Genomic DNA, 111,535 nt, shown 5'->3' with positions numbered 1-111,535 from the left:
CCGCGCACAGCGCGTTCTATCAAGCGAAGCTCGGTGCCGACCTGGCGAAGATCCAGACCGTGGAAGATCTCGCCGGGCTGCCGTTCACCGAGAAGCAGGAACTGCGCGACAGCCTCTCTGCCGCCCCGCCGCTGGGCACGCACGTCGCCGCGGAGATGTCCGAGGTCGTGCAGATCCAGGCGTCGTCCGGTACCACGGGCAGCCCGTCCTACGTCGGCCTGACGTCCGGCGACATCGCCACCTGGTGTGAACTCGGCGCGCGAGCGTTGTATGCCAACGGTTTCCGCCCGGGTGACCGGCTGCTGCACGCCTTCGGCATGAGCAAGGGGTTCGTCGGCGGGCTTCCGATCGTGCAGATCCTCCAGTACATGGGGATCGTCGACATCCCGGTCGGGGCGGAGGCCGGCGCGGAACGGCTCCTGCGAGTCCAAGCCGATCAGCGCCCCAACGCACTGATCGGTACCCCGTACTTTCTTTCCCATCTCGCCGAGCAGGCACCGAAGATCGTCGACCGTCCGGCGCGGGATCTCGGTGTCCGCGCGATCAGTGTCGGCGGTGAACCCGGCGGCGGTCTTCCCGCGGTCCGCGAGAAGCTCGAATCGCTGTGGGGCGCGACGTCGCGGGAGATGCTGGGCGGTACGGACATCGCCTGCACGTACTGGGGTGAATGCGAAGCCGCCGACGGTATGCACTTCCTCTCCCCCGACCTGATGATCGCCGAACTCGTCGACCCCGACACCGGTGAACAGATCGCCCCGGTCGAAGGCGCGCAAGGCGAACTCGTCTACACCGCGTTGCGGCGCCAGGCGTCCCCGTTGCTGCGGTTCCGCACCCGCGATCACGTCGTCGTCACCGGAACCGGTTGTTCCTGCGGCCGCACCGGCTACAAGGTCCGGTGCATCGGCCGCACCGACGACATGCTGATCGTTCGCGGTATCAACGTCTTCCCTTCGGCGATCAAACAACTCGTCGCCGAACTGACCACTGGCGAGATGCGGATCCGCGCCGACTTCGAGGGACATTCGACACAACGCCCCCTCCCGGTCATCGTGGAGGACACCGGTCTGACTCCGGAACAACAGGCAGGACTCCGCGCGACCATCGAACAACGGATCCGTTCCGCCCTCAACGTCAAAACCGTTGTCGGCTTCGTCCCCCAGGGTTCGTTGAAGCGTCCAGACCATGTGAAGGTCAACCTCGTCGAGCGGGTGCCCTCATGACGGACTTCTGCCGCCTGGACGAGGCGATCGCGCGGCACGTCCGCGCCGGTGACGCCGTGCACGTGATGATGGGCCACAGCCGCTGGAGCGCGCTGGTCCGGGAACTGGCCCGGCAGCACTGGGGGAAGCCGTCGAAGTTCACGCTGATCATGGCGAGCCTCTCCTCGCTCGGCGCCGTGCTGTTCCGCTCCGGCTGCGTCGAGAAGGTCGTCACCGTCTACTCCGGTGACTCGTTCCCGGTGTTCACGCCGAACCCGGTGTTCCAGAAGGCCTACGCCGACGGTTCGGTCGAGGTCGAGAACTGGTCGTTCCTGAGCTACATCCAGCGTTTGCGGGCCGCGGCCACCGGTGTGCCCGCCGTCGTCACCGGGTCCGTGCGGGACTCCTCGATGGTCGGGAACGAGGGCTACGAGGAGGTCGACACCCGGTTCGGCCGGGTGAGCCTGGTCTCGCCACTGGTGGCGGACGTCGCGCTGGTGCACGCCGCGGTCGCCGATCGGCAGGGCAATCTCGCGATCGCTCCCCCGATGTTCGAGGGTTCGATCGGTGCGTTCGCCGCCCGTCGCGGCGTCCTCGCCACGGTGGAGAAGGTCGTCGACGATCTCCGTCCCTGGTCGTCGCTGGTCCGCGTCCCGGCACACCGAGTGCTCGCCGTCGTGGAGGCACCGTTCGGAGCGCATCCCGGCGGGGTCTTCGCCGGTCCGGAAGGCACACGGCTGCCGGTGGAGGGGTACGCCGAAGACGTCGCGTTCTGGATCTCCGCACGGGAAGCGAGCCGATCGCCGGAGTTCGGCGACTGGATCCGTGAGTGGATCCTCGAGCCCGCCGACCATGACGCGTATCTCGCGAAGCTCGGCAAGGCACGGCTCGACGCGCTCGTCCGCTCCAGCGGTGAGCCGACGCCGCCCACCGGCCGGGGCGAGCACAGTGGGCCCGCGACTCCGGCCGAACGCGCGGCCACCTGGATGGCCGGTCTCGTCCGGGCACGGATCGCGGAGACCGCCGCCGACGCTGTCCTCGCCGGTGCGGGTCTGGCGAATCTCGCGGCCTGGGTGGGTGTCGAGACGGCGAAAGCGGAGGGTCACCGTGTCGCGCTCGCCGCCGAACTGGGGCTCTGGGACTACACACCGACACCAGGCGATCCGTTCATTTTCAGCTTCGCGAACTTCCCGACCTCGTCGATGCTGCTCGACACCGAACAGGTGCTCGGCACGGTGGTCAACGGGCCCTTCACGCGGTCGATCGCCTGCGTCGGCGCGGCCGAGATCGACCGGCTGGGCAACATCAACACGACCCGGATCACCGGTGGCCCTCACCTCGTCGGATCAGGCGGCGCGAACGACGTGGTCACCAACGCCGACGAGACGCTGGTCGTCGGGACGATGAGCCCGCGCCGGTTCGTCGAGCGCTGCGACTACGTCACGAGCCCCGGCGCGCGCGTACATGCCGTGGTGACCGACGTTGGGATCCTGTTCCAGCGCGACGGCGAACTCATCCTCACCCATGTCGCACCCGGCCCCGAACCGCTCGCCGATCGCGTCGAATACGCCCGTTCGCGCTGTGGCTGGGAGCTCGCGGTGGCGGACGATCTGAAGGAACTGCCCGACGTGAGCGCCGACGACCTGGTCCGGCTCCGCAAGTACGACCGCGAAGGCCTGTTCCTCGGTCAGAGCAAGAAGGGAAGCGCATGAGCCGCTACGCACGTTTCGAGAACCTCCGGGTGGACGGCCCGGACGACGCGGGCGTCGTCGAACTCGTCCTTGACGCGCCGAACCTCAACGCGGTCAGCGAGGCCGCGCATGCCGATCTGGCCGACATCTGGCGGGAGTTCGACCGGGATCCGGAAGTGAACGCCGTCCTCCTGCGCGGTGAGGGCAAGGGATTCTCCGCCGGTGGCTCGTTCGACCTGGTCGAGAAGCTGTCGAACGACTACGAGACGCGCACCCGCACGATGCGGGAGGCGCGAGACCTGGTCTACAACGTCATCGACTGCTCGAAGCCCATCGTGTCGGCAATCCATGGCCCCGCGGTCGGTGCCGGCCTCGTCGCCGGTGTGCTGGCCGACGTCTCGGTGGTCACGAAGACCGCCAAGATCATCGATGGGCACACGCGCCTCGGCGTCGCGGCCGGAGACCACGCCGCCGTGTGCTGGCCACTGCTGTGCGGCATGGCGAAGGCGAAGTACTACCTGATGACCTGCCGACCGCTGACCGGCGAGGAAGCCGAGCGGATCGGCCTGGTCTCCCTCTGCGTCGACGAGGACTCCGACCTGCTGCCGACCGCGCGAGAAGTCGCGCGCGAGTTGGCGTTCGGCGCCCCGAATGCCATCCGCTGGACCAAGCAGAGCCTGAACGCGTGGTACCGGCAGGTCGCGGGCGCGATCTTCGATTCCTCGCTGGCGCTGGAGTTCTACGGCTTCGGCGGGCCGGAAGTCCGCGAAGGTCTCGCCTCCCACCGCGAACGCCGCAAGCCCGACTTCACCCGGCGGGAGGACGACGATGCCTGACCCGAACCCAGCGCTGCTCACGGGTTTGCGGGTGGTCGAGATCTCGAGCTACGTCGCAACCCCGTTGTGCGGCCTCACCTTGGCTCAGCTCGGCGCCGACGTCGTCCGGGTCGAACCGCTCGGCGGCGCGGCCGACCGGACCCGGTGGCCGCTGGCCGACTCCGGCACCAGTCTCTACTGGTCGGGGCTGAACAAGGGAAAGCGCGCCGTCGCCGTCGACCTGGAGTCCGAAGTGGACCGGAAACGGGTCGTGGACCTGATCGTCCACGGTGGACCGTGCGTCGTGGTCAGCAACACCGACCGGCATCCGGATCTCGGCTACGCGGAGCTGTCCGCTCGTCGTCCCGACGTGATCCACGTGCTCCTCGAAGGACGCCCCGGCGGAGGCGCCGCAGTGGACTACACGGTCCAGGCGGGGGCCGGCTTCCCGCTGATCACCGGCTCCGCCGAGGCTCCAGCACCGGTCAATCACGTGCTGCCCGCCTGGGACATCGCCGCCGGTCTCTACCTCGCGATCGGATTGCTCGCGGCGGAGCGTCATCGTCAGGAGACCGGACTGGGCCGCGCGATCCGCGTCGCCCTCGAAGACGTCGCCCTGGCCACCGCGGGCAATCTCGGCTACCTGGCGGAAGCACAGGTCACCGACCACGACCGCACCAAATCCGGCAACGACGTCTACGGCACCTACGGCCGCGACTTCCTCACCGCCGACGGAGTTCGCGTCATGCTAGTGGTGCTGACCGAGCGCCACTGGACGAAGCTGCTGACAGCCACCGGCCTCACCGCCGCGTTCGCCGCGCTGAGCGAGTCTTTGGGCATCGACTTCTCGCGGGAATCCGCCCGCTTCGAACACCGTGACGTGATCTCGACGCTGCTGGCCCGCTGGTTCCGGAGCACGACGTTCGACGAGGCCGCCGCCGCGCTGGATCGCCAGCGCATCCTGTGGCAGTGCTACCGGACCTTCGAGGAACTCGGCCGCGGCGCCCTGCGCGACCTCGACCTGTTCGGCGAAATCGACCAGCCCGGCGTCGGCCCCCACCTGGCCCCGAAGTCGCCGATCCTCGTCGACGGCAGCCGCCTCGCTCCCCTCGTGGCGCCGTCGGTCGGCCAGCACAACGCAGAACTGCTGTAGCTCGGGCTTCAGTGATCCGCCGCTGAGCGGTCTTCGCTCGCCGCCCATGATGACAGGAACCTGAGGCCGTCGTGGGCGGCGCTGCCAGGCTCGGCGGTCCAGACGATGAGCTGCTGCTCGGGATCACTCGTACAGGTGAGCGCGTCCCAGTCGAGCGTCAGCTCGCCCGCGACGGGGTGGCGGAGCGTCTTGCTGCCCCGCTCGCGAGCGGTGACGCGGTGATCGCCCCACCAGGCGCGGAAGTCGTCGTCCTTCATCGACAGTTCGCCGACCAAGGCGGCCATCCGCTGGTCGTGCGGGTTGCGGCCGGCTTCCATCCGGAGCATCGACACGGCGGTGCGCGCCATGGCTTCCCACTCGACGTGTAAATTCCGGAACGCAGGGTCGGAGAACATCAGCCACACGTAATTCCGCTTCTTTTCCGGGATCCCCGAGAAATCGACCAGCAGCGCGGAAGCCATCCGGTTCCAGCCGAGAATGTCCATTCGCTTACCGAGCACGAGTGCGGGGCTCGTGGTCAGTTCATCCAGCACCCGCAGCAACTGCGGTGACACCTTCTGCGCGGATTGACGGCGTGGCCGTTCGGCGTCCTTTCCGGCGAGTTCGAACAGGTATTCGCGTTCGTCGTCGTCCAGATGCAACACTCGCGCCAGGATGTCGAGCACGGGCGCGGACGCCTGCCTGCGGCCCTGTTCGATGCGGGTGTAGTAGTCGGGGCTGATCGAGGCCAGGAGGGCGACCTCCTCGCGGCGCAGTCCCTTGACCCGCCGTTTGGCGCCGGTATCGGGCAGCCCGACCGTCCGAGGGCTCACCTCCGACCTGCGGGCCTTGAGGAACTCCCCCAGTTCGTTGGCGTGGTCGTCGCTGCTCATGACCCCATTGTCGCAACAGGTGCAACTCGGGAGCCTGGGCCAATTGTGTCCCTGGACAGTGGTGTGCGGGGCTGGAACCGTCCCATTGTAGGAGCACGTGAGGCGTGTGAGTCTCGAATACGAGGCCGAACGGAATGCCCGGCCGAAATCAAAGTCGAAAGAAAGATCCCACGATGAAGACGAACGTCACCTTCCCGAGCGCCGGGCTCGCGCTGGCCGGTCTCCTGTACACCCCGGACGACCACACCGGCGCCCCGCTGCCCGCCGTCGTCGTGTCCCACCCCGGCGGTGGCGTGAAGGAGCAGACCGCGTCGATCTACGCCGAGCGCCTGGCCCGCGAGGGTTACGCCACCCTGGTGTTCGACGCCGCCTACCAAGGTGAAAGCGAGGGCCTGCCCCGCGGCCTGGAGAACCCCTTCCAACGTGCCGAGGACGTCCGGGCCGCGGTCACCTACCTGACTACCCGCGACGACATCGACCCGGCCAGGATCGGCGCGCTGGGCATCTGCGCGTCCGGCGGCTACGTCCCGTTCGCCGCGCAGACGGACCACCGGATCAAGGCCGTCGCCACGGTCAGCGCCGTGGACATCCGCAGCCTGCTGGTCGAGGGTCTTGGCCGCACCCAGGGTCCGGAGGTCCTGCAGGCCATGCTGGACCAGGCGGGCGCGCTGCGCACCGCCGAGGCGCGGGGCGAGGCGCCGGCCGTGCAGAACTGGGCGCCGGAAAGCCCTGAAGGGCTGGAGGAAGCTCCGACGCTGTACCGCGAGGCCCAGGACTACTACCGCACCCCGCGAGGCGGGCACACCAACTCCACCAACGAGTGGCCGCTGCGCAGCATCGACCAGATCGCGCAGTACGACTCCTACGCGATGATCAAGCTGATCGCGCCCCGGCCGCTGCTGATGATCATCGGCTCCGACGCCGACACCGGTTACTTCAGCCGTGAGGCCATCGAGAAGGCCGACGGGCCCAAAGAACTGTTCGTCATCGACGGCGCCACCCACGTCGCGCTCTACGACCAGGACGAGTACGTCACCCCCGCGGTCACCAAGCTCACCGGCTTCTTCGGCGAGCACCTGACCGCCTGAGCGAGAGGAGAACCCCCATGGAATCCGTGACCTTCAAGAACCGCACGTGGGACGTCGCCGCGGACGTCCGCTTCCCGGAGGGCTTCGACCCGGCCAAGAAGTACCCGGCGATCATCTGCGCCCACCCGATCAGCAGCTGCAAGGAGCAGACGTCCGGCAGCATCTACGCCGAGCGGCTGACCGAGCTCGGCTACGTGACCCTGGCGTTCGACGCGTCGCACCAGGGCGCGAGCGGTGGCGAGCCGCGCTACCTCGAAGACCCCGCCACCCGCGTCGAGGACTTCCGCTGCGCGATCGACTATCTGGTGACGCAGGACTACGTCGACGAGGACCGCATCGGCGTGGTCGGGATCTGCGGTGGCGGTGGTTACGCCGCGAACGCCACGATGACCGACCACCGGATCAAGGCGCTGGGCACCGTGGTCGCCGCGAACTACGGGCGAGTCATGCGCGAAGGCGATCTGAGCGCCAACGCCGCTGTCGCGATGCTCGAGGCGATCGGCAAGCAGCGCACGGCCGAGGCCCGTGGTGCGGAGCCGCACATCACTACCTACATCCCCAACTCGGTCGAGGAACGGGAGAAGGCCGGAATCACCGACATCGACATCGTCAACGCCGTCGAGTACTACACCACCCCGAGGGGGCAGAGCGCCGGCTCCCCCAACAAGCTGCGCTTCTCCGGCCTGGAAGCGGCGGTCGGCTTCGACGCCTTCCATCTGGCCGAGGTGTTGCTGACGCAGCCGTTGCAGGTCATCGTCGGTGACGTCCCGGCCGGATTCGGGTCCTACCGGGACGGATTCGAACTGTTCGACCGGGCCCGCTCGGAGAAGAAGGACATCTTCGTCGTGCAAGGCGCGAGTCACTACGACCTATACGACCAGCCGAAGTACGTCGACCAGGCTTTGGCGAAGCTGGGAAGCTTCTTCGAAGAAAACCTCTGATCAGACAGTGAAGGAGGGGCGACTGCCGAAGCGGTCGCCCCTCCTTCGTCCTAACCTCGGACATCGCGCAGAAGAGGACCGGGCGGCCTCAGTCCTCAAAGAGCCTGACAATGGTGCGTGACGCCGACTCGGCGAAGTCGTCCACTCCGAGCCGGTCCGCCGGGTCGAACCATTCGCCGATGAGGGCGAGCCCTCCCAGCGCCAGGTTCAGGGTCCGGTGCCCTTCGTCCGCCTCGAGTTCCATTCGGCAGGCCCTCGGCGTGAACGACTAGAACGTCCATCTGCGGTTGTCACATCACATCCGCGCATCGTCGTCTCGAGGCCGTAGTCTCGATCACCTGGCCGAAGTCGCCACGAATATGGCAGACCAGTAACAGTCGGTGACAATATCCCGACCTTATTGAGGAGTAAGGCAAATATGGCGTATGGGTCCGGTAACGGCCGGGCCGTGAAGGACTCCTTGAGGGACCCAGAGTCCCTCAAGGAGGCCTTCACAGACTTGGAAATACGGGCAAATGCTACTCAAACGGACAATTTACCACGGTAAGCGTCCTTTATGGACGATCAGGGAAACCTCAGGCACCGTCGCTTAACTTCCTGGCATTGCGGCTGGGCCGAGGGAAGGGGGCCTTCACGCGCTCCCCAAGTACATGAAGGACCCCGTCCTGTACCTAGGTGCAAGGAAGGGGGCCATCATGTATTTCGCCGCGAGCCGGGCCCGCAGGTCACGAGTAGGTACCAAAGAGAGGGTTCGCTCTAGCCCGCATCGCCACTCGCAACCACATTCGACACGCCACGTTTGCCTTACCCCTCAATAACTGCATGCCACCGCGACCACGATTCATGCACATGGTCGGCGCTTCTCGCGATGAAGCGCAGCTTGCCGTGCGCTTGTACAACGACTCGTCGGAGGTTCGTTCCTTCGAGGGCTTCGTCGTCCACATGCACCTTGCCTGGCTTTACCTCCTGCACGCCGAACTCACTCGGGACAGCATCGACTTCCGGTGCTGGCGCACTAGTTTGCGATCACGATTCAGTCGCGGCCTGGTACAAGTCGAAACGCTCCCAGATGCAGAGCACGACTGGTAGGCCAAGCGCCGCTCACGACCGCGACGCGAGTCGAGTCGAACGACAGGGGGCCAGTGACCATGGTCGAATCATCGGATACCGAGAAGCTGACGGCGGAGGGAGATCCGCCGCGGTCTGCTCGGCGGAGTGAGCGGAAAGTCCGCAAGCGCCGCTCGAAGTATCCATGGAGCGAGGCGGTGACTGAAGTCTTTCCGGTACACGCCGACCTGGTCGATCGAGCGGTGGCACGCGAAGGACGACGGTATCGCCGGTACGGCACCTGGCATATGAACTGGTTTCGCCTAACCGGGTTCATCGAGATCGTCTTGAGTTTGACCTTTCCTTTTATGGTCACTTTTCTTCCCACCATCACCGTGGAGTCGAGCTCCCAGAACTTGATATTGACCGGCATCAGCGTCGGCATCGCCTTGGTGGGTTCGGTTCGAGCTTTCTACTCATGGAACGAGAACTGGCGATTGTATCGGACTCAACGGCTCGCCGTGGAGATCATTGTCCGACGCTGGGAGTTGGCTTTACTGAGGCTGACGTTCGCGACCGAGCCGGATCAAGTACGTGCCCACGAAGAGACGAAGCAGGCCATCGACAACCTCAACCAGGTGTTGGAACACGAACAAGACACGGTCACCGGTTCGGTTCGCCTGCCTGAAGAAATCTTGAAGCAGCACCGTTCGGCTGCAGCGTCAGCTACACAAGGACCAGGCGGCACGACATGAGTCGGACGCGCAGCAAACAGAACGTTCAACTTGACGCTTCTCGAAGGCATTCATCAGACCCCTCAATACCGAGTGGTGTCGATGAAGACAGGTGTCGCCGAGATGCCGATCCGAAGATTTCCGTCGTGGAGCCGCACGGCGACACTGGTCCCGAGGGCGTCCACCGCGTGCGCGTCGGGATAGGGCCATTCCCGGGTGAGTTCGATCGGCGGGAGGTCTTCGCGGTGGGCGGTGCCGGGTCGCTGCCAGGCGATCAGCAGTGGCGCGCGGTTGGTTCGCCGAGCCTGGAACAGGTAGAGGTCCGGGTGGCCGGGCACCGAGATCCGGTCGACTTGTTCGGCCCCGCCGAGGTGCCGTGCCATCAGCTCGAACGTGTCGGCGGCCGGGTATCGGTGGCTGACGGTGCCGTCGTCGCCGTAGTCCATGAGTTTGAGCTTGTCGAACATCAGGATCGGGGTGATGCGGAGGTGACGGTCCAGTTTCCACTCCGGCCCGAACGCGTAGTACAGGTTGCGCCGTACGCCCGCCGACAACGCGAGAACGGTCCGCACGACCAGGTCCCGGCAGGCGATCCGATGGCGTTCGTCATCGAGTTCGGCCGGACTTCCGGCCATGAACATCCGCAGGGTGGGCGGCAACTCGTCCATGCGCTCGTAGAGGGCGATCACCGCGGGATCCTCGCCGCCCAGCAGATCCTCGATCGTGTCCGGCATGGGTACTTCGCCGAGGAATTGTCGCTGATGCGCGGCGAGCACTTCGGCCAGATACGGGAGATTCCCGGGGAAGTCCGTCGGCAGGGGGCCGCTGTGTTCGCTGGCGACCACGGGTTGACGGCAGCCATGCGCGGCCAGCTGCTGGTGGCATGCCTGTACCAGCGCCGGAACCAGGTAGGCATCACCGTAGGGGTGGATGTCGAAGACGTCGAAGTACTCAGATCCGTCACGCAGCACCTGACCGAAGAAGCTCGCCCACGTGCTCGCCCCCGCCTGGCCGTCGCCGAGCATCGCCCCGGGTACCGCCCCTCCGAGCACCACCAGCGCGGCCGGGTCGGCGGCCTTGGCCGCGGCGTGGAACACGCGCAGTTGGGCCAGGTACTCCTCGGCCGTGCCCGCCCAGAACAGCGGCAGGCACGGTTCGATCTCGCTCTGCCAGAACCGGATCGCTCCCGGCCGGCGGCCCACCAACTCGGTGACGAACCGGCGGTACCGGTCGATGTCGAGCGCCGGTGATGCCGGCAGCCATCGAGTCTCGTGCCGCGTCGCCCACGGCGAGCTGGCACAGACCGTCACCCAGGCCTCGTCACCGTCGTCGAGCTGATCGAGCAGTGCGTCCACGGTGTCCCACACGAATCGGCCGGGCTCGGGCTCGACCTGCGACCAGTAGAGGTTCACCCGCACAATGCTCGCCCCCAAGGCGCGAGCCTCCGGGACGAACCCGTCCGGCGGGCCGAACATCCCGTAGGTCGTGGCCCGCACCACGCCGACCCGGATGCCGGGCAGCATGTCCGTCATCGCACTCTCCTCTGCCACTCATCTATAGGGGACTTTGCGTCCCCTATACTCATCGAGACCGTAGCAGCGATCGAATCAATAGGGTACCGAGAGTCCCCTAAATACGTTGGGAGTGAGCGTGGCGACGACGTCGGACCACACCGTCGATCCCCGAAAAGGGCCACGGCGGCGCGGGAAAGTGCTGGAACAGGCGATCCTGCAAGCCACGCTGGAGGAACTGGCCGAGACCGGCTACAGCGGCCTGACCGTCGATCGGGTCGCCGCCCGTGCCCACACCAACAAGACCGTGATCTACCGTCGCTGGCCGAGCCGCGCCGCACTGGCTGTCGCCGCGCACCTGCATGTCACAACGGCCGAGGAGGTGCCGGACACCGGCGACCTCCGCGCCGACGTCCTCGGGCTGCTGCGCGGCGCGGCTCAGCGGCTCAGTTCCCCGCAAGGGGAGATCCTCCACATCCTCGCCGCCGAGATGGGCAACGAACCCGACCTGGTCCGCGCGATCCGTGATCAGATGGTCGAGACCGGTCTCACGCGATGGCTGACCGTGCTCGGCCGCGCGGTCGCCCGCGGGCAGGCCCGCCCCGAAGCGCTTTCGCCCCGTATCGCCACGGTGGCGGTCGACCTGCTACGTCACGAGTACCTGGTCCGCGGCGTCACCGCCATCACCGACAGAACCATCACCGAAATCGCCGACACGGTCTACCTTCCTCTCGTGCGAGTCTGAGGAGATGTCCCAGAACTCGGCGTAGCGGCCGCCATGCCGCAACAGTTCGTCGTGGCTGCCGTCCTCCGCGATCCGGCCCCCGTCCAGGAACACGACCCGGTCGGCGCGTCGGACGGTCCGCAACCGGTGCGCGACCATCACCACGGTCCGGCCCGCCATCAGGCGTTCGATTCCTTCGTGGACGGCTGCCTCGTTGATCGGGTCCAAGGCGGAGGTCACCTCGTCGAGCAGCACGATGGGCTCGCCGCCGCCCGCACCTCGGCTTCGTCGGCGTCGGGACGGCCGAGGCGCACGTTCTCCTCGATGGTGCCGTCGAACCCCGCGCCCGGTCCCGGGAGGTCAGGCACGAGTTGATGGTAGTGCTCGTGGCACCGGTCCGGCCGACGTCAGGTAGGTCGTGGGGCGGTCGTCGAACTGGGCGGCGTCGCGGTGGTTGCGTCGTGCCAGTGCGCGTGCGTCTGCGCGCACTTGGCTTGACTCAACGATCCTGCCGGCCCCGGCATCCCCCGAACGGCATCGCGCACACCCGGGACGAAGTACACGAACGGGTTGCCGTACGGGTCGCTTAGAGACGATCAAGACGGGGTATCCACCGCGCACCACCCCTCTCGGCAAGGAGAATCATGCCCCCGAAACGTCAGCGCGAGCAGCCGGCACCGGCCGAAGGCGAATCGAACGCGAGGACCGGCCGGTCGGGCGAGGGACAGCGCGGGAACTACCTGACGACAGCTCAGGGGGTCCGCCTTTCGGACACCGACCACTCGCTGAAGGCGGGCCCGCGGGGGCCGTCGCTCATGGAGGACTTCCATCTTCGCGAGAAGATCACCCACTTCGATCACGAACGTATCCCGGAGCGAGTGGTCCACGCCCGCGGTGCGGCGGCACACGGCACTTTTCGCGCCTATGGCAACGCGGCGTCGGTGACCAAGGCCGGTTTTCTGGAGAAGGGCCGGGAGACCCCGGTCTTCGTGCGGTTCTCGACGGTGCTGGGCTCGCGGGGATCGGCGGACACCGTCCGGGACGTCCGCGGCTTCGCGGTGAAGTTCTACACGGCGGAGGGCAACTTCGATCTGGTCGGCAACAACATGCCGGTCTTCTTCATCCAGGACGGCATCAAGTTCCCCGACGTCATCCACGCGGGCAAACCTCACCCGGACCGGGAGATCCCGCAGGCACAGACCGCCCACGACACCTTCTGGGACTTCGTTTCCCTCCACACCGAGGCGACGCATCACGTCATGTGGGCCATGTCCGACCGCGGAATCCCCCGGTCCTACCGGACCATGGAAGGCTTCGGAGTGCACACCTTCCGGCTGGTCAACGCCGAAGGCGCGACCAGCCTGGTGAAGTTCCACTGGAAACCGGTGGCCGGTGTGCACTCACTGGTGTGGGAAGAGGCTCAGATCGCCGCCGGCGCCGATCCCGACTTCCACCGCCGGGACATGGCAGACGGCATCGATGCCGGGGCACCCCTGGAGTACGAGCTCGGCCTCCAGGTCATGCCGGATTCCGACGACGAGATGTTCGAGGGGATCGACCTGCTCGACCCGACCAAGATCGTCCCGGAAGAGCTCGCCGAGGTCCAGCTGGTCGGCAAGCTCACGCTGGACCGGAACCCGACCAACTACTTCGCCGAGACCGAACAGGTCGCCTTCCACACCGGCAACCTGGTGCCCGGCATCGAGGTGACCGACGACCCGCTGATGCAGGCGCGGCTGTTTTCCTATCTGGACACTCAGCTCACCCGGCTCGGCGGCCCCAACTTCACGCAACTCCCCATCAACTGCCCGCACGTGGCCGTCAACGACAACCTGCGCGACGGGATGCATCAGACCCTCATCCACCACGGACAGGCCCCGTATCTGCCCAACAGCGTCGACGACGCGCTGCCGACCACGACCACGGAGGCCGAAGGCGCCTACGTCCACCGGCCCATCGAGGTCGGCGGCCCCAAGGTCAGGGCCAACCCGGTGTCGTTCGACGATCACTTCTCGCAGGCCACGCTCTTCTGGAAGAGCATGTCCCGGATCGAGAAGATCCACTTGATCGAAGCGTTCACGTTCGAGCTGGGAAAGTGCTTCGCCCAGTCGATCCAGGAACGTGTCCTCGAATCGCTCGCCCAGGTCGATGCCGAACTGTGCACGGCGGTCGCTGAAGGACTCGGGCTTCCCGCTCCGCTGGGCACCCCGGCCGAAGACGTCACTCCTTCCGCCGCGCTGTCGCAGATCCCGGCGGGGCCCGGCCCTATCGCGGGCCGCATCATCGGAGTGGTGGCGACGTCCGGCGCCGATCTCGGCGGGATCGGCAAACTGCGCCGGACCGTCGAGGCCCAGGGCGCGATTCTGCGGGTCCTCGCGCCGGTCGGCGGAACGTTGAAGCGGGGACGCGGGCAACAGCCGGTGGCGAGGACGTTCCTCACCGCCCGATCCATCGAGTTCGACGCGGTGGTGGTCGCGGGCGGTACGGCCGGGCTGCACGACATCAAGCTGACCATTCTGCTGGAGGAGATGTTCCGTCACTGCAAGGTCATCGGTGCCTGGGGTGACGGGCGCCAAGTGCTGGCCGACGCCGGGATCGACGTCGACGCACCGGGAATCGTGCTCGCCGACGAGGTCGCCAAACCGTTCTCCGCCGAGCTGGTGAAGTCCGTGGGTCTGCACCGCGTCTGGGAGCGGGCCGAACGTGTGATGAACGACTGAGGAATCGGACCTTGATGAAGACCCTGCTCGAACCCGCCGCACCGGAACCTTTGCCGGAGCCGAGAACCGTCGAGACCATCACCGCCATGGTGCGGTTGCTGATCCAGAACGGGGTCCTCGACCTGCCGCTCCCGGGTGGGGGCGACACGTGGGGCCGCTGGACGACACTCGCCGGACTGGGGCGTCGCGACCTGGTGCTCGGCCGGCTCGCGGAGGGCCATACCGATGCCCTCGCGATTCTGGCCGAAGCCGGCCGGGAGCCCGTGCCGGACGCACTGTACGGCGTCTGGGCCGCCCGTTCGGGCGGTACCGGTGCGGCCGTCGTGGGCGGCGCGCTCACCGGTACCGTCCGGTTCTGCTCCGGCGCTCAGGTCCTTGACCGTGCCCTGGTGGTGGCGGATTACGAGGACGGGCCACCGATCCTGCTGGAAGTCGGCCTGGACGAGCCAGGCGTCCACGCCCTGCCGGAAACGTGGCAGGCGATCGGGATGGACGCCTCCGACAGCGGCGATGTCCGGTTCGACGGGGTCCCGGTGACCTCGGCCCATATCGTCGCCGAGCCGGGCTGGTACGTGTCCCGGCCGGGGTTCAGCCTTGGCGGCGCGGGCGTCGCGGCGGTGTGGCTCGGCGGCTGCGCGGCCGTCGTGGACTCGGTGACGGCGTACCTGCGCGCCCGCGGCGCGGCGGACGACCACCAGTACGCCCACCTCGGCGCGCTGCACACCGCGCTCCACCAGGCCGACGCGCTACTCGTGCGGACGGCGGAAGTCGTCGACACCGAACAGGACGAGGACCTGCCCCTGCTGACCGGCTTCTGCCGGGCCGCCGTCGAGCACGCGGCCCGGCAGGTCCTGGACATCGCACCGGAGATCACCGGGCCGACGGCACTCTGCCGCGATCGACGGCTGCCCCGGCAGCTGGCCGATCTGATGGTCTACGTCCGGCAGCATCACGGCGCCCGGGACCTCGCGGCCTTGGCCGTCGAACTCCTGAAAGACGGGCGACGGTGACCACGGGCCCCTTCCACGCCGAAACCGACTGGCGTGGGCTGGAGCCGCTCCCGCTGTTCCCCGTCGAGGACGTGCGCCGCGTCTGCGTCGTCGCCGCGCACCCGGACGACGAGACGCTGGGCGTTTCCGGGCTCATTCAGCGGCTGCACAGCCGCGGAGCCGAGATCCGGCTGGTCGTCGCGACCGACGGGGAAGCCGCGTTCCCCCACTCCTCGGCCGCCGACCGCCGGTCCCTCGGCGCACGGCGTCGCCTGGAGCTGCTGGAAGCGTTGCGGTGTCAAGGAATGGAGGACGTGGAACCGGTATGGGCAGGGCTTCCCGACTCCGCGCTGATCGACCACGAGTCCGCACTGACCGACGTCATCCGTGAAGTGGCCGCGGGCAGCGAACTCTGCCTGGCTCCTTGGCCGGACGACCCTCATCCGGACCACCAGGTGGCAGGCCGAGCCGCGTTCCGCGCCGCACCGCTGGGCGCGCACCGATGGTCCTACCCGATATGGCTGTGGCATATGGTCGCCCCGCACGACCGGGCCATCCCCTGGGCGCGGGCCGCGGAAATCCGGCTCGACGACGCGAGCGCGGCGATCAAAACGAAAGCCGTGCAAGCTTTCCAGTCGCAGTTGGAGCCGGGCCCGGCCGGGGAAGATCCGATCCTGACACCGGAGATCCTGGAGCACTTCGCGCGCGACAGGGAGATCGTGTTCCACGAGCCGAGGACGTCATCGACGCCGGTGAGCAGATTCGAGACGCTCTACCGCGAACCCGATCCGTGGGCGATGGACAGCTGGTACGAACGTCGTAAAAGGACGGTCGCCCTGGCCGCTCTGCCCCGCGAGAGGTACGACCTCGCGGTGGAACCCGCGTGCGGCACCGGAGCCCTGACCTTGGACCTGGCCGACCGCTGCGACCAGGTCTACGCCTTCGATCCGGTGCCTGCCGCACTCTCGATCGCCCGGGAGCGCACGGCACATCTGTCCACAGTGGAGATCGCCGCGGGCGCGCTGCCCGACGACCTGCGAGGTCCGGCGGACCTGGTGGTACTGAGCGAAATTCTCTACTACCTGAGCGAGGCGGACCTGATGGCGACGCTGGACCGCACGGTGGCCTCACTGCGCCCGGGTGGGCAAGTGCTTGCCGTGCACTGGCGCCCGCAAGCTCCGGACGCGCCCCACCACGGCTCCCAAGTCCACGAGCGGCTGCGAACGCATCCAGGTTTGCGGAGTCTGGTAATGCACAGTGAAGCCGAGTTCCTGGTCGATGTTCTGGCACGCCGTTGATCACGTCCGTGGGCGTGCTGATCCCGGCGCGCGACGAAGAGACCGACCTCCCGGCCTGTCTGCGCGCGCTGGCTGTCGCTCTGCGCGAACTGCCTCCGGAACTGGAACGACGTGTCTGTGTGGTGGCCGACCGCTGCTGTGACGACACCGCCGAGCTGGCCAGGGGCGCGGGAGCGGAGGTCCTCGTCAACGCTCGCGACCTGCCGATCGGCGCGGTCCGGGCGCTGGGCGCACGGCACCTGGTTCGCGGGCTGGATCACCACGCATCGGCCCGTACCGTGCTGTTGAGCACGGACGCGGACACCGTAGTCGACCGGGACTGGGCGGTCCGCCATGTCCGCCGGGCGGAGGCGGGCTGGGACGCCGTCGCCGGCACAGCGAAGCTCAAAACCGCGTTGGCGGCCAACGCACAGCCACGCTACGAGGCACTGCTCGCGAACACGCGGATTCCCGAGGGCCACGGCAACGTCTACGGAGCCAACCTGTCGATCAGGGCGAGCGCCTACCACGCGGTCGGCGGTTTCCTCCCCATCCGGACCGCCGAAGACCACGACCTGTGGCGTCGTCTCGCCCACGCCGGATTCCGGCTGACCTATGCCGAGGAAGCGAAAGTGGTGACGAGCGTCCGGCTGACCGGCCGAGCGCCGGACGGCCTCTCGACACTGCTGCGTGCCCTTACCCGAGCCTCATGAACCTTTGCGACCGCGCTGTCGCCGCGGCGACAGCGCGGTCGTACGAGCACACGCACGGTCGGCGGGTGAACGCTGAGGGCCGCGGTGTTCCAGCTCTCCCGGTAACTCCTGTCATCTCCACCGAGCGGGGTGCGACGGGAGCCTCCCACCCCGCGCGGCGACCAGCAGCGTCAAGAAGAGGTCGTGGCTTGCGGATCGTCGATCACGCCGACCTGCTCGGGGTTTTCCGGGGCCGCCATGTGGCGGATGCTTTCACCGCCCTTGTGGTCGTGGGCGCGGGAGTACAGGGAATCCAGCACACTCTTGATCTTGTGCGCCGCGCCGGCGTACGCGTCGTCCACCGTCGTCGCATGATGCGTCACCGCCACGGGCTGTTTGCTCCCGGGACGTGCTTCGATCACGCACTTCTTGTCTTCCGGCTTGGTGCCCCCGTTGTCGCTGAGGTGCACCTCCACCCGGGTCAGCCAACCGCCGAATCTGGCCAGACTGCTCTCCAAGTCCGTTTTCACATAGGTGGCCAGTCGCTCGCCGCCATGGACGTTGTGGTCGGTGTTGACTTCGATCTGCACGAGCACCCTCCGCAGAGAACAGTAGAGGTGTCCTCAGTACCACGGATATCGCTGACTCAAACTCACGAACCCGAGCGCACCTCGGAACCCCACCCCTCCATCATCGTCGCCTCTCCCCCGCCCCGCGACGCAAGCGAGTCCCCATCCAGAATCGCAAGAACGCGACTCAGAGGCAAAAGCCGCACAGGGTGCTTGTGGCCAGCCGGGTAACCGTTCATCGTTGAGAGACCAGGTGCGACCGCTCTGTCGAATAGCCGCCGAAAGAGGAGATCCTTGACCAAGAGCCATCACTACGTCGCCACGGTGCGCTGGACCGGCAACACCGGAACGGGCACCACCGGCTACCGCGACTTCAGCCGGGATCACGAGATCAGCGCGGGCTCCAAGCCGACGATCCCCGGCACCGCCGATCCGGCTTTCCGCGGCCTGCCGGAGCGGTGGAACCCCGAAGAACTCCTGATCGTCACACTGTCCCAATGCCATATGCTCTGGTATCTCGTACTCTGCGCACGCGAGGGCATCGTGGTCACCGAGTACTCCGACAGCCCATCCGGCATCATGGTCGAGAACGCCTCCGGCGGGGGCCGGTTCGAAGAAGCAGTACTCCGTCCGCTGGTGAAGCTGGCGTCACCAGCCGACCGCGAACGTGCCCTCGCGGTGCACGAAGAAGCCCACAAACTGTGCTTCATCGCCAACTCCGTCAACTTCGAGGTCCGAACCGAGCCGGCCTTCGCCGACGATTGACGCCTGAAGAACGACCCGGGTCACAGGGATTCGGTGACCGGCCGACGATCATGCCCTACCCGCCGAACACGCCTGCCGCCACAGATCTGATGCAGGAAACCGCGAACAAGGCGGCGATCGTCAAGGCGATGAACGGCTTCGCCGCTCTCTGGGAAGGGAATCCGTACCAGTGAATCGAAGCATGGCGAATATGTCTTCGCGCCTTGGCGGCACCTCGGATGGCGTGCCTCGCGAACCATGCTGTCCGGTCGCGGAGTCGAGGATTCGGCACCGATGTGTCATCGCGGAACTCGAGAAGAACCCGTTCCCTTCTCCGGTTATTGCTTGCGTTGACCGTTCTGGTAGCTGAGTACGTAGCGGACGGCGTCGGCGCGTGAGTGGAACCCGGCTTTGGCGAACAGGTTGTTGATGTGCGTTTTCACGGTGGCTTCACTGATGACCAGTTTGGCCGCGATTTCCGGATTGCGCAGGCCGTCGCCGATGAGGCCGAGGATTTCCCGTTCGCGCGCGGTCAGCGCGAGATCCGGCTCGGCGGGCGGCGCCGGTTTGGCGGCGAGCGCGAGCAGCCGCCGCTGCACCTCGGGCGAGAGCACGGTCTGGCCTTGCGCCGCGGTGCGCACGGCGTGCAGGATGGTGGTGCGATCGGCCTCTTTGGTCAGGTAGCCACTCGCGCCCGCTTGCAACGCGGCGAGGATCGATTCGTCGTCGTCGAACGTGGTGAGCACGAGAACCGTGGTGTCCGGCTGGGTTTCCCGGATGCGCACGGTCGCGCCGGCCCCGTCCAGCACCGGCATGTTGAGGTCCATGAGCACCACGTCCGGACGGTGCTGCTGCGCGGCCTCGACTGCTTCGGCGCCGTTGGTCGCGGTCGCCACGACGTCGACGTCCTCGGCGAGGTCGAGCATGACCGCGAGCGCTTCGCGGACAGTCGCCTGGTCGTCGGCGACAACGAGGGTGATCGGGCGGTCCGTCATCGAGGCAGCTCCAGTTCCACGGTCCAGTCGCCGTCGGCCGGTCCTGCTCGCAGGGTGCCGCCGAGCAGGGCGGCCCGTTCGCGCATGCCGACGAGCCCGACGCCGGAACCGCCGGCCAGCTCGGCGCGGCGAGGCTCGGTCGCGGGCCCGTTGTGCACGGTCAGCCTGACCTGATCGGCGGTGAAGGCCAGCCGGAGGTCGCACGTCGCGCCCGGCGCGTACTTGGTCGCATTGGTCATCGCCTCCTGCGCAGCTCTGACCATGGTGTGCGTGGTCTCCGGGCCGACCGCTCCGGCCTCGCCTTCGAGCACGAAGCCAGCGGACGCGTGCTCGGCGAGCTGGCGCACCGTCTCGGGCAACGGCAGGGTGTCCTCGCGCAGCGCGTGCACCGCACGCCGAGTCTCGCTGATCGAGTCGACCGCGATGGCGCGCGCCTTGCGGATGGCGGCGGCTGCCTCGTCGTCGCGACCGCTGTCGCGCAATGCGTCGGCCATGTCCAATTGCAGCGCGATCCCCGACAGCGAATGACCGAGCACGTCGTGAATCTCGCGCGCGATCCGGCCCCGCTCCATGAGCGCTGCCTCGCGGGCCTCGGACTCGCGGGCGCGTTGGGCCGATTCGGCGGCGAGGTGCGCGTTGCGGACGGCGTCGAGGCGGTCGCGGTGCGAGATGCCGAACGCGACCGGCAGGGCCACCGTCAGCGTCACCCACACCTGCCACTCCAGGAAGTGCGGCGCCAACTGCCCGACCACCCAGGTCGCGCCGGCCGAGACGACTGCTCCGGAGACCGCGATCGTCACCGCGGCCCGGCGGGACGCCAGCTTGATCCCCGAGGCGGACGCGGCGACGAACGGGAACATCGCGGCGAACGTTCCGTGCGCCAGCGGCATGAGCAGCGCGCTGAACAGCATGTACGCGCTCATCGCGGCGATCTGCAGGTTCCCGGCCAGCCGGGACCAGGGCAGCAGGGAGGCGAGCGCGGCGATCGAGGTGAGCACGAACAGCGGTAAGGCCAATGGCCGGTACGCGATCTGCGCGTCCGGCCACTGAACAGCGGTGCAGGCGATGGAGGTGAGGACGAGGGCGGGCTGGATCAGCTCGCCCCGGTACTGCCCGAGACGGGCCAGCGTCCACTGGTCCGGTGTGCTCATGGGACCAGGTTCCTCCTCGCCGGGCGGCTGTCACGATCGAACTGCGTGTTCCACTCCGCCGGGCGGCCGCCGAGGTTGCGCTGGATGTTGTCCAGCAGCGGCGAGGTCTGGCCGGGTTCGCCGTCGCTGCCCTGGGTCCACATCACCTGGTGTCCGGCGCGCAGCGCGCGGTAGAGCACGACCAGCCCTTCGGCGAGGATACCGACGCCGAGGGTGAGCAGCAGGCTGTTGGCCACACCGCCGGAGTCCTTCGGGTCGAAGGCGTCGAGCGCGACGTTCACCCCGATCTTGACCACGATGTTCGCCACCCACAGCCCGACGGTGACCGCGGTGTAGCGGACGAAGGTGTTGCCGTCGCGCCGGGAGATCCGCACGCTCGCCCCGCGGAGGATGCCGAGGACGACGCTGATCGCCGCGGTCCCGACGAGGAAGGCCATCGAAGCCGGGGTCTTCACCTCGCCGGACAGCGTGGTGAGGCCGACGACCGACAGCACCGTGGGCAGGATGAGCATCTGCTTGGCCTGCGCGGGTTCGCCGATCATCCGCCGCACCATCAGGTAGGCGACCGCCGCCACGATCAGGACGATTTCCACGGGTCCGCTCATGGCTTTCCTGCCTTTCGACTTCGTTCCGATGCCGAGAAAACTACGGCGGAACGGCCCCGGAGTCGTGCGGTGCGCGGGGTATCCGCTGGTGGAGAAATCCCTCCACCCGGAGCCTGGATTTCTCCACCCGGGATACCGCCGGAGAGGCAAGACGGCGCGCGGCGGCGGCCGTAGCGTTTCCCGCGAATCGCAGCAGCCAAGCCAAAATCGGGGAGTACGGCATGACAATGTCCGCTCGCAAGATGATCTTCACGATGTTCCTGGACGTCGGCCTGCCCGTCGTCGCCTACTACGCGGCCAACCTGCTCGGCGCGAGCGCCTACGTATCGCTGCTGGCCGGCACGGTCGTCGCGGGACTACGGACCGTCTGGGTCGTGGTGGCGCAACGCCGGGTCGACCTGTTTTCGGCGTTCCTCGTGCTGCTCTTCGGCCTGGGCCTCGGGTTGAGCTTCCTCACCGGAGACCCGCGTCTGTTGCTGGCGAAGGAATCGGTGACCACCTTCTGTGCAGGCGTGGCCCTAGTCGGCAGCTGCGCCCTGCGCCGTCCTCTCGTGTACTACGCGGCACGACGCTTCGCGCAGTCGGCCGGCGGCGATCATCAGCGCGAATTCGAGGCCACGGCGCACAATGCGCCCCGGCGCCGCCGCTGGTATCAGATCACGCTGGTGTGGGGCGTCGGGCTGATCGCCGACTCTGTGCTCCGCATCGCGGGCGTGTACACCCTGCCGTTCGACACGGCGGCTTCCTGGTCTCAGGTGCTGATGATCGTCGCCTTCGCCGGGCTCATCGGGTGGACCTTGCTGACGAAGCGGCGGGCCGAGCGCGCCTGTGGTTGTCGACTCCACACGGCCAAGGTCTAAACGTCCTGTTCGATGCGTTCGAAGATGTCCATGTCGGTGGCCTTCTGCCACTCGGGCAGATCGTCCCAGTCCGCGACGTAAGTAGACAGTGGTGACGGTCCGCAATGGACGGCCGACGGCGTTGGGTGGCCGGGCACTTCTCATGCCACCTTGATGACAACCTTGCCCGAGGTGTGACCGTTCTCGACGGTGGCGAGGGCGGCCGGGGCGTCGGAGAGTGGGTGGACCGCGGTGATCACGGGTGCGAGGACTCCGTCGAGGGCCAGCCGGGCTGCCTGTTCCAGGTTCTCTCGGTCGAGGCGACGCTCGACGAAACGCCCACCGAGCTCCGGCACCGACATATCACCTACGGCGATGACGTTGCGGGGATCCCGGGCCAGCGGAGCGACCGTCCGCAGCGAGGTGCCTCCGGCCAGGTCGACGATCCCGTCGAAGCCGTCTGGGGCCAGCTCGCGCGCCGCGGCGGCGACATCCTCGACGGTGTAGTCGATGAACCGCACCCCGATGGCTTCGGAGTGCTCGCGCTTGGCGGTGCTACCGGTGCCGATCACCCGCAGCTCGCGCCTGACGGCCAGCCGGGCGACGGCCAGGCCGACACCGCCTCCGACCCCGTTGACCAGGATCGTGGCGCCGGCCGGGAGGCCGAGCTGGTCGAGCACGTCCACCGCGGTCGTCCCGGCCACTGGCAGCGTTGCCGCCACGGTCGCGGACAGGCCCGTCGGGATGCGGGCGGTGTTCGGTGCGGACAGCACTGTCGTCTCGGCGTACGTACCGCCACCGGTGAGGGCGAAGCCGAAAACCGCGTCACCCACCTCGAACCCGTCGACGTCTTCGCCCAACGCGAGAACGGTTCCGGCTGCCTCCATGCCCAGCACACGAGGGAACGGACGTCCGCCGTCGAGCCCGGGGACCAGACCCGAGCGCACCGCGTGGTCGAGGGGGTTCACGCCGGCGACGTCGACCCGGATCAGCACCTCACCGCGACCGGGGGCGGGATCGGGACGATCGAAGAACTCCTGCACCTCGGGCCCGCCATACCTGCCGAAACCCCACGCCTGCCCCATCTTCTGCCGCCTCCTGGATGACCGACCCCGGTGGTTCCGGGCTCTGCAGCCATCCTCACCGCTGACATCGATGTAAGGGGCAACCGGCTGAGGTGCAGGTCACAGCATCAGGCCGACCGTGTCACCGGTACCGGGGCCGTAGACAGCTCCGCCCGGTGCCTGCTGTTGGCCCTGATCAGCACGTCGAGTGCGTCCCGGGTCTCGATCAGGTGCGCGACCTCGGCGTCGATCCGGTCGCGCTCGCGCATCATCGCCGTGAACGTCTCCTCGGCGACAACCAGGTCACCTGGGAGGTCCACACACGGCAGCACGGTCGCGATCACCCGGCTGGACATACCCGCGTCGAACAGTTGTCGGATGAGCGACACGCGCTGGACCGCGGCGTCGGAATAGTGACGCTGCCCCGCCTCGGAGCGTGAGCTGGTCAGCAGACCTTGTTCTTCGTAGTACCGCAGGGAGCGCGGACTCACGCCCGTGCGCTTGGACAGCTCACCGATCCGCATCCCTGAGAGCCTACGCCCGCGGAGGACAGGGAAAAACCAACGAGATCGATAAGCGATAAGGCGCATCGATCACTGAATTCTGGGCACTCTGCAGGCAGGTTGCCGGTCTGCCGCGGCAGATCGACAGCTCAGGCCCCGTCGGTTGACTTACCCAGCCGACGGGGCCGGATTCCTTCCCATCAGGAACCGTCCCCCTCGCCATGGCCAGCCGACGTGAATTCCCGTCCGGAGCGCCGGGTCGCGTTCGCACCGCTGTACTTGTTGTTCGCGATGAAGCCCTCGACACTGTGCTACCGGCCCTTTGCCACCGAGTCGCCGGTGTCGCGGCCGCGTCCCAGCGTGTGCGGTGAATTTCCGCGCAGGCAGTGGTCTTGGCAGGATAGGCCGGTGACCGACACCGCCGCCTCCAACAGAAGCGCTCCGCATTCCGCGCTGAACCGGATCATCGCCGGGCATCCGCACGCCATCGGCAGTTTCCGGTTCCGCTTCGCCGACCAGTCCTGGGAATGGTCCGACGACGTCGCCCGGCTTCACGGCTACGCGCCGGGAGCCGTCCAGCCCACGACCGAGCTACTGCTGTCGCACAAACATCCCGAGGACCGCGACACGGTCGCCGGAACGCTCGCCGCGGCGGTTCACGACGGCACCGCGTTCTGCAGCCGCCATCGCATCATCGACACCTCCGGTATCGAACACCACGTGCTGGTCGTCGGCGACCGGCTTTACGACGACACCGGTGCCACCGTCGGCACCACCGGCTACTACATCGACCTCGACATCATCAGCGACGGCCATCGCCAGCAGATCCTGGACGAAGCACTTCCCGACCTCCTCAACGCCCGTGCCTGCATCGAACAGGCCAAGGGCGCGCTCATGGTCGTCTACGGCATCAACGCCGAGCAAGCCTTCCGCATCCTGCAATGGAGATCCCAGGAAACCAACACCAAGCTGCGGGCGCTCGCCGAGAAACTCACCGCGGCCCTCAGCACCCTCGGCGGCAGCCCCAAGGAACAACGCACCCAGTTCGACCACATCCTCCTCACCATCCATGACCAGCCCGACCCGACGGCTACTGCCTAGTTCCCGCGTTGTCATGATCGCCATGGACCTTGGATCCGCCGTCTATGCTTCATGTTCGCTTAGTCGGTTCTCGACCGATTATCCTCTGCTTCATGATCGACAAGCAGCTGCCACCGTCCGAGGCTTTCGACCTGTTGCTGGCCGGAAACCGGCGGTTCGTCGCCGGAACACCCGAGCACCCGAACCAGGACGCCACCCGACGCGCCGAAACCGCACCCGGACAACGCCCCTTCGCCACCCTCTTCGGTTGCTCGGACTCACGGCTGGCCGCCGAGATCATCTTCGACCGCGGCTTGGGAGATCTCTTCGTCGTCCGCACCGCCGGCCACGTCGCCGGGGCGGAAGTGCTTGGCAGCATCGAGTATGCCGTCAGCGTGCTGGACTGCCCGCTGATCGTGGTCCTCGGCCACGACTCCTGCGGGGCGGTCGCCGCCACCCGCGCCGCCCTCGCCGACGGTCTCGGCACCAACGGTTTCGTGCGCGACGTCATCGAACGCGTCACCCCGAGCGTGCTCGCCGCCCGCGCCGCCGGACTCACCGAAGACGACGACATCATCGCCGAACACATCCGCCAGACCGTCGATCTCCTCACCGACCGCTCCCGGCTCCTCGCCGACAAGATCGAATCCGGCCAGACCGCCATCGCCGGTCTGTCCTACCGGCTCGCTGACGGCAGCGCCCGCGTGATCACCACCCGCGGGATACACACACAAGCGACCAACGGCTGAGGTTCTTCCGCGGCGATCCGGGTCATGCCGATGGCCCTTTGCGGGGTAATTGATCCTGAGCTCGCTGGTCATCCGATCCTTGCCGGACACCTCGGCGAGCGGAGGTCGCACGCTAGAGGGCGCGGGCGCCCGTCTTGGCGGAGAAGCGAAACTCGACGGTCACCGGCAGTGTGTCGAGGTCGAGGGCCTGCCGCAGTCGCGGGAGGCCGTCGGTGTCGATCCGGCGGCGGATTTCGGTGACGTCACCGTCCTGTTCGGCACTGATCACCAACGCGACGGCCGGTGCGTGACGGGTGCCCGCGAGCGTCGCGTGCGCGGCGTGGACGCCGGGATAGTCCGAGACCTCGGCGGCGAAGGGCTCGATCGCGGCGCCCGCGGCCAGCTCGGTGCGGCCGGCAGCGGGGTCGGTTTCGAAGCGCCAGGTGTGGGTCTTGGGCTTCCGGGTCAGCTGCGCGATGAGCCACCGCAGCACGAGCAGGCCCAGCACGACCGCGACCGCGGCGGTGACGTAAAGCGCCCAGGTCGGTGGCTGTCCCGTCCCCGCCACCACCGCGGATTCCGGTCGCAAGACGGTGAGCCTGCCGAAATGGGTCAGCAGGACGAAGGCACCGGCCGCGATCAGGACGAGACCGAAGAAGGCGAGCAACGTGCGATTGAGCCGGGCGGGCCGGTTGAGGCTGGTCATGACCTGCTCCTGACACTGCGGACCTTGACCTTGACGGCCGGGCGGAGGGCGGGGTCGATCTGGCCGAGCCGGTGCGAGATCGCCCCGCGAACGGCTTCGGCGAGACCATCGGTGGTCGCCCGCCCGGTGCTCACTTTCGCGGAAACCTTGCGAGACTTGAGTTTCACCGTCGCGCTGGACACACCGTCCACTGTGGCGGCCGCGGCGCGAAGGGTGGAGCGGTAGCTTCGACGCGAGGCCCCGGAGTCCAGTTCGCCTTGCAGCGGCAGGACGGTGAGCCTGCCCGGCAGCACCGCCGCCAAGAACAGGATCACCCCCAGGAGCACCGCGACGCCGCCTATGACGGCCGTCGTGAGGTCGCTCCAGCGCAGCTCGTGCAGGGTGCCGGCGACGGTGTCGTAGCGAATCCAAGGAGGCTCACCGAGAAGCGTCTGGATCGCGACGACCGCCACGAGCGCGCAAGCGGCGAGCAGGACGATCGCGGTGAGAGTCGCGGGGATGCTGCGGCGTGGGCGGCGTTTCACTGGACCCTCCTGGTTTCGGCGGTGGCGGTGTGCAGCGCGGTGACGGTGATGTCCACTCGCGACACCGTGAGACCGGTGAACTCTTCGACGCGGCGCATCAGATGGCGGCGGGCGTTCTCCGTGGTGCGAGAGACCGACATCGGGTAGCTGATGGAGATCCTGACATCGAGGCTGGCGGTACCACCGGTGACTTTCGCGGTGACCTTGGCGCTGTTGTCGATGTCTTCGCCACCGACAGCGACACCGAGCACGCGGCTCGCGGCACCGCCGACACCGTCGACCTCGGTCACCGCGTGCGCCGCGATCCGTTGCACCGTGCTGTCGGAAATGGTGAGGACGCCCCGGTCTCCGGCGTCGGCGGGAGCCGTTCCGGGGATCGCGCTCGACAGGGTGGCGGTCATGGGGTCAGCCCCTGTCGCGGCCGGTGAGTTGCGAAAGGTCGAGTTTGCCGTCGAGGACACGGCCCGCCAGCAAGCCGAGGGCACCGAGGACCAGGACGACGATGAAGGCGCTGAATCCGCCGAAGGCGGCCGCGAGGCCGAGGGCGAGGCCGGTGAGCAGGCCGAGATGCGTGGAATTCATGGTTTCTCCTTGGCTGGTGCGGAGGCGATGTCGCCGATCCGCACATGTACCGGGAGGCCGATCGGCCCCACCGCCGCGCGGACGTCGTCACTGATCTCGACGGCTGTCGCCGGGTAGCGGCCGGTGACACCGATGGTGATCTCGTCGTCGCGGATGCGGATTCCCGCGATCCGGCGCCCGCGCAGGAGGGTGGCGATCTCGCCGAACCGGCCGCTGTGCAGACCCGCGACATGGGGCTGGGCCTGCACAGCGGCGGCGATGCGGTCGGCGTCGATCTCGACGCCGGGGGTCACTGGACGCGGCCGGTGTCGCTCTTGGCGTCCTCGTCCTCGTCGTCACCGGGGATGTGCACGTCGGAGACGTTGATGTTGACCTCGACGACCTCGAGGCCGGTGATCTGCTCGACCGCGCCGATGACGTTCCTGCGCACCGCGCGGGACAGGTCGGCGATGGACACGCCGTATTCGACGAGGATCTGCAGGTCGACCGCGGCCTGCTTCTCGCCGACCTCGACCGACACACCCTGGCTCGCCGAGGCCGTGGCGCCGGGGATGCGCTCACGGATCGCGCTGAACGCCCGGGCCGCCCCGCCGCCCAGGTCGTAGACGCCGGAGATCTCCCGAGTGGCCAGTCCGGCGACCTTCGCCACGACGGTGTCGGCGATGGTGGTGGCACCCTTGCTCGACTCCAACGCGCCCGTGCCGGTCTTCTCGACCTGGGACGACTGGCTGGGGGCCTTGGTGGCGGTCGAATTCGTCATGACTTCTCCTCGGGTGGATTCTTGCGGTCTCGATGGAAGTTCACGCTCGTTCCATCCTTACTTCCACACCACTGAGACCCCGTCCCGAGAAGATCGTCACGACCCCATCGTGTGACACCCACCCCTCCCGCCCGAGTCGATATCAGGTATCGCGATCGCGTCCCGGGCAGTCGACGGCAGGGGCTCCAGTCGATCACCCCTACCCTTTCGAGTGATGACGCCGTCGCTCACCCCGCGCTGACCTGCGAATCTTCCGCGTCGACGGTTCTCATGCGCGAAGACGAGAGAAAATCTATGGTCGTGAGGGTAGACATTCGGCTGTGGGTGCGGGTAGTGTTCTTTTCGTACCGAGAGAGACAACGTCAAGCAGGCGCGGGAGATGACGGAACTACCCGCGAGGTGAGACAAGACGGTCAGGCAGGACGAAGCTGATCAGTGGACAGGTTTCGACTGGTGACCGGTGAAGTACCGGGATCGTGAAGTGAAGACGTGAGCAGTAAGGCCGATCCCGGCGAAGCAGTGCAGTAAGCAGTAAACGAAGTACGCAGTTGTAAAAACAGTAAAGCAGTTGCATGTCAGCAAGTAGTTGAAAGTAAGTAGTTGATGCAGGACCGGTCAGGTGGCCGGAGCCGATCTTGGACAGGGCTCTGGGCAGTGACCAGCGACATGACGCGTGCTGGGACCGATCAGGTGAAAGGGTTCCAGCCGGTGATGTCCGAGGAAATCGCAGTACAGGCAGTACCAGTAAGAGAAACACCGGAAAGAAGGGAACGGGAGCATCATTGGATCGCCCGCCGCGGCTGGGCAGTAGTGCCGCGCGGGTACCGCAGGCCCATCGGATTGGAAGGTGGTTCTCGGTTACGACTAAGCGATCTCCGCATCGTCCGCCTCTCGGACGGACACCGCGGATGCAGGACACCGGCCTCACGGCCGGTTGACAATGGTGAAACCCGACCCCTGGGACCCCGGGCGCCACGAGTGGCGTCCGGGGTCCCTTGTGCTGTGGAGGTGGAATGATTCCTGACCAACGCGGTATCCCCCGGCCCGGTTCGGGCGGGGCCGGCAAGCTCGACGACGACCACTACCCCGCCTACACCATGGGCCGCGCCGCGGACATGCTGGGCGCCACCCAGAACTTCCTGCGCAGTCTCGACGAAGCCGGCCTGATCAGCCCGCAGCGCTCCGCTGGCGGGCACCGTCGCTACTCCCGGCACCAACTGCGCATTGCCGCACGCGTGCGGGAATTGGTCGACCAGGGCACGGCCGTCGACGCCGCCTGCCGCATCGTCTCGCTCGAAGATCAACTCCACGAGTCCCAGCGTCAGAACAATGAACTCCGCGCCACCGAATAAACCGTCAAGTCACTGTCTCAGGGGCTCCGACTCGTGATCAGTCCAGCCGGAGGCGGCTGGTGAGGGCGTCGCGGGCCAGGTCGGTCAGGGAGCGGTCGTGGCGGAAGGCGTGTGCGCGTAGCCGCGCGAGTGCCTGATCGGGCGGGATGGCGAGGGCGGCGGCCAGGAAACTGGCGGCTTGCTGGACTTCTGCCCGGTAACGGCGGAGGCCGTCGCCGCCTCCGGAGTCGCTGGTGGCCAGAATCGGCGAGCTCTGCAGCAGCAAGGGCAGCAGCCCGTCCCGGACGCGATGGAAATCGCGAGCCTGCGATGCGGTCATGGCGCCGGGCGTGGCCCGGTAACCGGTGAGGGCTCCGAAAGTCCCGTCGTGGACTTGCAGCGGGGCGGCGATGACGGCTCGGGCCGGTGACTGCATCGCGGCGGGCAGGAACAACGGCCAACGGGCCTGGTCGGTGGCGACAAGATCGGGTTCGGACACCGTGTAACCCTGCTGGACGGCCTCCAGGGTGGGACCGTCACCGAGGGTGTACTGCAGATTGTCCAGGTCGTGGCCTGGCCCGTCCGCGGGGTCGCACCACACCAGTTCCAGCGTCCCCGTGCTGTTGATCAAGTCGATGGTGAGCGCATCGAGGCCGAGCGGCTCGGCGATCCGCAGAGAGGCGACGGCGCCGAGATGGTGCCCATCGGCGGCCGCGCGATGCAGGCGAGCCAGTACGGTCTCGACGTCGTCAGGCGGTGTCATACCGTCACCGCGAGATATGCCGCGTGGGGCGCAGTCTCAATGGCGACGAAGTAGCGTTCAGCGTTGTGCAATCGGAGTCACCTATCGGGTGGTTCCTCAACCGCGGTGCCATGGTTCCCACCGTCGGCGAGCTCAGGAGCAGTTACCCGCAGAGGGGCCCGTCATGCCCGCTGGCAGGTGCTCGGCTCGCCTCATTCTCGGGTGGCCCGCCCGAGGCCACATTCCGACCGGTTCCACACAGTCTGAACGACCTCACGATACGTCACTCATTGTAGCGCTTCCGCCGGACCGGATGAACGCGGCCGGAACATGAGGCTTCCACGCACCCATCGAAGGGCTCCCCACACGGACATCCGGTGCCGCCGGTCGTCGTGCCAGTGGATCGACACTGCGCGAACGGCCGTGGATTTCAAGGCTCAACCCGAGGCGAGATCTCAGCGCCTCCCGAACCCGAACGTATTAACGGCGGCGTGCTCGTGTTCGCGAAGCCGGCGTGAATGTCAGCGTCGGGCGTACGGGGGCCCTGGCAGATATCGAGTACTCACCCCGAAGCCGGCACACGTGAATTCGACGATTTATAACACTTCAACAGTGCTCAACGGTATTACGTAACAAGGTACCCGGCGTGGTCGAGTTCATCAGTGAGGGCACGCGGCTCACTTGCTCGACAACGATCCAGAATTCGAAAGTGAATCCGCTGCTTACCAGGTTCGGTACCCCAGATGCGGCGAGGGTGCGTTCTCCCCCGGGCAACCGAATCGACTCGGCCCGGAATTGCAGAAAGGAACAACGACCCATCATGCCTGGACCAGGCCGGCAATTCGCAATTCCCACACCGAACGATCGCGGTCGTCGGCGAGGAGCGGTCCTCGCTCTGATCGTGGCCCTCGAACTCGGTTCCCCGGCAGCCGCGAACGGCGTGACGGGGACCGCCGGGTTCGACCGGATCACGGTGACGGTGTCCATCGACGGCACCACCGGGATCTGGCCACCCGCGCAAGCCACGATCACCACACCAACGACAACGGGTTCCACGGCCGCATCCCCTGAAACACCCGCGGGTCAGCCGAGCACTCCGGTCGAACCCGAGACGACGCCCGCCACACCTACGCGGTCCGATACCGCGCCCGTCGACGAGCCGCCCAGCCCAAGCGAATCAGCCTCGCCGACCCGGCCCTGACACCTCGGGCCACCTGCACCGACCGGCACACCCTGCCCACCCATTCCGTGGCCGCCGGCCACAATTCCATCCACCAGAAGGAGAATCACCATGCGCATCACCAAGAAAGCCAAGCCCGTCATCGTCCTCGCCATCACCGGCACGCTCCTCGGCCTCAGTGGTTTCGCGATCGCCGCGTTCGTCCAGGAAAGCACCGCGGGCGGAGTGGGCGGCTCGGCCGAGACAATGTCTCCCGCCACCGTGACCGGGGCGCAAACCGGTGTCCTGCTGCCCGGGGAAAAGGGATACGTCACCTTGACGCTGTCCAACCCGAACGCCAACGTGAAGATCAAACTGACCTCGGTCACCGCGGGCCAGGTCGTGATCGACACCGTCGCGAACGAGACCGACAAGCCCTATTGCCAAGGCCAACTCGAACTCTCCACCACAGGCGCGGACCCACTACAGCCGACTTTGGCCGTGAGCGAAGCCAACTTCCCCTACAAGCTCACCGACGCCGTGATACTCAAGCCCGACACCGACATCCGATGCCAGGCCATGACCTATCACACCACATGGATCACCCAGTTCCAGGCCGTCCGCTAGACCCCGACGTGGCCACCACGAGTCCGACGACTCATGGTGGTCACGATGAGCCCGCCCAAGGCGTGTCTACCCGGTAAGGGTGCGGCCTGCCCGTCGCATGGTGAGGGCGGCAGCCCGTTCGAGCCGGGCCGCGCAGTCAATCTCGCCGACGCGGTCCGTGGTACGCGGGCCAGGCGATGATTCATCAGCGTGCTGGGGACCAGGCAGTCCGGATCGTGTTGCTGTCCGGACTGCCTGGTCGAACGCGAGGGTCGGTGGCGGCTGTTCTGGACGTCGGGCTGCATCCGCCATCGCGTTCTGCTGCACGATCACTGTTTTTACGCCGTGGTGAACGATAGGAGGATGGCTAATCGACGGAGCGGAGATCGGCGATGAGGCGGAAGCGTTGCAGAACCGTCAGCGTCGCGTCGTCCACGGTGAACTCGGGGTCTTCCAACGCCGCACGTGTCTCCTCGCTGTGCCAGAACCGCTCGTGGCTCGCCCGCCACTCGGCCACGCTGGCGTCCCCCTCTCCCTCGTCCACGGCGTGAGCGAGATCCACCTGCGCCAGCGGGACGACGCGTACGCCGGTCACCTCGATGACCGCGACTGGACGGTCGTCCGAGTCGATGACCAGCGAACGGCTCCCGACTTCCGGCAGCGGCTCCCCTTCATGCTCGTAGTCGACGAGGAGGCCCGTGGTGGAGGTTTTGGAACCGTTGAGTATTGCCGCGACAAGCTGGTCACGCAGTGGGCCGGGGAAAGCGAACTCGGCCCTGTGCATCGACGCGAGGTCTGCAGGCGGGATGGTGTCATTCGTCATGCGGTCACAGTAATGACCCGTTCCGCGCGAGTAAGTAGTGTGGGACGACTAGCCGAGCGCAAGTACCCCAACGTCGTGAGCTGGACCGAGTTGGACCGCGGCGGCCATTTCGCGACATGGAACAACCGGACCTGCTGATCGATGACATCCGGACGTTCTTTCGCGCCATCCGAGGAGAAAGGGCTTGTCCTGGCCCGCCAAGGTTCGGGGACCACGGTCACCGACGAGAGCGGATGGATGCTCCTCGATCCGATCGTGCTCGCGGCGGTCGTCCGGCACGACACCCGGCTGACACTGCTCGATGAACTGGTGGATGTCCGCGCCCGCCTCGCGTACCACGCGATCGACAACCGCAGTGACGTCCGGTTCGAGACCTGCTGTCCGGCGCGGATTCTTCAGCTCGGCGAGCAGACGCGCGACTGGTCGGCGGGCGGGGCGGTTCCCGCCCTTCCCGGCGTCACTCCTGGCCGGCGGTCGTGTCGTCGCCCAGGGCGTGCGCGTTGTAGGCCAGCAGCTCCCAGGAGTGTCCGTCCGGGTCGTCGACGGCCCGGTTGTACAGCCAGCCCATGTCCTGGGCCGCACGTGGCTCGGTGGCACCCGCGGCGAGCGCCGCCTCGACAAGACGGTCCACTTCTTCGCGCGACCCGGCGGCCAGTGCGTTGATCACCTCGACCGGGCCGTCCGCCGGAGTTCGCTTGGTGAACTTCGCGAAGGTCTCGCGTGTCATCAGCTGCACCAGGATCGCGTCGGCGAACGCCACCTGGACAGAGGTGTCACCGCTGAACTCCGGATTGATCGTTCCCCCCATCGCCACGTAGACCTTCGTGCTCGCTTCCACATCGGCGACCGGCAGATTGACGTAGATTTGCGTGATTGCCATGACATGTCCTCCAGAATGTCGGTGTGCCGGGCGCTCCCGGTGTCACCACGAAATCTAGAGGCGTACCGCGACCCCGGTCTTGTACAGAAGCGACAACATCTCGTCGCCGCCGGTCTGCCTCAGCTGGGATGCCGTGCGTCCGGTGAACCGGGTCAGTGAGCGCGCCAGGTGTGGTTGGTCGTGGTATCCGACCTCCTGCACGACTTCGATCGCGGCCATCCCCTGGCCCAACAACATCACGGCCTGCCTCGCTCGCTCGATCTGCCGGATCGCGCCCTGGGTCAACCCGGTCGCCGCGGCCACCCGCCGTTGCACCGACCGCGGTGTGACCAAAGTGGCCGTGTCCCCGCGGAGCACATCGGCGACCAGCGGATCACGCACCAGCAATCCGGCACGGACCAGGCGGTTCACGAAGACCTCGGCGTTGTCGTAGGTCGGCGTTTCCCATTCCTCGCCCTGCAGAACGAACGAGCGGGCCGTGGTGTGCGGACTCGACACGGCGGTGTCGACCAGCCGGGACACCGGCATCGGCGGCAGGAAGGCGCCGTGCCGGAAGATGATCCCGATCGTCTGCCCCTCACCCAGGCTTGGGTCGAGGTCCAGCACGGTGGGCCCTGTCTCAGGGCCGCGCACTGTCACCTGCGTCTCGCCCCGGTCGCGCCACACCACGAGCTCCCAATTCGAGTTCGCGAGGGACCGCATCCGCGCCGGCACCACCACGCCGCCCTCCCCAGCGCGATAAACCCGCTCCACATACGGAGAATCGGACGGACGCTGCTCGACGCCACCATCGAGATCAAGACTCACGGTCAAGAAGCTAACACCAGCGCCAGAGCACAACCATCGGCCAGGCCGGATCGTCGGCGAACTGCTCTCGAGGGGCCTGCCCCCACGACTTCCGAACAGCGCGACTCACCGCCACCGAACCGGCCGCGAGCAGATGACGGTGACGACGCACGCGAGGAACACAGCCCGCGACGTCGGCGGGCCGAGGGACCGGCCGTGCTTCAGTCCGCCCGGCGGTCGTCGCGCGCCTTCTTGGTGAGCGACCTGCTGACGAAGATCAGCCCGCTGGACAGGACCACGATGTCGTCGAAGTACACCGGGTCGGGCAACAAATCGAACGGGAACACCGTGTAGGCCAGGGAAACCCAATAGGCGACCTTGGTCGGCACCGGCGTGCCCGGCTGATGGACCTCACGGTGCTTGCGCACCAGCTTGACCACAAGGAACAGCGCGACCGCAACGAGGACAGCGACCACCACTACGGCCACGACGCCCAGTGTCGTCCACAGAGATTCCATGTGGTCCTCTCTCATCGCCAACCGCGATACGGATCTTGCTGTGCTGCCGCCTCCAGATTCAGGACATGAACTGAGCAAACCGGGCAGGCGACCTCCACTCCAGCGTGCCACAGGCGACCACACGAGTGGCACACCGAGGCATACTGACCGCCACTGCTCAACTGGTCAGCTGCCTCCAAGCCGACGCCGGTGTCTGACTGTCGCCTTGTGGACCGGTCGCGCGAAGCGCCCAGTGAAGATCACCGGCAGCTGGCGAAAGCACGATTTTCCTTGTCAGGGAATAGATTACTCGGATCCGTAAGGGTTCCGAAAGGTCGGAACCAACGCGTCGAGGGCTCCGTCGGATCGCCGATTCCGATCCGCACGAAAGGTGAATCCGATGACCTATCCAGGCCTGCCCGAGCAGCAGAACACCGGCGCTTCGACCGTCAAACCCGGTGTGGCCATCGGGATCCTGGTCGCGGTGATCGCACTGATCGCCTTCTGCGTCACTGGCTTCGCCGCCCCCGGATTCCTGCTCCGCAAGAGCGCCGGGATCTCGTTGCCCGTCCCCTCCTCCAGCCCCGCGACGACCTCCACTCCGACGACCAGCCCGAGCAGGACCACGGCCAGCCGCACGACCCGCCCGAGGGTCACCGTGACCGTACGCCCGGCTCCGAAGCCACCCGCGGAGGGTGTTCAGGTGGTCATGGACTTCCTCGCGAAGATCGCAGGAAGCGATAGGGCGGGGGCGATCGCGGCAGCCTGCGAAGCGCAGAAGCGGTTCATGGACGACAAGATCGACTCACTTCTCCCGCTGGGCTCCCACGTCGAGATCACCAGGGCGGGCGGAACCGCCAAGTTCGTCTTAGCCGACGTCACCGGAGTCGTCAAAGGACGGTCCGCCAGGGGCACCGTGATCGCTGATCGCACGGCGGACGGCGGATTCTGCATCACGACGTTCAGCATCCGTGAGGCGCGATAGGACTCTCGGTGGACACCGACGTGATCGCGCTCCGGACCTTCGGCGAGGTTCAGGATCCGTCCGGGATCCTGGCGTCCCAGGCCGCGCGGCCAATGTCCCCGCCGCGCGTACAACTCGGATGCTGGTATTTACGATGCCTTCGAGTCGCCCCTTGAACTCTCCCTCGTACCGTCGGGAACCTCATCTGCTCTCCCCCAACGACCTCGTTCGCTGCGGCGACAGGATGCGGTCGACGGGACCACCCGTTCCTGAACCTACGCCGTCACCAAGGATTTTCGGCGTACTCCCGAAGCGCGGCCGAGATCTGCCGCCGGGTGCCGGGGTCCGCGGGTGGCTCGAAGCGGACGACCGGCAAACCGTACTGCCAGGCGGGCGTCATCGTCGCGCCGGGAAGGTCGCGAAGCCTGTCGAAGGGGATCCAGGCCCAGTCGTCCTGCTGGGGGTCCAGGTTTTCGAAGCCGACGTACTCGACGAACGGAAGGTACTGGGTCGGGCCGACCAGGGTCGTGGAGCTGTAGCTGAACGGGAGCGAGGTCTTCGTACTCTCGCCCCGTTGCGCCGCCGCGACGTCCGCTTCGACACCGTCCAGGTGCTCACGGAAATAGTCGATGAAATCGGCATACGCGACGACCCGCTGGATCACCTCGGCTTCGCGCACCGTCGGGTAAGCCGGTGAATCCGCCGGCGGCCGCCACGGGCTGAGTGCGCCGTCGACGATCGCGTAGGGCGCGGGAGACAGCCGCCGGTTTCCCGAATACCGGAAGCGGTCGATCGCGCTGCTCACCATGACCTCGAGATACTCGCCGTCGGCACCGATGATCATGATGTCGTCGTCGCAGGCGGGCAGGACGATGAGTTCACCCGGCACCCGCCGGTTCCACCGAGCAGTCCGGCGGTGGTGGCCCGCGCCCGCTCGATCGCGGTCTCCCGGTCCACACCCAGTTTCTTCAGCAGATCCGGCCGGAACTGCCACGCCGCCGCGGTGTCGCCCCGGAGCACCGCGGTCCTGATGAGGTCACCGTGCGGGTCGAGCGGGCCGGGGTCGCCGCAACTCGCCGGATCAGGGAAGGGCGAGACGAACGATTTCCGGATCACCGAGCCGAGCTATTCCCTCAGGGAACCGGTGATCGGCGTTCGACCCCAGGCGCTCGGGCGACGGTTCCCCTCGGACAATCCCGAAGACCTGCACTTGGACACGGTCGGCGATGGCCGCTGTCCTGCCAGGGTCAGGTCCGCTGAGGCGCGACGGGGCAAACCCCCGCGGCGAGCCACTTTTCCCGGAGGTCGGCGGGGATGGTCAGCGCGGTGGATTGTCCGTCGGTGAGGGTGCGGACGCTGCCGCCGAGCAGGAGATCGCCCGCCTTGTCGAGCACCACCGTGGCCATCCGGCTGTGGTCCTCCGCCCGTTCCAGGAGTCGCATGGCGCGCACTCCCGCGCCGACGGCGCGACCCCAGCCGCGTGAGCGTGGCACTTCGAGCCAGTCGGCGACGTCTTCGGTGACGACTTGGCGCACCATCGCGGCGACCACGCCGTCGAACGCGGTGCCGGGCACCATGTTTTCGTACAGGCGCAGGAGATTACGGGTCAGTTCGATGCCTTCGGCGGAGGGTCCGTAGCTTGCCTCGACGAGTCCGGCGTTCAGTTCTTGGGCCTCCCTCAGGGTTTCCGGCATCGCTTCGGCGGGAATACCGAGCATCGCGCCCGTCACCCGCCAGACGTAGTAGTAGTCTTCGGCTTCCCGGTCGGACACCGTAACTCCCATCCGGCGCATCCCGTCGATGACCTGTACCGAGAAGATCAGCAGTGCGCCCAGCATGTCCTGCTGGCACAGCGGGACGCCGTCCGACTCGACATCCCAGGCGCCGGACCGAGTGATGAAATGCCGGACGGCCGCGTGGATCAGCCGGGTCTTCTGGATCGTGGGCACGAAGCTGCCGCCGGAACCGAACGGGTCGCGGCCCATGAGGTTCAGCACGAACTGGGAGGTCTCCGACAACCGGCGCTGTGGCTGATTGAGCCGGTGGGTCAGCGACAGGACGCGGGAGGGCCGCGGTTGGGCATAGCAGTTCACCATCGCCCCGAAGGACAGCACCGAGGCGACGTGCACACCGTCGTCGACGAAGAATTCGTACGCACCCGCGACTCGCTCGAGATCCGCCCACTCCGGCGGGGTGTCGGTCTCGATCAGATACCGGCGCACCGATTCCGGCAGATCCTCCGGAATGGGTTGGTCGTTGTCCCGGAAATGCGCCAGCACCTCGTTCACCGCACCCGTTCGCTCATCGGCCACCACCTCGGCGACGACGCCGTCGGCGAGCGGATCGCCCTGGTACTTCAGGGCTTCCAGAGCCGACAACCCCGGCGGTACGAGCATTTCCGACATCGGCTCAGCTTGATCCACACCGAAATGCCCCGCTAGCGCCGTCCGGGGAAAGGTCGCACTCGATCTGATGGCGGCCGTGATCGCTGTCCGTGACACCGCGCGGCCCAGCAGCGGCGAGCCGTGACGTACTCCTGGTCCCCCGATACCGGGTGGCCGAGCAGGATCATGCCGGGGCATCTTCTTGCGGTAGGCGATTCAGCAGCTGAAGATCCCCGCCCGGAGCGACCCAACCGCTGAAGGCGGTGTACTCGACGTTGTCGGTCTTTCACCGACCTACCCAGCACGGCTCAATCCACCAGTGTCCGTCCTGGGTACGTCGGTGCGGTGATCACGACGTGAGGTGCCTGTCCGGGATCCATGAGCCATGGATTCCGCTGGGCACGCGCCGGGGCAGCTCGACCGTGGCGGTGGTGCTCAGGTCGTGTGCGTCGAGGACGAGTAGCTGGGATGCGTTGGCAGGCAGGTCGCTGACGATCGTCAGCAGGTAGCCGTCATCCTCGCCGGTGGCGCCCGCGGCGGGGACGAAGACGGCTTCACCGGCATGCCGTCCGGGCCCCGGCCGGTGCAGACGCCGCTCGCCGGTGGCCGTGTTCAGTTTGACGATGGCGAACTCGTCGAGCCCCGCTCCCGGGAAGGCGACCGAATAGCTGATCGCGGAGGGCAGGCCGGTGCGGTCGTCGTTGATGCTGGGGAAGTCCGTCACCAGGTCGTCGAGTTCCTGTTCGGTCGCGGTCCCGGTCGCCGGATCCAGCAGCCACCGGGTCGCGATCGCCCCGCTGACCGGGGCGGCCGGGTAGCCGGGCGCGCCGATCCACCACTTCCACGAGGTCGCCCACGACGCCTGGTCATAGGCGGGCCCTTCGAGGACGATCTTGCCGTCCGGCGTGTCGTAGGCGTTGGTGACGTGCAGGAGGGCACGCTGGCTGACCGGGATCCAGGTCACGTGCGGCGCACCGACGCGGTCGAGGACACCGATGCGGGCCGGGTAGTCGTCATGCCAGCGGTAGGGAATGCCCGAGGTCTCGCCGGAGTCGAAAACGACTGGCAGGTCGAGGAACACGGCTTTGGTCGCGGTGATGGCGAAGTCGTGCATCAGGCTCGGGCCGCTGCCGTCGACCACCTGGCTGCGAATGAGGTGTCCCTCGGGCGAGGCGACGTAGTAGGTCAGGTGCGGCGGAAACGGCGAATAGCCGAAGAAGTGCAACTCCCCCGTCGCCGGGTCCTGCTTCGGGTGCGCGGTCATCGCCGAGGTGAGCTTGCCGTGGAAGTCGAACGGGCCGACAGTGTCGAGTTCGGGCGTGACCTCGTAGGGCAGGTTGGCCTCTTGGAGCGCGAGGAGCCGGCCGCCGTGCTCGATGATGTGGGTGCCCGCGACGCTGGCGGTGAGATCGACGCTGCCGTCTTCGCGCACGAGCGGTGCACCGTCGAGAGCCGGCGTTTTGACCCAGCGGTTGCGGTACCACTGGGCGCGCCCGTTCACCAGGCGGACGCCGTGCAGCATGCCGGAACCCTTGAACCAGTGGCTGGGGGTGATGCCGGGCTTCGGGTTATGGCCGTTGCGGACGTATTCGCCGTGCAGTTCCGGCGGCAGTGCGCCGGTGACCGGCAGATCGACCGCGGTGGTCTCGTCCGGAACAGGGGTGTAGTGCCCGGTCAGGTAGGGCTTGGTCGTCATGATGATCTCCTTTTCCTGCAGCGGTTTCAGTGCTTGCGAAGGGCGGGTGCCCACGACAGCAGCAACGCCAGGCCGGCGAGTCCGGCCGCGGCGGCGAAGGCGGTGGCGAAGTGCGGAACGGGGCCGGTGCCGGCCGCGACGGCGACCAGTGTCGCCAGGCCGAGCGCACCGCCCATCTGGCGCGTGGTGTTGACCAGGCCGCTGACGAGCCCGGCTTCCCCCGGAGCGGAATCGGCTACCGCGAGGGTGGTGACGTATACGAGACTGACCCCGATTCCCGCGCCGATCACCAGGAACGGCCCCACCAACGCGGCATAGCCCGGGCCTGGTCCCAGTGCCAGCCACGCGAGCCCGGCGGTCAAGGACACGAGACCGCCGGCGAGCGCGGCACGGGAGCCCACGACAGCGGCGATCCTCGGCGCCAGCAGCCCGCCGGCGGTGATCGTCGCCGCGATCGGCACCTGGGTGACGCTGGTCTCGACCGGGCTCATTCCCAGCACGACCTGCTGGTACTGAGGCAGGAAATAGAACATGCCGACACTGACGCCGCCGAGCAGTGTCATGATCGCGTTGGCCGTGACCAGCGGAGCACGGGTGAACACCCGCGGCGGCACGAGCGGCCGGGCGACGCGCCGCTCGATCGCGAGGAAAGCGGCCAACGCGACCACGCCGAGGACGAGCGCGCCGAGGGTGACGCCGGCCGTCCAGCCGGTATGCGCACCGCTGACCAGACCGAAGGCGATGCTCGCCATGGCGAGCGTGACGGTGGCCGCGCCACCGAGGTCGAACATGCCGCCCGCGGCCGGGAACGGCCGCACCGTCCACAGCACCACCGCGGCGACCAGCAGTCCCATCGGTGCGTTGATCAGGAAGATCCACGGCCAGCCCAGGGTCTGGCTCAGCACGCCGCCGAGCAGCACACCCGCGATGCCGCCCGCACCGGACACCCCGCCCCAGATGCCCATCGCCCTGGCGCGCCCGGCGCCGTCGGGAAACAAGGACATCACGATGGACAGCGCCGCCGGTGCCATGACCGCCCCGCCGGCACCCTGCGCCAACCGCGCGCCGATCAGGACCGGCCCGGTCGGAGCGAGCGCACAGGCGGCCGACGCCGCCACGAACACGGCGAGACCCGCGACGAACACCCCGCGGCGACGGAACACGTCGGCGAGCCGACCGCCCAGCAACAGCAAACCGCCGAACGCGACCAGGTAGCCGTCCACCACCCAGGAAAGCTCCGCGGGACCGAGGCCGAGACCGGCGCGGATGGACGGCAGCGCGACGTTCACGATCGACGAATCCAGCACGACCATGAACTGCGCCGCGGCCAGCGCGGCGAGCGCGATCCCCTGGTGGCCCGTGTGCCGGTGCTTCGAGACGAGCGTCCCGGCAAACGTGTGTGACTGATCAATCACTTTCTTCTCCTGAAAAAGGGCCCGCGGACGGGCCGGATCGAGGTCGGCCGCGGCTATCCGGTCGCGTCCGAGTAGTGCAGGAGCCCTTCGGTGAGCTGGAGTGCCCAGTCGGCGGCCGAGTCCTCGACCGCGAGAGCGGCCACCAGGTGGCACAGCTGTCCGCGGGCGAAAAACGCCTGGACGTCGGGTTGTGCGGCCCGTGAACGACCGGCCACGTAGTCGACGAGACGGGCCTGGTTGCCGCGCAGGGCGTCCCGGATCGCCGGCTCGTCGCTGGCGGCCAGCGCGTGAACCTGGAGCATGATCAGCTTGCGGTCCCTGATCAGCGCGGCGTAAGCGTCGGCCATCGTGGCGAGCACGCGTCCGGGACTGGCGGCGGGCAGCTGATCGACGGCGGCTTGCAGCGTGTCGAGGATCCGGTCGAAGCACGCGCTCATCGCGGCGACGAACAGGTCCTGTTTCGTCGGGAACAGGCGGAACACATAGGCAGGCGAGATCTCGGCGGCCGCCGCCACCTCGGCCACCGGCGTGCCGCGGTAACCGGTCTTCGCGAACACCTCGACCGCCGCGGCGATGACACTCGCGCGCCGCTGCTCCGACTTCGACAACGTCTTACTCATGTTAGTGATTGAACACTCACACCATTTGGCCGTCAAGTGCCTTGTCGGCCTTGCCGCGGTCCACGACCTGCGTGGTCATCACTTTCAGGTCTATGAGGTCTTTCAGGGCACGCCATCAACCTGGAGGACCGTGCGGGTCGGACAAAAGTCTGCTGACGCGCCGGAGAACGTCCAGCTGCGCGCTGTTGTAGAGCTCCCTCAGTGCCTTGCCGACGGCCTGCTCGATGTAGCGCACACTGTGCCGGGTGCCGGCGTTCGTGATCTTCACTTCAGGATGCTTCGCGTTCAGCGTGCGTACGTAGGGGACCATGTCCCGGGCCATCGCGGCGCGGGTCTGCTCGTCGGCGTCCGCGGAAAGCGTGTCGAATCGTCCGGCTGCCGGGTCGGTGACGGGCTCACGCAGCATGTCCGCCCAGGCCCGCATGGTCCCCGCTCCGAGGACCCGGGTCAGCACGACGATCAACGAGCGGTCGGCGTGTGACATCCTCGCCACGACATCGGGGGCCGCGAAGCCGGGCGGCAGTTCGGCCGGCGTCGGCTGCCGCAGGATGACGTCGAGTTCGGCGCGAGCGCGTTGGAGACGTTCGATGGTGGCCGCGAGTTCGGTGTCGAGGGTCCCCGTCGGAAACTGACCTCGGCGCTACGCCGACGTCCTGCCTGCCCGGTTCAGTCCTCCGCGTCGCGGACCGCGAGAGCTATCTGCACCCGGTTCTTGACCTCCAGCTTGGCGAAGAGGTTGCCGGTGTGCGCTTTCACCGTCGCGACGCTGATGTGCAGTCGTTCGGCGATCTCCGGATTACCCAGCCCGTCGGCGATGGCCCGCGCGGTTTCCAGTTCGCGTTCGGTCAGAGTGGACAGTTTCGCGCGCGCGGACTCACGGGTCTCCCGGCGAGTGCCGGAGGACCGTGGCCCGGTGGCGGCGGCGATCACCCGTGCCGTGGCCGCCGGGGACAGCACAGGATTGCCTTCGGCGACCACGCGCACCGCGTCGACGATGCGTGCCGGCGGGGTGTCCTTGAGTACGAAGCCGAGCGCCCCGGCTTCCAGGGCGCCGAGCACCAGGTCGTCGGAGTCGAAGGTGGTCAGCATGAGCACGTTCGGCGGTGACGGGCGAGCGAGCAGTTCCCTGGTGGCGCTGAGCCCGTCGCGGCCGGGCATGCGTACGTCCATCAGCACCACGTCCGGCCGCTGCTGTCCCACCACGGCGAGCGCGGCGTCCCCGTCGGACGCTTCCGCGACCACGGTCAGGTCCGGCTCACCGTCGAGGACCAGCCGCAGGGCCATCCGCACCAACTGGTCGTCGTCGACGATGACCACCCGCGTCGGCTCGCGCTCACTGTCCACTCACCCTCCCCCTGCCGTGATTCCGGTTCGGCCAGGGTAATCGGCGGTACTCAGGTTCCGGCACCGCTGTCGAGGAGCCAGTGGTAGCGCATGCGCATCGCGCGTTCGATCAGCCCGATCACGGCTCCGACGCCGAGTGTCAGGTTGAGCCACACCGGCAGCCGCAACGGCGACTCGAACGTGCCCAGTGTGGCGGCGATCGGCGGGATCCGGGAGAGCGGTTCCGCGATCTGCAGCAGGTTCAATCCGACGCCGATGAGCAGCATCAGGATCGAGACGGCGCTGATGAGCCCGCTGGCGGCGGGATGCTCGCGTGCGAAACGCATGCGTCGTCCCTCGGCGGATCGCGGGTCGGGCACGAGACGCTGCACCGTGCCGTCGTCGCCGACGAAATGGCAGCGGCGCATGCCTCCCCTGCTCTTGCTGACCTCGATGTGGCCGCCCGCGACCGGAAAGCGCGCCGGCAGCTTCGACTCCAGCCGGAGACGGCCGTCGAGGTAGAGCCCGGCCCGCACCACGCCCGACTGGAGGTCCCCGCCGTGCTTGACCTCGACTGTGTGCACGACCGGACGTCCGTGGACCCCGAGGGTGATCGACAACACCGAGCGCCGCACCATCTGCCACCAGCGGAAGGGCTTGAGCGCCCGTCCGTCGCCCGGCTTCGCACGCTTGGCCAGCCTGCGTTCGTTCCACCTCGTGCTCATGACTTCTGCCCCTCTCCGCGGTCGGCCACGATGGGTGTGCGCGGGGGGCCGGTCCTGCGGGTCATCCACCAGACGATGGCGGTGATGACGGCCAGCGCCGCGCTGGGGACGAGGTTCGCCCACGAACCGACCACCTCCGACCGGGCCGCGAGCTGGGCGCCCACGTCGATGTGCAGGGTCGTGCCGAGCACGAGGAACGTCACGTTGTAAACGCCGTGCAGGACGACCGCGACTTCCAGTCCGCCCGTGCGCCAGGTGACGATCGCCGTCGACGAGAACAGCACGAGGAAGGAGGCGAACAGGAACGGGTCGAGCGTTCCGTGCGCGAGCGAGAACAGCACGGTGGTCACGACGATGCCGAGGACCGCGCCGGACCGGGCCCCGCGGGTCCAGCTCCCGAGCACACGGAACATCAGGCCCCGGAACCCGTACTCCTCCCCCGCCGCGCCGAGCGGGGTGAGCAGCATTCCGATGACGAAGAACCAGACCAGATCGGCGGTCGTCCACGGAGCGGGGTCACTGACGCCCAGCGACCCCATCGCGATCACGGCCAGGAGGGGCGGGCCGAACACCAGCAGCGCGCGGCCGAGGACGCCGAACCGGAACCGCCTCGCCACCGAGTGCAGCGACTTCGCGGGCACGCCGTAGAGGACACGCTGGATCAGCATGCTGTACGGGATCAACGCGGTGAGCGCCAGAGCACCCGCTGCCTGCCGTAGCGGCGTCGAGGGCCCGGAACGGGCGAACAGGGCGGCGTCGATGGTCTCCGAGAGACGTTGGAACAGGACCGCGAATCCGACGAACCCGGCCACCAGCAGCACGATCGCGACAATTCCGCGCAGGATACGTCGCTTCTCGGTCGCGTAGACGCGGTGATACTCAACGCCCGCCGGCACCGAGGGCGTCCACACGGGACGGTCACCTCGCAAGAGCCAGGGGTCGCGGTCGGTAGCCGTCATTGTCCACTCCTCGTCGACTATCACACTGTACTAGTTACTTTCCGTACTCTAGCACTCTGTGCTAACAAGGGCGGGAGCCACCGCTGAATGGAGCGAACCGACCAATGCCACACACCACGCGAGACAAGATCCTGATCGCCGCGGCGACCATGCTCGGCGAGGATCCGACGGCCAGGCTGAGCGTGCGCGCGGTCGCCGCACGCGCAGGCGTGAGCACCGGGTCGCTACGGCACTTCTTCCCGACGCAACGGGAACTGCTCGACACCGTGGTCGCCGGCATCTACGACATCGACCTGCCCGACGACCCGATGCAGGACACCACGCGCACTCCTGCCGAACGGCTCGTGGCGTGCCTGCGGCTGCTGCTGTCACAGGTGGGGACGGGCGATCAGGCGCGCGAACACTGGCGCGCGCAACACGACGCCTACGTGGCGTCTCCCCCGTCCGAAGGCGCCACCTATGCTTTCCTGGCCCTCGAACGACTTGCCGTGCACCGCATGGGAAAGTGGTTGGCCGTCCTTCACGACGAAGGCGCGCTCGCCCCCGGCGTGCTCGAACACCAAGCGCGTTTCCTTCTGACCGTCGTCACCGGCCTGCTGACCGAACGTGCTCTTCCCGGCGACCAGGCACGGCTCGAACTGGAGGCGCACACGCTCGCGACCGCCGCCTCGGCCGTGCTCCAGCCGCCGTCGGGCCCCGTCTGACGCGGACCTCTACTTGCGCGAAGGCGGCCCCGGTGCCCGGACGCGCCCGTCGCAGCGACCGCCGCGAGCCGAGATACAGGGTGCGCGCGCTGACCAGCGCCGCCACCACGAGCGCGCCGAGCATCGGCGTGACCGAAACCGCGAGGGCGTTCATCACCTGGGGCATTACCGGTTCACCGGAAACCCAGGAAACGCCGGCGTCACCCCGTGGCAGGCCGCCCAGCCAGCGCGCGAAATGCGCGAACGGTCCCTCGTCCAATCCCAGCTGTTCCCGCACGGCGGCCAGCTGCGCGGGAGTGGGGTCCTGATCGGCCGAGCGGGCGCGCAGGACCGTCAGGGCGGGGTCGTTCCCGGACAGCCAGGGAAGCAGGGCGACGGCCGCCAGCAGGACGGCACCGCAGGCGACGCGACCGGCGCCCGCTCGTCACCGGACCGGCCCCATGGCTGAACCGGCCGACGCGGCAGTACTCAACCGCCGCTACTTCAGGTGGGTGTCGACGTCGATCAGGGAACGTTCGCGGGGATCGAGCGACACACCCACGACATTCGCGCCGATGCCCTGGACCACCTTCTCGTGGACCAGCGGGACCACGGCGTCGGTCCGCAGGATCTCCGCCTCGGCCCGCATGATCTTCCGGTGCCGCAGTGTGGGGTCACCCTCTTCGGCGGCGGCCGCGATGGCCTGGTCGGCCCCGGAGTCCTTCAGGCCGGCGATGTTGTAGACGCCGGTGCTCGTGAAGTCGCTCGCGAGGTAGGCGACGGCGTCACCGGTGTCGAGGAGCGTCACCCGGGAGAACACGAGCGCGTCGTACTTGCCGGCGAGGAGGTCGGCCTCCATCTGCGGGGACAGGCCCTGCACCGGCGGTACGGCCAGAGCGACCCTCAACCGACCGACCGGCCTGCCCGGTGCCCGCGGCGGCGCCCGAGTCGCCCTCCCCCGAAGCGAAACAACCGCCGAGCAGCGGGACGAGCGCGAGGGTGGCCAAAAGACTACGGTGATTGAGATCTCAAGCAGTTCTCGCCGTCCACAGTAGACAGACCTGCGGCGCGTCCGCCGCCTAGCATGGCGCCATGCCACGAACCGATACAGGATCCCGGATGATCGCGGCCTCTCCGGCACACGTGTATGCCGCACTCGTCGATCCGGACGCGCTCGAAACCTGGTTACCACCTGATGGAATGAGCGGCAGCTTCGAGCGATTCGACGCTCGCCCTGGCGGCTCGTATCGGCTGATCCTGACCTACGCGGACGCGTCGAGCGCACCCGGCAAGGCCACCCCCGGCTCCGACGTCGTCGAAGCACGATTCGTCGACATCGTCCCCGGCGTACGCGTGGTGCAGGCGGTCGAATTCGTCTCCGACGACCCCTCATACGCCGGCACGATGATCATGACCTGGGAAGTCTCCGCGACCGACACGGGTACGCGAGTGGAGATCCGCGCCGACGACGTCCCCGACGGTATCTCCGCCGAGGATCACGCCGCCGGGCTCGCCTCCTCCTTGGCGAACCTCGCCGCATACGTCGAGAAGGACACAGAAACTTCCTAGGCTCCAGTGGAGGTCCACCCTTGCCGCCGGAGTCGTTCGAAACCGTCCAGGAGGAGATCCAGCGAGAACTCGAACTCGAACTGATCATCGCAGCCCGGGCCGACGACGGTATGTCCGTCGTGGTCCGAGCCGGACGCGATCTCCGCGATGTGCGGATACCTGGCCGACATCTCCCGGAGCGCGGCCGCCCGCGCTCGAGGATCGAGGTCGGACGAAGGGTCGAACAGTTCCTGCGTGAACCCGAGTACGCGGCTTCCGAGCGCGTGCATCACGTGATGGGTGAGGTCGGCCGACAATCCGCCCGCCCGGAACATCCCGATCGTGGAATCCAGATATGCCAACGTGATCGGCGTCGGAGTGGTGCGCGACTCGATCACCCGCGAGGCCCAGGGGTGGCGTAGCAGCGCTTGCCGCGCCGAGAGGATTCGTTGCCGGACGGCGATTTTCCAGTCGCGACCGGCATCCGGCGGGTCGATCTCGTCGACCACGACGTCGACCATGCCGTCCAGAAGTTCTTCCTTGTTGGCGACGTGCTTGTACAGCGCCATGGGCACGACGCCGAGTTCCTGCGACAGCTTGCGCATGCTGACCGCGTCGATCCCGGCGTGATCGGCCAGGTCGACCGCGGTGCGCAACACCCGATCCCGGCTCAACGGCGTTCGACGGCCGGCTTCCATCGGCTCACCCTCTCTCCGCGACAACCGCCGCCTCTCACCCCTTGACAGGTGTACAGCGTACACCTAAGGTCCGTCGCTATCAGGTGTACGCCGTACACCTCAGCAGTGAGAGAAGGCCGATATGGGCTCGATGAGGAAAACCGCGGTGACCGCAGGGGTGCTCTTCCTGATCACGGAGATCGCCGCGGTGGCCGGACTCCTGCTGTACCAACCTGTTCTCCGCGATGCGAACTACGTCGTCGGCGACGGCGACGACAGCCGGGTGCTGCTCGGCGGATTCCTCGAACTGATCCTCGTGGCCGCCGTCGTCGGCACCGCGACCACGTTGTATCCCGTCGTCAGAAGACAAAACAGCGGTATCGCCCTCGCCTACCTCTGCAGCCGCTTCATGGAAGCCGCCGTGATCGTCGTCGGCATTCTGAGCGTTCTGTCGGTCGTGACGCTGCGACAGGACCTCGCGGGAACGCCCGGCACGGACGAGGCTTCGCTGATCACCACCGCCCGGGTGTTGGTCGCCATCCACGACTGGGCTTTCCTGTTCGGCCCCAACTTCATCCTGGGAGCCAACAGCCTGCTGCTCGCTTTCCTGATGTACCGGTCCCGCCTCGTGCCGCGGTTCATCGTCGTACTGGGACTCGCCGGAGGACCGCTCATCTGCGTGTCCGCGGCCGCCGTGATGTTCGGGCTCTACGACCAGCTCTCCCCTTGGGGCTCGGCCGCCGCGCTTCCCGTGTTCGCCTGGGAAATCAGCTTGGCCGCGTACCTGATTTTCAAGGGGTTCAAGCACTCTCCCGCGAGTAACGACGCGATGCCGACGATCAGAACTTCGGGATCGCGATGATGTCGAACGTGGTCTCCGGCGTCTGCGGCGAGCTGAATCGCGCGTTCGGCAGGTAGAGCCTGCCCGCGAACGGAGCCACGGTCGTCGGGACGTCGAATCGGGGATCGGTCGCCCTTCCGACGAGCTTTCCGGTGGAACCGCTGCGATTCAGTTCGAACTTCGCGACCGTGTTCAGCCTGTTCTGCACGACGTGGAGCGCGGTGCCGCGCCGCAGCAGGCCGTCACCGTTGGTCAGTGTTTCGCCGCCGAGATCGGTGACTATCGTGGCGCCGGTCTCCGGCTCGACCTTGAGCAGCTTGCCGTCCGCGACGACGAGCAGCGATCGGCCGTCCGGGCTGGTGACGATGCCGTTGCCGAAGGCGGCGGTAGGCAACCCGGTGCCGGTCAGCGGCACGGTCACCGCCGTCTCGGGCAAGGCGCCGTGCCGTCCGAACGGCAGCTTGTAGAGCACAGGCTGCCGTGTGTCGGTGAACCAGGCCGCGTCCTCGGTCAGGATGACGTCGTTGACGAACGTCGATGTGGCTGTCGTGAGCTGGTAGCTCTTGAGCACGGCACCGGACCGCGCGTCGACGATCCTGGCCTGTCCGCTCGCCGCGCCCGCGACGAACAGCCGATCGCGCTCGTCGAGCTTCAAACCGAGCGATGCGGACCCAGGACCTGGGCCCTTGCTGAAAATCTTCCCTTCACCGGTGAGCAGGTTCACGCGGTACAGCGAGCCGTCCGCGCGTGAACCGAGAAACGCGGTGTGGCCGCCGATCTCGATACCCTCCGGCATGAATCCGTTGGGGAGCGGGATGGTCGTGGGCAGGTTGTGCGCCTGCACTGCCGGAGCGACGAACAAGGACAGTGCGAGTGCCGCGACAGCGGCGAAAACCCCGAGTCTCTTGGTCATCCCCGCAGTCTCGTGCGGATGGCCACCGTTTGGCCAGCGGCAACGGAAAATCGACAGCTCATGTTCAGGGAGCACCGCGGTCGGGTGGGGACGCCCGTCCCCCGTCATGCCGTGAAGGCCTCCTTGAGGGACTTGTCTTTGTTTACCCACTGGTGTGGAGCTTGTGCGGGTGGCCGGTGTGGCCGGGTGGGGAAGATTCCGGCCGTTGGACGGCCGGAATCTTCCCCGCTCGGTCGCCGGTCCGCAGATCGTGAGGGACACGAGCTTGATCAACGGAAGATCGGGGACGTTGAGTGTCCCGGATCTTCCGTTGATCAAGGTGTGAGACCGGGGCGACGACCACCACCCTCGTGCAAGTCAGAAGTAAGTCCGTGAAGGCCTCCTTGAGGGACTCAGAGTCCCTCAAGGAGGCCTTCACGGACAACAGGTCACTCGAGCACGAAGGTGGCCGCCTCCTTGCCTGCCGCGTCACTGATCGCCTGCACTTGAAGCGCCGAGCCGCTACTCCGGATGAACTGCCCCGGCCGGCCGGCCGGTAATACGATGGACGACGATGACAACCCCGGACCGTCCCGTATGGCGATCGCGCGCGTGGCCGGCCGCCGGTGCGGTGCTGGTCGTGGCCGCGCTCGCGCTGCTGGCCGTCGGGGCGAACGGGCCCGGCGCGGTCGTCGTGCCGATCCTCGTCGTGGCCACGGCCGTCGGAGTGACGACGTGGACGCTGGTCCGTGCTCGCCGTCGGCGCCTCGACTTCGAAGCCCGGCTCACCGCTTGGGCGGCCGAGCAGGCCGCGCATCACGAACGGCTACGGATCGCCAGGGAACTCCACGACATCGTTTCCCACGGCCTCGGCGTGATCACGCTGCGCGCCAGTGCGGCGAGACGGGTCCGAGGACACGGCCAGGAAGCGGAGCGCGACCAGGCGCTCGTCGACATCGAGCAGGCGAGCCGGGACGCGGTCACCGAACTCCGGCGCATGCTGGCCGTCCTTCGCGACCCTGACGAGCACAGCGCGCTTCTGCGGCCCGTGCGGGGGCTGTCGGATCTTCCGGCCATCGTCGAGAATGCTCGCGCACTGGGCCTCGAGCCGCGGCTGAACGTCGGCGAACTCGGCGACGTATCCCTTGGCGTGCAGGCGACTGTCTGCGAGATCGTCCGCGAAGCCGTCGCGAACGCCGCTCGGTACGCCGGGCCGACGACCGCTCACGTGGATCTACGGCGAGACGACGCCACGATCGTCGTGACCGTCGAGGACGAGGGGCCGCGAGATACCTGGTCACCCGTCCGCGGTGCCGGCCACGGCCTGCCGGGACTCCGGGAGCGGGTCGGCGTACTCGGCGGCGAACTGCGCGCGGCTCCGGCCGGGACCGGATTCCGGCTCACCGCCCGGCTTCCCGATGGAGCGCACCGGTGACGGAACCCGAACGGCCCCCGATCCGGGTCCTGCTCGCCGATGACCAACGGCTGTTGCGGCACAGCCTCGCGATCATCATCGGCGCCTCTCCGGACATGGTCGTCGTCGGACAAGCGGAGGACGGGACGCGGGCGGTGGAGCTGGCGCGGCGGCTCCACCCGGACATCGTGCTGATGGACATCCGCATGCCCGGCCAGGACGGGATCGTGGCGGCCAAGGAGATCAGCGCCTCCCCCGGCCTGGCCGGGACCAGGGTCCTCGTGCTGAGCATGTTCGAGCTGGACGAGTACGTCTACGGTGCGCTTCGCGCGGGAGCGAGCGGTTTCCTGCTGAAGGACACCGAACCCGACGAGCTCCTCGACGCCGTCCGCCGGACGCACGCGGGCGAATCGCTGTTCGCGCCCGCCATCCTCACCCGGCTGATCGAGCACTACGTCACGGCGGCGCCGCACCGGGGCCCGCGACGGCCGTCCGGGCTGACCCGGCGGGAGGTCGAGATCCTCACCTTCGTCGGCCGGGGGTTGTCTAACACCGAGATCGCCGAGACGCTGACCATCTCCATCAAAACGGTGAAGACGCATATCAGCAGACTGCTGAGCAAACTACCGGCCCGCGATCGCGCGCATCTGGTGATCGCGGCGTACGACCTGGGACTGGTGGTCCCGCGAAGCTGAGGCACGCGGTCAAGCGTCCCGCCGGTCGAACGAAGCCGCGGAAATCCCCACCGCGACGAGCACCCACCCCAGCTCGACGGTCGAACCGCCCAGCGCGCCCCGCGAACCGAGGTCGCGGCCGACGGAGTCCGGCAGATAAGTCGCGAATGTGGCTCTGCCGCTGAGAAGCGGGCCCACGATGAAGTAGTACCCGAGCAGCAGGGCCACCGCCGGGACGCTCCGCCGCAGGACCGTCGCGACGGCGGCGGCGATGACCGCGGTGAGCGCGAGATAGGCACTCGCCTCCGCCACGGTGACCCACGGTCCCCTGGCCACCATGACCCCGGCCAGCACGGTAAGGGTGGCCGAGGGCACGGCGACGATCAGGAGTGCGGCCATTTTGGCCAGATGCTGCGCGATCCGGCGTGGCATGACGACGAGGGTCACCTGGATCTGGCCGCCGCTGTACTCCGATGTCGCGGCGATGACGCCGAGAACGATGAACCCCGCCTGCGAGTAGCCGACGGGTGACAGTCCCTGTCGCGAGGAGGTGAACGCGATCGCGAGGACCACCGAAACGCCGAATGTGCCCAACAGGGTGAAATACGTCGACGGCAGGCTGAGCAGTTTGAGTGTCTCGGCCCGGATCGCCCGGACGCCCGTCATGCGTCCCTCCCGTGGAAGACGACGAAGCCCACGGTGAACAGCGCGGCGACCCAGGCCGTCATCACCAGTCCACCGGTGACCGGCGAAAGCTGGACGGGTAGATCAATTCGCCTGATGAACAGCCGGATCCCGGCCAGATCGGGAAAGAACACGGCCAGTGGCGTGAGTTTCGTGAGCAGATAGGTGACCGTGACCACCGACGTGTTCAGGATCAGCACGGTGAGCGGCAGGATCCCGTTACGGGTCAACAGGGTCAGCCCGATCGCGAGCAGCGCCGTCAGCACCCAGTAGAGGACGACCCCCGCCAGCCGCGTGACGCCGCTCGTGCCGGCTCCGCCGCCGAGCAGCGCTTCGACGATCGACAGGGTGATGGCCGAGGAGACGGTCGCCAAAGCGGCGACCGCGGTGCTCACCGCCGCCAGCTTCGCGATCAGCAACCGGTGCCGGGACGGCACGACAGTGAGGCTCGTGGTGATCTGCCGCCCGCCACCGGCGTCTTCCCCTTTCGCGGTGTATTCGCTGCTCGCCGCGACGACGCCGAGGATGATCGCGCCCACCACACCGAACGCCAGTTCCTGGAACCCGATGTCCACATTGGCGCCGCGGTGGGCCGCGACCGTCGACTTCGCGTTGAGGAACGTGAGGACGGCCGGGAGCAGGACCCCGGCCGCGACCGCCGCCCAGACCGACGGCAGGGAGATGAGCTTGCGCAGTTCGCCCCGGTAGGCCCTCATCGCACGGCCCCCTCGGTGAGCGCGAAGAAGGCGTCCTCCAGGCTCCGGTGCGCGCCGACGATCTCGGAGAGTGTTCCCTGTGCGACGATCCTGCCGCCGTGGATGATCACGACGTCGTCGACCGTCTCGGACAGTTCTCCCACGAAATGGCTCGACAGCAGGACGGTGCGCCCGGCCGCTGCCCGCTCGCGGAGGAAGCCGCGGATCCAGCGGATGCCCGCCGGATCGAGGCCGTTGACCGGTTCGTCGAGCACGAACGCCTCGGGATCGCCGAGCAGCGCCGCGGCCAGTGCCAGCCGCCGCCCCATCCCCAGCGAGTAGCCGCGCACGCGTTTGCCCGCGGCGTCGGACAGCCCGACCTCCGCCAGCACCTCGTCCACCCGGCCGCGCGGGACACCACCCGCCGCGGCGACCCACTTCAGATGCGCCCGGCCGGTGCGCGCGTGATGCGCCCCCGAGCCGTCGAGGACGGCGCCGACCTTGCGCAGCGGATCCCGCAGCCTGGCGAACGGAACGCCGTCGACCAGCGCGGTTCCCGAGGTGGGCCGGTCGAGTCCGAGCAGGATCCGCAGCGTCGACGACTTCCCGGCACCGTTGGGACCGAGGAAGCCGGTCACCCGGCCGGGGCGTACTTCGAAACTGACGTCGGACAGGATCGTCGCCGATCCCCGTCGTTTGGTGAGCCGGTCGAACTTGAGCATCAGGTCTTCTTCCCGTCGAGCATGATCGTGATGCCCGCCAGTCAATTCCGGCGGGGCACCCGCTCGCGTCGGGCCAGGGACTGATCATGACCGCGGGGCTAGGCCCTGGGTCTTACGGCGACCTCCCACTACGCGCCTGCCCAAGACACCAGGTCAAGACGTAGCATGGTAATCAGGCAGCAGGCATGGCACTGTTGGCGGCACCGGTCGGGCAGGCTCCCTGCCGCTGGTGCTCGCGACAGTCGATGGGCCAGCGCTGTCGTCCCTCTCGGTTCTCCTCTCATTCCCGAGCCGGTTCTGACCGGTCCGACTCACTCCACAGGAGACCCTCCATCACTGTTCCAGTGGTTCTGCCGCCCGCAGTCAGCGCTCCTCGTTCCCTCACCGATGTATACGGTCCCGGCGTCGCCGTTTGCGCGCGCCCCGAACTGGCCGCCACCGAACCGGTGAACAGGCACCGCCACAGCCGTGACGTGGTCTCCGCGCGACCGATCGCGGTCGCGGCCGACACGCCGGTGATCTGCAGCTCCGGCGGCACGGACCCGGTTCTGCTGGCACACCTGCGTGACAGCGGGCTGCCTGTCGGCACCGACCTGCGCGAGTTCCGTAGCGAAAGAGAATTCGCCGCTCGCGTGACCGAAGCGATGTCCGACGGCCTGCTGATGTCGATGGAGTACCCGCAGCCGACCACGCTGTGCCCGGACGAACGCGCGCTCAAAAGCGCGCAACTCGTCGGCTACTTGAACAACAAAGCCAGCATCACCACGTTGGTCGATCCACGTTTCCAAGCGCACCGCAGCGTCGTGACCCGCGGGCAACTCGCGGAGGCGGCACCGGCGGAGAAGTCGTGGGTGCTCAAGGCCGCGACCAACGACGCACACGGCGGCAGCCTCGATGTCTATCTGCACCGGGCCCACGAACAGATCACACTGCCGGCGTTCGCCGATGTGCTCACCGAGTTCGTCGTCGAGGAGTACCTGCAGATCCTGCGTAACTGGGGCCTGCAGTTCTACGTGGGACCGGACGCGCGGGCTCGCCTGCTGGCCGTGACCGAACAACGCGTCGACGCGATCGGGGTCTATGCCGGTGGCAGATTCGGTGCGGTCACCACTCCTCCCGCCGCGCTGCTCGCCGAATGCCTGGCGATCACCCAGCGCGCGGCGGATGTCGGTTACCGCGGTCTGTGCAGCCTTGACTGCGCCCAAACCCAGGACGGCCAGCAGGTCGTGCTCGACCTGAACTTCCGGATCACCAGTGGGTCGATCCCGTTGCTGGCGATGCAGTCCGTCCGCCCCGACGCCCTCGACCGGCCCGCCGAGTCCGTGAAGCTGACCGTCGCCGGCGCCCTCACCGACCTGCTCGCCGAGATACGCCCGGCGCTGGCCGCCGGTGGCCTGCTCATCGTCGCCGGTCATGACACCGGTCACACGGACAATCCGATCAGGCAAAGCACCTTGCAACTGCTGGTCCTCGGGGACGACCCCGACGAGGTGGCCGCTCGACGCCGTGCGCTGGAAGAGAAAACCGGCCAGTAACGCTCTTGTCGCGATCGCCGCGAACAACCCGGCCGCGACGACGCACGCGAACGAGAAGTCCTTGAGTACCAGCGCACCGAGCAGCGGACCGGTCACCGTGCCGATCTCGCCGCAGATGGCGAGCATCGCGAACGAGGTCGTCCGCTGTGCCACGTCCGCCTCGCGAGCGAGCGACGCCTCGACGGCCGGGAGAACAAGGCACCCGCGAACCCGGTGAGCACCACGCCCGCCAGCACGCCGGGCAGGGTTTCCGCCCAGGCCAGCGTCAGAAAACCGGCGGTCCGCACGACGCAACCGGCGAGGATCACCGGCTTCGCGCCGAATCTGTCGGTGAGCAGGCCGCCGACGAGGAACAGGCCTTGCTGGCGGAAGGTCCGCAGACCGAGATCGAGGCCGACGAGCCAGCCCGCGAGGGCCAGGTCGTCGACGAGATGCCCGGCCAGGTACGGCACGACAAGGAAGAAGCCGATGTTGAACAACAACTGGGTGAGGACCAGGAGCCTGCTGATCGGTGGCAGCTCGCCGAACCGCACCAATGTTCCCAGACGCGTACGAACCGCGGTCACCGCTCTCCCACAGTGGACGAAACAGCGGAAGTTTAAGGGTGGTCATTGTGAGCGGTCGTCCTCGGCGCCTCAGGGTGTGACGACTGGCGCGCTGTCGAGCGCTTGTGCTTGCAGGCGCCAGAACCGGCGGGAGACCTCGGCTTTGGGAAATACGGCGTCGAAGCCGTGGAACGCGCCGGGGACGACGTGGAGCTCGCAGGGGACGCCGCTGTCGGTGAGCCTGTGGGCGTACTCGACATCCTCAGCGGGACAGCGCGGCGATGAGCGGGCCCGGATCCGGGTGCTGCGACGTGCATTGCAAGATGACGGAGGTGGCTCCGGCGGCGGCCAGCTCGCCGATCAGATCACGGGCACGGTCGCCAAGGGCAGGTATGTTCGGTTCGATCTCTGCGAAAACGACGACCTTCGGCGCCGGCCGTCCCGCGGCCTGTGCGGCCTCGGCGACCCGTGCGGCCTCCGAAGCGACGTAGTCCGGGTTGACGAGCAAGGCGTCCAAAAGCACGCCGTCGCCCACCTCGCCCGCCAGCGCGACGGTCTTCGGCCCCCGCCCGCCGATGATGAGCGGCGGGACCTGCACCGGCGGCCAGTCCAGCGCCACCGCGTCGAGGTTCACATAGCGCCCGGTCACGCTGACCGTCTCGCCGTGCAGCAGCAGCCGGACGGCGCCGGCGTGCTCACGCAACAAGGTCATCGGCGACGCGACCCGGGCGCCCACCTGCCCCATCCAGTCGAGCACCCCGTGCCCGACAGTCGGGACGAACCGGCCGGGGAACATCCGCGCCAGCGTCGCGATCTCCATGGCGGCCACGGCCGGATTGCGCAGCGGCACCGGCATCAGGCCGATCCCGACGGTGAGCCGCTCGCTCCACGCCAACGCGGCCGCGGCACTGGTGAGACCACCTTCGAGGAAGCAGTCCTCCCACAGCCACAACTCGTCGATACCGGCCTCGTCCGCCGCGGCGACGGTCTCCCGCAGCTCCTCCGGCGGCAATTGCGGACGGAACACCACACCAACACGTACCTCAGCCATGGCCTCCACGCTAGTCCCACCTCTGCACTGCGCCGCCGGGTGATCACCTCACCGTCCCTGCTTGACGAAATCATGGAACCTGTGGCCGCAGGACGTGAAGACGTGCCCTATGTCGGCGCGCGCTGACATCGCTTCAGGAAAACTGCGGCGCCGGTGCGGCGAGCACCGCCATGATCTGGACGACATCGTCTGGATTCCAGCGAGCACACCACACTGATTCCGACGAACCGGCGGGCCGAGCTAATCGTCCACAGGGGACAGTCGACGGGCAGTCGCTCGCAGTGCCGCGGCAGCGGCGGACCGGACGGCCGGGTACGGGTCGGCCAAGGCGTCGGCGAGGAGGGAACGCAGGCCGTCGGGAGCGATTCGGCCCAGAGCGGTCGCGGCGTTCGCCCGGACGCGTGGCCTGGGGTCGCGTAGGGCCTCGGTCAGCAGCGGAAGCGTCTTCTCGTGGGTGATCCGCCCGAGTGCCGCGGCTGCGCGGGACCGGACCAACTCGTCCTCGTCCTTGAGCGCGTCGGCCAGCGTGCCGAGATAGCCCGGGTCGGGTTGTCGGCCGATCACCCAGACGAGGACGCGGCGGACGAGGGGGTCGGGATCGTATCCGGACAGGTAGTGCTCTGTGCCGATACGGGCGAGGATTCGTCCGGCGAGCTTGCGGACACGCCGCTCGTTGGTGGTCCGCAGCACCTGCACCACGGTGGGCGCGACCGTGATGTCGGCCAGGCGAACCAGGCCGGTGAGGGCGGTGTGGACGTGCCAACCGTCGCAGGCGGCGGCCAATCGGCCGAGAGCGCGGTGATCGCCGTGCTTGGCCAGCACACAGAGGGCCCGAGCACGGACAGCGGGGTGGCCGTCGTCGGCGGCCTTGAGGGCGGCGGGCGTCGCCAGCGGCCCGCCGATCCGGTTCAGTGCCAGCAGAGCACCCTCGCGAACGTCGGACGAACTGTGGTCGAGCAGCAGCACGAGCGCCGGTGCGGCCTCCAGCGCTTCGAGCTTGCCCAGCGCTTCCATCACGAGCAGCGCCTGGACGCCGTCGGATTCGCACAGGACATCGATGAGCGGGCCGGTCGCCTCGGCGACGCGCAGGTTGCCGAGCACTTCCGCCGCCGCGAAGCGCCCCGGGCGGCGGTGGCGGAGGTGCTCGATCAGCACCGGAGCGACCCGAAGGTCGCCGGCTCGGCTCAGTACGCGGGTGATGTCGTGTTCTGCACCGTCCTGTACCCATCCCAGTGCGTCGGCCAGGACGTCCAGCCGTCTCGGGTCACTGGTCTCGGCGATGCGCTTGGCGACTTCACGGGTGGGCCAGGGCCAGTCGCGATCCGTCTCGTTCAGCAGCGTCACCAGCAGGTCGAACGCCTCGTCCGAGGACTGCGCGGTGAGGCCCGCCAAGGCGGCATACACGACGTTGGAGCCGGGGTCGGACAGAGCCTGCACGACGATCGGCTGATGGGCGGGATCGTGGCCGGAACCGAGGGCTCCGACGGCGACGGCGCGAACCCAGCTGCTCGGATGGGCCGCCAGAGTGGCCAGCCAGGCCGCCCCGGCCGGATCGGACACTATCGCGTGCGCGTGCTGACGGAGCGCCTCGCGCGCCTCGCTGTGCGCCGCCTGCCAGCATTCTGGATCGGTCGGTTCGAGCTCGGCCAGCCGGGCGACCAACACATCCCCGAAGGCGGTGTCCGGATCCCGATGTTCGTGCATGACATTCAGTATGCCGAACCGCGCCACCGAGATTCGGCCATGCGGCCGGCGAGGTCGGCTGCCTCAACAGGAAAGACGGGAAGATCCTCTGGAGCGAAGAGCGCCGATCGGATCGATCAGCGCTCTTCGTCGTTTCCGCGTAGCTGTCAGCTATCCGTCTTCTTCTTTCGCGGCGCGCGCTTGCGTACCGGCTTTGCGGATGTCTCCTCCACCGGTTCCGGTTTCACGTCTTCGAGCGGTCCGGCGTTGTCGAACGCTTCATAGATCTCGTTGGGAATACGCCCACGTTCGGCGATCGCGTAGCCGTTCGCCGACGCCCATGCGCGGACTTGCTGGTTACGCTCACGGTCCGTCGTTGTCGTCGCGCGGTTGTGTCCAGCCGTGGACTGGCCTGCCGCGACGCGGAGCTTGCGTCCGCCCGTGCGGGTACCCGCCGCGACGTAACGCTCCAGCTCATCACGCAGCGCCTGAGCGTTCTCGTCGGAGAGGTCGATCTCATATTGCACGCCGTCGAGCCCGAAGGGCACCGTCTGGGTCGCCTCACCGCCATCGAGGTCATCGATGATCTCGACACTGACTTTTTGAGCCATCAATACAGCCTTTCAACACATCGAGCGACGCCCCTACGCGTCGCCGAACTTCCCGGAGCCTAACCGCACCCCTCACCGGCGTCACGGCGGCGGATCTACTACCCGTAACCGTCCTTTTAGGTCAGATACGGAGAGCCGCGTGACCACCCGCGGATCAACGTCGTTTCGCGGACGAAACCTCACCGTCTTTCGGCGGGCCGGCTTGGGCATCGCTGATCGCGTTGGCCCGATCGATCTGGGCCATGTGGTCTTCGGCCCATGCCCGGAGCGCCGCCAGCGGGATCTCGAGCGACGAGCCCAGATCGGTGAGCCGGTAATGCACGCGTGGTGGCACGGTGGGCTCCACCCGGCGGGCGACGAGGCCGTCGCGGGTCAAGCTGTGCAGGGTCACCGACAGCATCTTCTGTGAGACACCGGGCATCCGTCGCCGCAACTCGGCGAATCGCACCTCGTGCGGGGCCGCCTCCGCGAGGACCTTGACCGCCATCGACGTCCATTTCGTGCCGATGCGGTCCAGCAGCCGTCGGGTCGGGCACTCGGGATCGAACAAGTCACCGCGACCGCTTTCCGCCGAACGCATCGGCCGGGAGGTCACCTGGAGCTCACCACCTGTGGGGAAGGTGCCGTCTTGGCGGCACGAATGAAGTTACCTATCGTTTTCTGGTAACCAATGGTAACCACCTCGGAGGCACCGTGCCCGGCACACCACCCGCAACCACTCCTCCACGGCACGAGGCCGACATCGTGCTACGGCGGATCACCACCAACGGCATCCAAGCCGACGTGGCTGTCACCGGCACCGGGCCGGCGGTCCTGCTGCTGCACGGCTTCCCGCACACCTGGCGGCTCTGGACCGAGATCATCGGCCCGCTCGCCGAGCACCACCGGGTCATCGCCCCAGACCTGCGCGGGCTCGGGGCGAGCACGCGAGCGGCGGAGGGCTACGACGCGGGCACACTGGCCGCCGATGCCGAAGGAATCCTCGACGCACTGGCCGAACCCACCGCGGCCGTGGTCGCCATCGACGCCGGCACCCCGGCCGCCTTCCTGCTCGCCATGCGACGGCCGGACCTGGTGCGACGACTCGTCGTGATGGAGTCCCTGCTGGGTCGGCTGCCCGGCGCCGAGGACTTCCTCGCCGACGGTCCGCCGTGGTGGTTCGGGTTCCACGCCGTTCCCGGTCTGGCCGAAACAGTCCTGATCGGACACGAGGCTGAGTACCTCGACTGGTTCCTCGCCGCAGGCACCCAAGGTCGCGGTGTACCACCGGATATCCGCGATGCCTTCGTCAGTGCCTACACCGGACACGACGCCCTGCGCTGCGCCTTCTCCTACTACCGCGCGCTGCCGACCAGCGCGCGTCAAATCAGCGAAGCCACGGCAGGCAGCCGGCTCACGGTGCCCACCATGGCGATCGGCGCCCACCCGGTCGGCCGCGCACTGGAACAGCAGTTGCGCCCCGTCACCGACGACCTCACCGGTCACCTCGTTCAGGATTGCGGCCACATCATTCCGCTGGACCGGCCCCAGGAACTGCTTCGCCTTCTGACACCTTTCCTTGCCGCCGAGCGTGGGCCTCAAGCGCCGTCGTCAAAACGGACGAAGGAGCCCCAGCGGTGACCGCTAGGTCAGCGGAACGCGCCAGAGCACTCGTGCGCCGCCGCCGTCACGGTCTCCGAACTCCGCCTCTCCGCCACACATCTCCGCTCGGTGGGCGAGGTTCGCCAGTCCGCTGCGCCTGCCCGTCCGGGGGATGCCGATGCCGTTGTCGGACACCTCGATGGTCAGCTCCCGGTCGGCCTCGACGTTGATCGTGATCTCGTCGGCCCCGGAGTGCCGGACGGCGTTGCTGAGCGCCTCACGAACCACCGCCTCGGCGTGTTCGTGCAGTGTCTGCGGCACGAGCGTGTCGACGGCCCCGGCGATCCGGACCGAAGGGGTGAGCGTGCTCTCGGTCGTCAACTCCGTGACAGCGTCGAGCAGCAGGCGGCGCAGGCTCTTCGAGGCGTCCGAGCCCGAGGTGTGCAGATCGAAGATGGACGTCCTGATCTCGCGGACCGTGCGATCCAGTTGTTCCACCGCCTGCGTCACCCTGTCCCTCGCCAACGTGTCGGGTACCCGGGGCACGATGCTCTGCAGGCTCATCCCGGTGGCGAACATCCGCTGGATGACGTGGTCGTGCAGATCCTGGGCGATCCTGTCCCGATCGGCGAGCACGTCCAAAAGCCGCTGATTACGCTGTTTCTCGCCGAACTCCAGTGCCAGCGCGGCCTGATCGGCGAACGACGACAGCATGGGAAGCTGATCGGCCTTGTATTGCGGGGAGCCCTTGTCCCTCCCCGTGACGAGGACCCCTCCGACACCGGAAGTGCTGTTCAACGGGATCACGGCGGCCGGTCCGAGACCGTCGAAAGCGGGCTCGGCCTGTCCCTGGGAGACCGTACCCAGATCAGGGACGAGCCTGGGCCTGCCGGATTCGAGCACCTCACCCATCGCGGGATGCCCTCCGGTCATCGAAGATCCGGTGAGGGCGTTCGTCCGCTCCCCCGCGACGACGCTCACGGTCAGCGCCTGCCCGGCGCCCCCGGACAACAGGATCAACACCTCATCGGCTGCGGAAAGTTCGCGAACCCTGGTCGCGATCAGGTTCAGCGTGTCGGTGACCGAAGCACCTCCGAGGAGTTCACCGTTGACCTCCGCGACCGCTTCGAGCCAGCGTTCCCGCGTCCGTGATCGTTCGAACAGCCGGGCGTTGTCGATGGCGACACCGGCGGCCGCGGCGAGTGCCTGCAGGACGACCTCGTCATCGGCGGTGAATTCGGCGGCCCCTCGTTTCTCCGTCATGTACAGGTTGCCGAAAACCTCGTCACGGACACGCACCGGAACACCCAGAAAACTATGCATCGGCGGATGGTTCGCCGGGAACCCGACCGAAGCCGGATGTAGTTTCAGATCCGGGACCCGGACGGGATGGGGCTCCGCGATGAGCAGCCCGAGCAAGCCCCGGCCTTCAGGCAGATGCCCCATATGGGACCGGGTTTCCGCGTCGATGCCCTCGTGGACGAACTCCGAGAGCCCTTCTTCGTCGCCGAGCACGCCAAGCGCGCCGTACCGGGCGTCGACCAGCTCGACCGCCGCCTCCACGATCCTCTGCAGGGTCGAATCGAGCTCCAGCCCGGTCGCCACGGCCAGGACCGCGTCGAGCAGACCTTGGAGCCGATCCCGGGTCTTGACGATCTCCGATAACCGCTCCTGGACCTCGTGGAGCAGTTCGTCGAGGCGTAGCCCGGTCAATACCGCCGCGCTCGGTGGCGTCTCGTCTGCCGCACCTCGCTCCGCCGGCATTCGATTACTCCTCCCGCGTCGGCACGATGACGAGTCTCAATCGCCCCGAACGGCTTCAGCGTTTCACCATCGGGCGCTCCTGCCAAGGGAGGCGACCTCGAGCTCTTCGCGGGGGTGGGCCGATCCGGTCCGCCGTGTTCATCGTCCGTCCTCCAGAAAGAGCACTTTCGCTTCCACCACACCGGGAACCGCCTCGGCCAGTAGTTTGGCCACGTGCCGATCGGTGTCGCTGTCGTAGGCGTCGCCCACCCGCACGACGCCGTCTTGTGCTTCGACCGTCCACCGGTCCGGTCCGCCGTAGATCGCCAAGTGATGACGGACGTCCGCCGCGATCACCTCGTCGGAACGGGCGAAGGCGCGCACGAAGTCACCTCGCGTGAGGATCCCGACCACCTTCGAACCGTCCACGATGGGCATCGCCCGGATACGTCCGTCGAGCAAAGCCCTGCCGACGTCGGCGGCGTCCGCGCCGGTGCTCATCCCCGTGGCCGGTGTCGTCATCACCTGAGCGACCGTCAGTCCCGGTCTCGGACGCGTTTCGTGGTCGGGGCCGGAGCGGACGTCGTGCGGGAACCGGTTCCTGATCAGATCGGCCTCGGTCACGATGCCGACCAGCCGGTCGTCGTCGTCGATCACCGGCAACGCGGTGAATCCCTTCTCCGCCAGCAATTCGGCGGCGTGTTTCGCGGTCGTCCCTGGCGTCACCGTGACGACCGGGGCGGACATCAGGTCCCGTGCTCGCATGCTGAGTTCCTCACTCGCTATCCCGTCCTGTCGAAGCCGGTCGAACGACCGCCACCGGGCATTCCGAATGCGAGACGAGCGCCTGGCTCGTCGAGCCGAGCAGCATTCCCTGGAATCCGCCGCGGCCTCGCGACCCGACGACGACCAGCTGCGCACGTTCGCCGAAGCCGAGTAGCGCGCGGACCGGACGGCCGCGGACGACCACCGTCTCCACGGCAAGGTCCGGGTACTTGGAACGCCAAGGCGCGAGTTGTTCGTCCAACGCCTGCCGCTCCGCCGACTCGATCGCGTCCGGGTTCACCGTCAAGGCGTGCGCCCTGACCGCTTCGTGGTCGGTGACCTCGTTCCACACCCTGACCACGAGCAGATCCGTGCCGCGGAGCGACGCTTCGTCGAAAGCGAAGGCCAAGGCCGCGTCGCTCGACTCGGAGCCGTCCGTCCCCGCGACGACGGGGCCGGTCTCCGGCGGGACGTCTTCCGGGTGTTTCCCCCTCGCGACGACGATCGGGCACTGCCCGTGCTGCGCCAACGCCACCGCCGTCGAACCGACGAGCAGACCGGTGAAACCACCGAGACCGCGGGAACCCAGCACGATCAGGCTCGCCGTCCGCGACTCCTGGATCAGCGCGGTCACCGTGGCCCATTCCCGCGCGGCGGACTCGACGATCAGATCCGGGTAACGCTCCGCCACCGCGTCACAGGCTTCGGCGAGCCATTGCGCTCCCCGTGCCTCGAACGCCGACCGGAGCGCCTCCGCGGACGGCACCACCGCGGGCATCCTCACTTGAGGGACCGCGTACACGTGGACCAACCGCAGCCGCTTCCCCCTCGTGATCGCCTCGGCCGCCGCCCACACCGCGGCCCGCCTGGCGGACCCCGAGCCGTCGATCCCCACGACGACCGCGCCTTCAGTCACGCTCGGCATGACCGCTCACCTCTCATTTCGTTCTCCCGTCTGGTTCTCTTCCAGCTTCGACCAGTAAGGAGTTCAAGAGGAGAGACCGAAGTCCCGGCGGGCCGGGCCCACAGTCCCGGCTTGGTCAGACGCCGCAGTCGGTTCAGCTGATGAAGCCCGCCGACTTGAGCCAGTCCCGGGCGACCGTGGCGGACTTCTGGCCGTCGACGCTGACCTTTTTGTTCAGCTCCGTGAGCGTAGCGGTGTCGAGCTTCTCGGCGATCGGCGTGAAGACCTGCTCCAGCTGCGGATATTTCTGGGCAAGCGGAGTGGCGATCGTGATCGCGGGGTTGTACGTCGGGAAGAAGTGCTTGTCGTCCTCGAGCACCGTGAGGTGCTGCGCGGCCACCCGCCCGTCGGTGGAGGCGACCGAGCCGAAACCGCAGGGTTCTCCCTTGCCGACGCTCGGGTAGACGACGGCGTCGTTGAGCAGGTGCAGCTGCGGGTCGGGCAGGGCGAACCCGTAGGCCTTCGCCAGGCCGGGGAACCCGTCGTCCCGGCTCTTGAACTCCGGGCCCATACAGGTCGAGGCCGCGGCCGGGTCCCGCTTCACCAGGGCCGCGTAGTCGGACAGCGTCTTGACGCCGGTCCGGGCCAGTGTCGCCGGGTTGCCGGCGAGGGCGTAGGTGTCGTTGGCAGGCGAGCGTGCCCACCAGGTGACACCGTTGGCGGTGTCGGCTTGTTTGACCGCGTCGTACTGCGCCTGCGGGTCGCTGATCGGCTTGGTCTGGTTGAGGTAGCTGATCCACGCGGTGCCGGTGTATTCCCAATACAGATCGACCGCGCCGCTGGTGAGCGCTTGGCGGACGTTGCTGGAGCCGGTGATGTTGGTCTTGTCCTGCGGGCTCGCCCCGGCCGCTTGCAGTGCGACCAGGGCGATCTGGCCGAGCAGCAGCTGCTCGTCGAACTCCTTGGAACTGACGCGGATCTGGGCACCGTTCAGCGCGTCGATCTTCTTGATGGATCCTGCGCCCACCTGGGCGGCGGTCTCGTCCTTGCCGATCGTGCAGCCTGCCGTGAGCGCCGCTGCCGCGACGAACGCGAGCGCGGCGGCGGTCGTGCGCTGGAGCATCCGCATGGTTGGTCCTCCTTGAAGTCGGTGGAGCTACATGCCGCGCGGATGCAGGAACTCCTCGGCGACCAGCCCCAGCCAGTCGACGAAGAGCGCCAGTACGGCGACGATGATGCCGAAGGTCAAGCTCAGGATCGGGCGGTAGAGTCCGATGCCGGCGACCAGCCCGCCACCTAGACCACCGCCGTCGATGAACGTCGCCAGCGTCGCGCTCGCGACGGTGAGCACCAGCGCGGTCCGGATCCCCGCGAGAATCACCGGGACCGCCAGCGGCAGTTCGATCCGCCACAGGATGGCCGTCTTGCCCATGCCCATGCCGCGCGCGGCGTCGACGAGCGTCGGGTCGACGCCGTCGAGCCCGACGATCGTGTTGCGAAGCACCGGCAAGGTCGCGTAGACGACGAGTGCCGTCACCGCTGTCGCGGTGCCCGTGCCCATCCAGAGCGCGAGCAGCACGACGAGCCCGATCGACGGGATCGCCTGGCCGAGGTTGCCCAGCCCCAGCCCGATGGGCCGGGCCCAGCGGGCGCCGGCGCGGGTGAGCAGGATGCCGAGCGGGAGGGCGATGGCGATCGTGCACGCCGTCGAGATCACGGTGAGCCGCAGATGCGCGCCCAGTTCGGTGAAGATCTCGCCGGCGTTGAGAAAGCGCTGTTCGATCGAGTCGATCGGGTGCGCACGCACGATCATGAAGAGCGTCAGCACGACGAGGGTCAGCAGAACCGGGCGCACCAGCAGCCCGAGCCGGCGGCGGCGAGGCCGCGCGGGCACCGTGACAGGAGCCTCCTTCGCGTCCGGGACCGCGGACGCGGGTGCCTCCTCGGCGGGCCCCTCTTCGGTAGGCCTGAGCGCCGCGACGAGGCCGGCCACATCGCACACCCCCAATGGCTTCGCGGTGCTGTCCTCGGTAACCACGACCGTGGTGCTGCCGGTCCGCACCATCACGTCCAAGACGTCCCGCAGGGTGGCGTCAGGCCGGACCGGCGGCAGGCCGTCCGGCCCGGCCGCCGGCCGGAGGTCCAGGTCACCCGCCCGGATCAGCGCGAGCCGCTTCAGGTTCCGCTTCGAGCCGACGAAACTCGCGACGTAGTCGTCCGCCGGCGCGGCGAGGATCGCCTGGGGCGTGTCGTACTGAGCGATCACCGACCGCGGCCGCAGCACGGCGATCCGATCGCCGACCTTCAGCGCCTCGTCGAAGTCGTGCGTGACGAACACGATCGTCTTCCGCACTTCCCGTTGCAGGCGAAGCAATTCGTCCTGCAGCCGGGCGCGCGTGATCGGGTCGGTGGAGCCGAACGGCTCGTCCATCAGCATGACGGGCGGGTCCGCGGCCATCGCCCGCGCCACCCCGGCGCGCTGCTGCTGACCACCGGAAAGCTCACGCGGATACCGGACGCCGTGCTCGCGGGTCAAGCCGACGACGTCGAGCAACTCGCGCACGCGGTCGGCGATACGTCGCCGGGTCCAGCCGAGCAGCCGCGGCACCACACCGATGTTGGCGTCCACTCGCAGCTGCGGGAAGAGCCCGACCTGCTGGATGACGTAGCCGGTGTTGCGCCGGTGTTCGTCGAGGTCGAGCGCCGAAACGTCGGTGCCGCCGATCGTGACGACGCCGGCGGTGGGCTCCACGAGCCGGTTGATCATCCGCATGGTCGTCGTCTTGCCGCACCCCGACGGACCGGTCAGCACCACGATTTCGCCCGCGGGGATGCGCATCGTCAGGTTTTCGACCGCCGGTACCGCTCGTCCGGGGTAGCGCTTGCTGACGTCCCGCAGCTCGATCGTCTCACCGCCCATTCCGGCCGCTCCCCCGGCCGTCGCCGAAGCCGCCGCTCGGCGGGCACGGAGACGCCGCCGTGTGGTCAGCTTGCCGACCACCACGAAAGCCAGGTCGAACAGCAACGCCAGCACCATGATCCCGAGCGTTCCGGTGAGGACCTGGTTCAGCGAGTTGACCGAGCCGAACCGGCCGAGCCCGTCGAAGATCTCGTTGCCGAGGCCGGGGCCCTTGACATACGCGCCGATGGCCGCGATACCGATCGTGATCTGCGTCGAGACCCGGATGCCGGAAAGGATCACCGGCCAGGCAAGCGGCAGGCGTACGCGAAACAGCAGCCTCGCGCGGCCGAACCCCATCCCGCGCGCCGCGTCCACCACGGCCGGATCGACGCCACGGAGCCCGACGATCGTGTTGCGCGTGATCGGCAGAAGGGCGTAGAGCACCAGCGCGCACAGGACATTGGTCAACCCCAGCCCGAACGGGCCGATCAGGATGCCCAGCAGCGCGATCGACGGGATGGTCAGGAAAGCCGCCGTCGTCGTGGTCGCCATCGCGCCGAGCCACCGGCGCCGGTAGGTGAGCAGACCGATCGTCATTCCGACCAGCACGGCAAGTGCCATCGCCGCCAGGGTCAGATCCACGTGCAGGATCGCGTCGTTCACGACGTCGATCCAGTTCTCTCGGAGGTACTCCGACAGGCTCAGGGTGCCGCTCCTCGACGTCGCAGGGCAGAAAGCGGCCGACCCCGCCAGGGCTCGGCCGTGTCTCAGCCCAACACGTCCGCAGGGCTCCTGTCCACCGCTCGGCGGAAAGATCCGGTGCCGGCCTCTTTCAGTGGAGAGCGTTCTCGACCAGCGCGACGGTCGCGCGAGGGTCGTCGACTTGGAGGACCAGACGGGCGTAGCGCTCGTCGGCGAGTTCGATCACGACGGCCTTCGACGGATCCTTGACGTCCCAGAAGATCTTCTCGCCGTCGAGGTGGAACGTGCCCGCCGTGATCACGCCGGGCAGGTGGGCGCCCGGCGCCCGGATTCCCTTGGGATCGGCGGCGATACCGGGGTCCTCGGTCGCGCCGCGGACGTTGGCCAGCGGGATGGTCAGGCTGCTCTTGAAGGCCCAGAGCTTGTCGAGACCCTCGATCACGACGACGAGGTCGTTGCCGTCGATGTGGACCAGTGCCATGTCGGTTTTTCCTTTTCAGTCAAGAGGATCGAGTCGTCGGGTCAGCGCGGTGCCGACGCCGTCGGGATTGCCGCGCAGGAGGATGCCCAGTGCGGCGGACGTGAGGGCGGCGGCCAGGGCGATGGGAATGCCGAGCGCGGCGGCGATCGCCTGATCGACGGAGGCGAACGCGGCCGCCACCTCGGCAGCGACCTCGTCGTCGACCGGTGCCCGTTCGACCGCCGCGAGCAACAGCAGCCCGAGGTCGGCGGAGGTGACCAGCCGCAACGCGGTCGCGGCATCCGTCACCGCGGCGAGCGCTTCGGTCAAGGGGCGGACGTCGGCGGCGAGATGGCGGCGCAGGGCGACCAGATAGAGGCCGCGCTTGCTGCCGAACGTCTTGTAGAGGCTGTTGCGGTGCACGCCGAGATGGGTGACGAGATCGTCGATGGACACCCCGTCGTACGCGCGGCCACCGAACAATCCCACGGCGGCGCGCACCGCCTTCTCCTCGTCGAACGCTCTTGGCCTGCCCATGACCCGACCGTAGAGCATTAAGGAACGATCAGTCAAGAACGACCGTTCCTAAACTGGCCGTCGGCCGCTACCGAGTGTCCACAAAGGACTCCACCTGGCGACCAGACATCCGGTCGCCGATGGACGACACGCGTACCTGGCTGGACGACACGCCGCGGGACCAACCCAGCCCTCTCCTCACCCGCAGCCTCAAGTCAGGAAAGTCCGCGAAGACCTCCTTCCTGATCCCTTCAACTTCCGGGACGTCGACCGGCTTCAGTGTCCACAAGGGACAGCTCCGCGCGAGCACGTGTCCGATTGATGTCTCTATGCGCGGTTCTGCAAGGGGTCATGAGTGTTAACGAGGGTTATTGAGGGGAAAGGCAAACGTGTCGTGGTGTGGGGCCGGTGTCGCTCCTGTGCACGTGTTCTTCTGGTAGTGAAGGCCTCCTTGCCTACTCCGCCGGTAGCGAAGGAGGCTTTCACTACCGTCGGATGTGATCCTTGGTGACAGTGGGACGGCCGTGACCTCGGGCGACCGGTCGTGAAGTACATGAAGGCCCCCTTCCTGTACCTAGGCGCCAGGGTCCCGGCGCAGTCGAGGTAGAGCTTGATCAACGGAAGATCGGGGACGCTCAATGTCCCTGATCTTCCGTTGATCAGGGGCGAGTCGAGGTAGGGCAGGCCTGATTCTGGATGCCGCGGGGCTACAGGTGGGGGTTTCGGAGGAATGGCGTGAGTGGCGATTCGGGGTGAGGGCCACTGGTGTCTTAGGTACCTACCATCGGGCGGCACGCGTGATCCGACGGAGGGCACGCGTGAGTGAACGGAGAACACGCGACGCAACCTGCCGCTCCCGCGTGTCATCCATCCAGTCACACGTGTCCTCCGTCTGATCACACGCGCCATCCATCCAGCCACGCGAAACCACCCACTTGACCCCCTCGCGAAACCGTGCAAGATGCCCAAATCGGGCATTTCTGTCTCGGAAAGTGACCCTTATGGACAGTCCGGACCCGGGTGAGGCCCCTTGCGTGGGCCCGCTCCCGCCGTGTCCACCACGACGCGTTCGTCTTGTCCCGCTATAGAGGTGCAGCCGACCAGCACTTATGCGACTTCGCCGGAACCCTGCGCTAGGCGCCAAGGAAGGGGACCTTCATGTACTTCGATAAGCCCCCTCAATAGAACGACCCAAATCACTCACGACCCCCTCCCGAAACCGTGCAAACCTCCCAAACCAGGCGCCTTGGTCTCAAATAGTGTCCCTTGTGGACAGTCAAGAGCGCCACCTTTGCCTCATCTCAGCCTCGATATCCAGCCCCTTGACGAAGTGGATCTACCCTGCCAAGCTGATGTGACAGTTGCAGTCAAAGTGTCACACGGCGAGGTCGACTGGGGATCGCCGGTCGTGACGAATCAGAGACCACGATCAGCAAGGAGTGACAATGCAGAAAGCGAAGTCGAAGATGAGCACAGCAGTGCGGATCCGCAAGGTATTCATGGGAGCGGCCGTGCTGGCCGCGGCCTGCGGCGGCACTGTGCTCGCGGCACCGGCGGCGTCCGCACACGACGCGTCGGTGCCCGTGAACCATTGTGGGGTCTACCCCCAGTTGGCCTCGCAGTGCGGCTATGGGGGCATCACGAACAACCACACCCGCGCCTACTCCTGCGACACCTACAGCGACGGGATCGGCGTCCGCACCGAGTTCACGCTCCGCAACGGCACGCCGGGGCACGTGGATGACGCGAACGGCAGCGACAAGGGTTGCAGCGCCGTCATTGGGGGATCCTCGTCCAATCCGATCGTCTCTTACCGCGTCTGCCAGAAATCGAACGTGTGGTTCTGCACCCGCTGGAGCCCCGCGTGATCCGCTTTCACCTGACGTGAGAAGGACCACCGCGCTCTTCGCGGCGGATCAAGCCTGAGCGGTCGGCCGAACGACGATCTCGCTTACGTCGACGTCGGCGGGTTGGCCGATCGCAAAGGCGATGGCGTTGGCCACGGCGGCCGCGGGAATCGCGATCCGATCGCGGGTTTCCGTGATGTGCCGCCGGACTTGCTCGTTGGACGACGCCTCGGCGAACGCCGTGTCGACCGGTCCGGGTGAAACGGTCGTCACCCTCAGCGAGCCGCCCGCTTCCTGGCGCAGCCCCTCGCAAATGGCCCGTACGGCGAACTTCGTGCCCGCGTAGACAGCCATCGTCGGCACGATGCGGAACGCCGCGGTCGAGGCCGTGGTGACGAAATGGCCGGTGTTCTGCGCCCGGAAGACCGGCAGCGCGGCCGCGATCCCGTGCAGCACGCCTTTGACGTTGACGTCGACCATCTGCGTCCACTCGTCGACCCGCAGATCGTCCAGTGGCGAGATCGGCCCGACCCCGGCGTTGTTGATCAGCACGTCGAGCCGGCCGAACCGTTCGACCGCCATGCCGATCAACGCCTCCATGTCCTCCAGCCGCGTCACGTCCGTCCGGGCGTGCACCGCCACACCGCCCGCCCGCTCGATTCTGGCCACCAGGTCGGTGAGGCGGTCCGACCGGCGCGCTCCGAGCACGAGCCGCGCGCCGCGCTCGGCGAGCAGCATCGCGGTCGCCTCCCCGATTCCGCTGCCGGCCCCGGTGATCGCCACGACCTTGCCGTCGATTCCCGACATGATTCCTGCCCACTTCCGTCTCGGCATCGATGATCTGGACCGAGTCTGGGCGACCTTGATCCTGGTATCCAGAATGCGTTTATTCTGGAACCGGAGGTGCCACCATCGATGAGCCGTGCCCTGACCGAGCGTCGTGAACTGGCGTTGTACCTGCGTAGCCGCCGGGAGCGACTGACGCCGGCCGAGGTCGGTCTCCCCGATACCGGCAGGCGACGGACACCGGGGCTGCGCCGGGAGGAACTCGCGTTGCTGGCCGGGATCAGCGCCACCTGGTACACGTACCTGGAACAGGGCCGCGACATCGGCGTCTCCGACCAGGTGCTTACCTCACTGGCGGTGACGTTGCGGCTCGATCCGCACGAGCGGGACCACCTGTTCCGTCTCGCCGGTCGTGCCCCGCGGAACGAGGTGGACGACCTGCCTTCGCTCAGCGCCGGTGTCGCCGCTGTGCCGCTGCTGCTCCAGCCACACCCGGCGTACATCATCAACGGCCGCTACGACGTGCTCAGCCACAACCAGGCGGCCGAAGAACTGTTCCCCCACCTCACCACGGCCGAAAACCGGCGACCGAACTTCGCCCGGTGGGTCTTCAACGAACCAGTCGCCCGGCACGTACTCGTCGACTGGGAACCGGAGGCACGTGGCCTGCTGGCCCGGCTGCGCACGCTCTCCGGCAGGCACACCGGCGACCGGCGGTTCGCGCAACTGATCGACGAACTGCACGAGGCCAGCGCGGAAGTACGTGCCTGGTGGCCGCATTACGACGTCCAGGCCCGGCACAGCGGCCGGAAACGACTCAGGCCACCGGGCCGCGACATGGTCGAGTTCACCTACACCGCGTTCGACGTCACCGGACAACCCGAGCAGACGCTCGTGATCTACGCGGACAGCGGGAAACTCGACCCCGGCAAGGCTCGGGACCGCGACGGCTAACACCGGGCCGTCGCCGTCCTCGAAGGCCGAGTCAGGTCACGTCATCGCGACCAGGGTCCGCCGCTTGCCCGTGAACGGTTCGCGTCCGTGGGCCATCAGCATGTTGTTGATCACCATGATGTCGCCCGGCTGCCACGGGAACGCGTAGCTGACCTCGTCGTAGGCCGCCTTGATCGTGGCCAGGTCCGCCTCCGGGATCGGCGAGCCGTCGGCGAAGTACGCGTTGCGGGGCAGGTCCTCCTCGGGGTACAGCTCCAGCAGCGCCTCGCTGACCTCCTCCCCCAGGCTCGAGACATGGAACAGGTTGGCCTGGTTGAACCACACCGTCGCGCCGGTGTGCGGTTCCTCCACAAAGGACGGACGCACGTGCCGCGTGCGCAGGCCCTCGTCGGTCCATTCGTAGGTCTGCCCGTTGCCGGTGCAGTAGTCCTCCACCGCCTGGCGGTCGTCGGTCTGGAACGCCTCCTGCCAGGTCAGCCCGAGGCCTTCGCGGAACGCCCGTGCGTAGGTGACGCCGCCCGCGAACCGCTCGCGCAGGTCCTCCGGCAGCAGGCGGTACATCGCGCGGCTGTCGGCGATCGGCGTCGCGCCGCCGGTTTCGGCGGCCGTGTCGCACAGGAAGAACAGGCGGGCGGGCCAGTGCGCCGAGTACGAGTTCTCGTTGTGCATCGGGATCGACTCGGCGGGCGGGTACTCCGTCGAGGTGTAGATGTTGCCCGACACCGCCGATCGCGGCGTCGACCGTTCCGTGTAGGTCAGCAGCGAGCCGCCGATCTCCTCGGTGACCTGGTTGAACACCGCCAGGTCGGCAGGCATCCCGCGCAACAGGATCGCGCCGTGCTCACGCAAGCGGTCCTGCAGCGCTTCGCGGTGCGCGCGGACCCAGTCCAGGCCCGTGGCCGCGTACACGGTGAGCTTCGTGTGTTCGTTGCCCTCGACGTGGTGGGCGCTGTCGAGGTTCGCCGCGAGTTCGGCGGTCATGACTCCTCCAGTTCGAATCGGATCAGTTTGGCGGCCTCGGCGTGCAGCGCGGCGAGGTCTTCGGTGTCGGCGAACCCCGCGGCGAGGACGTTCACCGCGTAGATCTCCTGGTCGTCGGTGAGCAGCTGGCCGGGGCGCACGATCGTGACGACCTCCAGGACCTCGGGCAGATCGGCGACCTCGTCGGTGCCCTCGACCCGGACCAGCCGCCCGGTGCCCTCGGCGTAGAAGATCAGGTAACCCACCGGTACCGGCAGGCCCACGCCTCGCGCGGGCGGTGGTGTGCCCAGTGCCAGCGACACGGCTTCGGCGATGACGTCGACGCCGGTCGCGAGCTTCAGCAGCACCGGCTGGGCGCCGCCTGCCGGGCGGCCCGCGTTCACCTCGACGATCGTCGGGCCCAGCTCGACGTCATCGATCAACTCCAGATGAGCGCAGGTGTCGTTCAGGCCCAGCGCGAGCGCTGCGGCCTTCGCCGCCGCGAACAGCCGTGCGGTGTCCTCTTCGGACAGTTCGAGCGGTGGGCAGACCATGCCCAGCTCGAACTTGCGCTCGTCGATCAGCGGCTTCTCCACCACGGCCACCGGTTCCGCGACGCCGTCGCGAACGAGGACGTCGACCGCGTATTCCGGCCCACGCAACAGGCCTTCCACGAGGAAGACCTTCGTCGGGTCGACCGGCGACGGTCCACCACCGACGAGCCGGTGGTACCGGGTGTCCTCCGACAGCGGCAATCGCTCGGCCAGTAGCCGGTACGCCGCCGCCAGCTCGTCCACAGTGGACACCGTGCGCACGAGGTTGCTCGCCGCGCCGTTCACCGGCTTGACGATCGCGGGGAGCCCGACCGCCGAAGCCACCGACTCCGCCTCGGCGGCCGACGAGATCAGCGCGCAGCGCGGTCCTGACAACCCGGCGGCGGCCAGCGCCTGCCGGACCGCGAACTTGTTGTGTGTCAAGGTGAACACCGACGACGGGCAGCGAGCGACACCGAGCAGCTCGGCCGCACGGGCGACGCTCGCGATGATCCCCTCGGCGGCGGTCACCACCCCGGCCGGACGGTCGTCCCGCACCCGGATGGCCTCGGCGACGGCTTCGGCGTCACGGACGTCATCGACGAAAACGAAGCCGTCCACCAGTTCCGTCAGCTGTGCCTGCTCGGCCGGCTCCAAGGGCTGGGTGACCAGCTCGGCCCGCAAGCCGGTCGCGTGCACGGCGGCCACGACGTCGGCGATCCACTGTCCCGCGGTCTCCCGGACCACGAACGCGGTGTTCACACGTCCTCCAGTTCCAGCCGGACGAGCTTGCTCGCCTCGGCGTGCAGGGCGGCGAGGTCGTCGTGATCGGCGAACCCGGCCACGACGAGGTTGACCGCGTAGGTCTCCTGTTCGTCGGTGAGCACCTGTCCCGGCGCGACGGTGGTGACGACGTCGATCACCTCGGGCAACTCGGCGATCTCGTCGAGCCCGCCGATGCCGGTCAACCGGCCCGAACCGGCCGCGTAGAGGATCAGCATCCCCAGCGGGATCGGCAGTTTCGCGGGTTCCCGCACCGGCGGCGGAGCGCCGACCGCGAGCGCCGCCAGCTCGGCGAACACGTCGATGCCGGTGCGCAGCTTCGCCAGCAGCGGCATGATCGACCCGGCGGGCCTGCCCGCGTTGACCTCGACGATCGTCGGGCCGCGGTCGACGTCGTCGATCAGCTCGATGTGGGCACAGGTGTTGTCGAGACCCAGCGCGCGGACGGCGGCGGCCGCCGCCTCGGTGACCAGTTCGGCCCGGTCGGCGGTGAGCCCGGCGGGCGGGCACGACAGCGCCAGCTCGAACTTCCGCTCGTCGATCAGCGGCTTGTCGAGGATCTCGATCGGCTCGGCCACACCGTCACGGACCAGGACGTCCACCGCGTACTCCGGGCCGGACAGGAATCCTTCGACCAGGAACGTCGCCGAAGGATCCAGTGTCCCCAGTGGACGGTGGTAGCGCGGGTCCGCGGACTCGGGCAGCCGTGCGGCCAGCAGCTCGTACGCGGCCGCCAGTTCGTCCACAGTGGACACGGTGCGGATGAGGTTGCTGCCCGCCCCGTTGACCGGTTTGACGATCGCCGGGAATCCGACCGCCGAAGCCACCGACTCCGCCTCGGCGGCCGACGAGATCAGGGCGTAGGCGGGTCCGGGCAGCCCGGCCGCGGCGAGGGCCTCCCGGACCGCGAACTTGTTCGCGCACAAGGCGAACACCGACGCCGGGCAGCGCGCCACGTCGAGCAGCTCCGCGGCGCTGGCGGTGCTCGCGATGGCGCCGTCCGACCCGGTGAAGAGGCCGGCCAGTGCGCCGCCGTCGATCTCCCGGACCTTCGCCGCGACGGCTTCCGGATCGTGGACGTCGTCGAGCGCGACGACGTCGTCCACCACACCGGCCAGCGCGGCCCGCTCGGCCGCGTCCATCGGCGGGGCGAGCAGCACCACGCGGTGCCCGGCCGCCCGCATCCACGGCGCGACCTCGCCGACCCAATGCCCGCGGGCCTCCCTCACCAGCACTGCCGTACTCATGCGGCTTCCTTCCCGGCGAGCTTGCGCTCCCGTTCCTGCGCCCCCACCAGATCGTCGGGCAGCGAATCGGGCACCTCGGTGTCGAACCGGCGCAGCAGCCGCAGCGAGAACCCGCCGATGTTGATCAGCAGCAGGACCAGCGCGAAGACGACATAGGCGAGCCCGATGCCCCGGGTTTCGCCGGTGCCGAGCACGGCGCCGACCGACCCGGCCAGTGCGCCGTCCGGCGCCAGCAGCGGCGAGAACCAGCCGACGGCCAGCGGCGCCAGCACGGCGAACCCGATCGGCAGCGTCGACCAGGTGATCGTCTGGTTGATCGCGAACACCCGGCCGTGGAACCGCTGCGGCACCTTGACCTGCACCAGCGTCGCGTAGATGCCCTGTGACACGGACATCGCGGCGGCGAGGAGGAACACCCCGGCCGCGACGACGATCAGCGACGGCCGCAGGCCCATCACGAGGCTGCCGAGCGCGATCCCGATGTTGCCGATCAGCACGCCGACCATCCGCCGGTGCCGAGGGCCGCCCCACAGCGCCATCCCGATCCCGCCCGCCACCGCGCCGAGGGCCTCCGCCAGCGCCACCTGCGCGACGTCGGTGACCGAGCCGAACGACAGCACGAGCGGCGAGACCAGCACCAGCGCGGGGGCAAGGAAGACGTTCGCCAGCGCGAAGTACAGCAGCATCGTGCGGAAGCCGCGGTGGTTCCACGAGTACCGCAGCCCGCCCGCGATCGCCGTCAGCAGCGGTTCGCGCGGGCGCCAGCCCATGAGATCCGGGAACCGCACCAGCAGCAGGCCCACGATCGCGAACGCGTAGCTCGCCATGTCCAGGATCAGGATGCCGGAGAGCTGGATCGCGGCCAGCAACCCGGCCGCGAGCACCGGCATCAGCAGCTGGGCGAACCCGGTGGACAGCTGCGCGAGGCCCATCGCGTGCCCGAGGTACTGCTTCGGCACCAGCTGGGCCACGGACGACTGATAGGCGATGCGCTGGAAGGAGGCGGCCACCGACCCGAGCGGGATCAACAGGTAGAACAGCCACAGCTGAACGTGCCCGGTGATCAGCAGCAACGCCAGTATCAGCTGGATCCCGCCCGCGACGCCGCTGGCCGCGATCATGATCCGCCGCCGGTCGCCGCGGTCGACCAGTGCGCCCGCCACCGGCAGGACGAGCACGCCGAACAGCAGCGCGAGCGCCCACAGCAGGCCGAGGTCGGCGACCGAACCCGTGCGGGTGTAAAGCCAGATCGGCACCGCGAACGACGTCAGCGCCGAGCCGGTCGAGGACACCAGCTGTCCGACCGTGATCGTGACGAACCGGGCCATACTCGGCCGCACCGTGGGTTTGTCGTCCACTTCTGCCTGGTGGGTCTCGTGCACCGCCCAGCCCGCGTCCTCGCCGCGGGCCCGGACGTCGAGTTCGCCGGGATCGTCCAGCGCCGGGTGCACGCGCGTGACGATCTCCGCGAGTTCGTCGGCCCGGTAGCGCAGGAAGAAGTGCCCGGCCCGGTCGAGCACCACGAGCCCGGTGGTGTCGGTGAGGAACTCCCATTCCCGGTACCGCTCGGTGTAGTAGTCGGTGACCGGGTCCTCGGAGCCGACCACCGACACGATCGGCGCGCGCAGCTTGGCCACGCGGGCGTCGAGCAGACCGCTGAAGTACTCCTCGGCGGCGCGGCTGTCGGCGCGCATGTTCGTGATGATCCGATCGGCCTGCGCCGGGTCGAGGTCGTCGGTGTCGACGCCCATGCCCTTGAGCCAGTTCGAGTAGTACCGGTTGCTGCGCAGCTTCTCCAGCCGGGTGCGCAGCGTGCCCACCGCGCCCTTCATGCGGGCGAACGGGAAGATCGCGCCGATGTAGACGACCTCCAGCTCGCGGCCACGCTCTTCGAGCAGCCGGGCGACGCCGACGGCGAGCGCGTTGCCGACCCCGCAGTGGCCGTAGATGGCCAGCGGGCCGTCGACGCGGTCGAGGATCTCGTCGGCCAGCCGTTCGACCAGGTCGTCGAAGGGCAGGGCCTCTTCGGTCAGCCCGACATCGTGGCCGGGAATGGCGACCGAGTAGAGCGAGTACCCCTCCGGGAGCGCGTCGGCCAGCGGTTGGTAGACGATCGCGCTGCCGCCGCCGTAGGGGAAGCAGACGTAAGTCAGCGTCCGCTGCTTCGCCGGCTTGGTCAGCTCGTACAGCAGATGACGCGGCCGGTCGGTGGTGTCACCCTCCATAAAGGACGCCAGTTCGCGGATCGTGCGGTGCTGGAACAGGTCCATGACACCGACCTGGCCGGCGTCCGCCTTGCCGATCCGCGCCACCACCTGGGTGGCCAGCATCGAATGACCGCCGAGGTCGAAGAAGTCGTCGTCGACGCCCAGTTCATCCACTTTGAGCACGTCGCGCCAGATCCCGGCCAGCAGGAGCTCGGCCGGGGTCGACGGCGCGACCAGTTCCTTGGTCGCGTCCCGGGACGCGACCGGGGCGGGCAGCGCCTTGCGGTCGAGCTTGCCGTTCGGGGTGAGCGGTAGCTCGTCGAGCGTGACGAACGACGGCGGGACCATGTAGTCCGGGAGGCTCTGCTTGAGCGCCGTCCGCAGCGCGCCGGGCTCGGCGTCGCCGACGACGTACCCGACCAGCCGCTTGTCCCCCGGCGTGTCCTCGCGGACGATCACGGCGGCGTCGCGCACCCCCGCTTGGGCACGCAAGGTCGTCTCGATCTCCCCCAGCTCGATGCGCAAACCGCGCAGCTTGACCTGGTGGTCGATCCGGCCGAGGAACGCGATCGTCCCGTCCGGACGCCAGTGCGCGAGGTCGCCGGTGCGGTACATCCGTCCACTGTGGAACGGATCGGGGACGAACCGTTCAGCCGTCAATTCGGGACGGTTGTGGTAGCCCAGGGCCAGGCCGACACCGGCGATGTGCAGTTCGCCGGGCACGCCGACCGGACAGGGCCGCCCGGCCCGGTCGAGGACATAGATCCGGATGTTCTGGATCGGCGCCCCGATCGGCACCGACGCGACCTCGGCGAGCGCGGCGGGCGTGCAGTGCCAGGCGGTGACGTCGATCGCGGCTTCGGTCGGACCGTAGAGGTTGTGCAGCTCGCAGTCCGGCAGCCGCCGGGTGAACTCGCGGGCGGCGTCGAGCGGCAGTTCCTCCCCGCTGCACACGACCCGCCGCAGCGCCGTGCAGGTCTCGACGCCTTCTCCCGCCAGGAAAAGCGTGAGCATCGACGGCACGAAGTGCGCGGTGGTGATGCCTTCGGACGCGAGCAGCTCACGCAGGTACGCGGCGTCCTTGTGGCCGCCGGGTTCGGCGAGCACGAGCCGCGCGCCGGTGATCAGTGGCCAGAAGAACTCCCAGACCGACACGTCGAAACCGGCCGGGGTCTTCTGCAGCACCGAATCGGTCTGGTCGAGGGAGTACGCGCGCTGCATCCAGTCGAGCCGGTTGACGATGCCGCGGTGACCGTTGGGCACGCCTTTCGGCTGGCCGGTGGAGCCCGAGGTGTAGATGACGTACGCCGGGTCTTCCGGTCCGGCGAGCAGTTCGAGCGGGGTGCTCGGCTGCCCCGCCGTCTCAGCAGGATCGTCTACGACAACAACGGTCGCGTCACACTGGAAACCCAGCGTTTCGCGCAACGCCGCCTGCGTCACCACGACGGGCGCGGCCGCGTCCCGCAGCATGAACGCCAGCCGGTCGGCCGGGTACTCCGGGTCGAGCGGGACGTACGCGCCCCCGGCTTTCAGCACGCCGAGGAGCGCGACGACCAGCTCGAACGACCGGTGCGCGAATACACCGGTGAGCACGCCGGGCCTGACGCCGAGGCCACGCAGCCGGTGCGCGAGCCGGTTGGCCCGCTCGTCCAGCGCGCGATAGGTCAGCGACGTGCCGCGGAAGGTCACCGCGGGCGCGTCCGGCGTCCGGGCGGCCTGCTCCTCGACGAGCGCGTGCAGCGTGGTCTGCGGGAACTCGGCCGCCGTGGCGTTCCAGCGCTCCAGGACGAGTTCGCGCTGTCCCGCGTCGAGGATGTCCAATTCGGACAGTCGCCGATCCGGATCGGCGACGATCGAGCGCAGCAGCGTGACCAGCCGTCCGGCCATCCCGGCGACCGTGTCCGCGGTGAACAGCGCGGTGTTGTGCACGAACTTGCCGATCAGCCCGCTTTCGACCTCGATCGCGTGGAACTCGAAGTCGAACCGCGTCGCGGGCAAGTCCATCGGCAGCCAGCGGAAGTCCACAGCGGACTTCCCGGCCGCGCCCATCCGGCCCATCTCGTAGTTCTGCAGCACGAACATCGCCTGGAACACCGGCGAGCGGCTGACGTCGCGGGGCACGCCGAGCGCGTTCACCAGCCGCTCGAACGGGACGTCGGCGTGGTCGAACGCGTCCAGCACGTGCCGCCGGGTGCGGCCGAGCAGCTCGGCGAACGTCGGGTCGCCCGCCAGCTGGGCACGCAGGGGCAGCATGTTGATGAACATGCCTGCCACGCCCTCCAGTTCGGGCAGGCCGCGTCCGGCCGACGACGAGCCGATCGCGAAGTCCTCCTGGCCCGAGTACCGCGCCAGCAGCACCTGGTAGGCGGCCAGCAGGGTCATGAAAAGCGTGACTCCGTGCCCGCGGCTCAGCTCGCCGAGGGCACGGGCGAGGTCGCGCTCGACGAAGAACTCGTGGATCGCGCCGTCGAAGCTCTGCTTGGCGGGCCGGGGCCGGTCGGTGGGCAGCTCCAGGGGCTCGACCCCGGCGAGCTGCGCTCGCCAGTGCTCCAGCTGCCGGTCGAGTTCACCACCGGTGAGCGTGCGGCGCTGCCAGTGCGCGAAGTCGCCGTAGCCGATGGCCAGCGCGGGCAGCTCGGCCGTGCCACCGGCGCTCAGGGCGTGGTACTGCGCGGCGAGGTCACGCAGCAGCAGGTCGACCGACCAGCCGTCACCCACGATGTGGTGCGTGCACAGGACAAGCAGGTGCTCCTCGTCGGACACCCTGGCCAGGGTCGCGCGCAGCAGCGGACCCGTGGCCAGGTCGAACGTCTCGGCCGCGGCGGCGTCGACGGCGGCACGGGCCGCTTCCTCACTTCCGCTGTCCACAATAGACAGACTTACCGTGACCAAGGGTTCGATGTGGACGGTCGGCTGTCCGTCGTCCCCGGCCGGGAAGCGCATCCGCAGTGCTTCGTGCCGCACCGGCAGACTGTCCAAAGCGGACTGAAGCGCGGCGACGTCGAGTCTGCCGGTCAGCCGGATCGGCACCGGGATGTGGTAGGACCCGGTGCCCGGCGCGAACTGCTCCATGAACCAGACGCGTTCCTGCTGATACGACAGCGGGACGACGGCGTCGGCAGGCCGCGGCGTGATCGTCGCGGCCTTCTCCGTGCGCCGTCGCAGCCGCTGTTCGAGCAGGGCGCGGCGCGCGGCCGCGCTGCTGGTCTCGTCGATCGTGGTCATGAGAGCTCGCCTTCGGCCAGCTGGCGCTGGACCTCTTCGTCGCTGAGCTGGTCGAGGTCCTCGGCGAGCCGCCGCTCGATCTCGGCGGCGAGCCCGGCGACGGTGGTGAGCGAGAACAGCCCCCGCACCGGGATGTCGACCTCGATCTGTTTGCGGAGCCGGGCCATCGCGCGGATCGCCAGCAGGGAGTTGCCGCCACGGGCGAAGAAATCGTCGTGCACGCCGAGGTCTTCGATACCGAGCAGTTCGCCGAGCACCTCGGCGACGAGTTCCTCGGCCGCGGTCCGAGGCGCGACGTACGCCGTCGCCTCGCCGGGTTCGGGATCCGGCAACGCGGCCCGGTCGAGCTTGCCGCTGGCCGCCATCGGCAGCGCGTCGAGCGTCACGAACCGGGTCGGCACCAGGTAGTCCGGCAACGTCTTCCGCAGCGCCTCGGCCGCACCCTCCGCGCTGCCGACGACATAGCCGACGAGCGCGTCGCCGCGCACCGCCACGGCCGCGTCCCGCACCTCCGGCAGCTCGCGCAGCGCCGCTTCGACCTCGCCGGGCTCGATGCGGTAGCCGCGCAGCTTCACCTGCTCGTCGATGCGGCCGAGGTAGTCGAGCGTGCCGTCGCGGCGCCAGCGGGCAAGGTCGCCTGTGGCGTACATCCGGCCGAACGGGCCCTCGATGAACTTCCCGGCGGTCTGGTCCGGCAGCCCGAGGTAGCCGCGGGCCAGCTGCGGCCCGGCGACGTACAGCTCGCCCGGGACGCCCGGCGGCACCGGCTGCCGCCGTTCGTCGAGGACGTACACGCGGGTGCCGGGCACCGGACGGCCGATCGGGACCGGTCCGGACGGCAGCTCGTCACCAGGTTCGATCCGGTGCACGACGCAGCCGACCGTGGCCTCGGTCGGGCCGTATTCGTTGACGACGAGCGTCCCGGGGTGCCGTTCCCGCCACGGCTGAACGGCCTCGGCGGTCAGCGCTTCGCCGCCGAGCACCAGCTCACCCGTCGGGAACAGCTCCTCGGCGAGGACGGCGAGGTGTGTCGGGGTCGCCTTGACGAACGTCGGGCGACCGCCGTCGACCACCGCGCCCCCGGCGGTGAGGGTGCCGAGCAGCGTCGTCACGGTGAGGTCGAACGACGGCGACGTGTGCAGCAACGCCCGTCCTGTCAGGCCGGGGTATGCCTCACGCGCCCACGCCAGGTACGTGTCGACGGCCCGGTGCTCGACCTCGACGCCCTTGGGCCGCCCGGTCGAGCCCGACGTGTAGATCACGTAGGCGACGTCGCCCGGCCCGGCAGCCGGTACGGGGTCTTCGGTGGCCGCGGCGGACCACTCGCCCGGGTCGTCCAGCGCCAGTGTCTTGGTGTCCAGTGTGGACTCTCCGGTGACCAGTACGAACGGGACACCGGCGTCCGCGAGGATGAGCGCCTGCCGCAGGGCCGGGTTGGCCGGGTCGAGCGGGACGTAAGCCGCACCGCTCTTCAACACCCCGAGCACACCGGTCAGGAGATTTGCCGAGTTCGGCACACAGACGCCGACGACGGTGCCGGGACCGGCGCCCAATTCGCGCAGCCGGTGGGCGACACGGTTGGCTCGCGCGTTCAACTCCGCGTACGTCAGGCGAACCCCGCCGAAGTCCACGGCGGGCGCGTCCGGCGTCAACCGCACCTGGGCCTCGAACCGGGCGTGCACGGTCTCGCTGTCCGAAGTGGACAGATCCGTCGGGTTCCATCCCGTCAGGACCAGCTCTCGCTCGGCGTCCGACAACAGCGGCAGATCCGCGACCGACTGAGCCGGTTCGGCCAGCGCCGCGGTCAGCAACCGCAGGTACCGCCCGGCCACGGCTTCGGCGGTCTCGCGGTCGAACAGGTCGGTCCGATAGACGAGCCGACCGTCCACAGCGGTCAGGTCGATCGCGATGTCGTCCTTCGCGGTGGCCGAGCGGATCGGCTCCAGTCCCGAGTCGGGCAGGAAGTTGAACCCGAGCTGATACAGGGTCTGCACGCCGGGGTCTCGCTCGATCCCGGCCGCCTCGGCGACCACCTGGAACGGCACCTGGCTGTGGTCGATCGCCTCCAGCAGCGTGGTCCGGACCCTGCCGACCAGGTCGGTGAACGCGGGTGCGCCCGAGCAGTCGATACGCACGGCCATCTGGTTGACGAACATGCCGATCAGATCGGCCAGCTCGGGCAGGTCGCGACCGGCGACCGGGACGCCGACGACGATGTCGTCCACTCTGGACAGTCGCGAAAGGAGCGCCGTGTAACCGGCCAGCAGCACCATGAACGGTGATGCGGACAGCTCCCGGGCCAGCTCGCCGACCCGGTCGATCAGCCCGTCCGGGAGCGCGAAGTCCACCTGATCACCGGCGAACGTCAGGTCCGACGGCCGCGGCCGGTCGGTGGGCAGCCCGTGCACCGGCGGGAGTCCGGCGAGCTGCTTCCGCCAGTAGTCCAGCTGTTCGCCCGCGGTTTCGAGCTGCCCGCGCTGCCAGGCCGAGTAGTCCGGATACTGGATGGCCAGCTCGGGCAGCTTCGGCTCGCGGCCTTCGAACACGGCGTCGCACGCCTCGCTCAACTCGGCCCTCAGCACCAGCACCGAGCCGGCGTCGAACACGGTGTGGTGCACGACGAACGTGAGCACCCACTCGTCGTCGGCCGTGCGGCACACCTGGGCGCGCCACGGCGGCGGCGAGTCGAGCGGGATGGCCTCGCGCGACACCTCACCGACGAGTTCGGCGAGCCGGTCGGCGCGGGCGTCGGCCGGCAGGTCCCGCAGGTCGTGCACCTCGGGCTCGATCGGCACCTCGGCGTGCACCACCTGCATGAGCGCGCCGCCGTCCATGCGGAACGACGTGCGCAGCGCCTCGTGCCGCCCGGCGATGACGCCGAGCGCGGTGCGCCACTGCGCCGCGGTCAGCGGGCGGTCCAGCCGGGCCTGGCAGTGCAGGTTGTACACCGGGGACGCCGGGTCGAGCTGGCCGGACAGCCAGATCCGCTCCTGCCCGAACGAGGCCGGGAACGTCCATTCCTTCGTGTCGCTCATGATTTCCTGTTCTCAGCGCTCGAGCTTCGGGATGGTGGTCCGGGCGGGTTCGGCCGGCGCCTCGGCCTTGTCGGCACGCAGCTCCTCGATCCGCTCGACCAGAGTGGCCACTGTGGACGCTTCGAACAGCGTCTTCATCGCCAGCCGCGTGCCGGTGGCTTTGCGCACCTGGGCGATGAGCTGGATGGCGACCAGCGAGTTGCCCCCGAGGGCGAAGAAGTCGTCGTGCACGCCGATCTTCTCCACGCCGAGCAGCTCGGTCCACTGACGGGCGATCTCGGCTTCCAGATCGGTGCGCGGGGCGACGTAGTCGTCGTCCGACACCTTCACCGGCGCCTCGCCGGGTTCGTCCAGCTCCTCGGCCCTGACCCGGTACTCGATCAGCTCCCGCACCGGCAGGGTGCTGATCACCACCTGCCCGCCGAGGCCGGGGGCCAGCGCCCGGACGAACGCCTCGGCGCCGTCCACCGGCCGGATCCCGGTCGACGTCTTGTCCACAGTGGACATAGTGGACACTGCGGGCACAGGAGACGCCGAGGTGAGACCGCCGCCGACGGCGTCCTGATCCACCTGACGCAGCACGAAGTCCTCGATCGTGACGTACACGCGGCCGGTGTCGTCGCACAGCGAGAGGTCGGCCGCCACCACCTGGTCGCCGCCGGAGTCGCGGTAGCGCAGGTGGCTGCGGAAACTCGCCGGGAGCGCGTCGTGGACGACGATCCGGCCGTAGCTCATCGGCAGATAGGTGCCGCTCCCCCGGCCGCGGCCGAACGCCGTGGCGACATCCAGCAGTGCCGGGTGCAGCTCCCACGCGCCGGCGTCACCCGCCGCCGCGTCGGGAGCCGTGATCGTGGCCAGCTCCTCCTGTGCGCCGATGCGGTGTTCGCGCAGCGCCGCCCAGCGCGGGCCGAAGGTGACCATGCTGGTGCGACCGGTGCCGAAGCCGTGCCCGTCGTCGATCGGCTCGGTCCGCCCGGTCACCGTCTCGATGTCCACAGTGGACGTCGGCTCGGGCGCGACCCACCCGGCGGAGCCGCGCACGTGGGTCCGGCTCGCACCGGCGATGTGGCTGGTCACGGTGAAGTCGTCGCCGTCGAACTCCACGCGGTACTCCGCGGTGGCGCCGTCCGGGACGCCGAACGGCTCCAGGAACGCGACGTCCCGCAGTTCGACGACATACCCGTCACCGGGCTTCGGCAGCGCCGCGGCCACCGCCGCGCGGACGGTCTCCAGATGTCCCGTGCCTGGCACCACCGGCACCCCGGCGATCCGGTGCTCGTCGAGCAGCCAGTGCGTGGCCGCCGAGACGAGCCCGTGCGCGCCGTCCTCGGTACGCGTGGTGAGCACGGGATGCCCGACCGGGCCGAGCGACCGCGACCGGGCGGTACGGATCGTGGTCGGCGCGGCCACCTCCGCGGCCATGCCGACCTCGTCCCAGCCTCCCCAGGCGTGCGAGACCAGCCGCGCCCGCCAGCCGTGGCCGCCCCGCGCGTAGGCGTCGAGGAAGTTGTTGGCGGCGCAGTAATCGACCTGCCCGATGCCGCCGACCACCGCGGTGATCGACGAGCACAGCGCGACGAAGTCCATCGGCAGGTCGGCGAACGCCTCGGCCAGCGCCAGCGTCCCGGCGATCTTCGGGGCCAGCACGGCCTCGGCCGCGGCCCGCTCCTTCACCTCCGCGACGCCGCCGCCGGGCATCCCGGCGGCGTGCACGATCCCGTCGAGGCCGCCGAACTCGCGCTCGGCCAGCTCACGCACCTCGCACAGCCGCGCCGCGTCGGTGACGTCGGCGGCGACGACGTGCACCACCGCGCCCGCGGCCTCCATCCGCCGCACGGCGAGCATGGTGCGCCCGGCGCGATCGGTGCCGCCGTGCGCGGCGAGGTGCGCGTCCCACTCCTCCCGCGGCGGCAGCCCGGCGCGGGCGAGCAGCACGAGCTTCGCCCGTAGCCGGCGGGCGAGGTCCTCGGCGAGTGTGATGCCGATGCCGCCGGTCCCGCCCGTGATCAGGTACCGGCCGCCGTCACGCAACACCGGCTCGGCGGCCGGGGGCAGTTCGATCTGGGTGTGGTCCAGCACCCAGCGACGGCCGGAACGCAGCGCGACCTCGGCCGCCGCGTCGGCCGGGCGGAACAGCTCGGCGACGGTGTCCTGCAGGAGATCCACGTCGATCCGGCGCACCACCGTGCCCGCGACCTCCAGCGGCACCACCCTCGCGATGCCGGCGAGGGTCGCGTGCTCGGGGCGGGTCAGGTCGGTGCCGGTGACGTCGGCGGTGCCGGTGCTCACCACGTCGATCCGCACCGGCTCACCCCAGGCCTGGACGAGGTTGAGCAGGCTGAAGAACCCGAGATCCTGTGCGGCCATGCCGCGCTCGTCCCCGGCCAGCGTCCAGGCGTGCACGACCCGCTCGGGGCGGGCGGGCAGCGCGGCCACGAGCGCGTCGTAGTCCTCGCGTACCCCGGGCCGGACGGTGAAACCGGTCTCCGTCGCGGCGAATCCGTCGCCGGGACGCACCTCGGTGACCGTCACTCCCGCGTCACGCAGCAGTCCGGGCAGGACGTCGTCGGCGGCGAAGACGAGCGCGTCCGCGAAGGGCTCGCGTCTCAGATCCGGTTCCGCCTGCCGCCACGCCGGGACCGCGAACCACTCGGACAGGGGCAGCGGACCGTTCCGCCGCGCGGGCTGGGTGGCCGTGATCGGGTCCGGGTCGACCCAGTATCGCTTGCGCGCGTACGGGTAGCCGGGCAGCGGTACCCGGTGGCCGAACGTCCGCGGCTGAATAGAAACCCCGTTCGTCCACAAGAGACCGGCCGCGACGTACAGCGTTTCGACGTCGCCGATGCGCTCGGTACGACCTGGCAGGCTCGGCTGCGGCGCCGGCATCCCCTTCGGAACCTGGCCACGCGACAGCCCGGATAGCTGATGACCCGGGCCGCATTCGACGAGCGCCCAGCGTCCGCCGCGCGCGAACAGGTTCTTGACGCAGTCACCGAACCGGACGGCCTGACGCAGGTGGGAAGCCCAGTAGGCCGGATCGGTGACCTGGGCGTCGGTGATCCAGTCGCCGGTGACGTTCGACAGGAACGGCAGCGCGGGCGCGGTGCGGGAGACGGCGGCGACGGCCTTGGTGAACTCGGCGAGGATCGGGTCCATCATCGGCGAGTGGAACGCGTGCGAGGTCACCAGCTCGCGGCACTGCACGCCGCTGGCCTTGAGCGTCGCCGCGAAGTCGGCGACCGCGTCCGACGCTCCGGCCACGACACACGTGCCGGGCCCGTTCACCCCGGCGACCGCGAGAGTGCCCGGCAGCCGCGTGGCGACGCTCTCCTCGTCGAGCTGGACGGCCAGCATGGCCCCGGCCGGCATCGACTGCATCAGGCGGCCGCGCGTGGCGACCAGGTTCAGCGCGTCCGGCAGGGTGAAGACCCCGGCGACGGTGGCGGCGACGTACTCGCCGACCGAGTGACCGATCATCGCCGCGGGCCACACGCCCCAGCTCTGCCACAGTTTCGCCAGCGCGTACTCGACGACGAACAGCGCGGGCTGGGTCACGCGGGTTTCCCGCAGCGCCTGCTCGCCACCGCGTCCGAAGATCAGCTCGCGCAGCTCCGGCAGCTCGGCTTCGAGCAGCCGCAGGCATTCGTCGACGGCCGCGGCGAACACCGGCTCGGCCTGGTACAGCTCGGCGCCCATCCCGGCGTATTGGGAACCCTGCCCGGGGAAGAGGAACGCCACGTTCGTCTCACCGGCCTGCGCGGACACGAGGCGCCGAGGGTCCCGCAGCCCGTCGACAGCGTCCTCGGAGTCACGGGCGACGACGATCGCGCGGTGCGGGTATTCGGTGCGTCCGGCGGCCAAGGTGTGTGCCACGTCGGCGAGATCGAGGTCGACGTCCCCGGCCAGCCGCTCGGCCAACTGGTCGACCGCGGCCGAGAGGGCTTCCTCGGTGTTGGCCGACACCCGTAGCAGGTGCGCCGGATGCGGCTGTCGGGACCGCTGCGGTACCGGCGCCTCCTCCAGCACGACGTGCGCGTTGGTGCCGCCGACGCCGAACGAGCTGACACCCGCCCGCCGCGGCGCCGGGCCTGCCTCCCACTTCGTCACCACACGCGCCGGGTAGAACGGGCTCGCCGGGAAGTCGATACCCGGGTTGGGTTCGTGGTAGTTGATGGTCGGCGGGATCAGCCCGTGCTCCATGACGAGCACGGCCTTGATCAGCGAGACCACACCCGCCGCCTGCGACAGGTGGCCGATGTTGGACTTCACCGAGCCGATCGCGCACCAGCCGGTGTCGGTGACCCCGTTCCCGTACACAGTGGACAGCGCGGTGATCTCCATCGGATCGCCCAGCGCGGTGCCGGTGCCGTGCGCCTCGACGTAACCGATGGTGCGCGGGTCGACCCCGGCCATGCCGACGGCCTGCGCGATCGCCTCGGTCTGCCCGGACACGCTGGGCGCGGAGAAGCCGACCTTGGTGGCGCCGTCGTTGTTGATCGCGTTGCCCAGTACGACGCCCCGGATGTGGTCACCGTCCTCGATCGCCTGCGACAGCCGTTTCACCAGCACGACCCCGGCGCCACTGCTCCAGACCGTGCCGTTGGCACCGGCGTCGAACGCGCGCACGTGGCCGTCCGGCGAGGTGAAGCCCTCGACGCCCATGTAGCCGATGCCGTGCGGCATCTCCAGGTTGACCCCGCCTGCCAGCGCCATGTCGCATTCGCCGTTGCGCAGCGCCTCGCAGGCCAGGTGCACCGCGACCAGGGACGTCGAGCAGGCGGTGAACACCGCGAGACTCGGGCCGCGCAGGTCGAGCTTGTACGACACCGAGGTCGTCAGGTAGCTTGGCTGGTTGCCGGTCGAGATGCCGATACCACCGTGCTGCGAGGCCATGATCCGCTCGTTGCGCAGCAGGTTCTCCTTCAGGTAGCCGGTGCCCCCTGACCCGCCGTAGACGCCGATCGCGCCGTCGAAGCGGGCCGGGTCGTAGCCCGCGTCGGTCAGCGCGGCGTGGCACGACTGGAGGAACAGCCGATGCTGCGGGTCGGTGATCTCGGCCTCGCGGCTGGTCATGCCGAACAACTCGGCGTCGAACTCGTCGAAGCCGTCGACCACGGCGGTGGCGTTCACCCAGCTCGGATCGTCCACAGTGGCCTCTTCGGCGCCGCGGGCGATCATCTCCTCGCGGGTGGCGGGCACGATCGACTCGACGCCGTCGACGAGGTTGCGCCAGAACTGCCGCGCGTCACGCGCGCCGGGTACGCGCACGTCCAGTCCGACGATCGCGATCGGTTCGGCTCCGGGATCGCCGGTGCCGGTTTCGGGGAGGTGGTTCACGGTGGTGCTCCTATCAGTTTCTGTTGGTGAACCCGCGTCCGCGATCGCGTCGGCAGGGCGCGATCTGGTCGTACCTCTCACGTTGGCGGCAGAGGCGCCCCGCCACCGCGATAGCGGGGCCTTCGGCCGGGGCGGGTTCACGCGTTAGGTCTCTTTCGCGAGGCACGTCGCAGCTCCGCCGACAGGCCTCAAGGGCCGGCGGTGCTACGGGGTCTTCTGGTCTGGGTGCGGCCGCGGCGGGCGGCGACGCGCTCGGCGGCGCGGGCCAGTTCCGGGGACGCGGCGCCGCCGGAGTGCAAATGCGCGGCGAGGGCGCGGACGGTGGGATGGCTCAACAGGTCGACCATCGGGATCCGGCGGCCGAGCCGGGCGGTGACCTGGGCGTGCACCCGGGCCAGCGCGAGCGAATGCCCGCCGACGTCGAAGAAGTTGTCGGTATGCCCGACTTCGGCGACGCCGAGGACGTCGCACCAGGCACGGGCGATCACGGCCTCGGTCGCGGCGAGCGCCGCCGGGTCCGCGGTCACCGACGCCGGCCGTGCCTGGACGCGCACCGCCGCGGCGGCCGCGGCGGTGCGGACACCCGCCCGCGGCAGCTCCGGCACCTTCGTCCCGACCGGCGCGTCCGGCGCCGCGGCCAGCGCGGCGAGCAGGGCGACGTAGTCCTCGGCGAGCCCGGCCATCCGGACGTGGTCGAACAGGTCCGGGTTGTACAGCAGTTCGACGCCGTCGTCGTGGACGTACACCGTGAGGTCGAACGGCGACCCCGGCTTGTCGACCGGCAGCCACGCCGAGGCCACGCCGGGCAGGTCCAGCCGCGGCTCGGCGAAGTTCAGGACGTTGAACATCACCTGCACGAGCGGGGCGTGCGCGGGATCGCGGGGCACACCGAGCGCCTCGACGAGCCGCTCGACCGGCGCGGCCGGATGCGCGGTCGTGGCGAGGAGTTCCGCGCCGCCGTCGCGGACATGCGTCGCGAAGTCCGCGGCGTCGTCGGCCCGCAGCCGCACCGGCACGATGTCGACGAAGAATCCCGCGACCTCTTGGAACTCGGCGAGTTGCCGGTCCGCGACGACCGTGGCGACCAGGTGGTCGGTCGCGCCGGTGAGCCGCCGCAGCAGCTGGCCGAACGCGGCGAGCAGCACCCCGGCGCGCGTCGTGCCGGTGCGGGCGGCCAGTGACCGGACCGACTCGGCGGTCCCGTCCGAAAAGGACTGACGCAGGCTCGCGCCCCGATAGGTCTGCACGGCCGGGCGCGGCCGGTCCCGTGGAAGATCCACTGTGGCCGGTGCACCGGCGAGATGTCCGGTCCACCAGGCGACGTCCACGGCCTCCCGGCGTTCGTCGCGTCCGGCCCGCCACACCGCGTAGTCCGCATAGGACGCCACCGGCGGCGGCAACGGCTCACCCCGGTAGGCCGCCGACAGATCGGCGCAGAGCAGATCCTGCGACCAGCCGTCGAACACCGCGTGATGCAACGTGAAGCCGAGTACGTGCTCGGTCTCGCCGAGCCGGTAGAGCCGCACGCGCCAGGGAGCCTCGCGGTCGAGGTGCACCGGCGTCGCGGCGTCGGCGGCCAGCCGGGCCCGTAGCCCGTCCTCGGTCACCGGCACCACGGGCAGCGGAACGTCCGCCGACGGCAGGCGATCCGCCAGTGGCACGCCGTCGACGGCCCGGATCCGCCAGCGGAGCACGTCGTGCCGCTCGGCGACCGCGCGCAAGGCGTGGCGCAGCGCGTCGACGTCCAGCGCGCCGGTCAACTGGAACGCCATCGCGATGTTGTACGGCGCGGCGTCCGGGGCGAGCCGGTCGAGGAACCACAACCGCCGCTGCGCCGGGGACAGCGCGGGCGGGTGCCCGGTGGTCAGCCCCGGTCCGGTCAGCGGCGGCGCGGCCGCGACCCGCCGGGTGAGCCCGTCGAGAGTGCCGCCGTCGAAGACGTCCTCCGCGGCGACGTCCGCCGCCAGCTCCGCCCGCAGCGCCGCGACCAGGCGCATCGCGGCGATCGAGTTCCCGCCCGATGCCAGGAAATCTGTCCCGGCGCTATCGCCGAGCACCCGCCGCCAGATGGCCGCGACCGCGCGTTCGGCCGGGGTGCCGAGCGGGCCGAGGTCCTCCCGTTGCCCCACCAGCGCCGCTTCGGCGAGGTCGCGCAGCGCGGGCCGGTCGATCTTGCCGGTGACCGGGTTGACCGGCAGGCGGTCGAGCACCCGGACCGCGGCCGGGCGCATCGCCTCGGTGAGCCGGTCCCGCCCGAGTTCGTCCACATCGGACGGTGCGGACGCCGGTGCCACGAAGGCCACCAGCCGCGTTCCGCCCGGCCCGGCGACCGCGGCCACGGCGGCGGCGTCGACGTCCGGATGAGCTGTGAGCGCGGCCTCCACCTCGCCGAGCTCGATGCGCTGGCCGCGGACCTTCACCTGGCGGTCGGCGCGGCCGGCGAACTCGAGACGGCCGTCGGGTAGCTCGCGGACCAGGTCACCGGTGCGGTAGAGCCGTTCCCCGGGCGTCATCGGGTCGTCGATGAACTTCGCGGCGGTCAGCTCCGGGCTGCCGAGGTAGCCGAGCGCGAGGCCGGGGCCGCCGATGACGAGCTCGCCGATCTCACCGGGCGCGACCGGCCGCAGCTCGCCGTCCACGACGTAGGCGCGGTGGTTCGGCGTCGGGCGGCCGAGCGGCAGTGGGTCGGCGGGGATGCCGGTGACCTCGTCGGTGACGACCACGACGGTGGTCTCGGTCGGGCCGTAGGCGTTGAAGAACCGGCGGCCCGGCAGCCAGCGCGCGGCGAGGTCCGCGGGCACCGGCTCGCCACCACAGGCGACGACGCGCCAGCCGGGAACGGCCGCGGGGTCCACCATGGACAGCAGCGTCGGCGTGACGAAGCCCCACTCGACGTCGTGCTCGACGAGGAACCGCCGCAGCCGCTCGGGGTCGGCCCGGTCGGCGGCGCCGGCGAGCTGGACCGATCCGCCGTGCGCGAGCGGGACGAACACGTCCATGGTGAAGGCGTCGAAGGCGGGCGAGGAGATGCCGAGTGTCCGCATGCCGGGCCGGAGCCCGAGAGCGGCGGCGAACCCGGTGACGAACGCGACCACGTTGCGGTGACTGGTCAGCACGCCCTTGGGCCGTCCGGTGGAGCCGGAGGTGTAGAGGAGGTGGACGAGGTCGTCCGGCCCGGCGGGACAGTCGACGGGCCCGTCCGCGGGCGTGGGCACGTCGAGGGCCTCGATGCCTTCCGTGGCACCGAATTCGGCCCGCGCGCGGTCACCGACGACGAGGGAGACCCCGGCGTCCGTAGCGATTTCGGTCAGCCGCGTCTTCGGGCCCCCGGGTTCGAGCGGCACGTAGGCGGCCCCGGACAGCAGCACGCCCACGACGGTCGAGATCAGCTCCGGCCGCCGGTCGGCGCAGACGCCGACGCGGGCGCCGGGACCCGCGCCCCGGGCTCGCAGCAGCCGGGCGACGCCGGTCGCCGACGCGACCAGTTCGCGGTAGGTGAGCCGGGCGTCACCTTGCCGGACCGCGACGGCGTCCGGGGTGCGCGCGGCCTGGGCGAGGATCAGCCCGGTGAGCGTGGTGTCCGGATAGGACAGTGGCGGGCCGTGGCCGCCCGCGACGGGCAAGGTGTCGGTCACCGAGGGATCTCCTGGTCGGTTGTGTGGTGGCTGCGGTGAGGGGGCGGGTCGATCCAGTACCGCTCCCGCTGGAAGGGATAACCCGGCAAGGGGACGCGGCCGGGATCGCCGTCCGCTCCCCATTCGATCTCGCCGCATCCGACCCAGTGCACGGCCAAGTCCCGCTCCGGCCCGGGCGGGCCTTCGACGTCGGTTCCGTTGGCCAGCACCGCATCGAGCGCGACGATCGCCGACTCGACCGAGTCCGCCACCACGGCGGCCCGGCACGCGAACGCCCGCCGGACCGCAAGCGTGTACGCCGTGTCCCCGAGATCCGGCGCGTCCGTGGCGAGCCGCTCGCGCAGCCGGGAAACCGCCTCGCGCAACGCCTTCGCGTCACGCGCGGACACCGGCAGCACGAACGGACCGCTCGCAGCCTGCCGTGGTGGGGCGGCGGGGGCCTCCTCCACGATCACGTGCACGTTCGTGCCGCCCATGCCGAACGAGCTGACCCCGGCCACCCGCCGCTCGCGAGCGGGCCAGTCGGCGGCCTTCGCCGGGACGTACCAGGGGCCGCCGGCCAGGTCGACCTCCGGATGCGGCGCCGTGAAGTGCAGGCTCGGCGGGATGACGCCGTGCCGCACGGACAACACGGCCTTGATCAACCCGGCGATGCCGGCCGCCGCGTCGAGATGCCCGATGTTCGTCTTCACCGAGCCCAGCGCGCACGTTTCCGGCGGCGCGGCCCGGTAGACGCGGTTGAGCGCGGCCACCTCGATCGCGTCGCCGAGCGGGGTGCCGCTGCCGTGGGCTTCGAGGAGCGCGACCTCGTCCGGGGCGACCTCGGCGACGGCCAGTGCCTCGGCCACCGCGGCCGCCTGCCCCGCCGGTCCCGGCACGGCGTAACCCGCTCGGTCCGGGCCGTCGTTCGTGATCGCCCAGCCGGGCAGCACGGCGTAGACGTGGTCGCGGTCGGCCAGCGCGTCCGCCAGCCGCCGCAGCACGACCACCCCGGCGCCCGAGCTGAACCCGGCACCCGCCGCGGCGACGTCGAACGCACGGCACCGGCCGTCCGGCGACACGAGCCCGCCGCCGCGGTACCGCGGCCACGTCACGTTCGCCCCGCCGGCCAGCGCGACGTCGCACCGGTAGTCCGCGAGGCTCTGCGCGGCCAGGGCCACCGCCGCGAGCGAACTGGAGCACGCGCTCTGCACGGCCACCGCGGGTCCGGTCAGCCCGAGCCGGTAGGCGACCTGACCAGGCAGGTGGTCGGAGAGCTGGCGTCCGGTCAGCCGCCCCTCCCAGTCGTCGGGGTCGACATCACCGGTCACCGCCGGGTTGCCGAACAGGTGGAAAAGGAAGTAGCGGTTCACCGAGGTGGCCGTGAACACCCCGACCGGCCCGGTCTCGGCGGCGGGGTCGCGTCCCGCGTCCTCGAGCGCCTGCCACGCCGTCTCGAGGAACAGCCGGTGCTGCGGGTCGGTCCGCGCGGCCTCGTCGGCGGTGAACCCGAAGAACCCGGCGTCGAAGTCTTCGACCCCCTCGATCCGGCCACCCGCCCGCACGTACGCCGGGTCGGCCCGCAGGCCCGGCCCGATGCCCAGCGCCGCCAGCTCGTCGTCCGCGTAGTCGTGGATCGAGTCGACGCCCGCGCAGAGGTTCCACCAGAACGAGGCGGCGTCCGGCGCGCCGGGGAACCGGCAGGCCAGCCCGACGACGGCGATGAGGTCCCCAGCCTGCTCCTCTGTGGTCACCGGCGACTGAGTGTCCGAAGTGGACTCCGTAAGCCAGGCGGCCTGTCCGGCGATCGTCGTGCGCTCGAACAGGGCGAGCAGCGGGACGTCCACGCCGAACTCGTCGGCCAGCCGCGCCTGCACCCGGCCGAGCCGCAACGAGTCGCCGCCGGCGTCGAAGAACGCCTCGGTGCGCCCGACCCGGTCACGGCCCAGCACCGCGCACCAGATCCGGTGCACGCGTTCCTCGGCCGGGGTCAGCCGCTCGGCCGGGACGGTCGCGGCCGCCCGCGGGTCCGGCAGCGCCCGTTCGTCGAGTTTTCCGGTGACGGTCACCGGAAAACCGTCCAGCACCGCGACGGCCGCGGGTACCGAGTAACCCGGCAGGACGTCCGCCAGCGCGGCCCGCAGCATCCGGCCGTCCGGACGCGGGCCCGCCGCGGTCACGTAGGCGAGCAGGTCACCGTCGCGCACGATCGCGCGGGCTTCGGCCACGCCGGGCTGTTCGGCGAGCCGGGCCTCGATCTCGGTCAGCTCCACCCGGAAGCCGCGGACCTTGACCTGCCGGTCGAGCCTGCCGAGGCAGACGAGGTTCCCGTCCGGCAGCAGCCTGCCGAGGTCGCCGGTCCGGTAACGACGGCCGCCGTCGGCGGTCACCCCGAACGCCGGGCTCGGCTGGTCGAGGTAGCCGTCGACGAGGTACCGCCCGCGCACTTCGAGTTCTCCGCTGTCCAGCACGGCGAGGGTGAATCCGGGCAGCGCGCGCCCGATCGGCAGCGGCCCGTCGGCGTCCGGGTCCAGCTCGGCGGCGGTCGTCCGGTACTGCGCGGCGAAAGTCACCTCGGTGGCGCCGTAGCCGTTGACGAACACGCACTCCGGCGCGAACCGGCCACGGCGGACGTCGGCGTGGGTGGCCTGCTCGCCGCCGAGCAGCACCGTCCGCACCGACGGCAGACCGGTCTCGCCGAGGACGTCGAGCAGATGCCGGTAGACCGTGGGCGTCGAGTGGTAGACGGTCACCTCGTGCCTGGCCAGCTCGCGCGCGGCGTGGGCGAGGCCGTACGCGCGCAGGTCGACCGGCACGAGCGCGGCACCGCTGAGCAGTGCCGGGTACAGGTCCGGGATCGCCGCGTCGAAGCCGAACGACGCGAGCAAGCTGAGCCTGTCGGCCGAGGTGATGCCGAGCGCGGCGATCTGGTTGTCGACGACGTGCAGGAGGTTGCGGTGCGTCTGTGCGACGGCCTTCGGCCTGCCGGTGGACCCGGAGGTGAACAGCACGTACGCCGGACCGTCCGAATCGGATGCGGGCACCGGGAGCGGCACGGTCTCCGTGCCCGAGCGCACGAGCCGCGCGGATCCGTTGCGGCACAAGGACTCCGCCAGCTCTACGTACTCCGGATCCGCGAGCACGGCGGTCACCCGCGCGGCGGCGAGCTGGTACTCGAGGCGCTCCCGGGGGAACGTCGGATCGAGCGGGACGTAGGTGCAGCCCGCGGCGAGGGTGCCGAAGATGGCCGCGATCGCGGCGCTGCCGTGCGCGGTGACGAGCCCGACCCGCTCCCCCGGCAGGACACCGGCGTCGCGCAACCGCAGCGCGCGGCCGCCCGCGAGCCCGGCGAGCCGGGCGTAGGTGACCCCGGCGCCGTGCTCGAAGACCGCGATCCGGTCAGGCGATTGCCGGGCGTGTACGTCGAATCGGCTGACGCAACCGGCTTGTGTCATCGGGCGTCGAGCAGTCGCTCCGAGGTTTTTCGGGCGCGCGACAACAACGGCGTGGACTTCATCTCGCTCCCCAGTGACCATTCAGGTGAAGAATTACGCAAGGTTAAGACGACCGGCCGCGCCGAGGAATACGAATTCCTTTGATTTAGGCCGAACAGCCTACGATCTTGGACCACAAGCAGCAGCTGACCACGTCTTTCGGCCCAATCCGCGAACTGGTCCACATTTCGTGCTCGATTTTTCGGGCACAATGGACACTCGATCGATTACGCTCGGTAATGTGTCAGATATTAACCGACACTGTGCCACGGAATACCGCAACGAAAACCGACAGCGAATTCACCGAAATCGATTCAGAATTACGGCCCGGATCGCACCGCCTCATGCGAGGAGGTCGCGTTCATGCAACTTGTTCAGGGCGGTGATGTGGTTGACACCCCAGGCGCTCACTGACTCGCGCCAGGGTCGGCCGAGCTTGGCTTCACCCCGGTGCCGCGACCGCCGCCGAGCGTGGATCACGAGAGTCGCACGGCTCCAGTGTCCACAAGGGACATGGCTGGGCGGATGAGTGTCCGATTGATGCCTTTATGTACGGTTCTGCGTGGGGTCGCAAGTGGCAAAGAGGGGTAGAACGACCCGAATCACTCACGACCCCTTCGCGAAACCCGGCAAATTACCTAAATCAGGCACTTTGACCTCAGAAAGCGTCGGTATCTCGTCACTCACACACGCTTCGCAGCGAAGGTTCCTACGCGTCTTTAAGTATGTTGCTCAGCGCAGTTGTTTGACGGTCCGTTGTTCCCTATCGAGTGAAACGAGCTAGGCGTGGCCGCTACGCAAATCGGGCTAGCACACCTGTTCGATCTTCGGTATCGTTGGGGTTGTGGCCAGCGAAAACAGTCCTCAGGCGGTGCGCTCCGAGTGGTGGCGTGCCGATACTGCGACGCTGCATGCCCGGAAGCAGGAAATCGAGGTTCTGAAGCGGCAGTTGGAGGCGGAGCAGTACGCGATCCTGGCGGAAATCAATTCCCGGGGTGTTCGTGGATGCTCGGGTCATTCGACGCTGGCGGCATTGATCTTCGAAGATTTCCATGTGACGGACAAGGAAGCTGGCGTCCGTGCTGACCGGGTGCTGGCGTTGCATCCCGGGCCGTCTATCGGCGGAGATCCTCAGCCGCCGTTGGCGCCATTGACCGCCGAGGCTGCGGCGGAGGGTGCGATCGGCGGCAGTCAGATCGACGCGATCATCCGCACTCTCGCCCGGATCCCGTCCACCGTGCCCGAGGAGGACGTGCGGGGCGGGGAGAAGATCCTCGTCGACCTCGCCCGCCGCGCCGGACCACGGCAGATCGCCCGTGCCGGGCGGAGGCTCTTGGACAAGCTCGATCCCGACGGGAAAGAGCCACGGAGTGAGGATCCGAAAGACGTGCGGCCGGAATTGCGGTTCGTGAAGCACCGCGACGGCACCCTCGGGCTCAAAGCCAGACTCGATCTCGAGACCTATGCGCGGCTGAACTCCGACCTCGACCCCATGGCCAAACCCCACAAAGCCATCGACGGAGTCCGCGACTCCCGCACCCACGACGAACGCTACGGCGACGCCTTCACCGACTACGTCCGGCTGAAAATCACCAGCCGAAACCTCCCCGGCCAAGCCGGGGAAGCCACCCACATCCTGGTCACCATGTCGTATGAAGACCTGATCAACGACCTCGGTGAAGCACACCTGGATCTGGTCGGGCCGATCAGCGCCACCGACGCCCGCATCCTCGCCTGCGACGCCCGCGTCCGGCCCGGAGTTCTGGGCACCGCAGGCGAACCCTTGGACATCGGCCGATCCAAACGCACCGTCTCCCTCGCCCAGAAGTACGCACTCACCATCCGCGACGGCGGCTGCGCCTTCCCCGGCTGCGACATGCCCGTACCCCGCTGCACCGCACACCACATCGTCTTCTGGCGACACCACGGCGAAACGAAGATCGACAATCTCGTGCTCCTGTGCACCAAGCACCATCGGCTCATTCACCACAGCGAATGGAAAGTCGCCATCGCCCAAGACGGACTCCCCGAATTCACCCCGCCTACTTATCTCGACCCCACCGGAACTCCAAGGCGCAACACCATGCACCTCAGGACATAGGCCGGCCGAGCAAGCATGAACCTCGCCTTTCACCCACGACGCCTCCGCGGGTCAGGAATGACACCTTCGGTCACGCCCTTCAACCGGCGCAGGAGAAAGCTCGTCACGCCCGCCAGGACGAACAGGCACGTCGCCACGAAGATCCGCTCGTCCGAGGGGTCGTCGTCGAGGGCGGGATGCACACTCTTGAGCACCACGTGGACGTAGAAGAAGACGGCGGGCGCGTACAACGCCCACCACGCGACTTTGCTCCAGGCCTTCAGCGCGTACCCGTCGAGCGGCTCGATCGGGAGCAGACCGAAGACGACCACCTGGATCCCAGCGGCCAGCACGACACAGATCGCGAAGGTCATCGACTTCGGAGCCGCTTCACGCCCGGCGACGACGAGAGGGGCGAGCAACGCCCAGAGACCGACGCAGGTCACGAGGACGGCGATCCCGCCGCCGAGCGTCGCCCGTCCTTGCGCCTTCTTCGACGCCCTTCCCACCGCGAAGAAGGTGACGACCAGCCCGTAGGCGTAAGGCACGGGAGAGCCCAGCCAACAGGACACGGTGGCCAGCACCGCGGCCACGAGGAACCCCAGCCAGATCGCCCGGAGGTGGCCGCGTCCGCGGTCCGGGCTGAGCAGTGAATCCTTGGGTTTCTCGTGGGCGGCGACCAGTGACAGGGATATCGCGCCCGCCGCCGCTTTCAGCGCGACGACACCCCAGTCCCAGGTGCGGGCATTGACCTCCGCGTCGGCCCAGACCAGCAGCGCCCCGCCGATCGCCGCGTAACCGAGTGTCCGCGCCGCCGCGTGGCCACACGGCGCCGTCTCCAGCCGCTTCGATGATCTTGTAGACCAGGTCCGCCGGGAACGCGGTCTCCAGCAAGAGCACCAGCGCCAGGATCGCCGCCGTCTCCACCGCGCTCGCCGCCAGGGACCGCAGATCGGTCCGGACCTCGCTCGGCACGGGAATGTGGAGAAGTCCGGGTGGCCTCGGCTCGGGTGGTTCCGGAGAAGTGGGGGGCGGGGAATGGGTGGCTCCGTGGTGGACGGTGACCTCGGGTTTCACCGACGACTGGTCGCCGGTCGGCACGGGCGAGGGTGCCGGCCTCGGTGTAGCTGTCGTCGCGCGGATGCGGGCCGATCCGTACCTCGGCGGACACGGTCGCCGTGTTGCTCCGGTTCCCCGCCGTGTCGACGATCCGGTAACCCCACCGCGCCGTCGTCAAAGTCCCTCTGCGCCAACGGAACCCGACCGGGCTCGTGGTCGGCTCCACCACGCCGTCCGGCGGGCCGGACACCAGCTCGACGACACGTATTCCGGTCAGGGCAACGATCCGGACGTTTCCTACGAGCCGCCGGATCCGTACGGGCGGGTAAGGATCTCGAGCACGTGACCGTCCGGATCGTCGAAGTAGACGCCGCGGCCGCCGTCGTTGATGTTGATCTCCCCCGCGCCGCGATGCCCTGGCCCCGCCCAGTACGGCAAACCTCCTTCGCGGATCCGCCCGAGGATCGTGTCGAACTCGTCCTCCTCGACCAGGAAAGCGTAATGCTGCCTGGAGAACTCCTCGGTGCTGTGCATGACGTCGAGCGAGACCCCGTTGCCGGTCTTGACCACGAGGAACGGACCGAATTCGGCGGGCTCGGGCAGTCCGAGGATCGAAACCAGGAAGTCCGCCGTGGCGGCCCGGTCGGTGGCGTTGATGATCGTGTGATTCAGCTGCACTGTCATGAAAAGCACCATGACATCTCGAGTTCGCTGGAGGTCAACACGTTCGCCTGTAACGTTTAGCGGTCCGTCACGACTTGAGTACTGGAGCCGACACGAAGGGGACGTGATGCGTGCTTTGGTGATGGCCGGTGTTGCCGGTCTGTTCATGCTGACTCTCGCTCCGCCGGCGGCGGCGTCCGGCGTCCCGGAGCAGTGGTCGGCCGGACCGTTCACGGCGCAGGTCGCGGTCATGGCGGGGGACGTCGACGGCGACGGCAAGGACGACCTGGTCAGCTACAACACCTATCTGTACGGATGCTACGTGCTGCGGTCGAGCGGTTCCGGCTTCCAGGCACAACAGAACTGGGGCGCCGGGGACTTCCTGAGCAGCGGCTTCAACGGCAGCGCCAACTTCGTCGGGGACATGGACAACGACGGCCGCGCGGACGCCATCGCCGTCCGGCGGCAGACGGCCTCGACGCCTCGCGGCATCTTCGTGGCGAGGTCGATCGTGGACTACTACGGCGTGGAACGCTTCGGGACGCCCAAGCAGTGGCTGAACAACACCATCGCCGGTGACTACGGGAACCTGGCCGCAGATCTGGACGGCGACGGGGACACCGACGTGATCGGCCTGTTCGACGTAGCCACCCTGGCGGCGCGGTCGGACGGCGGCACGACCCTGCCGCTGGTCGCGTGGGCACCGCCCATCCGCGGCGGGAAGGCGACACTGGCGGCCGACGCGACCGGTGATGGAAAGGCCGACCTCATCCTCGTCGACGCGGACGGCACGAGAGTGGTGGCCGGCACCGCGAACCGCTGGTTCGACACTCCGGTGTCATGGTCGTCGATTCCTTTCCACGGCACCAAGAAGACCCTCACCGCGGACATCGACGCCGACGGGGACGCGGACCTCATCGCGGTCAACGAAAACGACGTGCAGGTGATGCGCTCCACCGGGTCGGGTTATTCCCCGCCGGAGACGTGGTACGCGGGCCCCTTCTCCGGCACGAAGGAGACACTCACGGCCGACGTCGACGGAGACGGCGACGCGGACCTTGTCGCGGTGAACGCCGGCGACGTCTGGGTTCTGCGCTCGCAGTAGCCCCGGCCGGTGCGCGCGCATTCGAGGTACACCCGTATCGGTTACCGCGACGGCCGGAGTAAATTGCCTGTCGTACCCCAAGACCTCGGTGACGTGAAATATCCGTGAAGATCCCGGTTCAAATCACGAGCCGAGATTTCTTGTGCGAACGAGGCGAACGTCGACAGTTCGGCCGCACAGCGGCGCACTGTTCGCACCACTCCATTCCGCCGGCGCACCGCGCCCGCGTGAGTCATCGCTCATCGTGTTTCGGGAAATGAAGAAAATGAGATTTCAGCAGAATCCGGTCCGCCGGGGAATCGTCGCCATACTGGCCGGAACCCTCGCGGTCCCGGCCTTGTGGGCTACTGCCCCACTGACCGCCCACGCCGCCGTCAACTGCGTCGTCAGCCCCGGCGTGACCCAGACCAGTACGGTCGTGACCGGAAGCCCCGGCAACGACACGATCGACTGCGGGGGCACGAACCCCGCCAAGACGATCAACGGCAACGGCGGGAACGACACCATCACCGGCTCGGACTTCGACGACACGGTCAACGGCGGCGACGGCAACGACACCATCACCGGCGGCACCGGGGCCGACACCGTCGCCGGCGGGCTGGACATCGACACCCTCTCCGGCAGCGCGGGCAACGACACCCTCATCGGCGCCTCCAACGACGGCAGCCAGGACAGTCTCGACGGCGGCGACGGCATCGACACCTGCCAAGGACCCGCGCCGGACCCCGACATCCACGCGAGCTGTGAGAACACGAGCACGCCGCCGACGTCGGGCCCGGGCTCGAGCACGGGAAACGCCACCGAACTGTGCAACGCCACCGGCGGCGTCTTGTCCCTCACCGTGAACCCGGTCGGCTACGTCTGCGTGTTCAACCCCCTCAACACAGCCAACCGTCGCGCGCAGGAAGCAGGCACCATCTGCACCGGAGCCAACGGGACATTCGTGAACCTGCTCCCGCTGAGCTACGCCTGCCTGCTGCCCTCCGGGCCACGAGCCACCGGCTGAGGCCCTCTGTCGCTCCCCCAGCGGGCTTCACCGATCAGAAATCCTCCGCCGCGGCGTCAGTTCTGGTAGCTCCCTGGCACCGGTGGAAGGATCGACGACCATGACCGACGCAAGCCCGCTGGGCGCCGACGAGGCCACGTTCATCGCGGCGGCCCGCTCGGGCGATACGGCGCGGTTCGCGCTCATCACGGAGCGCCACCGCCGTGAGCTGCAGGTGCACTGCTACCGGATGCTCGCGCACTACGAGGACGCCCAGGACATGACGCAGGAGACGTTCCTGCGAGCGTGGAACAAACGCGAGTCGTTCAAGGGCCAGGCCGCGCTGCGGACCTGGCTGTACCGGATCGCGACCGGATGCTCCCCGAGGACCCCCAGGAATCGGTGGTGACGCGGGAGACGATCGAACTGGCGTTCATCGTCGCCGTCCAGCATCTGCCGCCGCGGCAGCGGGCGGTGTTCATCCTCCGCGACGTCCTCGGCTGGCCGGCGTCGAAGGCCGCCGACGTCCTCGGCCTGACCGTCGCCTCGGTGACCAGCGCACAGCAGCGGGCACGCGTGACGATGCGCGAGCGGCTGCCCGGCCGCCGTCTCGACTGGCGCGGCCCCGCCACCCACGAGCTGTCGGACGACGAGCGCGGCGTGGTGAAGTCCTCCATCGACGCCCATGAGCGCAACGACCTCGACGGGCTGCTGTCCCTGCTGCGCGACGACCTGCGCTTCGCGATGCTGCCCGGGCAGGGCACCATGACCACGACGGCCAAGGACGCGGTCGACGGCTGGGTCTCCGGTGGGCTCTTCCAGCGCGGCCACGACGACTGGCGCGGTGTCGCCACGACGGTCAACCGCATGCCCGCCGCCGCGCTGTACCTCCGCTCCCCCGGTGACCCGGAGTACCGGCTGTTCGCCATCGCGGTCCTGCACATCGTCGACGGGAAGATCGCCGAACTCACCGGATTCGACGCCACCGGCAAACCCTGGCTGGACCTGCCCCCTGCGCTGTGAGACCACTCAGCGCCTTGTCTCGTATCGGGTCAGCAGCACGCCACCGGGAAACGTCCGAGTCTCCACCAGGGTCAGCTTCACCCAGCTGTCCAGCGCGGTGAAGAACGGCGTACCGCCACCCACCAAGACCGGCACGGTGACCAGCACGTACTCGTCGATCAGCCCGGCCCGCATGGCCGCCGCGGCGAGCGTCGCGCCGCCGATGTCCATCGGCCCGCCGTGCTCGGCCTTGAGCCGGGTGATCTCGGTGACCGCGTCGCCGGTGACCAAACGGGTGTTCCAGTCGACCGTGCTGGTCGTCGAGGAGAACACCACCTTCGGCATGGCCCGCCAGCGGCGGGCGTACTCGATCGCCGCCGGTGTGGCGCCGGGCTGCCGGTCTGCGGTCGGCCAGTGTGAACTCATCGCCTCCCAGAGCTTGCGTCCGTACAGCGCCAGTCCCGTCGCCGCCACCCGGTCGGACCACCACTGGAACAGCTCGTCGCCCGGCGACGAGTCCGGTCCCTCACCCCCGCTCCAGCCGAGGTCGTCGCCGGGCGCGGCGATGTAGCCGTCCAGGGTCACATTCATGCCAAAGGTCAGTTTCCGCATGGCGTCAGCCTCCGTGAGTCGATCTCACCCGTACAGACGGTCGCGGCGCGAAAACCTCATCGGTGCGCGATCTGCGTCCGCGGAGGGGAAGCGGGCGACGGCGGGTAGTCGTCGACGGTCATGGAGTTGTGCACACGGGCGGTCTTGGTGGCGAAGCGCGGCCGGCATGGCCGATGACGATTGTCAAGTAGCGCAGGCGCTACCACCGGCGCCGGGGCGCCGTCACCGCGAATCGGCGGGCTGACCCGATGGTGCGAGAGGCGGCGGACGTCAATGCTGGGGAGGACGAAGCCACCGAACGAAGGAAAAGCATGTCGAGAGTGGATTCCTTGCGCCGTAACATGATTCGTGCCGCCAGTGTCGCGTTGGCCGGAGTTTTCTGCGCGGTCGCGGTACCCGCCGGTGCCGATGCCGTGGTGAACGGGAAGAACTCCACCGAGCGCTACGAGTTCATGGCCTCGATCCCGGAGGTCGTACCCGAACTGAACAACGCCAAGGGGGTTTGCGGGGCGGTGCTGATCCACCCTCAGTGGGTGGTGACCGCGGCGCACTGCGTCGACCCGGAGAACAACCCGGCCAGGCCGGAAGGGACCGTGCGCATCGGCAGTGAGCGGCGGACCTCCGGTGGCACCGTACGCACGATCGACCGTATGGTGCGTCACCCGGGCTACCAGCCTGGCTCGCCGAACAAGAACGACATCGCGCTGGTACGCCTGGACCGTCCGGTCTCCGAGCAGCAGCCGATCCGCATCGCCGGCCGTCCCGGCCGCCCCGGCACTCCGACCCGCTTGCTGGGCTTCGGCACCACCGTCGACACCGCCGACATCACCAAGGCGGTGTTCCCCGAACGGCTCCAGCAGCTCGACACCCGTCGCGGGGCGGAATCCGAGTGCTCCCCCGGATACGCGGATTCGACCCGGCTGTGCACCATCAGCCGCAAGCGCGGCGCGATGGCGTGCATGGGCGACTCCGGCGGGCCGCAGGTCCAGCGCGGGAAGGGTGGCCGGTGGGAACTGATCGGCGTCACCTCCGGCCCCGGCGACGACGACGTGCCCTGCGCCAACGGCCCCGGCCTCTACACCAGCGTGCCCGCCTACGCCGACTGGATCCGCCGCACCATCCACTGAGGTGCCCGGTCCCTCCCCATTGGACTGTCCACAAGGGATAGTGGCTGCTAGGAAACAGACCGCAGCCGGATGCGGACGCACAGTCCCCCGGCTTCGGCGTCCGCGAGACCTACGGTGCCACCGTCATCCGTGACGAGCTGTTTGACGATCGCCAACCCGAGGCCGGAGCCCGAGGGCCCGGTCGTGCCCGCGCCGCGCCAGAACCGGTCGAATGCCCGGAGCTGGTCGTCATGGGGCAGACCGGGCCCTTCATCGGCCACCTCGATCAGCACGTGCTCGCCCTCCCTGACGGTCCGGACGACGACCGCGCCGCCGGACGGCGAGACCTCCAGCGCGTTGGAGAGCACGTTGTCCAGCACCTGTTCGAGGTTCCCAGGGCTGACCAGGACCTCCGGATCCCCGTCCGCGTGGTCCGCGCGCAGCCGCACCCCGCGTTCCGCGGCGACGGCGCGCCACACCTCGAATCGGTCGTCGACGACGTCCCGCGCCCGGACACGTTCCGGCGTTCCCACCGCGGCTTCCGCCCTCGCCAACGTGAGCAGCGCGTTGACCAGGCGGTTCATGCGCACGACCTCGGCCGTGGCCAGGTCGATGTCCTCTCGCACGAAGGGATCGGTGGCCCCGTCGGCGATATTGTCCAGCGAGAGCCGCAAAGCGGTGAGCGGCGTCCGCAGCTGATGGGACGCGTCGGCGATGAACGCCCGCTGCGACTGGACGAGCGTGTCGATCGTCTCCGCCGCGTTGTTCAGCGTCCGCGCCAGCGTCCGAGTTTCGGTCGGACCGGATTCCACCGCCCTGGCACCGAGGTCTCCGTCGCGGAGCCGCCGCGCCATCCGGTTCAGCTCGCGGAACGGCCGGGTCAGCCGCCTGGCCAGCAGGACACCCAAGATCGCGGCGGCGATCAGCACGGCCACGGCGAGGATCGCGCGAAAACCCCAGATCTGCACCTGCCGTTCGTTCAACGGGGCCGACGGATAACTCACCCGGACCGCGCCGACGACCGTGCCGGTGGCATCTCTCGCCGGCACCGTGAGCACGAGCCCATCGGCGCCCAGTGCGGGCGCCTCACCCCAGCGGGTGTCCTCTCGACCGTCGAGCGCGGCGGCGAACGCCGGATCGTCCGGGGCCGGGGGCAAGGGCAGCGGAACGGCCGCCGTCCGGTCGGCGAGCAGGACGTCGAGGCGGCCCGGCGTCTCCTGCTCGTAGGCCGCGGCCAGCCGCGCCAGCGCCTGGCGCGACGGCGTGTCCGGTGCCGCCAGCAACAGCGCCGCCGTCGCCGCTTCCCGGCGCACCGATGTCTCCACATCACCCCGCAACTGGGCGGTGAGCACGAACGCCACCGGTACGGTGAACGCGGTGATCGCGACGGCGACCAGCAGGATGTAGCTGACGACGAGCCTGCGGTTCATCAGGACACGACCAGCCGGAACCCGACACCCCGGACAGTCTCGACGGTCACGACCTCACCGAGCTTGCGGCGCAACGCGGCGACATGGACGTCCAGCGTCTTCGTCGGGCCGAACCAGTTGCTGTCCCAGACCGCCTCCATGATCTGCTCGCGGGTCAGCGCCGCACCGGGTTCCTCCGCGAGGAAGGCCAGCAGATCGAACTCCTTCGGCGGCAACGGAAGTTCGTCGCCGTCCAGGAGCACCCGGCGAGCCCGCCGATCGATCACCAGCCTCCCGCCGGCGTAGCTGTCGGGCGTCACCTCCGCGGGCTGGCCCGCCACCGGCTTCCTCGTCCGGCGCAGCACCGCCCTCATCCTCGCGACGACCTCACGGACCCCGAACGGCTTGGAGACGTAGTCGTCCGCGCCGATCTCCAGACCGACCACCCGGTCCACCTCGTCCGAACGCGCACTGATCACGATGATCGGCACATCCCCGCGCTCCCGCAGCTCACGGCAGACGTCCAGCCCGTCGGTGTCCGGCAGGCCCAGGTCGAGCAACACCACTTCGGCGGCCTCGGCCGTCAGCGCTTCCGCTCCCGTCCGGACCCAGTCGACCTCGAAGCCATACCTGGAGAGGCCGCGCCGCAGGGACTCGGCGATCGATTCGTCATCTTCAACCAGCAGTACCCGCACGCGACAGATCATGCCACCAGCGCGCCGAAACCACCTATCGCCAGTCCACTATGGATCGGCTTCGGCGGCGAGCGTCGTCAAGTCTTTCCGAAATCCTGGTGGCTTCCTGGCCGCACGCTGGATTTCTCCTTCTCATCGGTCATCCACAGTGGAGACATCCAGTTCACCGGATCAGGCAGGGAGACAGAAAATGCGCAACAAGGTTCGTACCACCACCGGTGTTCTCGCCGCGACGACGGCACTGGCACTCGCGACCACCGCGTGCACGGCCGGAAACGCGGAGCAGCCCGCCCAAGCCGCGGCTCCCGCACCCGCTCCGGTCGCTCAGCAGGCCGCCGCCAAGGCCTCCCAGCAGGACATCGCCGCGCTGTTCCCGATCTGGAACGCGGCGCTCGCCACCGGCGACCCCGACAAGGTCGCGGATCTGTACGCACCCGACGCGGTGCTGCTGCCGACGGTGTCCAACGACGTCCGGACCACCCGCGCCGAGATCGTCGACTACTTCCAGCACTTCCTCGAGAACAAGCCTTCCGGCACGATCGAGAAGGAAATGGTCAGCGTCCTCGACGCCGACACCGCCGTCAACACCGGCGTCTACCGCTTCGCCATTACCGGCAAAGACGGCAAACCCACCGAGGTCGAAGCCCGCTACACCTACGTCTACGAGCTTCGCGACGGCAAGTGGCTGATCGTCAACCACCACTCGTCGGCGATGCCGGAAAAGAAATAGTGTCGTAGGTTTCCCGGGCCGAGAGCACCTCGGCGATTCGCTCAAGGGGTCGTGACATGGGGCAAAACCGTTGTTCGGTTACGTTGAGGTAACCGGAATCAGCTCGTCATCATCAAAGCACACGAGTTCTCCGGGAAGGAAATGACCGATGACCGAATCGACCACCCCGCTCGACGTGGTGAACAAGTACTTCGACGCGTTGGCCGCCAACGATTTCGCCACCGTCGCCGCGATGTTCGCCGAGAACGTCGTATGGCACCAGCCGGGAGAAAACCTGTTCTCCGGAATTCACCGAGGCGGAGCCGCCGTCGGTGAACTGCTCGGGAGCATGACGGCGGCCAGCGAGGGTTCGTTCAAACTCGCGCCGACCGGCGCGCCCATGGTGAACGACACACTGGTCGCGGTTCCGGTTCACTTCAGCGGAAAGCGCGAAGACGCGGAGATGGCCCAGGACGGGCTCGACCTGCTGAGGATCGAGGGCGACCGCGTGGCCGAGGTGTGGCTGTTCTCTTCGGACCCGGCCTCGGAAGACGCCTTCTGGGGCGCGGCCTGACCGCTACGTGCGCACCGTGACCGCCGCCCGCGTATAGCTTCCTTGGAAACAAGTTCTATGGAATAGATGTTCTGCGGAGAGGTACTGATGGGCGACGAGACGTGGGAACAGCCTCTGGCGATCGAGGTGCGTGGGGCCAGGGTCCACAACTTGCGGGACGTCGACGTGACGGTGCCGCTTCGCCGTCTCGTCGCGCTGGCGGGTGTGTCCGGTTCGGGCAAGTCGTCCCTGGCGATGGGTGTCTTGTACGCGGAGGGGTCGCGCCGGTACATCGAGGCCTTGTCGACGTACACGCGACGGCGGATGTCCCAGGCCCCGCGGGCGGCCGTCGACAGCGTCGAGCACGTCCCGGCCGCGCTGGCCCTGCGGCAGCGTCCGGGCGTTCCCGGGGTGCGCAGCACCTTCGGCACCTCGACCGTGACCTGACGTGCCCGGTGTGTGCCGTGACGTTCTATCCGCCGGGGGCGGAGTCACTGGCCTTCAACTCCGACGGGGCGTGCCCGCGCTGCACCGGGACCGGTGTCGTCCGCGAGATCGACGAAGAGCACCTCGTTCCCGATCTCACCGCCCGGTACCTCGGCGAGCACCTGGCCACCGCGCCTCCGGAGTAGCCGGGAAGCTCGGCCGTTCTCCGGGAGTCAGGAACGCCCGGCCTTGCGGAGTTTGGCCAGCGTCGCCGCCAGCTGTTCCAGAGCCCGCTGACTCAGTACCGAACCGACCCGGCTCTCCAGCTCCGCTTCGAAGATCTTTGTCGCCTTGGCCGTCAAGCGACGGCCGGCTGGCGTGAGTTCGACCAGCGACGACCGCCGGTCGTCCGGATTGGCCCGGCGACGGCAATATCCGGCGGCCTCGATCCGGTCGACCACCTTGCTCGTACCACCGACGGTGATCGAAAACTCCTCCGCCACGTCTTGCACCCGGCATGCTTGACGCCGCGCGAGCAAGCGCATCACCTCGAACCAGGTGAGCTGCAGATCGCACTCGGCGCGCAGCTTGGCGTCGACGGCGTTCCACAGCTCGATCTCGAATCCGACCAGGTCCTGGAACAGCAGCTTCAGATCCACCACAACACATCTTCCGGCGATTATTCTTCCATGGAGGGTTCACGATACGCCGTCCCGCAAGGACTCTGTCCGATCAGCGGAGTGCGGGCCCGTCGGGGTCTTCCCGTGGTCGATGACCGCTATGATCACGCCGCCCAAGCACCGGCGATCATGCCTTGAGGAGCAACCGTGGAACAGCTTGTCCGGGCAGGCTGAAACGTCCCATCGTGAACTCCTTCTCAACGGTTGGGCCTGTGTCAGGCGGAAATCGAGTGTTCCGCGCGGAGTTTCCGGATTCAACCGCTCCAGCAGTCCCACGAAAGCGCGAGCCAGGTCGTGCGCGGTGACGCCTTCTTCGGGGAGCGTTTGGAGCACCGCCTCCCGCTCGTCCGCCACCTGGCCGAGCCTGCTCCGCAGGACCGCGTCGAGCAGTCCCTCTTTCGAACCGAAGTGGTAGTGGATCGCCGCGCTTCCCGCGTCCCGTCCCGGGCGAAAAAGAAGCTTGCCGACGTCTGTCGAGATACGGTCGGGCCGTTCGTCATCCTCTTCGACAGTCCGAACCCGCTGCGCTGGAGGACAGATGCAATACATGCTGCTGGTCTACAACTGCGAGCGCCCCGAACCGGAGGATCCCGGCTTTCCCGAAGCGCTGGCCAGGGTGAACGCGTTCGCCGACGAATGCCGCCGTCGTGGCGCGTTCGTCGCGGCCCATCCCCTGCGGAGTGAGCACACCGCCACCACGGTCAGCGTCCGCGAAGGCAAGACGCTGATCACCGACGGCCCGTTCCTCGAGACCCATGAGCACCTGGGCGGGGCGTACATCCTCGACTGCCGCAACCTCGACGAAGCTCTCGAACTGGCCGCACTGTGCCCGATGGCCGAGCAGGGCACCATCGAGGTCCGGCCGATCGCCGGAGTACCGGACCTCGATCACCGGGCGGCCACCGGCGCATGACCGCCGCACCCGTCCTGCAGGAGGTCTACCGCGAGCACCGCGGCCGGATGCTCGCCGCCCTCGTCCGTGCGCTGGGCGATTTCGAACTCGCCGAAGACGCACTGCAGGACGCGTGCGCGCTCGCGCTGGGCAAATGGGTGGGCACGACACCGGACGATCCGGTCGCCTGGCTGCTGACGGCGGCCCGCAACAGCGCCATCGACCGGATCCGACGTATCCGGCGCGGGCAGGAAAAGCTCGCATCGATGGGAGTGCAGGAGGAGGCGATGACCATGGACTTCGGTGGCGACAGCCTTCTCGGTATCGGCGACGAGCGGCTCAGCCTCATCTTCACCTGCTGCCATCCCGCCCTGGCCGAAGAAGCGCGGATCGCACTGACCTTGCAGGCCGTTGCCGGGCTGACCGCCGGGCAGATCGCCCGCACCTTCCTGATCGGCGAAGCGACCCTGGCTCAACGGCTGGTGCGCGCCAAACG

General features: G+C 68.6%; 110 protein-coding genes (1 of these 110 cut by a window edge). 44 read left to right on the top strand and 66 right to left on the bottom strand.

The features are described 5' to 3' along the window. The 4 genes in view from ACZ7KI_RS26600 to ACZ7KI_RS26585 are tightly spaced (each overlapping or abutting the next) and all read left to right on the top strand, a layout consistent with a single transcriptional unit that may run on beyond the window. Positions 1-1,220, top strand: partial view of a phenylacetate--CoA ligase family protein gene (locus tag ACZ7KI_RS26600; RefSeq protein WP_470275796.1) — the 3' portion only. 112 nt of this gene lie to the left of the window's left edge; the window shows 1,220 of its 1,332 coding nt (coding positions 113-1,332); its start codon lies off the left edge, out of view; it ends in the stop codon at positions 1,218-1,220. Further along, entirely contained in the window at positions 1,217-2,911 is a 1,695-nt protein-coding gene (locus tag ACZ7KI_RS26595; protein WP_470275795.1) for a CoA-transferase, read from the top strand. The genes ACZ7KI_RS26600 and ACZ7KI_RS26595 overlap by 4 nt, the downstream gene beginning before the upstream one ends. After that, positions 2,908-3,726 (top strand): enoyl-CoA hydratase/isomerase family protein, encoded by an 819-nt coding sequence (locus tag ACZ7KI_RS26590; RefSeq protein ID WP_470275794.1) that lies wholly within the window; start codon positions 2,908-2,910, stop codon positions 3,724-3,726. Before ACZ7KI_RS26595 ends, ACZ7KI_RS26590 begins: the two co-directional genes overlap by 4 nt. Further along, positions 3,719-4,858: a CoA transferase gene (locus tag ACZ7KI_RS26585; RefSeq protein WP_470275793.1), complete on the top strand. Its 1,140-nt coding sequence runs from the start codon at positions 3,719-3,721 to the stop codon at positions 4,856-4,858. Before ACZ7KI_RS26590 ends, ACZ7KI_RS26585 begins: the two co-directional genes overlap by 8 nt. Positions 4,859-4,866: 8 nt before the next feature. Here ACZ7KI_RS26585 and ACZ7KI_RS26580 read toward each other — a convergent pair whose 3' ends face one another. Then, positions 4,867-5,730: a helix-turn-helix domain-containing protein gene (locus ACZ7KI_RS26580; protein WP_470275792.1), complete on the bottom strand. Its 864-nt coding sequence runs from the start codon at positions 5,728-5,730 to the stop codon at positions 4,867-4,869. A 173-nt stretch (positions 5,731-5,903) separates the two neighbouring features. Here ACZ7KI_RS26580 and ACZ7KI_RS26575 point away from each other — a divergent pair, with 173 nt between their 5' ends. Then, positions 5,904-6,818 (top strand): alpha/beta hydrolase, encoded by a 915-nt coding sequence (locus ACZ7KI_RS26575; RefSeq protein ID WP_470275791.1) that lies wholly within the window; start codon positions 5,904-5,906, stop codon positions 6,816-6,818. Between the two features lie 17 nt (positions 6,819-6,835). Beyond that, on the top strand, positions 6,836-7,759 hold the full coding sequence (locus ACZ7KI_RS26570; protein WP_470275790.1) for an alpha/beta hydrolase: 924 nt from the start codon (positions 6,836-6,838) through the stop codon (positions 7,757-7,759). 88 nt (positions 7,760-7,847) lie between these two features. Here the strand turns inward: ACZ7KI_RS26570 and ACZ7KI_RS26565 are convergent, their stop codons facing one another. Next, entirely contained in the window at positions 7,848-8,003 is a 156-nt protein-coding gene (locus tag ACZ7KI_RS26565; protein ID WP_470275789.1) for a hypothetical protein, read from the bottom strand. A 578-nt stretch (positions 8,004-8,581) separates the two neighbouring features. Between ACZ7KI_RS26565 and ACZ7KI_RS26560 the strand changes: the two genes are divergently transcribed. Further along, complete coding sequence (locus ACZ7KI_RS26560; protein ID WP_470275788.1) at positions 8,582-8,848, top strand: DUF3644 domain-containing protein; 267 nt, start codon at positions 8,582-8,584, stop codon at positions 8,846-8,848. A gap of 59 nt (positions 8,849-8,907) precedes the next feature. After that, positions 8,908-9,561 carry a DUF4231 domain-containing protein gene (locus ACZ7KI_RS26555; protein WP_470275846.1) on the top strand — a complete coding sequence of 218 codons (654 nt, stop codon included), beginning with the start codon at positions 8,908-8,910 and terminating at the stop codon, positions 9,559-9,561. 62 nt (positions 9,562-9,623) lie between these two features. On the opposite strand, the gene ACZ7KI_RS26550 is transcribed toward ACZ7KI_RS26555, so the two are convergent. Beyond that, a complete protein-coding gene (locus tag ACZ7KI_RS26550; protein ID WP_470275787.1) occupies positions 9,624-11,072 on the bottom strand; it encodes a hypothetical protein in 1,449 nt (482 codons plus the stop codon). A gap of 118 nt (positions 11,073-11,190) precedes the next feature. On the opposite strand from ACZ7KI_RS26550, the gene ACZ7KI_RS26545 reads away from it, so the two are divergent. After that, entirely contained in the window at positions 11,191-11,796 is a 606-nt protein-coding gene (locus ACZ7KI_RS26545) for a TetR/AcrR family transcriptional regulator (RefSeq protein ID WP_470275786.1), read from the top strand. Here ACZ7KI_RS26545 and ACZ7KI_RS26540 read toward each other — a convergent pair. Next, on the bottom strand, positions 11,698-12,030 hold the full coding sequence (locus ACZ7KI_RS26540; RefSeq protein WP_470275785.1) for a hypothetical protein: 333 nt from the start codon (positions 12,028-12,030) through the stop codon (positions 11,698-11,700). The genes ACZ7KI_RS26545 and ACZ7KI_RS26540 overlap by 99 nt on opposite strands. Further along, entirely contained in the window at positions 12,012-12,143 is a 132-nt protein-coding gene (locus tag ACZ7KI_RS26535) for a hypothetical protein (RefSeq protein ID WP_470275784.1), read from the bottom strand. The genes ACZ7KI_RS26540 and ACZ7KI_RS26535 overlap by 19 nt, the downstream gene beginning before the upstream one ends. Before the next feature lie 276 nt (positions 12,144-12,419). On the opposite strand from ACZ7KI_RS26535, the gene ACZ7KI_RS26530 reads away from it, so the two are divergent. The 4 genes from ACZ7KI_RS26530 to ACZ7KI_RS26515 are packed head-to-tail and all read left to right on the top strand — an operon-like array spanning position 12,420 to position 17,474. Next, positions 12,420-14,495, top strand: a complete 2,076-nt coding sequence (locus ACZ7KI_RS26530; protein WP_470275783.1) for a catalase — start codon at positions 12,420-12,422, stop codon at positions 14,493-14,495. A gap of 14 nt (positions 14,496-14,509) precedes the next feature. Then, the gene (locus tag ACZ7KI_RS26525; protein WP_470275782.1) at positions 14,510-15,505 is read left to right on the top strand and encodes an acyl-CoA dehydrogenase family protein; all 996 of its coding nucleotides are present in this window, start codon (positions 14,510-14,512) and stop codon (positions 15,503-15,505) included. Then, a complete protein-coding gene (locus ACZ7KI_RS26520; RefSeq protein WP_470275781.1) occupies positions 15,502-16,782 on the top strand; it encodes a PIG-L family deacetylase in 1,281 nt (426 codons plus the stop codon). The genes ACZ7KI_RS26525 and ACZ7KI_RS26520 overlap by 4 nt, the downstream gene beginning before the upstream one ends. Then, the gene (locus ACZ7KI_RS26515) at positions 16,779-17,474 is read left to right on the top strand and encodes a glycosyltransferase family 2 protein (protein WP_470275780.1); all 696 of its coding nucleotides are present in this window, start codon (positions 16,779-16,781) and stop codon (positions 17,472-17,474) included. Before ACZ7KI_RS26520 ends, ACZ7KI_RS26515 begins: the two co-directional genes overlap by 4 nt. 170 nt (positions 17,475-17,644) lie before the next feature. Here ACZ7KI_RS26515 and ACZ7KI_RS26510 read toward each other — a convergent pair whose 3' ends face one another. Continuing rightward, positions 17,645-18,043, bottom strand: a complete 399-nt coding sequence (locus tag ACZ7KI_RS26510) for an HPF/RaiA family ribosome-associated protein (protein WP_470275779.1) — start codon at positions 18,041-18,043, stop codon at positions 17,645-17,647. A gap of 273 nt (positions 18,044-18,316) precedes the next feature. Here ACZ7KI_RS26510 and ACZ7KI_RS26505 point away from each other — a divergent pair, with 273 nt between their 5' ends. Both ACZ7KI_RS26505 and ACZ7KI_RS26500 read left to right on the top strand, forming a co-directional pair. Further along, positions 18,317-18,787, top strand: a complete 471-nt coding sequence (locus tag ACZ7KI_RS26505) for an OsmC family protein (protein WP_470275778.1) — start codon at positions 18,317-18,319, stop codon at positions 18,785-18,787. A gap of 50 nt (positions 18,788-18,837) precedes the next feature. Beyond that, positions 18,838-18,960, top strand: a complete 123-nt coding sequence (locus ACZ7KI_RS26500; protein WP_470275777.1) for a hypothetical protein — start codon at positions 18,838-18,840, stop codon at positions 18,958-18,960. 144 nt (positions 18,961-19,104) lie between these two features. Here ACZ7KI_RS26500 and ACZ7KI_RS26495 read toward each other — a convergent pair whose 3' ends face one another. Genes ACZ7KI_RS26495 through ACZ7KI_RS26485 form a run of 3 tightly spaced genes read right to left on the bottom strand, consistent with a single transcriptional unit; the run spans position 19,105 to position 21,517 of the window. Further along, positions 19,105-19,761, bottom strand: a complete 657-nt coding sequence (locus ACZ7KI_RS26495) for a response regulator (protein WP_470275776.1) — start codon at positions 19,759-19,761, stop codon at positions 19,105-19,107. Continuing rightward, the gene (locus ACZ7KI_RS26490; protein WP_470275775.1) at positions 19,758-20,912 is read right to left on the bottom strand and encodes a sensor histidine kinase; all 1,155 of its coding nucleotides are present in this window, start codon (positions 20,910-20,912) and stop codon (positions 19,758-19,760) included. The genes ACZ7KI_RS26495 and ACZ7KI_RS26490 overlap by 4 nt, the downstream gene beginning before the upstream one ends. Next, positions 20,909-21,517 carry a CcdC protein domain-containing protein gene (locus tag ACZ7KI_RS26485; protein ID WP_470275774.1) on the bottom strand — a complete coding sequence of 203 codons (609 nt, stop codon included), beginning with the start codon at positions 21,515-21,517 and terminating at the stop codon, positions 20,909-20,911. The genes ACZ7KI_RS26490 and ACZ7KI_RS26485 overlap by 4 nt, the downstream gene beginning before the upstream one ends. A 221-nt stretch (positions 21,518-21,738) precedes the next feature. Between ACZ7KI_RS26485 and ACZ7KI_RS26480 the strand changes: the two genes are divergently transcribed. After that, the gene (locus ACZ7KI_RS26480) at positions 21,739-22,377 is read left to right on the top strand and encodes a VC0807 family protein (RefSeq protein ID WP_470275773.1); all 639 of its coding nucleotides are present in this window, start codon (positions 21,739-21,741) and stop codon (positions 22,375-22,377) included. Here ACZ7KI_RS26480 and ACZ7KI_RS26475 read toward each other — a convergent pair. From ACZ7KI_RS26475 to ACZ7KI_RS26465, 3 genes are all read right to left on the bottom strand, one after another. Then, positions 22,374-22,514 (bottom strand): hypothetical protein, encoded by a 141-nt coding sequence (locus ACZ7KI_RS26475; protein ID WP_470275772.1) that lies wholly within the window; start codon positions 22,512-22,514, stop codon positions 22,374-22,376. The genes ACZ7KI_RS26480 and ACZ7KI_RS26475 overlap by 4 nt on opposite strands. A 3-nt stretch (positions 22,515-22,517) precedes the next feature. Beyond that, positions 22,518-23,441, bottom strand: a complete 924-nt coding sequence (locus ACZ7KI_RS26470; protein ID WP_470275771.1) for an NADP-dependent oxidoreductase — start codon at positions 23,439-23,441, stop codon at positions 22,518-22,520. A 107-nt stretch (positions 23,442-23,548) separates the two neighbouring features. After that, positions 23,549-23,944, bottom strand: a complete 396-nt coding sequence (locus tag ACZ7KI_RS26465) for a MerR family transcriptional regulator (protein WP_470275770.1) — start codon at positions 23,942-23,944, stop codon at positions 23,549-23,551. A 387-nt stretch (positions 23,945-24,331) separates the two neighbouring features. On the opposite strand from ACZ7KI_RS26465, the gene ACZ7KI_RS26460 reads away from it, so the two are divergent. Together ACZ7KI_RS26460 and ACZ7KI_RS26455 are read left to right on the top strand one after the other, a co-directional pair. After that, a complete protein-coding gene (locus ACZ7KI_RS26460; protein WP_470275769.1) occupies positions 24,332-25,024 on the top strand; it encodes a PAS and ANTAR domain-containing protein in 693 nt (230 codons plus the stop codon). A 92-nt stretch (positions 25,025-25,116) separates the two neighbouring features. Then, the gene (locus tag ACZ7KI_RS26455; protein ID WP_470275768.1) at positions 25,117-25,752 is read left to right on the top strand and encodes a carbonic anhydrase; all 636 of its coding nucleotides are present in this window, start codon (positions 25,117-25,119) and stop codon (positions 25,750-25,752) included. 112 nt (positions 25,753-25,864) lie between these two features. On the opposite strand, the gene amaP is transcribed toward ACZ7KI_RS26455, so the two are convergent. From amaP to ACZ7KI_RS26425, 6 genes are read right to left on the bottom strand one after another with little or no spacing between them, the layout of a single operon-like run. After that, positions 25,865-26,437 carry an alkaline shock response membrane anchor protein AmaP gene (gene amaP / locus ACZ7KI_RS26450; RefSeq protein ID WP_470275767.1) on the bottom strand — a complete coding sequence of 191 codons (573 nt, stop codon included), beginning with the start codon at positions 26,435-26,437 and terminating at the stop codon, positions 25,865-25,867. Further along, positions 26,434-26,961: a DUF6286 domain-containing protein gene (locus ACZ7KI_RS26445; protein WP_470275766.1), complete on the bottom strand. Its 528-nt coding sequence runs from the start codon at positions 26,959-26,961 to the stop codon at positions 26,434-26,436. Before ACZ7KI_RS26445 ends, amaP begins: the two co-directional genes overlap by 4 nt. Continuing rightward, the gene (locus ACZ7KI_RS26440) at positions 26,958-27,362 is read right to left on the bottom strand and encodes an Asp23/Gls24 family envelope stress response protein (RefSeq protein ID WP_470275765.1); all 405 of its coding nucleotides are present in this window, start codon (positions 27,360-27,362) and stop codon (positions 26,958-26,960) included. The genes ACZ7KI_RS26445 and ACZ7KI_RS26440 overlap by 4 nt, the downstream gene beginning before the upstream one ends. 4 nt (positions 27,363-27,366) lie before the next feature. Beyond that, positions 27,367-27,543: a hypothetical protein gene (locus ACZ7KI_RS26435; protein WP_037305786.1), complete on the bottom strand. Its 177-nt coding sequence runs from the start codon at positions 27,541-27,543 to the stop codon at positions 27,367-27,369. After that, positions 27,540-27,836 (bottom strand): hypothetical protein, encoded by a 297-nt coding sequence (locus ACZ7KI_RS26430; protein WP_044850563.1) that lies wholly within the window; start codon positions 27,834-27,836, stop codon positions 27,540-27,542. The genes ACZ7KI_RS26435 and ACZ7KI_RS26430 overlap by 4 nt, the downstream gene beginning before the upstream one ends. After that, the gene (locus ACZ7KI_RS26425) at positions 27,833-28,303 is read right to left on the bottom strand and encodes an Asp23/Gls24 family envelope stress response protein (RefSeq protein ID WP_470275764.1); all 471 of its coding nucleotides are present in this window, start codon (positions 28,301-28,303) and stop codon (positions 27,833-27,835) included. Before ACZ7KI_RS26425 ends, ACZ7KI_RS26430 begins: the two co-directional genes overlap by 4 nt. Positions 28,304-29,316: 1,013 nt before the next feature. Between ACZ7KI_RS26425 and ACZ7KI_RS26420 the strand changes: the two genes are divergently transcribed. Further along, the gene (locus ACZ7KI_RS26420) at positions 29,317-29,655 is read left to right on the top strand and encodes a MerR family transcriptional regulator (protein ID WP_470275763.1); all 339 of its coding nucleotides are present in this window, start codon (positions 29,317-29,319) and stop codon (positions 29,653-29,655) included. A gap of 37 nt (positions 29,656-29,692) precedes the next feature. On the opposite strand, the gene ACZ7KI_RS26415 is transcribed toward ACZ7KI_RS26420, so the two are convergent. After that, positions 29,693-30,397, bottom strand: a complete 705-nt coding sequence (locus ACZ7KI_RS26415; protein WP_470275762.1) for a hypothetical protein — start codon at positions 30,395-30,397, stop codon at positions 29,693-29,695. Positions 30,398-31,277: 880 nt separating this feature from the next. On the opposite strand from ACZ7KI_RS26415, the gene ACZ7KI_RS26410 reads away from it, so the two are divergent. Next, positions 31,278-31,577 carry a hypothetical protein gene (locus tag ACZ7KI_RS26410; protein ID WP_470275761.1) on the top strand — a complete coding sequence of 100 codons (300 nt, stop codon included), beginning with the start codon at positions 31,278-31,280 and terminating at the stop codon, positions 31,575-31,577. Between the two features lie 90 nt (positions 31,578-31,667). Continuing rightward, the gene (locus tag ACZ7KI_RS26405; protein WP_470275760.1) at positions 31,668-32,162 is read left to right on the top strand and encodes a hypothetical protein; all 495 of its coding nucleotides are present in this window, start codon (positions 31,668-31,670) and stop codon (positions 32,160-32,162) included. Positions 32,163-32,508: 346 nt separating this feature from the next. On the opposite strand, the gene ACZ7KI_RS26400 is transcribed toward ACZ7KI_RS26405, so the two are convergent. The 4 genes from ACZ7KI_RS26400 to ACZ7KI_RS26385 form a co-directional block, all read right to left on the bottom strand. Further along, positions 32,509-32,964: an ASCH domain-containing protein gene (locus ACZ7KI_RS26400; RefSeq protein ID WP_470275759.1), complete on the bottom strand. Its 456-nt coding sequence runs from the start codon at positions 32,962-32,964 to the stop codon at positions 32,509-32,511. A gap of 457 nt (positions 32,965-33,421) precedes the next feature. Next, positions 33,422-33,844, bottom strand: coding sequence for a VOC family protein (locus tag ACZ7KI_RS26395; protein WP_470275758.1), 423 nt, complete (start codon positions 33,842-33,844; stop codon positions 33,422-33,424). Between the two features lie 54 nt (positions 33,845-33,898). Further along, positions 33,899-34,651, bottom strand: coding sequence for an AraC family transcriptional regulator (locus ACZ7KI_RS26390; RefSeq protein ID WP_470275757.1), 753 nt, complete (start codon positions 34,649-34,651; stop codon positions 33,899-33,901). A 200-nt stretch (positions 34,652-34,851) separates the two neighbouring features. Next, positions 34,852-35,148, bottom strand: a complete 297-nt coding sequence (locus ACZ7KI_RS26385; protein ID WP_470275756.1) for a YkvA family protein — start codon at positions 35,146-35,148, stop codon at positions 34,852-34,854. Between the two features lie 379 nt (positions 35,149-35,527). Between ACZ7KI_RS26385 and ACZ7KI_RS26380 the strand changes: the two genes are divergently transcribed. Continuing rightward, positions 35,528-36,112 (top strand): hypothetical protein, encoded by a 585-nt coding sequence (locus ACZ7KI_RS26380; protein WP_470275755.1) that lies wholly within the window; start codon positions 35,528-35,530, stop codon positions 36,110-36,112. 262 nt (positions 36,113-36,374) lie between these two features. On the opposite strand, the gene ACZ7KI_RS26375 is transcribed toward ACZ7KI_RS26380, so the two are convergent. From ACZ7KI_RS26375 to ACZ7KI_RS26330, 10 genes are all read right to left on the bottom strand, one after another. Continuing rightward, complete coding sequence (locus ACZ7KI_RS26375; RefSeq protein ID WP_470275754.1) at positions 36,375-36,980, bottom strand: hypothetical protein; 606 nt, start codon at positions 36,978-36,980, stop codon at positions 36,375-36,377. Beyond that, complete coding sequence (locus tag ACZ7KI_RS26370; RefSeq protein ID WP_470275753.1) at positions 36,932-37,207, bottom strand: hypothetical protein; 276 nt, start codon at positions 37,205-37,207, stop codon at positions 36,932-36,934. Before ACZ7KI_RS26370 ends, ACZ7KI_RS26375 begins: the two co-directional genes overlap by 49 nt. A 131-nt stretch (positions 37,208-37,338) precedes the next feature. Continuing rightward, entirely contained in the window at positions 37,339-38,496 is a 1,158-nt protein-coding gene (locus tag ACZ7KI_RS26365; RefSeq protein WP_470275752.1) for an oxygenase MpaB family protein, read from the bottom strand. Positions 38,497-38,824: 328 nt separating this feature from the next. Continuing rightward, a complete protein-coding gene (locus ACZ7KI_RS26360; protein WP_470275751.1) occupies positions 38,825-40,171 on the bottom strand; it encodes a carotenoid oxygenase family protein in 1,347 nt (448 codons plus the stop codon). A 26-nt stretch (positions 40,172-40,197) separates the two neighbouring features. Continuing rightward, entirely contained in the window at positions 40,198-41,586 is a 1,389-nt protein-coding gene (locus ACZ7KI_RS26355; RefSeq protein WP_470275750.1) for an MFS transporter, read from the bottom strand. A gap of 53 nt (positions 41,587-41,639) precedes the next feature. Then, the gene (locus ACZ7KI_RS26350) at positions 41,640-42,206 is read right to left on the bottom strand and encodes a TetR/AcrR family transcriptional regulator (RefSeq protein ID WP_470275749.1); all 567 of its coding nucleotides are present in this window, start codon (positions 42,204-42,206) and stop codon (positions 41,640-41,642) included. 115 nt (positions 42,207-42,321) lie between these two features. Beyond that, positions 42,322-42,690 carry a hypothetical protein gene (locus ACZ7KI_RS26345; RefSeq protein ID WP_470275748.1) on the bottom strand — a complete coding sequence of 123 codons (369 nt, stop codon included), beginning with the start codon at positions 42,688-42,690 and terminating at the stop codon, positions 42,322-42,324. 182 nt (positions 42,691-42,872) lie between these two features. Continuing rightward, positions 42,873-43,550, bottom strand: coding sequence for a response regulator transcription factor (locus tag ACZ7KI_RS26340; RefSeq protein WP_470275747.1), 678 nt, complete (start codon positions 43,548-43,550; stop codon positions 42,873-42,875). Between the two features lie 50 nt (positions 43,551-43,600). Then, complete coding sequence (locus ACZ7KI_RS26335) at positions 43,601-44,254, bottom strand: hypothetical protein (protein ID WP_470275746.1); 654 nt, start codon at positions 44,252-44,254, stop codon at positions 43,601-43,603. Continuing rightward, entirely contained in the window at positions 44,251-45,213 is a 963-nt protein-coding gene (locus ACZ7KI_RS26330; RefSeq protein ID WP_470275745.1) for a lysostaphin resistance A-like protein, read from the bottom strand. The genes ACZ7KI_RS26335 and ACZ7KI_RS26330 overlap by 4 nt, the downstream gene beginning before the upstream one ends. A gap of 104 nt (positions 45,214-45,317) precedes the next feature. Between ACZ7KI_RS26330 and ACZ7KI_RS26325 the strand changes: the two genes are divergently transcribed. Both ACZ7KI_RS26325 and ACZ7KI_RS26320 read left to right on the top strand, forming a co-directional pair. Continuing rightward, positions 45,318-45,917, top strand: coding sequence for a TetR/AcrR family transcriptional regulator (locus ACZ7KI_RS26325; protein WP_470275744.1), 600 nt, complete (start codon positions 45,318-45,320; stop codon positions 45,915-45,917). 235 nt (positions 45,918-46,152) lie between these two features. After that, positions 46,153-46,365, top strand: a complete 213-nt coding sequence (locus ACZ7KI_RS26320) for a hypothetical protein (protein ID WP_470275743.1) — start codon at positions 46,153-46,155, stop codon at positions 46,363-46,365. A gap of 30 nt (positions 46,366-46,395) precedes the next feature. Here ACZ7KI_RS26320 and ACZ7KI_RS26315 read toward each other — a convergent pair whose 3' ends face one another. Then, positions 46,396-46,803: a hypothetical protein gene (locus tag ACZ7KI_RS26315; protein ID WP_470275742.1), complete on the bottom strand. Its 408-nt coding sequence runs from the start codon at positions 46,801-46,803 to the stop codon at positions 46,396-46,398. 185 nt (positions 46,804-46,988) lie between these two features. Here ACZ7KI_RS26315 and ACZ7KI_RS26310 point away from each other — a divergent pair, with 185 nt between their 5' ends. Continuing rightward, positions 46,989-47,465 carry an SRPBCC family protein gene (locus ACZ7KI_RS26310; RefSeq protein ID WP_470275741.1) on the top strand — a complete coding sequence of 159 codons (477 nt, stop codon included), beginning with the start codon at positions 46,989-46,991 and terminating at the stop codon, positions 47,463-47,465. Here ACZ7KI_RS26310 and ACZ7KI_RS26305 read toward each other — a convergent pair. Continuing rightward, a complete protein-coding gene (locus ACZ7KI_RS26305) occupies positions 47,462-48,142 on the bottom strand; it encodes a TetR/AcrR family transcriptional regulator (RefSeq protein ID WP_470275740.1) in 681 nt (226 codons plus the stop codon). The genes ACZ7KI_RS26310 and ACZ7KI_RS26305 overlap by 4 nt on opposite strands. A gap of 145 nt (positions 48,143-48,287) precedes the next feature. Here ACZ7KI_RS26305 and ACZ7KI_RS26300 point away from each other — a divergent pair, with 145 nt between their 5' ends. Continuing rightward, positions 48,288-48,983 carry a DUF4386 domain-containing protein gene (locus ACZ7KI_RS26300; protein WP_470275739.1) on the top strand — a complete coding sequence of 232 codons (696 nt, stop codon included), beginning with the start codon at positions 48,288-48,290 and terminating at the stop codon, positions 48,981-48,983. Here ACZ7KI_RS26300 and ACZ7KI_RS26295 read toward each other — a convergent pair. Continuing rightward, positions 48,961-49,875, bottom strand: a complete 915-nt coding sequence (locus ACZ7KI_RS26295) for an SMP-30/gluconolactonase/LRE family protein (protein WP_470275738.1) — start codon at positions 49,873-49,875, stop codon at positions 48,961-48,963. The genes ACZ7KI_RS26300 and ACZ7KI_RS26295 overlap by 23 nt on opposite strands. A 553-nt stretch (positions 49,876-50,428) precedes the next feature. On the opposite strand from ACZ7KI_RS26295, the gene ACZ7KI_RS26290 reads away from it, so the two are divergent. Further along, complete coding sequence (locus ACZ7KI_RS26290; protein ID WP_470275737.1) at positions 50,429-51,289, top strand: sensor histidine kinase; 861 nt, start codon at positions 50,429-50,431, stop codon at positions 51,287-51,289. Then, complete coding sequence (locus tag ACZ7KI_RS26285) at positions 51,286-51,963, top strand: response regulator (protein WP_470275736.1); 678 nt, start codon at positions 51,286-51,288, stop codon at positions 51,961-51,963. The genes ACZ7KI_RS26290 and ACZ7KI_RS26285 overlap by 4 nt, the downstream gene beginning before the upstream one ends. A gap of 9 nt (positions 51,964-51,972) precedes the next feature. Here ACZ7KI_RS26285 and ACZ7KI_RS26280 read toward each other — a convergent pair whose 3' ends face one another. The 3 genes from ACZ7KI_RS26280 to ACZ7KI_RS26270 are packed head-to-tail and all read right to left on the bottom strand — an operon-like array spanning position 51,973 to position 54,043. Next, complete coding sequence (locus tag ACZ7KI_RS26280; protein ID WP_470275735.1) at positions 51,973-52,608, bottom strand: hypothetical protein; 636 nt, start codon at positions 52,606-52,608, stop codon at positions 51,973-51,975. Further along, positions 52,605-53,342 carry an ABC transporter permease gene (locus ACZ7KI_RS26275; RefSeq protein ID WP_470275734.1) on the bottom strand — a complete coding sequence of 246 codons (738 nt, stop codon included), beginning with the start codon at positions 53,340-53,342 and terminating at the stop codon, positions 52,605-52,607. The genes ACZ7KI_RS26280 and ACZ7KI_RS26275 overlap by 4 nt, the downstream gene beginning before the upstream one ends. After that, a complete protein-coding gene (locus tag ACZ7KI_RS26270) occupies positions 53,339-54,043 on the bottom strand; it encodes an ABC transporter ATP-binding protein (protein ID WP_470275733.1) in 705 nt (234 codons plus the stop codon). The genes ACZ7KI_RS26275 and ACZ7KI_RS26270 overlap by 4 nt, the downstream gene beginning before the upstream one ends. Before the next feature lie 344 nt (positions 54,044-54,387). On the opposite strand from ACZ7KI_RS26270, the gene ACZ7KI_RS26265 reads away from it, so the two are divergent. Next, on the top strand, positions 54,388-55,578 hold the full coding sequence (locus ACZ7KI_RS26265) for a hypothetical protein (protein ID WP_470275732.1): 1,191 nt from the start codon (positions 54,388-54,390) through the stop codon (positions 55,576-55,578). Positions 55,579-55,670: 92 nt separating this feature from the next. On the opposite strand, the gene ACZ7KI_RS26260 is transcribed toward ACZ7KI_RS26265, so the two are convergent. The 5 genes from ACZ7KI_RS26260 to ACZ7KI_RS26240 form a co-directional block, all read right to left on the bottom strand. Beyond that, on the bottom strand, positions 55,671-56,144 hold the full coding sequence (locus ACZ7KI_RS26260; RefSeq protein ID WP_470275731.1) for a hypothetical protein: 474 nt from the start codon (positions 56,142-56,144) through the stop codon (positions 55,671-55,673). Between the two features lie 241 nt (positions 56,145-56,385). Continuing rightward, positions 56,386-57,174 (bottom strand): LLM class flavin-dependent oxidoreductase, encoded by a 789-nt coding sequence (locus ACZ7KI_RS26255; RefSeq protein ID WP_470275730.1) that lies wholly within the window; start codon positions 57,172-57,174, stop codon positions 56,386-56,388. Between the two features lie 240 nt (positions 57,175-57,414). Beyond that, a complete protein-coding gene (locus ACZ7KI_RS26250) occupies positions 57,415-58,878 on the bottom strand; it encodes a HEAT repeat domain-containing protein (RefSeq protein ID WP_470275729.1) in 1,464 nt (487 codons plus the stop codon). A gap of 146 nt (positions 58,879-59,024) precedes the next feature. Next, on the bottom strand, positions 59,025-59,468 hold the full coding sequence (locus tag ACZ7KI_RS26245) for a histone-like nucleoid-structuring protein Lsr2 (protein WP_470275728.1): 444 nt from the start codon (positions 59,466-59,468) through the stop codon (positions 59,025-59,027). Between the two features lie 154 nt (positions 59,469-59,622). Then, complete coding sequence (locus ACZ7KI_RS26240; RefSeq protein WP_470275845.1) at positions 59,623-60,048, bottom strand: winged helix-turn-helix transcriptional regulator; 426 nt, start codon at positions 60,046-60,048, stop codon at positions 59,623-59,625. 113 nt (positions 60,049-60,161) lie between these two features. Here ACZ7KI_RS26240 and ACZ7KI_RS26235 point away from each other — a divergent pair, with 113 nt between their 5' ends. Continuing rightward, entirely contained in the window at positions 60,162-61,088 is a 927-nt protein-coding gene (locus tag ACZ7KI_RS26235) for an alpha/beta fold hydrolase (protein ID WP_470275727.1), read from the top strand. A gap of 3 nt (positions 61,089-61,091) precedes the next feature. Here ACZ7KI_RS26235 and ACZ7KI_RS26230 read toward each other — a convergent pair whose 3' ends face one another. From ACZ7KI_RS26230 to ACZ7KI_RS26200, 7 genes are all read right to left on the bottom strand, one after another. Then, a complete protein-coding gene (locus ACZ7KI_RS26230; protein WP_470275726.1) occupies positions 61,092-62,813 on the bottom strand; it encodes a sensor histidine kinase in 1,722 nt (573 codons plus the stop codon). Between the two features lie 138 nt (positions 62,814-62,951). Beyond that, positions 62,952-63,557 carry a CBS domain-containing protein gene (locus ACZ7KI_RS26225; RefSeq protein ID WP_470275725.1) on the bottom strand — a complete coding sequence of 202 codons (606 nt, stop codon included), beginning with the start codon at positions 63,555-63,557 and terminating at the stop codon, positions 62,952-62,954. Positions 63,558-63,567: 10 nt separating this feature from the next. Next, positions 63,568-64,482 carry a universal stress protein gene (locus tag ACZ7KI_RS26220; RefSeq protein ID WP_470275724.1) on the bottom strand — a complete coding sequence of 305 codons (915 nt, stop codon included), beginning with the start codon at positions 64,480-64,482 and terminating at the stop codon, positions 63,568-63,570. Positions 64,483-64,615: 133 nt separating this feature from the next. Beyond that, positions 64,616-65,590 (bottom strand): glycine betaine ABC transporter substrate-binding protein, encoded by a 975-nt coding sequence (locus ACZ7KI_RS26215; protein ID WP_470275723.1) that lies wholly within the window; start codon positions 65,588-65,590, stop codon positions 64,616-64,618. Positions 65,591-65,617: 27 nt separating this feature from the next. After that, positions 65,618-68,026, bottom strand: coding sequence for an ABC transporter permease subunit (locus ACZ7KI_RS26210; protein ID WP_470275722.1), 2,409 nt, complete (start codon positions 68,024-68,026; stop codon positions 65,618-65,620). 169 nt (positions 68,027-68,195) lie between these two features. Next, positions 68,196-68,546, bottom strand: coding sequence for a hypothetical protein (locus tag ACZ7KI_RS26205; protein WP_470275721.1), 351 nt, complete (start codon positions 68,544-68,546; stop codon positions 68,196-68,198). Between the two features lie 15 nt (positions 68,547-68,561). After that, on the bottom strand, positions 68,562-69,062 hold the full coding sequence (locus tag ACZ7KI_RS26200; protein ID WP_470275720.1) for a TetR/AcrR family transcriptional regulator: 501 nt from the start codon (positions 69,060-69,062) through the stop codon (positions 68,562-68,564). 1,424 nt (positions 69,063-70,486) lie between these two features. Between ACZ7KI_RS26200 and ACZ7KI_RS26195 the strand changes: the two genes are divergently transcribed. Further along, entirely contained in the window at positions 70,487-70,909 is a 423-nt protein-coding gene (locus ACZ7KI_RS26195) for a hypothetical protein (protein ID WP_470275719.1), read from the top strand. 48 nt (positions 70,910-70,957) lie between these two features. On the opposite strand, the gene ACZ7KI_RS26190 is transcribed toward ACZ7KI_RS26195, so the two are convergent. Next, complete coding sequence (locus tag ACZ7KI_RS26190) at positions 70,958-71,695, bottom strand: SDR family oxidoreductase (protein WP_470275718.1); 738 nt, start codon at positions 71,693-71,695, stop codon at positions 70,958-70,960. Positions 71,696-71,803: 108 nt separating this feature from the next. Between ACZ7KI_RS26190 and ACZ7KI_RS26185 the strand changes: the two genes are divergently transcribed. Next, positions 71,804-72,628 (top strand): helix-turn-helix transcriptional regulator, encoded by an 825-nt coding sequence (locus tag ACZ7KI_RS26185; RefSeq protein WP_470275717.1) that lies wholly within the window; start codon positions 71,804-71,806, stop codon positions 72,626-72,628. Positions 72,629-72,664: 36 nt separating this feature from the next. Here the strand turns inward: ACZ7KI_RS26185 and ACZ7KI_RS26180 are convergent, their stop codons facing one another. From ACZ7KI_RS26180 to ACZ7KI_RS26145, 8 genes are all read right to left on the bottom strand, one after another. Then, on the bottom strand, positions 72,665-73,609 hold the full coding sequence (locus tag ACZ7KI_RS26180) for a TauD/TfdA family dioxygenase (RefSeq protein ID WP_470275716.1): 945 nt from the start codon (positions 73,607-73,609) through the stop codon (positions 72,665-72,667). Next, positions 73,606-74,883: an ATP-grasp domain-containing protein gene (locus ACZ7KI_RS26175; protein WP_470275715.1), complete on the bottom strand. Its 1,278-nt coding sequence runs from the start codon at positions 74,881-74,883 to the stop codon at positions 73,606-73,608. Before ACZ7KI_RS26175 ends, ACZ7KI_RS26180 begins: the two co-directional genes overlap by 4 nt. Continuing rightward, positions 74,880-76,151: an ATP-grasp domain-containing protein gene (locus tag ACZ7KI_RS26170; protein WP_470275714.1), complete on the bottom strand. Its 1,272-nt coding sequence runs from the start codon at positions 76,149-76,151 to the stop codon at positions 74,880-74,882. The genes ACZ7KI_RS26175 and ACZ7KI_RS26170 overlap by 4 nt, the downstream gene beginning before the upstream one ends. Further along, a complete protein-coding gene (locus tag ACZ7KI_RS26165; RefSeq protein WP_470275713.1) occupies positions 76,148-81,583 on the bottom strand; it encodes a non-ribosomal peptide synthetase/MFS transporter in 5,436 nt (1,811 codons plus the stop codon). The genes ACZ7KI_RS26170 and ACZ7KI_RS26165 overlap by 4 nt, the downstream gene beginning before the upstream one ends. Further along, complete coding sequence (locus tag ACZ7KI_RS26160; RefSeq protein ID WP_470275712.1) at positions 81,580-84,618, bottom strand: non-ribosomal peptide synthetase; 3,039 nt, start codon at positions 84,616-84,618, stop codon at positions 81,580-81,582. The genes ACZ7KI_RS26165 and ACZ7KI_RS26160 overlap by 4 nt, the downstream gene beginning before the upstream one ends. Positions 84,619-84,630: 12 nt before the next feature. After that, complete coding sequence (locus tag ACZ7KI_RS26155; RefSeq protein WP_470275711.1) at positions 84,631-89,955, bottom strand: type I polyketide synthase; 5,325 nt, start codon at positions 89,953-89,955, stop codon at positions 84,631-84,633. Between the two features lie 188 nt (positions 89,956-90,143). Then, positions 90,144-93,590, bottom strand: coding sequence for an acyl carrier protein (locus tag ACZ7KI_RS26150; RefSeq protein ID WP_470275710.1), 3,447 nt, complete (start codon positions 93,588-93,590; stop codon positions 90,144-90,146). Beyond that, on the bottom strand, positions 93,587-97,024 hold the full coding sequence (locus ACZ7KI_RS26145; protein WP_470275709.1) for a beta-ketoacyl synthase N-terminal-like domain-containing protein: 3,438 nt from the start codon (positions 97,022-97,024) through the stop codon (positions 93,587-93,589). Before ACZ7KI_RS26145 ends, ACZ7KI_RS26150 begins: the two co-directional genes overlap by 4 nt. 883 nt (positions 97,025-97,907) lie before the next feature. Here ACZ7KI_RS26145 and ACZ7KI_RS26140 point away from each other — a divergent pair. Continuing rightward, entirely contained in the window at positions 97,908-99,164 is a 1,257-nt protein-coding gene (locus ACZ7KI_RS26140; protein ID WP_470275708.1) for an HNH endonuclease signature motif containing protein, read from the top strand. A gap of 29 nt (positions 99,165-99,193) precedes the next feature. Here ACZ7KI_RS26140 and ACZ7KI_RS26135 read toward each other — a convergent pair whose 3' ends face one another. Continuing rightward, on the bottom strand, positions 99,194-100,096 hold the full coding sequence (locus ACZ7KI_RS26135; RefSeq protein ID WP_470275844.1) for an FGLLP motif-containing membrane protein: 903 nt from the start codon (positions 100,094-100,096) through the stop codon (positions 99,194-99,196). 403 nt (positions 100,097-100,499) lie between these two features. Continuing rightward, positions 100,500-100,886: a VOC family protein gene (locus tag ACZ7KI_RS26130; protein ID WP_470275707.1), complete on the bottom strand. Its 387-nt coding sequence runs from the start codon at positions 100,884-100,886 to the stop codon at positions 100,500-100,502. 106 nt (positions 100,887-100,992) lie between these two features. Between ACZ7KI_RS26130 and ACZ7KI_RS26125 the strand changes: the two genes are divergently transcribed. From ACZ7KI_RS26125 to ACZ7KI_RS26110, 4 genes are all read left to right on the top strand, one after another. Then, positions 100,993-101,970 carry an FG-GAP repeat domain-containing protein gene (locus ACZ7KI_RS26125; protein ID WP_470275706.1) on the top strand — a complete coding sequence of 326 codons (978 nt, stop codon included), beginning with the start codon at positions 100,993-100,995 and terminating at the stop codon, positions 101,968-101,970. A 256-nt stretch (positions 101,971-102,226) separates the two neighbouring features. Then, positions 102,227-102,976, top strand: a complete 750-nt coding sequence (locus ACZ7KI_RS26120) for a calcium-binding protein (RefSeq protein WP_470275705.1) — start codon at positions 102,227-102,229, stop codon at positions 102,974-102,976. Positions 102,977-103,076: 100 nt separating this feature from the next. Beyond that, a complete protein-coding gene (locus ACZ7KI_RS26115; RefSeq protein WP_470275704.1) occupies positions 103,077-103,364 on the top strand; it encodes a sigma factor in 288 nt (95 codons plus the stop codon). Further along, positions 103,361-103,978 (top strand): sigma factor-like helix-turn-helix DNA-binding protein, encoded by a 618-nt coding sequence (locus tag ACZ7KI_RS26110; RefSeq protein WP_470275703.1) that lies wholly within the window; start codon positions 103,361-103,363, stop codon positions 103,976-103,978. Before ACZ7KI_RS26115 ends, ACZ7KI_RS26110 begins: the two co-directional genes overlap by 4 nt. A 6-nt stretch (positions 103,979-103,984) precedes the next feature. Here the strand turns inward: ACZ7KI_RS26110 and ACZ7KI_RS26105 are convergent, their stop codons facing one another. Further along, entirely contained in the window at positions 103,985-104,569 is a 585-nt protein-coding gene (locus ACZ7KI_RS26105) for a dihydrofolate reductase family protein (RefSeq protein WP_470275702.1), read from the bottom strand. Positions 104,570-104,880: 311 nt separating this feature from the next. Between ACZ7KI_RS26105 and ACZ7KI_RS26100 the strand changes: the two genes are divergently transcribed. After that, complete coding sequence (locus ACZ7KI_RS26100; protein WP_470275701.1) at positions 104,881-105,696, top strand: S1 family peptidase; 816 nt, start codon at positions 104,881-104,883, stop codon at positions 105,694-105,696. A gap of 47 nt (positions 105,697-105,743) precedes the next feature. Here the strand turns inward: ACZ7KI_RS26100 and ACZ7KI_RS26095 are convergent, their stop codons facing one another. Together ACZ7KI_RS26095 and ACZ7KI_RS26090 are read right to left on the bottom strand one after the other, a co-directional pair. Further along, the gene (locus ACZ7KI_RS26095) at positions 105,744-107,105 is read right to left on the bottom strand and encodes a HAMP domain-containing sensor histidine kinase (protein WP_470275700.1); all 1,362 of its coding nucleotides are present in this window, start codon (positions 107,103-107,105) and stop codon (positions 105,744-105,746) included. Further along, complete coding sequence (locus ACZ7KI_RS26090) at positions 107,105-107,779, bottom strand: response regulator transcription factor (protein ID WP_470275699.1); 675 nt, start codon at positions 107,777-107,779, stop codon at positions 107,105-107,107. The genes ACZ7KI_RS26095 and ACZ7KI_RS26090 overlap by 1 nt, the downstream gene beginning before the upstream one ends. A gap of 190 nt (positions 107,780-107,969) precedes the next feature. On the opposite strand from ACZ7KI_RS26090, the gene ACZ7KI_RS26085 reads away from it, so the two are divergent. The 4 genes from ACZ7KI_RS26085 to ACZ7KI_RS26070 all read left to right on the top strand — a co-directional run bounded on the left by ACZ7KI_RS26085 (position 107,970) and on the right by ACZ7KI_RS26070 (position 109,673). After that, positions 107,970-108,509, top strand: a complete 540-nt coding sequence (locus tag ACZ7KI_RS26085; RefSeq protein WP_470275698.1) for an SgcJ/EcaC family oxidoreductase — start codon at positions 107,970-107,972, stop codon at positions 108,507-108,509. A gap of 148 nt (positions 108,510-108,657) precedes the next feature. After that, on the top strand, positions 108,658-109,062 hold the full coding sequence (locus tag ACZ7KI_RS26080; RefSeq protein WP_470275697.1) for a nuclear transport factor 2 family protein: 405 nt from the start codon (positions 108,658-108,660) through the stop codon (positions 109,060-109,062). 87 nt (positions 109,063-109,149) lie between these two features. After that, positions 109,150-109,488 carry a P-loop NTPase family protein gene (locus ACZ7KI_RS26075; RefSeq protein ID WP_470275696.1) on the top strand — a complete coding sequence of 113 codons (339 nt, stop codon included), beginning with the start codon at positions 109,150-109,152 and terminating at the stop codon, positions 109,486-109,488. A 17-nt stretch (positions 109,489-109,505) separates the two neighbouring features. Continuing rightward, complete coding sequence (locus ACZ7KI_RS26070) at positions 109,506-109,673, top strand: hypothetical protein (protein ID WP_470275695.1); 168 nt, start codon at positions 109,506-109,508, stop codon at positions 109,671-109,673. A 27-nt stretch (positions 109,674-109,700) separates the two neighbouring features. Here the strand turns inward: ACZ7KI_RS26070 and ACZ7KI_RS26065 are convergent, their stop codons facing one another. Further along, positions 109,701-110,126: a MarR family winged helix-turn-helix transcriptional regulator gene (locus ACZ7KI_RS26065; protein WP_470275694.1), complete on the bottom strand. Its 426-nt coding sequence runs from the start codon at positions 110,124-110,126 to the stop codon at positions 109,701-109,703. A gap of 559 nt (positions 110,127-110,685) precedes the next feature. Between ACZ7KI_RS26065 and ACZ7KI_RS26060 the strand changes: the two genes are divergently transcribed. Beyond that, entirely contained in the window at positions 110,686-111,060 is a 375-nt protein-coding gene (locus ACZ7KI_RS26060; protein ID WP_470275693.1) for a YciI family protein, read from the top strand. Next, positions 111,057-111,535, top strand: a 479-nt coding sequence (locus ACZ7KI_RS26055; protein WP_470275692.1) for a sigma factor, incomplete at its 3' end; no start/stop codon positions are given. The genes ACZ7KI_RS26060 and ACZ7KI_RS26055, both read left to right, overlap by 4 nt.

It is taken from the genome of Amycolatopsis sp. NPDC039088, assembly GCF_055598845.1.
The sequence above is the reverse complement of the archived record's forward strand: the minus strand, read 5'-3'. Positions and strand labels throughout refer to the sequence as shown.

What these genes read in the sequence shown, in the direction of transcription:
- ACZ7KI_RS26170 (WP_470275714.1), bottom strand. Translation starts at nt 76,151, where the DNA reads ATGAGTACGGCAGTGCTGGTGAGGGAGGCCCGCGGGCATTGGGTCGGC.
- ACZ7KI_RS26360 (WP_470275751.1), bottom strand. Translation starts at nt 40,171, where the DNA reads ATGACGACCAAGCCCTACCTGACCGGGCACTACACCCCTGTTCCGGAC.
- ACZ7KI_RS26350 (WP_470275749.1), bottom strand. Translation starts at nt 42,206, where the DNA reads ATGAGTAAGACGTTGTCGAAGTCGGAGCAGCGGCGCGCGAGTGTCATC.
- ACZ7KI_RS26490 (WP_470275775.1), bottom strand. Translation starts at nt 20,912, where the DNA reads ATGAGCACACCGGACCAGTGGACGCTGGCCCGTCTCGGGCAGTACCGG.
- ACZ7KI_RS26400 (WP_470275759.1), bottom strand. Translation starts at nt 32,964, where the DNA reads ATGACGAATGACACCATCCCGCCTGCAGACCTCGCGTCGATGCACAGG.
- ACZ7KI_RS26085 (WP_470275698.1), top strand. Translation starts at nt 107,970, where the DNA reads ATGCGCAACAAGGTTCGTACCACCACCGGTGTTCTCGCCGCGACGACG.
- ACZ7KI_RS26565 (WP_470275789.1), bottom strand. Translation starts at nt 8,003, where the DNA reads ATGGAACTCGAGGCGGACGAAGGGCACCGGACCCTGAACCTGGCGCTG.
- ACZ7KI_RS26275 (WP_470275734.1), bottom strand. Translation starts at nt 53,342, where the DNA reads ATGAGGGCCTACCGGGGCGAACTGCGCAAGCTCATCTCCCTGCCGTCG.
- ACZ7KI_RS26095 (WP_470275700.1), bottom strand. Translation starts at nt 107,105, where the DNA reads ATGAACCGCAGGCTCGTCGTCAGCTACATCCTGCTGGTCGCCGTCGCG.
- ACZ7KI_RS26395 (WP_470275758.1), bottom strand. Translation starts at nt 33,844, where the DNA reads ATGGCAATCACGCAAATCTACGTCAATCTGCCGGTCGCCGATGTGGAA.
- ACZ7KI_RS26180 (WP_470275716.1), bottom strand. Translation starts at nt 73,609, where the DNA reads ATGACCGCCGAACTCGCGGCGAACCTCGACAGCGCCCACCACGTCGAG.
- ACZ7KI_RS26585 (WP_470275793.1), top strand. Translation starts at nt 3,719, where the DNA reads ATGCCTGACCCGAACCCAGCGCTGCTCACGGGTTTGCGGGTGGTCGAG.
- ACZ7KI_RS26080 (WP_470275697.1), top strand. Translation starts at nt 108,658, where the DNA reads ATGACCGAATCGACCACCCCGCTCGACGTGGTGAACAAGTACTTCGAC.
- ACZ7KI_RS26100 (WP_470275701.1), top strand. Translation starts at nt 104,881, where the DNA reads ATGTCGAGAGTGGATTCCTTGCGCCGTAACATGATTCGTGCCGCCAGT.
- ACZ7KI_RS26495 (WP_470275776.1), bottom strand. Translation starts at nt 19,761, where the DNA reads ATGACGGACCGCCCGATCACCCTCGTTGTCGCCGACGACCAGGCGACT.
- ACZ7KI_RS26250 (WP_470275729.1), bottom strand. Translation starts at nt 58,878, where the DNA reads ATGCACGAACATCGGGATCCGGACACCGCCTTCGGGGATGTGTTGGTC.
- ACZ7KI_RS26405 (WP_470275760.1), top strand. Translation starts at nt 31,668, where the DNA reads ATGCGCATCACCAAGAAAGCCAAGCCCGTCATCGTCCTCGCCATCACC.
- ACZ7KI_RS26385 (WP_470275756.1), bottom strand. Translation starts at nt 35,148, where the DNA reads ATGGAATCTCTGTGGACGACACTGGGCGTCGTGGCCGTAGTGGTGGTC.
- ACZ7KI_RS26325 (WP_470275744.1), top strand. Translation starts at nt 45,318, where the DNA reads ATGCCACACACCACGCGAGACAAGATCCTGATCGCCGCGGCGACCATG.
- ACZ7KI_RS26145 (WP_470275709.1), bottom strand. Translation starts at nt 97,024, where the DNA reads ATGACACAAGCCGGTTGCGTCAGCCGATTCGACGTACACGCCCGGCAA.
- ACZ7KI_RS26555 (WP_470275846.1), top strand. Translation starts at nt 8,908, where the DNA reads ATGGTCGAATCATCGGATACCGAGAAGCTGACGGCGGAGGGAGATCCG.
- ACZ7KI_RS26120 (WP_470275705.1), top strand. Translation starts at nt 102,227, where the DNA reads ATGAAGAAAATGAGATTTCAGCAGAATCCGGTCCGCCGGGGAATCGTC.
- ACZ7KI_RS26570 (WP_470275790.1), top strand. Translation starts at nt 6,836, where the DNA reads ATGGAATCCGTGACCTTCAAGAACCGCACGTGGGACGTCGCCGCGGAC.
- ACZ7KI_RS26480 (WP_470275773.1), top strand. Translation starts at nt 21,739, where the DNA reads ATGACAATGTCCGCTCGCAAGATGATCTTCACGATGTTCCTGGACGTC.
- ACZ7KI_RS26240 (WP_470275845.1), bottom strand. Translation starts at nt 60,048, where the DNA reads ATGCGTTCGGCGGAAAGCGGTCGCGGTGACTTGTTCGATCCCGAGTGC.
- ACZ7KI_RS26125 (WP_470275706.1), top strand. Translation starts at nt 100,993, where the DNA reads ATGCGTGCTTTGGTGATGGCCGGTGTTGCCGGTCTGTTCATGCTGACT.
- ACZ7KI_RS26075 (WP_470275696.1), top strand. Translation starts at nt 109,150, where the DNA reads ATGGGCGACGAGACGTGGGAACAGCCTCTGGCGATCGAGGTGCGTGGG.
- ACZ7KI_RS26560 (WP_470275788.1), top strand. Translation starts at nt 8,582, where the DNA reads ATGCCACCGCGACCACGATTCATGCACATGGTCGGCGCTTCTCGCGAT.
- ACZ7KI_RS26335 (WP_470275746.1), bottom strand. Translation starts at nt 44,254, where the DNA reads ATGAGCACGAGGTGGAACGAACGCAGGCTGGCCAAGCGTGCGAAGCCG.
- ACZ7KI_RS26230 (WP_470275726.1), bottom strand. Translation starts at nt 62,813, where the DNA reads ATGCCGGCGGAGCGAGGTGCGGCAGACGAGACGCCACCGAGCGCGGCG.
- ACZ7KI_RS26485 (WP_470275774.1), bottom strand. Translation starts at nt 21,517, where the DNA reads ATGAGCGGACCCGTGGAAATCGTCCTGATCGTGGCGGCGGTCGCCTAC.
- ACZ7KI_RS26455 (WP_470275768.1), top strand. Translation starts at nt 25,117, where the DNA reads ATGATCGACAAGCAGCTGCCACCGTCCGAGGCTTTCGACCTGTTGCTG.
- ACZ7KI_RS26220 (WP_470275724.1), bottom strand. Translation starts at nt 64,482, where the DNA reads ATGCCGAGCGTGACTGAAGGCGCGGTCGTCGTGGGGATCGACGGCTCG.
- ACZ7KI_RS26130 (WP_470275707.1), bottom strand. Translation starts at nt 100,886, where the DNA reads ATGACAGTGCAGCTGAATCACACGATCATCAACGCCACCGACCGGGCC.
- ACZ7KI_RS26420 (WP_470275763.1), top strand. Translation starts at nt 29,317, where the DNA reads ATGATTCCTGACCAACGCGGTATCCCCCGGCCCGGTTCGGGCGGGGCC.
- ACZ7KI_RS26290 (WP_470275737.1), top strand. Translation starts at nt 50,429, where the DNA reads ATGACAACCCCGGACCGTCCCGTATGGCGATCGCGCGCGTGGCCGGCC.
- ACZ7KI_RS26365 (WP_470275752.1), bottom strand. Translation starts at nt 38,496, where the DNA reads ATGTCGGAAATGCTCGTACCGCCGGGGTTGTCGGCTCTGGAAGCCCTG.
- ACZ7KI_RS26305 (WP_470275740.1), bottom strand. Translation starts at nt 48,142, where the DNA reads ATGGAAGCCGGCCGTCGAACGCCGTTGAGCCGGGATCGGGTGTTGCGC.
- ACZ7KI_RS26215 (WP_470275723.1), bottom strand. Translation starts at nt 65,590, where the DNA reads ATGCGGATGCTCCAGCGCACGACCGCCGCCGCGCTCGCGTTCGTCGCG.
- ACZ7KI_RS26380 (WP_470275755.1), top strand. Translation starts at nt 35,528, where the DNA reads ATGACCTATCCAGGCCTGCCCGAGCAGCAGAACACCGGCGCTTCGACC.
- ACZ7KI_RS26435 (WP_037305786.1), bottom strand. Translation starts at nt 27,543, where the DNA reads ATGAATTCCACGCATCTCGGCCTGCTCACCGGCCTCGCCCTCGGCCTC.
- ACZ7KI_RS26225 (WP_470275725.1), bottom strand. Translation starts at nt 63,557, where the DNA reads ATGCGAGCACGGGACCTGATGTCCGCCCCGGTCGTCACGGTGACGCCA.
- ACZ7KI_RS26590 (WP_470275794.1), top strand. Translation starts at nt 2,908, where the DNA reads ATGAGCCGCTACGCACGTTTCGAGAACCTCCGGGTGGACGGCCCGGAC.
- ACZ7KI_RS26500 (WP_470275777.1), top strand. Translation starts at nt 18,838, where the DNA reads ATGCCCTACCCGCCGAACACGCCTGCCGCCACAGATCTGATGCAGGAA.
- ACZ7KI_RS26595 (WP_470275795.1), top strand. Translation starts at nt 1,217, where the DNA reads ATGACGGACTTCTGCCGCCTGGACGAGGCGATCGCGCGGCACGTCCGC.
- ACZ7KI_RS26345 (WP_470275748.1), bottom strand. Translation starts at nt 42,690, where the DNA reads ATGTCACACGCCGACCGCTCGTTGATCGTCGTGCTGACCCGGGTCCTC.
- ACZ7KI_RS26465 (WP_470275770.1), bottom strand. Translation starts at nt 23,944, where the DNA reads ATGCGGATCGGTGAGCTGTCCAAGCGCACGGGCGTGAGTCCGCGCTCC.
- ACZ7KI_RS26185 (WP_470275717.1), top strand. Translation starts at nt 71,804, where the DNA reads ATGAGCCGTGCCCTGACCGAGCGTCGTGAACTGGCGTTGTACCTGCGT.
- amaP (WP_470275767.1), bottom strand. Translation starts at nt 26,437, where the DNA reads ATGACCAGCCTCAACCGGCCCGCCCGGCTCAATCGCACGTTGCTCGCC.
- ACZ7KI_RS26320 (WP_470275743.1), top strand. Translation starts at nt 46,153, where the DNA reads ATGCGCGAACGGTCCCTCGTCCAATCCCAGCTGTTCCCGCACGGCGGC.
- ACZ7KI_RS26280 (WP_470275735.1), bottom strand. Translation starts at nt 52,608, where the DNA reads ATGACGGGCGTCCGGGCGATCCGGGCCGAGACACTCAAACTGCTCAGC.
- ACZ7KI_RS26525 (WP_470275782.1), top strand. Translation starts at nt 14,510, where the DNA reads ATGAAGACCCTGCTCGAACCCGCCGCACCGGAACCTTTGCCGGAGCCG.
- ACZ7KI_RS26060 (WP_470275693.1), top strand. Translation starts at nt 110,686, where the DNA reads ATGCAATACATGCTGCTGGTCTACAACTGCGAGCGCCCCGAACCGGAG.
- ACZ7KI_RS26415 (WP_470275762.1), bottom strand. Translation starts at nt 30,397, where the DNA reads ATGACACCGCCTGACGACGTCGAGACCGTACTGGCTCGCCTGCATCGC.
- ACZ7KI_RS26205 (WP_470275721.1), bottom strand. Translation starts at nt 68,546, where the DNA reads ATGGCACTGGTCCACATCGACGGCAACGACCTCGTCGTCGTGATCGAG.
- ACZ7KI_RS26200 (WP_470275720.1), bottom strand. Translation starts at nt 69,062, where the DNA reads ATGGGCAGGCCAAGAGCGTTCGACGAGGAGAAGGCGGTGCGCGCCGCC.
- ACZ7KI_RS26270 (WP_470275733.1), bottom strand. Translation starts at nt 54,043, where the DNA reads ATGCTCAAGTTCGACCGGCTCACCAAACGACGGGGATCGGCGACGATC.
- ACZ7KI_RS26295 (WP_470275738.1), bottom strand. Translation starts at nt 49,875, where the DNA reads ATGACCAAGAGACTCGGGGTTTTCGCCGCTGTCGCGGCACTCGCACTG.
- ACZ7KI_RS26550 (WP_470275787.1), bottom strand. Translation starts at nt 11,072, where the DNA reads ATGACGGACATGCTGCCCGGCATCCGGGTCGGCGTGGTGCGGGCCACG.
- ACZ7KI_RS26165 (WP_470275713.1), bottom strand. Translation starts at nt 81,583, where the DNA reads ATGACCACGATCGACGAGACCAGCAGCGCGGCCGCGCGCCGCGCCCTG.
- ACZ7KI_RS26160 (WP_470275712.1), bottom strand. Translation starts at nt 84,618, where the DNA reads ATGAGCGACACGAAGGAATGGACGTTCCCGGCCTCGTTCGGGCAGGAG.
- ACZ7KI_RS26575 (WP_470275791.1), top strand. Translation starts at nt 5,904, where the DNA reads ATGAAGACGAACGTCACCTTCCCGAGCGCCGGGCTCGCGCTGGCCGGT.
- ACZ7KI_RS26255 (WP_470275730.1), bottom strand. Translation starts at nt 57,174, where the DNA reads ATGGCTGAGGTACGTGTTGGTGTGGTGTTCCGTCCGCAATTGCCGCCG.
- ACZ7KI_RS26425 (WP_470275764.1), bottom strand. Translation starts at nt 28,303, where the DNA reads ATGACGAATTCGACCGCCACCAAGGCCCCCAGCCAGTCGTCCCAGGTC.
- ACZ7KI_RS26470 (WP_470275771.1), bottom strand. Translation starts at nt 23,441, where the DNA reads ATGGGGCAGGCGTGGGGTTTCGGCAGGTATGGCGGGCCCGAGGTGCAG.
- ACZ7KI_RS26115 (WP_470275704.1), top strand. Translation starts at nt 103,077, where the DNA reads ATGACCGACGCAAGCCCGCTGGGCGCCGACGAGGCCACGTTCATCGCG.
- ACZ7KI_RS26330 (WP_470275745.1), bottom strand. Translation starts at nt 45,213, where the DNA reads ATGACGGCTACCGACCGCGACCCCTGGCTCTTGCGAGGTGACCGTCCC.
- ACZ7KI_RS26190 (WP_470275718.1), bottom strand. Translation starts at nt 71,695, where the DNA reads ATGTCGGGAATCGACGGCAAGGTCGTGGCGATCACCGGGGCCGGCAGC.
- ACZ7KI_RS26440 (WP_470275765.1), bottom strand. Translation starts at nt 27,362, where the DNA reads ATGACCGCCACCCTGTCGAGCGCGATCCCCGGAACGGCTCCCGCCGAC.
- ACZ7KI_RS26530 (WP_470275783.1), top strand. Translation starts at nt 12,420, where the DNA reads ATGCCCCCGAAACGTCAGCGCGAGCAGCCGGCACCGGCCGAAGGCGAA.
- ACZ7KI_RS26310 (WP_470275741.1), top strand. Translation starts at nt 46,989, where the DNA reads ATGCCACGAACCGATACAGGATCCCGGATGATCGCGGCCTCTCCGGCA.
- ACZ7KI_RS26105 (WP_470275702.1), bottom strand. Translation starts at nt 104,569, where the DNA reads ATGCGGAAACTGACCTTTGGCATGAATGTGACCCTGGACGGCTACATC.
- ACZ7KI_RS26580 (WP_470275792.1), bottom strand. Translation starts at nt 5,730, where the DNA reads ATGAGCAGCGACGACCACGCCAACGAACTGGGGGAGTTCCTCAAGGCC.
- ACZ7KI_RS26195 (WP_470275719.1), top strand. Translation starts at nt 70,487, where the DNA reads ATGCAGAAAGCGAAGTCGAAGATGAGCACAGCAGTGCGGATCCGCAAG.
- ACZ7KI_RS26245 (WP_470275728.1), bottom strand. Translation starts at nt 59,468, where the DNA reads ATGGCTCAAAAAGTCAGTGTCGAGATCATCGATGACCTCGATGGCGGT.